A 115343-nucleotide genomic window follows, 5' to 3' on the forward strand; every position below is an offset into this window, starting at 1 on the left:
ACTTACCGCAAACAGCAAGCAAGCTTGATGACCCTCGCGTTCATATCCATATTGAGGATGGTTTAAAATATATCCGCTTTTGTGAAAATGAATACGATATTATTATCGTTGATTCAACTGATCCATTTGGACCAGGTGAAGGTTTATTTACAAGAGAATTTTATGGTAGCTGTTATAAAGCGTTAAAAGAAGATGGCATCATGGTTAATCAGCATGAAAGCCCATTTTATGATGAGGATGTTGCTGCAATGCAGCGTGCACATCAGCGCATTATTGAATGTTTTCCAATTAGTCGTGTGTATCAAGCGCATATCCCAACATATCCGTCAGGGCACTGGTTATTTGGCTTTGCATCAAAAAAATATCATCCAGTAAAAGATATGAATGCGAGTGTTTGGAAATCGAATAATATTGCAACAAAATATTATAATTCCAACCTGCATAAAGGTTCATTCTATTTACCGAATTACGTACAAAAATTATTAACAGAAGTTGAAAATAAAGGAGACGAATAAAATGGCAAAAGCATTAATTATTGGAGCAGGCGGCGTTGCGTCTGTAGCAGTACATAAATGTGTACAAAACAGCGAGGTATTTGAGGAAATTTGTATCGCAAGTCGTACAAAATCAAAATGTGATGATTTAAAAGCAAAATTAGATGGCAAAGGTACAAAAATTACGACTGCACAAGTTGATGCAGACAATGTAGAGGAGCTAATCGCTTTAATTAACGAAGTGAAGCCTGATATCGTTATGAACCTTGCATTACCATATCAAGATTTAACAATCATGGATGCATGCTTAGCAACAAAAACACATTATATGGATACTGCAAACTATGAGCCAGAAGATACAGCGAAATTCGAATACAAATGGCAATGGGAATATCATGAGCGCTTTAAAGAAGCTGGCATTACAGCACTTTTAGGCTCAGGTTTTGACCCAGGCGTAACAGGCGTATTTACAGCACATGCCTTAAAGCATCATTTCGATGAAATCGAGTACATCGACATTTTAGACTGCAATGGTGGTGACCATGGCTACCCATTCGCAACAAACTTCAATCCAGAAATCAATATTCGTGAAGTATCAGCGAATGGTCGTTATTGGAAAGAAGGCGAGTGGATTGAAACTCAACCTATGGAAATTAAACGCGTCTACAACTTTGAAGAAGTTGGCGAAAAAGATATGTACTTGCTATACCATGAAGAACTTGAGTCATTAGCGAAAAACGTACCTGGCTTAAAGCAAATTCGCTTCTTCATGACATTCGGTCAAAGCTATTTAACACATTTAAAATGCTTAGAAAATGTAGGAATGACTTCAATCGAACCAATTATGTTTGAAGGCAAGGAAATTATTCCATTACAATTCTTAAAAGCGGTATTACCAGATCCAGCATCACTTGGACCACGTACAAAAGGTAAAACAAATATCGGCTGTATTTTCCGTGGTAAAAAAGATGGACAAGATAAAACTTATTACGTATACAATATTTGTGACCATGAAGCATGTTACGCAGAGGTTGGTTCACAAGCGGTTTCTTACACAACAGGTGTACCTGCAATGATTGGTGCGATGTTAGTTGTCAATGGTGAGTGGAACAAACCAGGCGTTTACAATGTAGAAGAATTCAATCCAGATCCATACATGGATGCATTAAATAAATGGGGCTTACCTTGGAAAGAAAGCTTCAATCCGGAGTTAGTTGACTAATGATGAAATTTGAACAAGTACCAACACCAAGCTACGTTGTAGATGAAGTGCTGATTGAAAATAATTTGAAAATTTTACATGGCGTTATGGAACGTACAGGCTGTAAAATTATTTTAGCTCAAAAAGCTTTTTCGATGTTTTCATTATATCCATTAATCGGAAAATATTTAAGCGGTACAGCAGCAAGTGGTTTATATGAAGCTAGACTTGGTCATGAAGAAATGGGCAAGGAAAATCATGTATTTTCACCTGCTTATCGTGAGGACGAAATCGATGAAATTATTGAACTTTGCGATCATGTTGTTTTTAATTCCTTTACGCAAGTAGAGAAATACGGGGCAAAGGTACGTGCGGCTGGTAAAAGTGTAGGTTTGCGTATTAACCCCGAGTGCTCAACGCAAGAGGGGCAAGAAATTTATGACCCTTGTGCACGTGGTTGTCGTTTCGGTGTAACATTAAAGCATTTCAAACCAGAGCTTTTGGATCAAATTGATGGTATTCATTTCCACACGTTATGCGAGCAAGATTCCGATGCGTTGGCCGTGACACTTGAAGCAGTGGAAGAAAAATTTGGTCAATGGTTGCCACAAATGAAATGGATTAATTTCGGTGGAGGACATCATATTACACGCGAAGGCTATAATATTGAGCTTCTTGAATCTTGTATTACACGCATGCAGGAGAAGTATGGGCTTCAAGTATATTTAGAGCCTGGCGAAGCGATTGCCTACAGAGCAGGTTACTTAGTAACAACAGTTTTAGAAACGCTAGAAAACGGTATGGAGCTAGCTATTTTAGATACATCAGCATCTTGTCATATGCCAGATGTACTTGAAATGCCGTATCGACCACCGCTACAAAATTCGGGTACAGTAGGCGAAAAGCCTTATGCTTATCGATTAGGGGGACCAACTTGCTTAGCAGGTGACGTTATTGGTGATTATTCATTCGATCAGCCACTAGCAGTAGGAGATCGTCTTGTATTCGAAGATATGGCAATTTACTCAATGGTAAAAAACAATACATTTAATGGAATGGCTTTACCTGCGATTGTTATTCAAGATGCAAATGGTGAATGCCGTATTCAAAAGCAATTTAGCTACGAAGACTTTAAAGGTCGACTTTCTTAATTTTAGAAGGGGCTGTCGGGAAAGATAAAACTTTCCTAACAGCTCCTTTTTTATCCCATATTAACAGGCTGTACTTCAGTAAAAATCGAGATGCTGAAGTGGGGAATGAGGAAAATCTCCACTGATTGAAGGTTCACTTTATCTTGATTGAGAGAATGTTTGTACATCTACTGAAACAGATGAAAATGCAATAACGACTGAGTGACGAACATCATGCAGTCCTAAAAATACAGTAGGTGTCATATATTTTGAAAAAAACCTAGGTAATAATTATTGTGTGTAGTAACAACTTTAAGTTAACTTCAGCTTATAAGCTAGTTGCAAAAATTATGGCATATTTGCTATTAGCTAAAAATTTTTCTGAATTTTTAAATTAATCTATTGAATTAAAATATTAAATATAGTATTGTACATTTTAAGCAAGAAAAGCGTTTTCATTTTTTTATTTATTTATTTTCGTCAGTGGAACAAATAAGTTTTATGGTATTTTTATTTCTGCTTAATGTAGAAATATTTATATAAAACAAAAAGGGGGAGTAAAGAAGATGCATCATATGAAAAAAATATTATTTTTATTTGCTTGTGCGCTGTTGTTAGTTGCATGTTCTTCTAACAATGAAGGAAGCAAAGGAACAGATGGCTCGACAAATGCGGGAGCAGATAAGGGCGCAAGCTCCAACAGTAGTTCTTCAGATGAATTAGTTATTGCAGTAAATGAAAACTTTATTTCAATGGACCCTCATAATACTGGGGATACAAATTCAAATGCTGTACAGGCAGCGATGTTAGAAGGTCTATTAGGCTTTGATAATGATGGAAAAATTACAAAGGTACTTGCAGAAGATTATTCGGTTAGTGAAGATGCACTGGAGTATACATTTAAATTACGCCAAGGCGTAAAGTTCCATGATGGTGAAGCATTCAATGCTGAGGCTGTTAAGGTAAACATTGAACGTATTACAAATGATGAAAAGCTGAGACTTTACTCTCGTGGATTTAACTTAATAAAATCTGTAGAAATACTTAATGAATACGAAATTAAAGTCACACTAACAGAACCATACGGACCAATGATTACACGTTTTGGTGTTGCTAAAATGATTAGTCCAAAACATATTAAAGAAAACCTTGAAGAAATCCCGAAAGTACCTGTAGGAACAGGTCCTTACAAATTTGTTGAATGGGTACAAGGCGATCATTTGACAATGGAGCGTTTTGATGAATATTGGGATGGCAATGATCGAGTAGCAAAAGTTACATTTAAACCAGTACCAGAAAATGGTTCTCGTGTAGCGATGTTAAAAACGGGTGAGGCACATGCAATTTATCCAGTGCCTGCACAAAATATGCCAGAGCTAGAATCAAATAGCGATGTTAAAGTTACAACGGTACCATCTACAATTGCTCGCTATGTATCTTTAAATACATTTAAAGAGCCTTTAAATAATGAAAAGGTACGTCAGGCATTAAACTACGCTGTAAATAAAGAAGCATTTATTAAAGTAGTGAACTCAGGCTTAGGCACACAATTAGACTCAATTATCCCATCAAAAACAGTTTACTACAAACAGCAAACATCATTTGCATATGACGTAGAAAAAGCAAAAGCTTTATTAGCCGAAGCAGGCTATCCAGATGGCTTTGAAATTGAAATTTGGGGTAATACAAACTCAGATACGATGAAAGGTATGCAATTTATTCAACAACAATTAGCACCAATCGGTGTGAAAGTGGATATCAAGTCGATGGAGGAAGGTACACTATCTGATGAAATTTACGGAGCACAAACTCCTGAAGAAGCGAAGCTAATGATGTGGTATGTAAGCTGGTCTTCTTATGCATCAGACGTAACAAATGCAACAAAGCCTTTATTCCACAGCACTTCTTTCCCACCAAACAGTGCGAATACGGCTTATTATAACAATCCTATGGCAGACAAGTTAATGGATGAGGCGAATTCAACTTCTGATCAAGCAAAGCAAGCAGAATTATATGCGCAATTACAAGAGGAAGTATATGCAGATGCACCTTGGATTTTCTTAGGTGTTGATGAAATCGTCTATGGTGTTCGTTCAAATGTAAGCGGAGTTGAAGTAGGACCTGGCGGTGCTATTAGCGTACAAAACGCTAAAATAGACTGATGTAGTTTACAAGAGCGCGCCCACTATTCTTTTGTGAGGCGCACTCTTGTAAAAAAGTAGAAGGTTAAGGCTGTTTGGTGAGTAAAAGCTCGCTCTAAAGCTACCTCTTTAAAAGATTAGGAGGGGTTATCAGTGCTAAAATTTGTAGTGCGTAGGGTTATTGAGATAATTCCAATCTTAATTATTGTGTCAATGTTAACATTTCTCTTTATTCACTTAATTCCGGGAGACCCGGCTCGATTAGTTGCTGGTAAAGATGCAACAATGGAAGAGGTAGAAAATGTTAGGCACGAATTAGGACTCGATAAACCAATTGTTGTACAGTATGTCGATTATATGAAAAAGCTAGTAACAGGTGATTTAGGGACATCGCTAACAACAAGCTTACCTGTTATAGATATGTTTAAGTCACGATTTATGCCTTCGATTTACTTAACTTTTTTATCAATGATATGGGCGACGATTATTGGGCTACTTATCGGTGTTGTATCGGCGGTATTTAAAAATAAATGGCCAGACTATTTAGGTATGGTAACAGCTGTTTCAGGTATATCTTTACCCGGTTTTTGGCTAGGATTGCTGTTAATTCAGTTATTCTCAGTGCAATTGGGCTGGTTACCTACTGGAGGGATTGATAGTTTTAAAAGCTACATTTTGCCGTCATTGACATTAGGAGCAGGGATTATGTCGATGATTGCAAGATTTACACGCTCCTCCTTATTAGAAACAATGCAGGCTGATTTTATTCGTACTAGTAGGGCGAAAGGTTTAGCTGAAAGAACTGTTATTTTTGGGCATGCTTTAAGAAATTCCTTAATTTCTGTTGTAACAATTGCTGGCTTACAATTTGGTTTTTTACTTGGAGGTTCTGTTGTTGTAGAAACTGTTTTTAGTTTTCCAGGGATGGGGCGCCTTTTAATTGATTCTATATCTTTCAGGGACTATCCAGTTATACAATCAGCCATTTTATTATTTGCAGTAGAATTTATTATTGTCAATTTAATTGTGGATATTTTATACAAAGTTTTAAATCCAAAAATTCAATTGAATTCATAAGGGGGGAGCCAAATGTCAACAACGGTAATAGATTCGAAAAAAGCACAGCAGCCAGCCGCACAATATTCGCCACTGAAAGAGTTTTGGCGCAATTATAAAAAGAAAAAAGTGGCGTTGATTGCCAGTGTTTTTATTTTCCTTTTAATTGTTATTGCATTTATAGGTCCTTATATCGCGCCATACGATCCTTATGAACCAAACTATGATGCTATTTTAGAAGGTCCAAGTGCAGCCCATTTTGCTGGAACAGATGAATATGGACGAGATATTTTTAGTCGCTTGCTAGTAGGAACGAAAATTTCATTAACCGTAAGCTTTAGTGCGGTCTTTTTAGGATTAATTGCAGGGACAATTCTTGGGTTAATTAGCGGCTATTTTGGCGGTCGAGTTGATAAAGTTATTATGCGCTGCTGCGATGTATTTTTCTCTTTCCCAGATTTGCTCTTAGCCATTGCCATTGTAGCGATTTTAGGCCCAGGTATAAATAACGTGATTATTGCTGTTATGATTTTTAGTGTTCCATCATTTGCTCGTTTAGTACGCGGTGCGACACTTAGCGCAAAGGAAAATGTTTATGTAGAGGCTGCAAAATCAATGGGAGCTTCTCATACTCGTATTATTTTTAAGCATATTTTCCCTGAAACGATAAGTGAATTAATTATTTTTGTTACGATGCGAGTTGGTACAGCTATATTAGCTGCTTCAGGCTTAAGTTTCCTTGGCCTAGGTGCAAGTCCAGAAACGCCAGAATGGGGCGTTATGCTAAGTAGTGGACGAGATTATTTAGGAACAGCTTCACATGTAGTTCTTATGCCGGGTATTGCGATTTTCTTAACAGTTTTAGCATTCAATTTAATTGGTGATGGTTTACGAGATGTGCTTGATCCAAAAATAAAAAATAGTTAAGGAGCATACCTATGTCACAAACTGTACTTGAAATTAATCAATTAGAGACATCGTTTACACGAGATAAACAAAAAATCAAAATATTACGAGGCGTCAATTTTTCGGTTAATAAAGGTGAGGTTGTTGGTTTAGTAGGAGAATCGGGGAGCGGAAAAAGCTTAACCTCCTTATCTATTATGCAGCTATTTCATGATACAACAGGGAAAATTGATAAAGGTACGATTAAATTTAATGATCAAGAGTTAACAAAAATGACGGAAAGCCAAATGAGAAAATTGCGTGGTAAGCAAATTTCGATGATTTTCCAAGAGCCAATGACATCGCTTAACCCTGTATTAAAAATAGGGAGGCAGCTAATGGAATCTATTAGGCTGCACTTAAATTATGATAAAGAACAAAGTAGGAAGCATGCGATTGAGATGCTTAAAAAAGTAGGTATAGGAAGAGCGGAGGAGCTTATGGATGAATACCCCCATCAACTATCAGGTGGGATGAGGCAGCGCGTTATGATTGCAATGGCGATGTCTTGTAACCCAAGCTTGTTAATTGCTGATGAACCTACTACGGCTCTCGATGTAACGATTCAAGCACAAATTTTAGAATTAATGAAAGGACTTAAGCAAGATCACGAAACAGCAATTTTACTTATTACACATGATTTAGGTGTTGTAGCAGAAATGTGTGATCGAGTTGTCGTGATGTATGCAGGGGAAGTTGTAGAGGAAGCGGATGTATTTGAGTTATTTGCTAACCCTAAACATCCATATACGTCAGGGCTTATCCGTTCGGTACCTAAAATTGGTGAAAATAAAGAGGAGCTTGATTCGATTAAAGGCCAAGTACCATCTCCATCGAACATGCCGACTGGCTGTAAATTTGCGCCAAGATGTGAGAAGGCAATGGCAATATGCAATGAGGCTGCTCCCCCTATGCTAAATATCAATCAAAATAGTAAATGCTCATGCTGGCTATATGAGAAAAAGGATGTGACAGTTCACAATGAATAATATTTTGGTAGTTGAAAATTTAAAAAAGAAATTTCAAATATCAGGTGGGCTGTTTGAAAAAAAGGAATTTGTCAATGCAGTAATGGATGTTTCCTTTCACATTAAAGAAGGCGAAACCTTTAGTCTTGTTGGAGAAAGTGGCTGTGGAAAATCGACAACAGGTAGATTAATAACGCGTTTAGTAGACGTTACTGAAGGTAAAATTGTTGTCAATGGAAAAGATGTTGCCCAAGCGAAAAATAGTGAACTTACACATTTAAGGGAATCCGTGCAAATGATTTTTCAAGATCCTTATGCCTCTTTAAATCCACGTATGAAAGTAAAGGATTTAATTGCCGAGCCGCTTGTTATTCATACAAAACTTTCGAAAGAAGAGCGAGATAAACTCGTTTACGAAATGTTAGAAATAGTAGGTTTAAATGCAGAGCATGCAAATCGTTATGCGCATGAATTTAGCGGAGGACAAAGACAGCGTATCGGTATTGCACGCGCATTAATTACAAAGCCTAAGTTAATTATTGCTGACGAGCCAGTTTCGGCTTTGGACGTATCGATCCAATCTCAAATCTTAAATTTATTGAAAAAGTTGCAAAAAGAATTCAATTTATCCTATCTATTTATTTCACATGATTTAAGTGTTGTAGAGTATATTAGTCATCGCGTTGGCGTGATGTACTTAGGAACAATTGTAGAGCAAGGGGATAAGGAGGCAATTTTCAAAAACCCATTGCATCCATATACGAAGGCGTTATTATCATCTGTTCCAATTGCAGATCCAACAATGCGAAAAGAAAAAATGGTCTTAAAAGGGGATATCCCGAATCCTAAAAATCCACCATCAGGCTGTACATTCCATACAAGATGCCCTTTGGCGACAGATATTTGCAAACAGCAAATACCAAAAATGAAACAAATAAATGATAAGCAACAGGTTGCTTGTCACTTAGTAAATGAAAACTAAAGGAGAGATTATTTATGAAAATCGGACTTAGCACTTATAGTATGGTTAAAAAAATGCGTGCGGGAGAAATGTCAGTTATTGATGTATTGCATTGGGTAAAAGAAAATGGGGGAGAGCATGTAGAGCTAGTTCCTTATGAGTTTACAGTTGTTGATAATTATGAGCTTGCAACGGAAATTAAAGAAACAGCCGCAAAATTAGGATTAGATTTGTCAGCTTACTCAATGCCAGCCAACTTTATTCATGAGACAGAAGAGGCGTTTTTAGAGGAAGTAGAGCGTTTGAAAAAGCATATTGATGTTATTCATCATATGGGTATTAAAATATTACGTCATGACGTAACGTTATTTACGCTACCAAAAGAACATACAACAATCCACTATTACAATGAGCATTTTGAGCAAATGGTACGAGGAAGCCAACTAGTTGCCGATTATGCCAAACAATTCGGTATTACGACTACAATTGAAAACCATGGTTTTAACGTGCAAACGAGTGACCGTGTACAGCAGTTAATACACGCAGTCAATCGAGATAATTTTAAAACAACTTTAGACGTAGGGAATTTTTTATGTATCGATGAGCAGCCATTAGTAGGCGTGAAGAAAAATATGCCATATGCTGCAACTGTTCATTTTAAAGACTTCTATGTACGCCCGTATTACGAAAATCCAGGCGGTGGAGAATGGTTCAGAACGGTACAAGACAACTATATTCGCGGTGCAATCGTAGGGCATGGCGATTTAAATATTCGAGAAATTATTCGCATTGTGAAAGGCTCAGGTTATGACGGCTATTTAACAATCGAATTTGAAGGAATGGAAGATTGCGCAGTTGGCTCTAAAATTGGTATGGACAATGTGCGACGTTTATGGGAAGAGTGCAACATATAATCAAGGGAGGTCTTTGTAAATGAGCAAATTAAATGTATGTGTAATTGGTACGGGATCCATTTCTGATTTCCATTTAGGTTCGTATCAAAAAAATAAGGATGCACAAATTTATGGCGTATTTGATGTTTCTGAAGAGCGTGCAAAGGCGAAAGCAGAACAATTTGGAGCAAAAGTTGTGTTTTCTAATTTAGAAGATGTCTTTAATGATCCAGAATTACAGGCAGTGAGTATTTGTACTTGGAATAATACGCATGCTGAATTTGCGATTCGCGCTTTAGAAAGTGGTCTTCATGTATTGGTAGAAAAGCCACTTGCCATGACCTATGAAGAAAGTTTAAAAATTCAAGAAGCAGCAAAAAAAGCTAATAAAGTATTCCAGGTTGGCTTTGTACGCCGCTTCGCAACAAATACAAACGTCTTAAAGCGTTTTGTTGATGCAGGTAAGCTAGGCGATATTTATTATGCGAAGGCTACTTGTACACGCAGAGTAGGGAATCCAGGTGGTTGGTTTGCTGATGTTGAAAAGTCAGGTGGAGGTCCGCTAATCGATTTAGGTGTGCATATTATTGATGTTTGTTGGTACTTAATGGGCAAACCACGTGTCAAAAAAGTAACTGGCCATACTTATAAGCAACTAGGTAATCGTAGTAACATTGAAAATTTATCATTTTATAAAGCAGCGGATTATGATGCATCGAAAAATACAGTTGAAGATTTAGCAAATGCACTAATTACTTTTGAGAATGGTGCATCTCTAATGGTTGATGTATCATTCACATTGCATACAGCTAAGGATGAAATTTCTGTTAAGCTATTTGGCACAAAGGGTGGCGCAGAATTAGAGCCAGAATTAAAAATTGTCACAGAGGAATTTAATACAGTATTGAATGTTCACCCACAAATTAATGATTTAACATTTAATTTTGTTGAATCATTCCAACAGGAAATTAACGGATTTGTCAATGCGTGTCTAGAAAATAAAGAATCTATAGCACCAGTTGAAGATGGTGTTGAAATAATGAAAATTTTAGAAGGCATTTATTTATCTGCTAAAGAGGGGAGAGAAATCGTTTATGAGCTTTAATATGCCGAACAAAATTGGTGTGATTGTTGATAGCTTTCGTTTGCCATTAAAGGAAGGTTTGCAAAAAGCGAAAGAGCTTGGAGCAGATGGCGTGCAAATTTATGCTGTAAGTGGTGAATTAGATCCTGCAAACATTGACAAAAAAGGTCGCGACGAGCTGAAAGCATATATTGACTCTTTAGGACTAGAAATTTCTGCGTTATGTGGGGATTTAGGTGGTCATGGATTCCAGGATGCGAAAGAAAATGCTAGCAAAATCGTTAAATCAAAGGCTATACTAGATTTAGCGAAAGATTTGGGAACGAATATTGTCACAACACATATTGGAATTGTTCCAGATAATGAAAAAGATCCAATCTATCAAACGATGTTAAAGGCATGTGAGGAATTAGGTCAATATGCAACATCTATTGGTGGCTACTTTGCAATTGAAACTGGTCCAGAAAAGGCTGCAACTTTAAAAGCCTTTTTAGATAAATTATCAACAAAGGGTGTTTCAGTAAACTTTGATCCAGCTAATATGGTAATGGTTACAAAAGATGATCCTGTTGAAGGTGTGAAGCTATTAAGGGATTATATAGTACATACACATGTGAAGGATGGTATTCAATTACAGCCAACGAACCCAAAAGATGTTTATGGTTACCTTGATTATGGTGGGGAAACTTCGCATGAGAAAATAGCTGAAATGGTTGAAAATGGCGAGTACTTCAGAGAAGTTCCGCTTGGTCAAGGCGCTGTAAATTTTGATTTATATTTTCAAGCCTTACAAGACATCGGCTATTCAGGCTATTTGACAATTGAACGTGAAGTAAAGACAAATCCTACACAAGACATTGAGGAGGCTGTAAAATTCATTCAGACTTATAAATGAGGTGAAGTATATTGTTAAAGCAAGATCAAGTACAAATGAAAAAGCAAAATAAAAAAATTGTGCTTGATACGATTCGTAGTCTAGAACCAATTTCGCGCATTCAACTAGCAAAGGTGACAAAAATGAGTCCAACAACAATTACAAGAATTGTTCAGGAGCTTGTAGAAGAGGACTTTATATTTGAAGCGATGACAGAAGAAACAACAGTAGGAAGAAGGCCAACATTAATTAATTTAAAGTCCGATGCGAGATATACAATTGGCGTTGAGATTGATCGTTCTATCATTAGGATAGGATTGCTTGATTTTATATGTGAGTTGGTTGATTTTATTGAAGTTGAGCGTAGCATTAGGGAGTCTTATGAAGTCACACTTGAAATATTAGTCAAAGAAATCAATAACCTAATAGTTCGTAACAACGTCCAATCAAATAAGTTATTAGGTATTGGAGTTGGGGTGCCTGGATTTATTAATCATAGTAAAGGTATCATTTTAGTTTCAGAGCAAATGAAATGGGAAAATAAATCTTTAAAGCAAGATTTGCAAAAATATTTTGATTGTCTCATTATGGTTGATAACGAGTTAAAAATGCAGATTATAGCAGAAAATGATGGTCTATATAGTCCCAAAAATCAAAACTGTATTTTAATCGGTATTGGGAGCGGAATAGGGGCTTCTATTTTATTAAATGGTGAGATTTATCGTGGTGTTCAAAATAATGCAGGTGAAATAGGTCATATGACAGTTAATCCATTTGGAGAGGTTTGTGAATGTGGAAATCGAGGCTGTTTATCGCGCTATACGACAGAGTCTACATTACTAAGCTTGATTCCAATAGAAGAGAAGGCGCAGTACAATACTTTGGCACATATCGTGCAAGGTGTGAATGAAAAAAAAGCGTGGGCTCTACATATTGTTGATCATGTGATGACGTATTTAGCAATTGCTATTAATAATTTAGTATGTGTTTATGAACCAGAATGCGTTATTGTTTCAGGTGAGGTTTTCGAAAGAAATAAAGTATTTCAAGATGAGCTATTAAAAAAATGTGAAACTTATGTTTCGCAAACTAGGCTACCACATTTAACATTACGTTTTTCAACTCTTCATTCAAGCGGTGTGGTGAAGGGGGCAGCAATGCAAGTGCAGAAAGTGCAAATGGAAATATAGTGATAGGTGGGTTAATAGCAATCCAAAAATATGGCTGTCAATTATATCTCAGTTCATTAATAGCGAGATTAAGCAATATTTATAACTCCTTTTCTCAAAAGAACAATAAAGTAAAATACTAAAATTGGTAGCACAAACTACGAGCATAGTTTGTGCTGCTTTTTTATTATATTTTACATTTAAATATAATAATTAATATTAATTTAAAGTGATAATGGTAATTATATTGTGTTTTATTTATAAAAAAACTAATTTTTTATAAGAAAAAGTAACATGTATAAATGAAATATGTTAAGATAACTGCAAGAGTGAAAATAGTTACAAATGTTATAAGAAGGGAGCAATTTATGAGAAAAATAGATGATAAGTTTTCTTATATTAAAAATCCAACTAGGCTATTTGTAATTATTATTGCAGTGCTAGCTATCGTATTAGCATTGCAAAATTATGTATATGCTCTCTTCGGTGAAAGTAATTATGTTATGGTTCACCTAATAGTAGAAATGTTTATTGTTGCAGCGGCTGTTTCAATTGTAATGCAAGTATTGACAAGTACTCATTATAATTTAACAAACAGGGCTGTTTATTTAATAGCTTTATTCGGTTCAATTACAGTTATTGAAATATTGCATACATTATCGTATAAGGGAATGCCCTTTCTAATATATGAAAGTGATGCATATCGCGCAGTTTGGCTTTACATGTTTGTAAGATTATTATTGCCAGCAGGGCTTATTATTATTTTTTTAACACCGCTTAAAGTAGTGAAAAAAAGCTTTGCTATGGTAATTGGTATCGCGGTTATTACCATACTTTGTGGTGCTGTCTATATCGTTTATGCACCAGTGAAAATTTTACCACCGCTTTTAAATGAGCAAGGACCGAACGAATTAAAAAATAGCTTGCAAGTTATCGCGACATTTTTACAGCTTATTTTAATTGCTATTATTTTGCGAAGCTATAAAAGAGAAAGATATTTGCATTATTTATTTGCTTCAATTTGTTTGATTTTAAGTGATCTATTATTTATTTTTTTTGTAGATGTCCATAACATTAGTAATTTTCTAGGTCATCTTTTTCATTTAACAGCTTTTTATATGTTTGTACAGGCGGTTTATTATTCAGCTATTGAAAAGCCTTATCGAGAAATTTCAATAGCGAAAAAATCATTAGAAAAATCCGAGCAAGCAATGCATAGAATGGCTTATTATGATGAACTGACAAAGTTACCAAATGAGCGTTTTTTTATGGAGCAGTTACGAAAGTTTAATAGGGATGAAGATATTAAAAATGTTATCATTTTAGAAATAGACCGTCTGTCGATGATTCAATCTACGTTAGGCTCCCATTATGCAGATAGTTTAAAATGCAGTGTTGCAGATAGAATACGATATACACTACAGGGGAGATATAATATTTATATGTTGCGAGAGGATTGCTTTGCTATTTTGATGTTGGATGATTCAGGAGATGAGGAGATTTTAAAGGTTGTAGAGAGCTTGCAAAATACAATGGAAAAACCGTTTCCAATCCAACATTTTTCATTAATGAGTCATTTTAATGTAGGAATTGCACAGTATCCAAAGGATGCTATCGATAGTCTAGATTTATTCAAATATGCTGAATTTGCGATGTATGAAGCAAGGAACAATGCGAAAAATGTGTTGTTTTATGAACCCTCTATGTCAGAAAAACGTTCTACAAAACTAATGCTTGAAAACGATTTACGCCAAGCCATTGATAGAAATGAATTAATGCTGGAATATCAGCCACAGCTTCATTTACCATCTGGCAAAATTCAATCTGTCGAAGCATTAGTAAGGTGGCAACATAGTAAGCTTGGTCTTATTTCACCAGCAGATTTTATACCAATAGCTGAAGAAACTGGACTAATTATTCCAATAGGGCAATGGGTGCTGAAAGAAGCTTGTATACAAGCGAAAAAATGGCAATCCCAAGGGCGCTTTATTAAAGTTGCTGTGAATATATCATTAGGGCAATTACTACAGGATAATTTAGAGGAATATGTACAAAATATATTGACAGAAACAGGGTTAGATGCTCATTATTTACAATTGGAGATAACCGAAAGCATGACGATGAATATCGAATCTGTTACGGCAGTTATTCAAAAATTGCAGGAGTATGGCGTGACAATAGCGGTAGATGATTTCGGTACAGGCTATTCTTCGCTTTCATATTTAAAAGATTTTCCATTAAATTGCTTGAAAATAGATCGTAGCTTCATATGGAATATTGATCGTGGTACAGATGAGGATGCACTTGTGCTAATGATTATGTCTATGGCCAAGCATTTAAAGCTGAGAGTGGTAGCTGAAGGAATCGAAACAGAAAAACAGCTTTCCTATTTAGTAAAGGCTTCTTGTGATATTATCCAAGGTTTTTTAATTAGTAGACCATTATCTCCTAAAGTATTAGATGGGAAATTTGATGAAATCGAAAGCAATTCACAAAAGTTATTAGAAAAGGTATATTATGAAACTAGATAAACTACATGTTTAGCTAACCGAGACACTTTCAGATACAGCTGGAAGTGTTTTCATATCAATAATGCTAGTAATTGTCACAAAGTAACGATTATTTTTAATGAAAAGGGGGAAAAGGATAATAGGAATATGTTAAAATAGCCTGTAGATAGCCATTAAAAGGAAATGACTGCAAAGGGATGAGATTATGGGAAATGAAGTAGACAAATTTATATATATTAAACACCCCATTCGCCTAACTATAATTATCATACTTAGCGTAGTAATTTCGTTGCTAGCTGACGATTACTTATATGGTATTTTTGGTATGGATAATTATGTTATTATTCATCTTATTTTAGAAATGATGATTATTGCAGCTACTATATCTATCATTATTTATGTACTAACAGTAATGCGTTATAGTATAACGAATCGCCTTATTTTTTTGGTAGCAATTTTTACTTGTATTGCGATTATGGAAGTCTTACATACAATTACATATACAGGCATGCCCTTTTTCTTTTATGAAAGCGATATGTCTCGAACGATTTGGTTTTATATGATTACTAGATTTGTCTTGCCAATTGGTCTAAGTATATTCTTTTTTATGAGATTAAAGCGTGTTAGTGTTCGTGATATGATGCTTTTCGTTGCAGCTATTGCGGTAAGCATAAGTGCCTTTATTTTCCTTGTTTATACACCGACATCCTTTTTGCCACGATTAATGGATGAGCAAGGAGCGACAAACTTAAAGCTTTCTTTACATGTAATAGCAATGATGTTACAAGTTGTCTTTATTATTGTTGTATTGAAAAAAGGAACGAAAAAGAAAAATTTATATTATATTTTTGCTTCAATTTGTTTATTAATAAGTGACATATTATTTTTAATGTTTCCAGATGGATTTAGTATTAACAATCTTGTAGGACATTTGTTGCAGTTGACTGCGTACTATATGGTTGTTCAAACAATTTATTACTCAGGCATAGAAAAGCCTTATCGAGAAATTTTAGAGGCGAAAGACTCTTTGGAAAAATCGGAGCGAATCGCTCATAAATTAGCATACTATGATGAGTTAACAGAGCTTCCGAATGAACGTTATTTTAAAGAGCAGTTAAATCGTTCATTAACTGTAGATAAGCGTGTTAAAACAGTTATTGTTTTAGAAATCGATCGACTATTAATGATTCGTTCAACACTTGGTTCGAATTATGCAGATATTTTTAAACGATCAGTTGCTCAAAAAATTACTCAAATATTACCTTCACAATATTCGGTTTATTTATTGAGAGAAGAGCTTTTCGCTATATATATTGAAGATCTTGATGATTGGCATTTATGTAGAATTGTCCAAAGTTTGCAAAATATGATGGATGAGCCATTTCGAATTCAGCATTTTTCTTTAAATAGTCGTTTTAATGTTGGAATTGCACAATACCCGAAAGATGCTGATAAAGCAGAAGAACTGTTGAAATATGCACAATTTGCAATGTATGAGGCTCGAAGTGATAGCAGTAATGTATTATTTTATGAGGAAAAAATGTCAGAAACTCGCTCAAATCGTATTTTACTAGAAAACGATTTACGACAAGCAATTGAAAGAAATGAACTGTATGTTGAATATCAGCCACAATTTAATTTACAAACGGGTAAAATATACTCTGTAGAAGCGCTAGTGAGATGGAATCATGGCAAAAGTGGTTTTATCTCGCCGGGAGAATTTATACCTCTCGCAGAGGAATCAGGGCTTATTGTGCCAATTGGACAATGGGTATTGAAGGAAGCTTGTAAACAGGCAAGGGAATGGCAATCACAAGGTCATTTTCTTAAGGTTGCTGTAAATCTATCATTGGGGCAACTACTACAAGATAATTTTGTAGAAAGTGTCCAAGAAATTTTAGATGAAACAGAGCTTGATACTAGTTACTTGCAATTAGAAATTACAGAAAGCATGACAATCAATACAGGCTCTATAACGGCAGTTATTCAAAAGCTACAGGAGCTTGGTATTACCATTGCTGTGGATGATTTTGGGACAGGTTATTCTTCGCTTTCGTACTTGAAGGATTTTCCTATAGACTGTTTGAAAATTGATAGAAGTTTTGTTTGGAACATAGATAAAAATGAAGAAGAGGATGCCATTGTATTGTTAATTTTATCAATGGCCAAGCATTTGAAGCTAAGTGTTGTAGCAGAAGGAATTGAGACAGAGCGACAATTGGCTTATTTGGAGCAAGCACAATGTGATTCTATCCAAGGTTTTTTAATTAGCAAACCTCTATGCCCTGTTACACTTGGGGAAAATTTTGAAGAAATCGAAAAAAAAGCACAACAATTACTAGCAAAAATAAAGCCTCAAACTATATAATGACATAGGTAACAATAAAGAAATAAAAGAAAGTAGTGAAACGCATGGCAGTAGCATCACATTCAGTAACGATTCCAGTACCTGTTGAGAAAGTCTGGAATTACGTTAGTAAAATTGAGCATTGGGCAACAATGGTTCCAGCGTATAAGGAATACGAGCAAATTGATGAGCAAAAATCAATTTGGACTTTCGAGGGAAGTTTCAAAGGTCTTAAGAAGACAGTAAAAATGGAATTAAACATTATCGAATTTAATGAGCCTTCTAGCATTAAATTTGAGCTTAAAGGTTTAACGGATAATTTTACTGGTAGCGGAAAATTTACTGCAGAGGGTTCGGCAGACCAAACGACAATGACTGGCATTCTAGAGGTCAATGCAGGAGGGTTATCTGGTGCAGTATTGACACCAGTAATTAAAATGGTGTTACCGAAAGTAACGACACGCTTAACAGAAAAGATTGCAAGACAAATTAAATAACTTAGAGGGTGCGAGGAAGATAGATACCTATCTTTCTCGCACTTTTTTATATTTCTTAAAAAAGTGAAACTTTTATATGGCAACAGCAGTCTAACTAAAAATTGTTATTTGGAGGTGAGCGCATGGAGCAGCATGATGAGCTATTGCAGCAAGCGATGGATGCTTACGGGGATTATTTAGTCCAGCTTATTTATACATATGTACATAATTGGCAAACAGCAGAGGACTTAACACAGGAGACCTTTATCCGTTACTATCGTTCGCTTTCAAAATTTCGTCACGAGGCATCAGTTAAAACCTATTTATATCGTATTGCCATCAATGTGACACATGATTATTTAATGAGCTGGAAATATAAAAAAGTCATTGTGTCAGAATTGTTTCAAAAATGGTTGAAAACAGCACATACACCAGAGCTAGAAGTACTGTATAAAGATGAACAGCAAGAGCTTATTTATGCGATTGAAAATTTGCCAACGAAATATAAAGATGTTATCGTCCTATTTCATTTTGCCGAATTTTCATTGGAAGAAAGCAGCGAGATTTTAAAAATTCCTGTTAATACGGTGAAAACAAGATTAAGAAGAGCGCGACAGATGCTAGGTCAGATGTTAGAGGAGGGAGAGCTATATGAAAGACCCCATTCAAAAGGCAATGAAGGACGCTTATAAAGAAGGAACTTTTTCGCAAACGAAAAAAATTGAGACGCTTCAGAAGGTACAACGTAAACAAAGGACAGTATGGTCATTTTCATTGACAGTGTTGACAACATGCTGCGTGATGCTATTACTATTTTTCCTTGTTAAAGATTCACCTCAGATAACGCAAACAGTTAGTAGTAAAAGTAGAGCATCTATTGAACATATATATATGGAGCGTTGGCAACAATTTTCAGCAGTTGTGGCAAGTGATTTTGAAAAGCAGGCTAGGATACAATATTTATCGACAAGCGATTGGTCATTACAACAAGCAACCCTTGGTGAAAAGGATGGCCGTATATTAGCTGAGTTACTTCAGCATATGACATTCATAGTAGGTGATGCTAGTACGCAAGTGATTTTTCCAGAAATCACAACGTTTGAGCAGCTAACTGAGCAGGCACCAACCTTAATAAAAAAACTTGAAAAAGCTTATGGGGCAAGGAATGTTTCCAAGCTAGGGGAGAGCCAGCTACCGAATATGGAAATCTTTTATATGGATTTTTGGCAAATTATCGGCACACTAGCTTTATACAGCGCTATTATGTATTTTCTTTATAGCAATTGGCGCAAAAAAAGAAATTATTATTTTGCGGCTTTTCAAGTAGTCGTTTTGCTTTTTATGTTATATAGCTTCGTAAAACCACCTCTTATGGTAGTTGCGACAGATGAAGAGGAGCTATTGGAGCAATCGCTTAATTCCTATAAGGACTTTATGGGGGAATGGACGGATGTATCAGAAGCGGAAATTGTTAAAATTGAAAAATACGGTAATCAACTAGTTGTATTAATAGATGCAGGTGATGGTATCTGTATTCTGTCAAATTTTTTTTATATAAAGGAAAGACGGGGTTATTTACGGCAGAGCACAATTTGGGGAAGAGATGATGTGTTAAAAATACCTTCATCGGTAGCAGTATACGAAGGGGATTCAGCAGGGAATATTTTTGCTTTACCAGCCAACCACAACATTGAGCGCATTGAAATTGAAAATGTAGTAACAAAAGAAACTGTGTCCTTAAATATATCAAAAAATAAGGAGGGCGTTTATTATTTAGCCATACCCGTAAATATGCAAGGCGATGACGGACAATTCACTATTCACTACTATGACCGACAAGGAAATTTGCTTGAGGATAATTGATTTTGAGAGGTGGCTTAATTAAAGACTATGGAAAAGTATTTTTACTTTTCCATAGTCTTTAGTATTTTACAGGCTTCCCGCACTCATCCCAGCAATACGTCCAGTCACAAGGGCAGAAGTAATATTGTAGCCACCTGTGTAGCCATGAATATCTAAAATTTCCCCACAGAAATAAAGTCCATGCTTTTTCTTAGAAGCCATTGTTTTTGGTTCAATTTCTTTTACCGATACACCGCCGCCTGTTACAAAGGCTTTTTCGAGAGGCTGTGTGCCATGTACATCCATAGTAAAGGCTGTAAGCTCGCGAGCTATTGCGCGGATTTTTTCTTGAGAAAGCTCTACGCCTGTAAGTGTGCTATCAATTCCAGCCCGTTCTAATAAAAACAATAGCCAGCGTTCAGGAGCAAGGGACTTCCATAAATTTTTGACCGCTTTTTTTGGCTCGGCTTTAATTGTTTGTAACAGCATTTGGTAGCAGCCTTCCTCGTTATAGGAAGTAAGCGTCTGAATGCGTACTTGCACTGGCGCACCGCTATTTTTTTTACGCTCCTTCACGATAAATTGGCTACAACGCAAAATAGCTGGACCGCTTAAGCCAAAATGGGTAAAGAGCATGTCCATCGTATGTGTAACGAGTGGCTTACCTTTTGCATTTAATACAGAAACTGCGACATCGCGTAATGCTAAGCCCTGCAACTCACGTGATACTATAAATGGCTCCTTTGACAAGACAGGAACTTCTGTTGGATATAGCTCTGTTACAGTATGACCAGCTCGTTCTGCCCATGGATAACCATCTCCTGTTGAACCTGTTTGTGGTACTGCCTTTCCTCCAACTGCAACAATTACTGCATTCGCACGTATTTCAGAGCCATCCTGTAATCGTACACCAAAAACGCGCTCTTCATCTAGTAACATTTTTTGCACTGTTGTATGTAAGCGCACCTCCACATCCAGCTTTTTAAGCTGTTTTTCAAGCGCGTCAACAACATCCTGTGCACGGTTAGATACAGGGAACATGCGACCATGATCCTCTTCCTTTAAAGCAACGCCTAAGCCTTCAAAAAAGGCAATAATATCTTCATTATTATAAACAGTAAAAGGACTAAATAAAAAACGACCATTACCTGGAATATGGCGAATAATTTCCTCTACTGGTAGGCGATTAGTCACATTACAGCGTCCACCACCAGAAATGGCTAATTTTTTACCAAGCTTTCCGCCTTTTTCGATTAATAAAACTTTTTTCTGCTGTTCTGCAGCTGCGATGGCCGCCATTAACCCAGATGGTCCACCGCCAATTACGATAATATCATACATAATTATTAGCTCACTTTCTCCCGTATTAACAGGCTGTAAAAACTCGATTGATGAAACAGCCAATCAGTGGGAGTCACTGATTGAAGGTTCACTTTGTCGTGCAATTGATTTTTCTTTATTTATTATACACAATTTATTTGAGTTAATGGTCTTGTAGATGTAAACTTACAAATAGACTAATTGCATCGTGAGATTAGATTTATAAAAGATAGGAAGAATAATATGTCATCATTAATGAAAGGAACCGCGATTTTAACAATCGGGTTATTTTTATCAAAGCTTTTAGGACTTGTTTACTTATTCCCGTTTTATGCAATTGTAGGAGAAGAAAACATAGCACTTTATGGATATGCATATGTCCCATATACAATTATGCTGTCAGTTGCGATTTCTGGATTGCCACTCGGTGTTGCAAAATTTGTGGCAAAATACAATGCGCTTGGTGATTACAAGACGGGCGTGCGTTTAATGAAATCTGGCGTGATTGTTATGCTATTAACAGGTTTCGCATCGTTTATTTTATTAAATTCACTCGCAACACCGATAGCGAATATGATTATTGCGGATGATGAACAATTATACAGTGTGGAGCAAATCGCTTCAGTGATTCGTTGGGTGAGTTATGCCTTACTAGTTGTACCATTAATGAGCTTAATTCGCGGTTATTTCCAAGGATATGGCCATTATATGCCGACATCCATTTCGCAATTGATTGAGCAAATTGTACGTATTACAGCGCTATTAGGCGGTTCATTTATTGTAATTGTGCTTTTGAAAGGCTTGCCAGCAACAGCGATTAATTTTGCGGTATTTGCCGCGTTTATTGGGGCACTTGGCGGTTTGTTAGTCCTGTATTATTATTGGAAAAAGCTTAAACCTGAGTTTCAAGCTCTGCAAGTGAATTCGATTGCAAGCCATCAAGTATCATATATCGAAATTTATAAGGAAATTTTCACATATTCGATTCCAATTATTTTTGTAGGGATTGCTAACCCACTTTTCCAGCTTGTCGATATGTTAACATTTAATGGTGCGATGATTGCAAAAGGGGTTGACGCGAAGTTAACTGATACATACTTTTCAATGCTCAATGTATTGACGCATAAAATCGTTATTATTCCGGTGATGCTTGCGACTGGTTTGTCGATGGCTTTAATTCCAACAATTACGAAATACTTTACGCTTGGTCAGCTCCAAACCTTGCGCAGTACGATGGATAAAATGTATCAAGTGTTATTATTTGTTACGATACCTGCTGTCGTTGGCATTATGATATTAGCGCCTTCTTTGTATCATGTTTTATACGAACAAAGCGAGAGTGGGGCGACTGTATTAATGCATTACGCACCAGCAGCGATTTTATTTGCAATTTTTTCAGTGACGGCTTCTTTACTGCAAGGCATCAACTATCAAAAATGGATTATCTTCAGTTTGTTGACAGGGATTTTAGTAAAGCTTGTGTTAAATATCCCGCTAATTAAATGGTTAGAAGTAGATGGTGCGATTTTAGCAACGATGCTTGGTTATGCGGTAACTTGTGCGATTAATATTGCTGTTATTCATCGAACATTGCAATACAATGCGAAGGTAGCAATGCGCCGCATATTATTAATTTGCATTTTAACGGTTACTATGACTGTCGTTGTATCGATTGTACAGTTCATTTTACAATGGATTGCACCAGCAGATAGTAAATTGTTGGCACTTGTCTATGTACTTGTTTGTGCGGCAGCAGGAGCAGGTGTTTATGGCTACTTGTCACTGCGCCTTGGATTAGCACAAAAGCTTTTAGGTGAGCGAGTAACGAAAATTGCAAAGAAATTTGGCATGAATTAATACTTAGGTCCATCATCATAATTATGGTGGTGGACCGTTTTTATCAAGGAGGAATTATGCGTTTAGATAAATTATTAGCGAATATGGGGTATGGTTCCCGTAAGGAAGTAAAGCAATTATTGAAGCAAAAAGCTGTAACTGTTGATGGTGTAGTTGTAAAAGATGCAGCAATGAAAGTGGACCCAAATGCGCAACATGTCGCGATTTTTGGTGAGCGTGTGGAGTATATAGAATATATTTATTTAATGATGAATAAGCCGCCAGGAGTTATTTCAGCTACTGAAGATGATTATGATAAAACGGTTATCGATTTATTAGATCCGTTCGCACAGCACTTCAAGCCATTTCCAGTAGGGCGTTTAGATAAAGATACGGAAGGCTTATTGCTTATTACAAATGACGGGCAGCTAGCGCATAATTTATTATCACCTAAGAAGCATGTACCAAAAACATACTATGCGAAAATTGATGGTCAAGTAACGGAGGAAGATATTAAGGCATTTGCAGCAGGTGTGGAGCTAGAGGATGGTTATGTAACGAAGCCAGGACATTTAGTGATTTTGAAGTCAGAGGCATCATCAGAAATTGAGCTGACAATTCAAGAAGGAAAATTCCATCAAGTAAAGCGTATGTTTGAGGCAGTCGGAAAAAAAGTAACGTATTTAAAACGACTATCGATGGGCTCGCTTATATTAGATAAGAGTTTAGCGTTAGGGGAATATCGGGAAGTCACGAACGAAGAATTAGAACTATTAATTGGAAATAAGTAATTATTTTTTGGGGAAAATACAATGAAAAAGGTAACGATAGGAAAAATTTATTTCTTATTGTTACTTTTTTATTTGAAATAAGTAAAAAGGTCTATTATAAATAAAATTCAAATTTTATTTAATGAAAATATTACATTTAAATGGATTTAAAGGGCTGCATTAATACCTTATATATACTTTTGATAATATTTTATTCATGTTTTATAATGATTCTAAAAAAATAAAAATTATAAATCATTTTACAATAAAATAATGTTTAGAATTTGTATAGCATAATGAATTATTATAAAGATTTGGGTAATATTATTTAGTGCTTTCTCGCATCGTTTTTTTGATAAGAGAGAAGTAGAATTCCAGATATACTACAAAAATTCAATCATAATATACATCATTCATTTTAAGAAATAAATCTTTAATGAAGGAACGTGTTTAACATGAAAAATTTGCATATAAAGCTTTTTTTGTCTCTTATCGTATTTGCGATTATTTTAGTAACAGTTGTAACATTGACAAATCGAAAGTTAATACAAAATGATGTTCTAGAGCGCGCATTAAGTAATCAATCATTTATTGAAAGCCAAGTTTTAAATGATTTACAAACGCTTGATTTGATGCAATATCATTTAGAAAATCAATTAACGCAAGATATAGAAGCCGAACTACGTAAAATGTCTGACTTATATAAAGTAAATCCTGACGTCTTATCATGGGATTTAGAAGAAATGAAGCAACAGCATGGCATGGAAATATTTATAATAGATGATACCAATAAAGTAATTCATACAACATATGAAGAGGAATTAGGTTTTAGCTTTCACAATTGCTGTGAGAATTTTGATCGTCTACTTACACAAAGAAGAGTTAGTGGAGAGTTCTTTTCAGATAATATTGAAGCTTCTAGACAAACAGGAGGCGTGTGGAAATATAGCTATTTAGCTACGCCGGATCACCAATATTTAATGGAGCTTGGTACACCAGTAAAAGACATCCCCTTATTCCAAGATTTCAATTTTTTTGATACAGCAACAAGTTTAACGCAGCAATATGAAGATTTATTGGAGATAAAGATTATAAGCGGAGCTGGCTATTACTTAAGTACATCTGGTGGTAGTGCCAATTCTATTAAAAGTAACGATCCAGAATTTCAAGCGGCATTTCAACGTGCACTTGAAACATCACGTACTGTGCAATATGAGAAGCAGCTTGACAATGGCGTGATTGAAACCTATCGTTTTCTTCCATATTATAATAAACAAACGAAGGGTTACTTAACGAAGCGTATTGTCTTTATGAAATACGGTAATACGGCAGAGCTAGCTTTGCTAAGAAAAAATACCCAACAATTTTACCTTACTTTGGCAGTAGCAATAGTGACGTCACTTATTACACTTGTTGTTCTTAACTTAATATTAATGAAGACAGTAAGACAAGCAGAACGAGATCCATTAACAGGGGTCTACAATCGTGCAACTTATTTAGAGCAAGTTGGAGTGCTATTGAAGCGTAAGCGGTGCAACAAAATAGGGTTGTTATTATTTGATGTTGATAATTTTAAACAAGTAAATGATCAATATGGACATATAAAAGGGGATATAGTGTTAGTTGAGTTAGCCAAAATATTAGAGTCATTTGCTCAAAAGGAAGGGTTTGTCGTTCGCTTCGGCGGTGATGAATTTGCTATCGTTATAAAAGATGCAACGATTGAAAAATTGGAGTGTATTGCAACTGGAGCGATTGAAGAGGTTCGTCAAAAAAGGCAGGGGAGTGATTTAGCATGGAATTTACTGTCATTAAGTGTCGGTGGAACGTTACAAACAGATCTACAAGAAACAGAGCGTAACTTATATTCCAGAGCAGATCAGGCACTCTATGTTTCAAAGCACAGCGGCAAAAACCGTTATTCCGTATCAGCCCTTTAAAAGCTATCTAAAGCAGAAAAAGAATGCCCCCGACGAAAAGGGCATTCTTTTTTGTTACGTCCACCTAAAACGGTAGAACTAAGATGTCAGTTTTACTTTTTTCTTCGTCGTTGTCCATTTACCTCGACTTGGGCTCATAACCAAGTCGTTGAAGGCTAACACATTCAAATCTCTTTGAATGGTGCGAGGAGTGATGTTGAACTCTTCGACTAAATCCTGTGTAGACACTTCTCCTTTTGTAAGAATAAACATATACACGTCTTTAATACGATTAAGCATTCTATCAGTAGTTGGTTTCATAATTAGTGAACCACTCCTTCGATCTTAATTCTCATGGCAAAGACTAGCGGACGACAATATGTGCGGAGTGCACGTAGGCTTTTGATTTCTGCCCCAGACAACCCCTTTTCAAAAGTAATCTATCAGAACAAATATTCTGATAATATGATTATAGCGTATATCCGCTATAATTTCTATTAATTTGAGGTGAATTCATAAAAAATTTACTTATTGTTTACATAGGATGCTTCAATGTTTTTCATTGTTTTTTCATGGATAAGGCGTAAAATAGACCATATTAGAAAAAATGAGGTGGAATAAATGAATTGGTTACAAATTGCGCGTGAACGTAAAGAGGAATTGCTTACAGAATTACAGCAATTAATTCAAATTGAAAGTGTGTTGGATGAAGAGGGTGCATCAGAGGATATGCCTTTTGGAAAAGGGCCGCTTGATGCTCTAAACTTTATGCTAAAGAGCGGTGAAGCAGCAGGAATGCAAGTAAAAAACGTGGATCAAATGGCTGGCCATATCGAGATGGGGGAAGGACAAGAGTTATTAGGTATTTTATGTCATGTAGATGTAGTACCTGTTGGAGCGGGCTGGACATATCCTCCTTTTGAAGGGCGTATTGTTGATGGCAAATTATTTGGGCGTGGTGCGATTGATGATAAAGGCCCAACAATGGCAGCATGGCTTGCAATGAAGATGGTGAAGGATAGCGGTATTCCATTGACGAAACGCGTTCGAATGATTATCGGAACGGATGAAGAAAGTGGCTTCCGTTGTGTAGAACGTTATTTTGAAAAAGAAGAAATGCCAACAATTGGCTTTGCTCCAGATGCAGATTTCCCATTAATTAACGCTGAAAAGGGTATTGCACATCTTATTTTTTCTCAGAAAAATAAACCATCTGCGGATGAAGCATTATTATCATTTGCTGCAGGAAAACGTACAAATATGGTGCCTGATGTTGCTGAGGCAAAATTAGCGACAATTTCTCAGCAAGGTGCTACAAATTTCCAGAAATTCTTGCTGGAAAATGAGGCGGAAGGTTCTTTAATAAGCGAGGGCAATGAATATATAATAACAGTAAAAGGGAAATCAGCCCATGCAATGGAGCCTGAAAAAGGTCTTAATGCTGCAGTATTATTAGCAAAATTTTTAACAACTGAGCTAACTGGTAGTGGTTTAGCATTTGTGCAGTTTATTGCAGATGTTTTTGGAAAAGATCATTTTGGTACGGCGTTACAATTAAACTATCGTGATGAGATGTCTGGCGAAACAACATTGAATCCTGGCATTATTAAATTTGATGCTAATGGTGGTGTGATTGAAGTGAGTATGCGTTATGCAGTAACGTATTCATTCGAGGAAAAAATGACATCAGTGCAGCAGTTGCTTCTAAAAACAGACTTTACACTAGATGTTGCAAGTAATTCAGCACCGCACCATGTACCAGAGGACGATGAGCTAGTACAAACATTAGTTGGTGTATATCAAAAATATACAAATGATTTTTCAAAGGTATTATCAACAGGCGGTGGCACATATGCACGGGTATTAAACAAAGGAGTGGCGTTTGGTATGCTATTTCCGGGAGAAGCAGATGTCGCACACCAAAAAGACGAGTTTGTTGACATTGATAATTTAATTACTGCTGCTGCAATTTATGCAGAGGCTATTGCAAAATTAGCAAGTAAATAAAGATGAGAAGAGGTTTTTAGGATGGGGTACAGTTTATTAAATGATCGTATCGTTGCAGATGAGGAAGTTGTAGTTAATAAAGAGGATCGCGGCTATCAGTTTGGCGATGGCATTTATGAAGTAATCAAAGTGTATAATGGACAATTATTTACAGCAGATGAGCATATTGATCGTTTTTATTTAAGTGCGGAAAAAATTCGCTTGACGATTCCTTATACAAAGCATAAATTACATCAATTATTGCATGAGCTTGTGGAAGCAAACGAAATTAACAATGGTCATATTTATTTCCAAATCACACGCGGTGCTACAGCTCGCAATCATATTTTCCCAAGCGCAGATGTTGCACCTGTTTTGACAGGAGCAGCAGTGGAAGCCTCACGTCCAATCACGAATTTAGAAAACGGTGTTAAAGCAACATTTGTTGAGGATATTCGTTGGCTGCGCTGTGACATTAAATCGTTAAATTTATTAGGCGCGGTATTAGCGAAGCAAGAAGCCTTTGAAAAAGGCTGCTACGAAGCTATTTTACATCGAGGTGAAACAATAACAGAAGGTTCATCAACGAACGTTTTTGGTATTAAAGATGGCGTTTTATATACGCATCCAGCAAATAACCTTATTTTAAAAGGCATTACACGTCAAGTGATTTTAACATGTGCACAAGAAATTGATTTACCAATAAAAGAACAGGCGATGACGAAGGAGCAGTTACTTGCAATGGATGAGGTCATCGTCGCGTCAACAACTTCAGAAGTAACACCAGTTATTGAGATTGATGGACAGAAAATCAATGATGGTCAAGTTGGGCTATGGACGCGTAAATTACAGGCGCAGTTTGCAACAAAAATCCCAGCCCCAATAACGATTTAACAGAAAATGCAGGCAGCAAATTTTTGTATGCCTGTGTTTTTTTGTTTATCACCAAAAACTTTGGTTGATAAAATATAATTTTATCGAAAGAGATAAGTGTGCTTATTTGTTCGGATTATCTATAAAATACCGAAAAACCGATTGATTTCCATTGCTACTATAGACTAAATTGAAAAAGAGCTATTGGGAAATGTGGGTATCTCTACTAGCAACCCTATATTTTTTTACTAGCGATTCATGTACAATAGGTAGTACGAAAGTTAGTAGATGGAGAGTGTTTCGTTATGGCCCAATTAGTAAAAATACAAGATTATATATCCCGTTACGAAATTGATTTTGCTCGCTACCCTACGCAATTTGTACGGTTAAAAAAGGTGCAATGGGAGCGCATTAAATATCAATGGGAAACTGGTGGTGAGCTGAATCAACAATGGGAGCATGTCGATACGACAGATGACATCGTTGAAGCGGAAAAGCCGAAATTGTCATTTTTAAAAAAATTATTCCCTTTAAAAAAGCAGGCACAGCCTATTGAAGAGTTAGTTTCTACTGATGAGGTAGAAGACGAAGGAATAATGGACGAAGATACAACATTATTATTCGAACCTAATATTGTTTATAATCCGCAAACGTTGGAAGAGCTAAAGCGCATGTTTATGGATCAATTTTTCCATTTTCAAATGAAATGGGCAAGTTCTACATTACGCGAAAAATCCTATGTTGATCCAAAGTATATGCGCGACACGTTATTGCGTACATTACTGCTAGATTTACCAGACAACTATTTATTGTTTTATTATCCTATTTTGCGTGTGAAAAAAGCACCGATAGAATTAGAAGTGATTGTTATGACGCCTGTAGAATGTATTTGTATTACTGTTGTAGAGGAGGAAAATCAAGCTGTTTATATTGGTGGTAGCGAACGTTTTTGGGTTAAAAAAGTAGGCAAGCAAGAGAAAAAGACACTCAATCCTTTCATTCGATTAAATCGTATGGAAACATTAGTTAAACAACTATTTGAGCAGGCAAATGTAGAAATGCCAGTTCGTAAAGTGTTGCTGTCTCGCAATGGCTATTTTGATTATCCTGGTTCTGCTTACGGTGTACAGTTTATTGATAAACGCAATTATCCAGAATGGCTTCAGCAAATGAGGCGCACGGTTTCCCCAATGAAGCATATGCAAATTCGTGCTGCGCAATCCATTTTAGCTATTAGTCAAACAACGTCGTTTCATAGAGATATATGGAGCGAGCAAAAAAAGGATGACGAATAATGCAGCTCCATATCATTTTAAATGAATTAGCAGGGAGCGGCAGAGGGGGAAAGCGTTGGCGAAGCTGGCAGCCTGCTATAAAAATTCCTTACACGCTACATACAACAAACTATAGAGGTCATGGCTTTGAAATTGCGCAGCAAATTGCTCAGGATGCTGAACAGCAACAACAGGCAACTTGTATTGTTATTATCGGCGGTGATGGTACGATACACGAAGTGATCAATGGTGTGCTACATTGTGAATGGATAACAATAGGTGTAATGGCTGGTGGCTCTGGCAATGATTATGCCCGTACATATCATACGTTTCAATCTGTACAGCAATTGCTCGATTTTATGCAACGGCCTGCTAGAAAGCAGCATGACTGTGGAATAATTAAATTGCAAAAAGAGCACGCTTTTATGAATAATTGTGGCATCGGTTTTGATGCAGCGGTTACTAAGGTTGCCAACGACTCTACATTGAAAAGGCTACTTGGTAAAATAGGGCTCGGCCAACTAAGCTATGTTTACTATTTAATTAAACAATTATTTACTTTTAAACCCTTCGAATTAACAATTACGAAGGATGGTGAGCAGCACATTTTCCATAATGTTTGGCTTGCGACAGTATGTAACCAACCGTACTTTGGTGGTGGAATGAAACTTTCTCCACTATCTAAAACCGACGATCATATGCTTGAAGTGATTGTTGTACATAATATATCTGCAATCAAATTATTACTTTTGTTTATGACGATTTTTTCAGGCACGCATATTCGCTTAAAAGAAGTGACACAGCTAACAGGGCAAAAATTTCAATTAACACATAGCGAAGAGCTGCTTTGTCAGGCTGATGGAGAAATATTGACAGTGCCAAATAAGCAATTACAGTTTCATGTCAATCCATTAAGTTGGTATGCGACAAAAAATGAATGAATCAGTTATAATAAAAAATGATGTAATAAAGAAATGAGGAAAAGAAAGTGAGACTAAGAAACAAACCATGGGCAGAAGAATTTATTAATGAGCATCAAGATGTTATTCTTCAAAACCCTGAACAGCATAAAGGAAATTGGGCAGCGGTATTTGGTAATAATCACCCAATTCATATCGAAGTTGGCACAGGTAAAGGGCAATTCGTACTAGGAATGGCTCTACAAAATCCTGATATTAATTATATTGGTATTGAGCTATATGATAGTGTTATAGTTTGTGCACTTGAGCGCATTATTGAGGCAGATAAGCCTGCCAATTTACGTCTGTTAAAAGTAAATGGCGCTAATTTACAAGATTATTTTGCAAAGGGTGATGTTAGTCAAGTTTATTTAAACTTCTCTGACCCATGGCCAAAAATACGTCATGCGAAACGCCGCCTAACACATGAAGGTTTTTTAGCTATTTATGAAAATATCTTAATTGACCAAGGGGAAATTCATTTTAAAACCGATAATCGTGGCTTATTTGAGTACTCTTTAGTTAGCATGAATGCATATGGGATGGTATTAAACTACGTATCTCTTGATTTACATGCTAACATGCCAGAGGACAATGTGATGACAGAGTATGAAGAGAAGTTTTCCGCAAAGGGCCAGCCGATTTATCGTTTAGAATGTCAATTTAAATAATAGTTAGCAATTGGGGGAAATTTTGATGGATCAATATGTATTTCACGATATGAAGCTTTTTTGGTTAAATGGTGGGGTAACAGCTCTTGATGGGGGCGCGATGTTCGGAGTTGTACCGAAGGCATTATGGTCGCGTAAATACCCTGTCAATGAATTAAATCAAATTGAGTTGGCATGTGAACCAATTTTAATTCAATATAAGGGGAAAAATTATTTAATCGATACAGGCGTTGGGGCAGGAAAGCTAACAGAAAAGCAATTACGCAATTTCGGAGTATCAGAGCAATCAACAATTGAGACTAGCTTAGCAGAGCTTGCTATGAAGCCCGAGGATATTGATGGCATTTTGATGACGCATTTGCATTTCGACCATGCTGGTGGCTTAACAAAGTGGGAAGGCGAGCAGCTTGTTCCTGTATTCCCAAATGCGACAATTTACACAACGAAGATCGAATGGGATGAAATGCGCAATCCAAATATTCGCTCACGCAACACTTATTGGAAAGAAAACTGGGAGCCCGTACAGCATTTAGTCAAAACATTTGAAGGTGAGCTTGAAGTTGCACCAGGTTTAAAAATGATGCATACGGGTGGCCACAGTGATGGACATGCCATTATCCGCTTAGAGCAGAACGGCGAAGTGTTACTGCATATGGCAGATATTATGCCAACACATGCGCATCAAAATCCACTTTGGGTGCTTGCCTACGATGACTATCCAATGACGAGTGTTTTTGCTAAGGAAAAGCTGATGAAGGAAGCATTAGAAAATGGCTATAAGTTCATTTTCTATCACGATGCCTACTATCGTATGATAGGCTGGGATGCGACAGGCAAGGAAGTTGTAGATAGCTTGAAACGTAGTAATGAGGCAGTCATTCAGTTTAAATAATAGAGAGGCGGTGTAAAAAGTGAGGCAGTGACCCACTTTCCACACCGCCTTAATTTTTTCTATGGATAATATAAAACTGCCTTACTTGATAGCAAAGCAGTTTCTTGAAATGCAACGATTTTGAAAAACGCTGATATATGCAGATGGAGTTCTTAAAGACACCACTAACATACATTATAGTTTTGTTAGCTCTAACACTGCGCCAGAGCGTGCATCTGCTGCGAACTCAAATGATTCCATTTCACCATTCAACATGCGTGAAATACCGCCGCGATAAACAGGAGAAGTTGTAAAGCCATTGTTAAACTCTTCTACTTTCATAAACACCCATGAGCCATCAATCGGTGCTTCTTTTTTGAATTCTGCTTTAATTTGCTGTAGTACTGTGTCTGCAGATAGGTAAGGATCTACCCGCTCGCTTACCTCTTTAATAATGATTGCTGCTGCTAAGCCCGTTGCTACCCCTAAAACAAAATCTCTCAATTTCATCTTTATTCCCTCCTTGTTTTTAACTTTATCATATATGGTGAGGCATGTAAAAAATAGAAAATTCGAAGAACGAAATACTTTCACTTATGTTATAATAGATGCGTAAATAAACAAGGGGAGTGTATCATAAGTGAATCAAGAAACAATGCAACTTTTTAAAACATTAACTGAGCTTCCAGGAGCACCAGGAAATGAGCGTGCAGTACGCAATTTTATGCGTAGTGAGCTGGAAAAATACGCTGATGAGGTTATTCAAGATAATTTAGGGGGCATTTTCGGTGTACGTAAATCAGCTCAAGCAGATGCGCCAAAAATTTTAGTAGCAGGTCATATGGACGAAGTGGCATTTATGGTCACATCGATTACAGATAATGGGCTAATTCGATTCCAAACCTTAGGTGGATGGTGGAATCAAGTAATGCTAGCGCAACGTGTAACAGTGTATGCAAAGGATCGCGAAATTCCAGGTGTTATCGCTTCAGTACCACCACATTTGTTAACAGATGCAGAGCGTGCAAAGCCGATGGACATGAAAAATATGCTTATTGATATCGGTGCTGATTCCAAAGAAGATGCAGAGTCAATGGGGGTTCGTCCTGGGCAATCCATACTTCCTGTATGCCCATTCACACCGATGGCTAATCCGAAAAAGATTATGGCGAAGGCTTGGGATAACCGTTATGGCTGTGGTTTAGCAATTGAGCTATTAAAAGAATTAAAAGATGAGCAACTTGCGAGCCATTTATACTCAGGTGCGAACGTAATGGAAGAGGTAGGCTTGCGAGGTGCAGGTGTTTCTGCAAATATGATTCAGCCAGATTTATTTTTTGCGTTAGATGCATCACCTGCTAACGATACGTCTGGTGATAAATCACAATTTGGTCAATTAGGAAAAGGCGCCTTAGTACGTATTTTTGACCGTACGATGGTAACACACCGCGGAATGCGTGAATTAGTATTAGATACAGCTGAATCAAATAATATTCCATATCAATATTTTGTATCACCTGGTGGTGGGACAGATGCTGGTAAAGTTCATACACAATTAAATGGTGTACCTTCAGCAGTTATCGGTATTTGCTCACGTTATATCCATACGTCTTCATCGATTATTCATGTTGATGACTATGCTGCGGCGAAGGAATTATTAGTGAAACTTGTAAAATCGACTGACCGTACAACACTTGAAACAATCAAAGCAAACGTGTAAAGAAAAGCTGTCAAGAAAGCGCATGTTTTTGTGACTAAGCTTAATAAGGCAACAAGAGGAGTATCGGGAAAGCTAAAGCTTTTCTGGTACTCTTATTTTCTGGTTTTAGGAAATGAAGATAAATAAGGGAAACGCAGATAACTCTTGGAATTCACAAATAAGTCATAAAAAAGCGCAGATAACCCATAAGAAAACGCAGATAACTCAAAAACTCGCGTAAATATGACATTTTCTTAATACAAAATGAAAAAATAGAAGACGCCCAACGTTTAGAGGAAAGGCATCCTTTTTTGATATAAGGGCGTCCCTTATAGGGCGGTCAACTATTTGATTAATAATTATATAGGAGATGACGACGTTGTTAGTGGCAATTGGCACACAAAATAAAGCAAAAACAAGTGCAGTGGAAAAGGTCATTCGTGCATATTTTCCGCAGGCAAGTTTTATTCATATCAATGTGGAATCAGGCGTAGCGGCGCAGCCTTTATCGAGTGAGGAAACACGACAAGGAGCAATAAACCGCGCAAAAAATACTTTGCAATATACAGAAGCAGATTGGGGTGTTGGCTTAGAGGGCGGTGTACATCTAATTGATAAGGAGATGTATTGCTGCAATTGGGGAGCGGTCGCATTAAGAGATGGGACCGTCATAAGTAGTGCAGGGGCGCAATTTGTTTTACCTTTTGAAGTAGCAAGCGAAGTGCTGGGTGGGCAAGAGCTTGGACCAGTAATGGATGTCTTTGCTAAGAAAGAAAATACACGCCATAATGAAGGGGCGATTGGTATTTTTTCAAATGGCTTAATAGATCGACAACAAATGTTTGAGCATATAGTAACATTATTAGTCGGCCAAATAATGTATCTAGATAGGAAATAAGCAATGTATTTGCACATTTGCATTTAAATAAATTACAATGTATTCTGTAATAGAAAGTGAGGGAGTTTGTATGAATCGCAAATGGCTTCATGGTCTTGCAATTACGGGACTTGCATTTATGCTAACAGGATGTGGCAAGTCGGTGCAGGAGCAAATTGAAGTTGGGGTCGCGAGCGCTGAAACAATTTTTCAAGAAAGCGCTGAAGTGCCTAACACAACAATTGGTTCAATTGAATTGTTTGTACCCAAATCATACACAGTAGAGCAAGGTGCAAATGATATGAACTACATTTTAACTAAAGATAAAGATTCTTATATATTATTTGTGAATACGAATGAACAAGAGGATAGCAAGCTTCATTACGATAATTTAATGGCTGATGAAGCTAAAAAAGTAGTAAAATCACAGGAAATCGAAACGGAAGATGAGTTTGGTTTTTCTGCAGTTGTTGAACATGATGATGATCATTATGAATTAATCGTAAGCAGTGGCGGCATTAAAATGACGACGCTTTCTGAAGATCGCAAAATCGAAGAAAAGCTACATACGATGATGCAAATTGTTCGTTCTGTAAAAATTACTAAATAACTATATTTATAAAGCGTCCAATGCTACAGCAGGGCGCTCTTTTTGTTATAATATGATAGATTTGAAATACAGGGATTCGTTCTAAGGTTCAACAACTGAGTGACCCACACCATGCAGGCTTAAAAGAACTAGTGCAGATTAATTTGTGTAGTGACGATACGCAAGACCGAAAAAAATTTGAACTAGAGCTAGCCGATGCATAATTGATTTAAAGGAAGTGACAAATATGAAATCCCTAGAACTTGTGGAAGTATTAAAAAAGCAACTTGGTGAGGAGCTTTTTGACTGGTCGTATGATAAAGAAACAGATAAAGTGCGCCTTGAACATAAAGTGTTACAGCGCGGTATGGACATTTCTCTATCTGAAATACTAGCGAAATATGCAACGAAAAAGCAGGTGGCAATCGATGAAGTTGTTTATACCATTGAACAAACATTTGCTGCCATGCTACAGGAGCAAGAGATAGGCTTCGAGCAACTATCGGCTATTTACCCTGTTATCCGTTCAGGCTCATTTCCGAAAACATCAAAGGATGGGCATCCTTTTATTACAACAGCACATACAGCAGAAACGCAAATTTTTTATGCGCTTGATTTAGGGACGACTTATCGATTAATTGATGAAGCAATGCTAGAAAAGCTTAATGTTACAGCAGAGCAAGTGCGAGAAATTGCACGCTTTTCTGTAAAAAAGCTACCTACAGAAATGAAAAAAGATGAAGTGGCTGGCAACCTATATTATTTTATCAACCATAACGATGGCTATGATGCGAGCCGTATTTTGAACGAGCAATTTTTGAAGGAAATGGCAGCACAAATGGAAGGAGATATGACCGTTTCTGTACCACATCAAGATGTGCTAATAATAGGTGATATTCGCAACGAAGTAGGGTATGATGTACTAGCACAGATGACGATGCACTTCTTTTCAGTTGGTGCAGTACCAATCACATCTTTATCGTTTATTTATGACGAAGGCCATTTGGAGCCAATTTTTATTCTCGCAAAAAACAAAGTGAAAAAGGAGCAAGAGAAAAAATGAATGTAGCATACAACAAAGAGCATGTAGGTGATGTGCTTTTAGTACAATTAGCAACGGAGAAAATTATTAAAACAGTAGTGGAGAAGCAAGGCGATGTAGCTTTGTTAAAAGAGGAAGCAACAGGTGAAGTAAAAGCATTCAACTTATTTAATGCTAGCAATTACATGGAGCTAACTGCGCAAGGGATTGTGGAGATGACACCAGAGCTTGTGGAAAAAATTGAAGCAGCATTAACAGCAAACAGCGTAACATTATCATTAGATGTTGATTTTTCACCAAAATTTGTTGTTGGTTATGTAGAAACGAAAGAAAAGCATCCAAATGCCGATAAATTAAGCGTTTGTACAGTTAATGTTGGCGCGGAAACGTTACAAATTGTATGTGGTGCACCAAACGTTGAAGCTGGGCAAAAAGTAGTTGTTGCAAAAATTGGCGCAGTGATGCCTTCTGGATTATTAATTAAGGAAGGGAATTTACGTGGGGTAGATTCATTTGGTATGTTATGCTCAGCACGTGAGTTAGAGATACCAAACGCCCCTTCTGAAAAAGGGATTTTAGTATTAGATGCGGATGCTGAGGTCGGCACAGCGTTTGAAATTCCAACACGATAAAGTGTAGAGGTACGGTGAAGTAGGTAGATACTCCTTGTAGCCTTGATTGATAAGATGACTTAGCGAGAAGCTTGAGTCATCTTTTTTTATTTCCTCATTTCTGCTGCGTAATAACTGCCTCAAAAGGGCGAAATATGGTATGCTTTTAATATTCTATTCCTCAAAAAGATGAGGTTTTACAGAAAAGAGTGAGCATATGAATTGGTTTAAAAAACAAATAAATAAATTTTTATATACAGATGAACAATATGACGATTATGAGCAGGAGACTGAGCAATACGAACAGTATGAGCAGCCGCAGCAAAAGAAAAAAGCAGCCTTCCGATTTCCGCTTATTGCAGATGAAGAACTGATGGAAAAAAAGCCAGTACCTCCATCTATGCAACAGAGACAAGTAAACAACGTAGAAACTAATGATTCAACGTTTGAATTGCCTAAGTATTTACAAGAAGAGCAGCGAGCAGTTTATGATGTAGAAGTATCTGGTATTGGTGAATTATTGGCACGCAGACAAAAAAACAAAGGGCAGACCAATGTGTTTCGTAGCAAGCCTCAAGAACGCCGTAATAATTTGACGAGAGAAGAGACAGACTTCTTAAATCCAACTAAATCGCGTACCAAAAGCGAACCAAGGCAAGAAACAAGTCATCCGTTACAAAACCGTAAACGCTTTATACCAACTGATGTACCATCGCCTGTTTATGGATTTGGTAAACCTAAGCCCATTGAACAATTGCTGCCCAAAAAAGAGAGAGCTGTTGCTGAAGAAGTAGAAGATAATCTTTCAAAACCGATTAAACAAGAAGAAATTCCTGTATTAGACCAGCAATTAGCTGAAGAGCCACATAAAGAGGAGATTATGCAACAGCAAGAACTGGCTGCAACAATTGAGGCGCCTTCCTTATCAACAATTGAATTATTAGAGGATGGTCAAGCACCACAGCCAGTAGACATGAATACATCTGAATATAAGGATATAGAGCAACCGCCTATTATGGAGGAACAGGAAGAGTTTGATTTACTGAGTGATTTAAAAGTGGAAAATTTAACAATTGAAAATTCAACAATTCATATCGGGCAACTGCATGTAGAGCAAACACCTCAAGCGGAATCAGGAAGCCGTTTACCATTTAATGTTTTAATGTTAAAGTCCGATAAGCAAAAGCAGCTGGCAAGAGAATTCGTCAAACAACATTTGCAACAACAAGAAATGAAAAGAGGAAAAGAGGAGCTAAAACAACAAGCTGAGACACCAGAAGTATTAATACAGCAGCAACATGGAGCGGAGGAACAATCGTTTGAACTTGCTTCGGCGCAGCCAGAAGCATTGCAAACTGTTCAAAAAGTAGCAGATGTTTCTGAACGGAAAAATAGAGTGGAGGAGCTGCCACATGTTCAAACTGATGTATCACTAGAGGAACCTCAAACGGTACAAGAGGTACCTCAGCAAAAGCTACGCTATGAGAAGCCATCAACGACATTTTTAGCACCGCCTGAGCAAAAAACGGAAGATTATGATTGGATGGAGCAACAGGCGGAGGCATTGGTGGAGGCACTTTCTTATCATCAAGTGACTGCACAAGTTGAATCGATTATGCAAGGACCTGCTGTAACACAATTTGAAATTACAATCGGGCAAGGCACAAAAGTTAGCAAAATCCGCAATTTGTCAGATGACCTAAAGCTTGCACTAGCAGCAAAGGATATTCGTATTCAAGCACCGATTCCAGGGAAGCGCACAATAGGTATTGAAATACCAAATTTAATATCTCGTGCTGTTCGATTATCAGAGGTAACAAATAGCGTAGGCTTTAAGGAATCAGAATCTCCAATGGAAGCGGCACTTGGTTTAGATTTAACAGGTAAACCTGTCACATTAGATTTACGAAAAATGCCACACGGCTTAATTGCAGGTGCAACAGGCTCAGGAAAATCTGTTTGTATTAACTCAATTTTGGTTAGTCTATTATATAAGGCCGATCCAAATGAATTAAAGCTGATGTTAATTGACCCAAAAATGGTAGAGCTAGCCCCATTTAATCATATTCCCCATTTAGTAAGCCCTGTTATTACAGATGTAAAAGCAGCCGCCGCTGCTTTAAAATGGGCTGTTGAGGAAATGGAGCGTCGTTATCAGTTATTTATGCATGCAGAAGTGCGTGATATAACGCGTTATAATGCGATTGCTGAGGCAAACGGTCAATATGCACAAAAGCTTCCATACTTACTAATTGTTATAGATGAATTAGCCGACTTGATGATGATGGCACCTACTGATGTAGAGGATGCGATTTGTCGTATTGCACAAAAAGCACGTGCATGTGGTATTCACTTAATTGTAGCGACACAACGACCTTCTGTAGATGTTATTACAGGCTTGATTAAGGCAAATATTCCAACACGTATTGCCTTTGCTGTATCATCACAAATCGATTCGCGCACGATTCTCGATATTCAAGGAGCAGAGCGTTTACTCGGGCGCGGAGATATGCTGTATTTAGGCAATGGTATGTCAGCACCACAACGAATTCAAGGAACATTTGTAACGGATGATGAGATTGAAGAAGTAATTCGTTACGTTCGTAGTCAAGGGCAACCGGATTATATTTTTGAGCAAGAAGAGCTATTGAAAAAAGTTGAAACAATCGAAGCACAGGACGAACTTTTTGAAGAAGTATGTCGATTTGTTTATGAGCAAGGAACCGTTTCTACGTCGTCGATTCAGCGTAAATACCATATCGGCTACAATCGCGCTGCAAGGCTAGTAGAAATGCTAGAAAAGCATGGGTTTGTGTCAGAACAGCGTGGGAGTAAGCCAAGAGAATCATTAATTACTGAATCTGATTTAGAAAACTTGTAAGCGTACCAGTCGCTAAAATTTAACAGGAAGAGGGCTTTGATTAGCCTCTTTAGCACTCTTGTCCAGATTTTTTTCAAGCTGAATAGAAGTTAACCTAAAGTCGTCACGTCCTGAGACAACGGTTATCCGACCTGCGTCGAGCAGGTCTCTCTTTGAAATCTATGACATCCGCCAGGACATTTGAGGTAACACGGTGTTGGTTACTCAGTCGGTGCGTGTGTAGGGGGCGCTCTTAGAATTTCAGTGAGTTTTGTACATCCATTGAATCAAGGGCTAGATAAGCATTCATCTCGCCACATGTGGAGGTAGGAGTTTTCTGTCGAATCAGGATAATTGTAAAAGAAGTTAGAATAGTCGTTCATTTATTGTTCTACATATTTAGTGCTATAATAAATTAGGATTTTTGATCTCACATTAACAAGCAGTAATTCAACCGTATTAGTAGCAAAACGACAGATATAGATATAAGACTCTCACTTCAATTTTTTAGATGGAATCAGGAAATTTAAGTGTGCGGTTAACTGCTTGTAATAGCCCTATTGGTAAAGCTAAACAAGCAATGGAGATAAAGAGAATCTACCATTGATTGAAGTTTTACCATAGTTGGATATATAAATTTTCTTCAATTTTAAACAGGATCAATGTATCCTAGGAGGTTTCAACATGACACGTTATCATTTTACAGGTATTAAAGGCTCCGGTATGAGCCCGTTAGCTCAAATTCTTTTTGATTCAGGCGAACAAGTTCAAGGCTCTGATGTAGAAACATATTACTTTACTGAAAAACCATTACGTGATAGAGGAATTACGATTTTACCATTCAATGCAAATAATATTGAACCAGGAATGACAGTGATTGCAGGTAATGCCTTTCCTGATGATCATCCTGAGCTTATACGTGCGCGTGAGATGGGTGTAGAAGTAATTCGCTATCATAAATTTTTAGGTGATTACAGTAATCGCTATACTTCTATTGCCATTACGGGATCGCATGGTAAAACGTCTACGACGGGCTTGATGAGCCATGTTATAGGTGGTTATATGCCAACATCTTTCCTAATAGGAGATGGAACTGGTGCAGGAACAGAAAATGCGAAATATTTCGTAATGGAAGCCTGTGAGTACCGTCGCCATTTTTTAGCGTATAATCCAGACTATGCAGTAATGACAAATATTGATTTTGATCACCCAGATTATTTTACAAGTGTTGAAGATGTGTTTAATGCATTCCAATCATTAGCAATGCAAGTGAAAAAAGCAATCATTGCTTGTGGAGACGATGAGCAATTACAGCGTATTCAAGCACAAGTACCTGTTGTTTATTACGGCTTTGATGCCGAAAATGATTTTGCAGCGCGTAATGTCGTTAAGACAACAGAAGGAACGGAATTTGAAGTATATGTACGCAATGAATTTTATGCAAAATTCTTTATTCCGCAATTTGGTGATCATGCCATATTAAATGCATTGGCAGTTATTTCTCTTAGCCATTATGAAGGAATACCAACGGATGTAATTCAAGAGCGTCTAGACACATATACAGGTGTAAAAAGACGTTTTACAGAAACAGTTATCGGGAATACAGTATTAGTAGATGATTACGCACATCATCCAACTGAAATTGCTGCAACATTGCAGGCTGCAAGACAAAAATATCCTGAAAAGCAAATTGTAGCTGTGTTCCAACCGCACACATTTACACGTACTCAAACATTTTTACAGCAATTTGCGGATAGTTTAGCAGGTGCAGATACAGTATATTTATGTGATATTTTTGGTTCAGCACGCGAGCAGTTAGGTGCATTAACAATTGATGCTTTAGCCCAGCTAGTTGAAGGCAGTAAAGTGCTACAATTAGATACAATTGAACAGCTCAAAGAGCATGAGGGGTCAGTATTATTGTTTATGGGTGCTGGTGATGTCAATAAGTATCAAACAGCATTTGAACAATTATTACAAAAAGTATAATTTGATTCCATATAATAGGCAGGATTTTTTGAAATGTTTGTCGAATCAGAAATATAATTAGCTATAGGAGGTCATTTTTCATGGTAGTCGTACTTTATATCGCTGCATTAGTCGCGGCAATCGGTTTTTTATTCTTATGTGTAAGTATCGGTATGACATTATTTTCAGTGAAAACAACATTAAACAATATTGCAGGAACAGTTGCAGGTATTGAAGGGCAAATGGAAGGTATCACACGTGAAACGACATCGCTGTTAACAAAAACAAATACACTTGCTGATGATATAACTGAGAAGGCAGAGAAGCTAAATTCAGTTGTTAATGCTGTGAAAGGCGTAGGCGAATCAGTGAGTGGTTTAAATGAATCTGTACAACGTATCACAAATTCTATTTCTTCTGAAGTCACAAAAAATGAAGAAAAAATTGCCCAAGTTGTTCAATGGAGTAATGTTGCGATGGGGATTGCTGATAAATGGCGCCAGCGCAAAGCGATTAATCCAGATGATGTGACAGTTTACACTGTTGATGGTGTAAATGCTAAGCGCAAAAAATAATGAGAGGATTGATATACAATGACAGAGCAAAAAACGACAAACTTACCTCAAGTGTATACGACTAGAAACGAAGATATTTACGGTGAGGAAACAGTGAATATGAAAGATTTTATTATAGGGGCATTGGTTGGAGGCATTGTAGGCGCAGCAGCAGGCTTATTATTAGCACCGAAATCTGGGCGTGATTTACGCGGGGCAGTTGCAACGCAAGCGGTATCATTACGTGATCGTAGTGTGGAGCTTTCATCTACAGCGAAAGAAAAAACAGTACAGTTATCAAGCCAATTAAAAGAGCAATCAACAAACTTAGTAGATAAAGTAAAGGCAAAAACAGCAAAGACACCGACTGTCTTTGATGATGGTACAGTTTCTTCAGAAGGTGAAGAACCACTAGATGAAATCATTAGCACAGTTGTAGAAGATGCTAAACAAGAAGTGCCTACTGAAGATATGTCTGAAATTGCACGTCCTTCATCAATTTAAGCTTATAAAATAAAAGTTGTCCGAAAAGCAGGCTAGCGCGCCGTTCTTCGGACAATTTTTTGCTTTATAAATTGAAATATTCAGCATTTAGAAAAATGTAAGTAATCTTGGAAAAATTAAAAACATTTTTTTACGATTTTAAATTAAGTAAATTTAATCTCCAATGTATCTCCACCGAAAATTTCTGTGTCGAAGGAAGATGGGATGCCGTTTCTTAAAATTGTAAAGCCACCTTTTGCTTGTGCTGGTAACTGCCAGCTTGAGAAACGGAAGACATCTTGGAAAATCCAAGGGCTATGGTCAATTGCGTTAACTTTAATCGTAGCCCCATTTGGTACAGTAGCCTGTGAGGACAAGACGGCACCGTTTACAGTCATTTCACGTACAACTTTTACAAGCTCAATGCGTTCCCCTTGGAATGTTACGAGCATTCGGTCTTCTAATAGTAAATTTAAATGATCTGCTAACATTTGAGCAGTAGGTAAAGAATTTTGTGTAAATGCTAGTCGGTCGCCATCTTGCACAGGGTAATGAATTTTGCTCGGTTTACCGTTGATTAACAACTCTGAAGAAAATGTAGGTAAATACAGCGGTTGTCCATCAACGTGAACAACATAAGAGCGCAATTGCTCTAACAAAGCTACATTATTTGTATGTTTTAAAATATCCTCTACTGTTTCTACAATTTGGATATCTACAGTATCTCGATCTTGTAAAGCTTGATCAAATGATGCTACTTTAGCATTCACAAAAACTTTAGGTTTTACAATATAAAGAGTTCCGTTAATTGTTACATTTTTTGCAAGCGCATTGTCCACAATATCTTGTACGACGGCAGTTGCATCCTGTCCATTCTGCCCTTCAACAAGAGTGATTGTGTCGCCATTTTTTATTGATGACTTAGTAGAAGCAGGTGCCCCATTTAATAAAATTTGTGCAGGTTGTCCATGCTCACCAGCAATGAAGATTGCTTGATTATTTACTGTTATTGATAATGCATGACCTGGCTTTCCATATAGCTGTTTTGCACGAATATTGGCCGCTAAAAATGCATCGGCAATTGTCATTTCTTTTAACTCAAATAATCGAACAACCTGTTCATTGACCGTTACTGTCATATATTGAATTGGTGTTTTTTTAGCAGCTATTGCAATACCGATTGGCGTTACCAACTCTGGTGTTACTGGAATGGATGGCTCTTTTGTTAAATTTTGAATCGCATCAATGCCGCGCACAGCGACACGGTTCTCAGGTAATTGCAGTACTTTGCAAAGTTCAACTGTTAAATTAGGTGTTAAGCTACCACCGCCAACAAGCATAACTGCTTTTGGCGCAAGTTGATTGTTCAAGCGCAAAATCTCTGCTCCGATGGCATTTGCTAACGATGTAATGGCTGGGTAAATGGCCTGTAGTACCTCTTCATGCGGGAAATATTGGTCAAAGCCTAGAATATCTTGAATAAGTATATCTCCCTCTGCTGTATGAAGCTGGCGCTTTGCCGTTTCTGCAACTGGAAAATCTAATAAGTAATGGTCGCTTAATGCCTCGGTAATTTCATCACCAGCAGTTGGCACCATACCGTAAGCGATAATTGTTCCTTTATCAGTAATGGCGATATCCGATGTACCAGCACCGATATCAACTAGTGCAACATTTAAACGGCGCATCGTAGAAGGGATAAGTACATTAATAGCAGCAATCGGCTCTAACGTTAAAGCCTCCATCTCTAAATCAGCACGCTTTAATGCCGCTAAGAGTGACTCTACAACAACGCGAGGTAAAAAAGTTGCAATGACCTCTATTGTTGCTTCGTTACCTTGCTGATCTAATAGGCTGCCAATTTCTTCATTATCTAATTTATAATACAATACAGAATAACCAACACAATAATAGTGGCTTACCTTCGTATCTTCCTTATGTTGTAGCAACTGCTGCTGTGCTTGCTGTACGGCTTGAAGCTCTAAGCGGCTAATATCCTCCTCAGTAAAAATAGGGCGGTTTTTTATATTTATCGTAATGCTTGCCTGTTCAGTTTTTAAAGCACGACCTGCTGCAGCAACGCTTACTTTTGTTAAAGGACCATGTTTTTCCTCTAAAGTTTGCTTAATCTCGTTTATAAGGTCTGCTACGTAGAGTACATTATGTATTTGGCCATCTACCATTGCCCGCTCTTTATGTTCCTTAATTATCATATCAGCGACATGGAAATGCTGATCTCGCTCTTCCAAAATAATGCCAACTACAGAGCGTGTACCGATATCTAAAGCAAATAACTTTGAAGTCATTTGTAATCGCTTCCTTTCGTGTTATTACTAGAAAAACTTTAGCGAGTTGAATCGCTAAATTAAAAATACGTGACATTTACAGACAAGTTGTCTATAATGATATTATTAATTAAAAATGTATCATACATTTCAGCGTTCTGAAAGAGTATGTGCACACAGGAAGGAGAAAATAAGTAATGAGTCAACACGATTTAGAAGGTTTACGCGGTCAAATTGATAGCTTAAACTTAGAGATTTTACGCTTAATTAATGAGCGAGCAGAGATTGTAAATGAGATAGGAAAGATTAAAGAGAAGCAAGGTGTGAATCGTTACGATCCTTTACGTGAACGCCATATGTTAGATTTAATTAAAGAGCATAATAATGGTCCGTTAAATCAAATGACGGTTGATTATATTTTTAAACAAATTTTTAAAACAGCGTTAAAGCAATTAGAAGCAGAAAAGAAAAAAGAACTGCTTGTATCGCGTAAAGAAAAATCAGAAGATACAGTTATTAATATTAACAACGAACTAGTAGGGTCAGGTGCGCCTTCATTTGTATTCGGTCCGTGTGCAGTTGAATCCTATGAGCAAGTTGCACAAGTTGCTGCTTCTATTCGTGATAAAGGCTTAAAATTAATTCGTGGTGGGGCATATAAGCCACGTACTTCTCCTTATGATTTCCAAGGACTTGGTTTAGAAGGTCTAAAAATATTAAAGCAAGTGTCTGATGAATACGGTTTAGCAGTAATTACTGAAATCGTAACACCAGCTGATTTAGAGGTAGCGCTTGATTATGTAGATGTTGTACAAATCGGTGCGCGCAATATGCAAAACTTTGAATTATTAAAGGCTGCTGGTGCGATTAATAAACCAGTATTATTAAAACGTGGTTTAGCTGCAACAATCGATGAATTCATTCATGCTGCTGAATACATTATGTCGAAAGGGAATCAAAATATTATTTTATGTGAGCGCGGTATTCGTACATACGAAAAAGCGACGCGTAATACATTAGATATTTCGGCTGTACCAATTTTAAAACAAGAAACGCACTTACCTGTAATGGTTGACGTAACACACTCAACTGGTCGACGTGATTTATTATTACCATGTGCAAAGGCAGCGATTGCTATCGGTGCAGATGGTGTAATGGCTGAGGTTCATCCAGATCCATCAATCGCGCTATCAGATCAGCAACAACAAATGGATATTCCAACATTTGATGCATTCTATGATGAAGTGTTGAAATTCATGAAACAATACGAAGTGAAGGCTTAATTTGAAGATTGTAAAAAGGTATTTTGATATTAGTATCGTTTTGCGAATACATTGTAGCAGAGCTTTCTAGCGAAAAAATTGGTTTTTAGTTTTTTATGCTGAAGAATGATAAATCAGTAAGCCTTAAAAGCTGAGATTTAGAGCTTTTAAGGCTTTTTTATCTCACATAACTGGGAAGTAATATTTTCTTTATAAAGAGTGAAGTGTACATAGGTTAAGAAAAAAATTAGGATAGGTGAGGGATTCATTGCCGATAAAAGCCCAATTGGTTAAACTAACTATCAGTGGGATTGAGGCAAATCCACGCTGATTAAAGTTTCACCTTATAGCCATTCATACTTTTGATTGAAATTGGAAATGAAAGTATATATGATGGAATATAAGAAAAGTTGAGACAAGAGGATTGGAGGCGAGTATAGTGACAGTAACAATTTATGATGTAGCGCGTGAAGCCAATGTTTCAATGGCTACGGTATCCCGTGTTGTAAACGGCAACCAGAATGTCAAGCCTGCCACTAGAAAGAAAGTATTAGAAGTAATAGAACGACTAGAATATCGACCGAATGCAGTTGCACGAGGTTTGGCTAGTAAAAAAACAACAACAGTGGGCGTTATCATTCCCGATATTTCCAATACAATTTATGCGGAGTTGGCACGTGGCATCGAAGATATTGCGACAATGTATAGCTATAATATTATTTTATCGAATTCAGACCAGAAGGAAGACAAGGAGCTGGAATTACTTGATACGATGTTAAGCAAGCAGGTAGATGGGGTCGTGATGATGAGCGACAAAGTATCAAGCGGCATTCAACAGGCCATCAAATCATCCCCAGTGCCAATTGTTTTAGCTGGTTCTGTTGATGAAGAACAAGAGGCGGCATCAGTCAATATTGATTATTATAAGGCTGCATATGAAGCTGTCCAAATTTTGCTAAAGAATGGGCATAAACGTGTTGCGTTCGTTTCAGGTCCGCTAGATTATACGATTAATGGCACATATAAATTAGCTGCTTATAAGCAGGCGTTACAAGATGCAAATATTGAGCTAGATGAACAGCTTATTATAGCGGGCGATAGCACTTATGATGCTGGTATTGCAGCGTATGAAGAATTGGCAGCAATTGAGGCACCTCCAACAGCATATTTCGCAGGAAGTGATGAATTGGCAATCGCCCTTATTCATGCCGCACAAGACGAAGGAAAGCAAGTGCCAAATGATATCGAAGTAATCAGTTTTGAGAATTCAAAACTAGCACGCATGGTACGTCCTCAGCTATCAAGTGTCGTATTGCCACTTTATGATATCGGTGCCGTTGCAATGCGACTTCTAACTAAAATCATGAATAAAGAAGAAGTAGCGGAGCATACAGTTATTTTACCGCATCATTTGGAAATTCGTCATTCAACAAAGGCATAAAAAATGAAGGCTATCTAGAAAGTGGTGCGTCACTCTCTAGATAGCCTTTTTATTTATTAAGGATATGTAATGCTTTTTGCAGCATTTGTGCATTTTTTTCCTCGATTTCAGCTTTGCGAGGAATAGGCTCATATAAAGGCACAGGGTCCTCCCATGTGGGGATTAGTGGGGTAGGGGACTCTAGTTGCCAATGCTCCAGCCAGCTTTTAGGTAATGGACCAGTTGGACAAAGTAAATCGTTCATTTCTGTCCAAATCATTGACCAAGCACGAGGAACGACACGCCAAATATCATAGCCACCCCCACCAACAGCAATCCATTTACCATCACAATATTCATGCGCTAATTTATGTGCTAGCTTTGGAATTTCCTTGTAAATATTCATTGTACCGTATAAATGTGTTAATGGATCGAAATAATGTGCATCTGCTCCGTTTTGTGTTAGCACAACGTCTGGTTTAAAATGCTCAAATACGGCACGCATTGCTTGTTCATAAATCATTAAAAAGCTTTCGTCTTCTGTAAATGCATCTAGTGGGAAGTTAAAGGATGTGCCATAACCTTGTCCATTTCCACGTTCTGTTACATTTCCTGTTCCAGGGAATAAATAACGTCCTGTTTCATGGATAGACAAAGTGCATACATTAGGGTCATCGTAAAAAGACCATTGTACACCATCGCCGTGATGTGCATCAGTATCAACATACAAGACACGTAAGCCGTATTTTTTTTGTATATAACGAATGGCCACACTACTGTCATTATAAATACAAAAACCTGAGGCTCGTCCATAAAAGCCATGGTGTAGCCCGCCGCCTAAATTTAGCGCATGGCGTGCTTTACCTTGTAGTACTGCATCTACAGCTTGTAGTGTGCCACCAACAAGCAGCGCACTTGCCTCGTGCATATTTGGAAAAATCGGTGTATCCTCTGTGCCGATGCCGAAGCTTTCACCTTGTTTAGCTGTTAGCTCCCCATGCCCCGCTTTTTTTACAATATCAATATATTTTTCATCATGTGCAAGAGCAATTTCCTCGTCTGTTGCGATACGTGCAGGAATTATATCCTCATCTTTTAAAGCGCCAATACTTTTTAGTAAATCCATCGTTAAAATTAATCGTTTGTGGTTAAATGGATGTGTGTCTGAGAACTTGTAGCCAAGCTGATCAGGCGAATAAACAAAAAGTGCATTTTTCATACTTGTATCCCTGGTACATTCGGCCACAAAACATTGAAGCCTTGCTCACGTAAGTCTTGAATAATGGCTAATGGATTAATAATTTGTAGTCGGACGCTTACTATTCGATTTTCGTCGCTTTCAGTATCGGGATAGATGAGTACACTTAACACATTCACTTTATGTTGCCTAAATATTTTTGATATATCATGGAGTACGCCAGCTTTATCAGAAACACGGATATCTATTTTAGAGCTCGGCTTATGGGCGCCAGTTAATTCAATATACGTATATAAAAGATCTGTTGTTGTAACAAGCCCAACTAATTTACCACCCGAAACAATAGGTAAACAACTGATTTTCGATTCATAAAAAGTTAATGCAGCTTCTTCAACTAAGTCTAATGGGTGGCCAACAATTGGGTTTTTAATCATAATATTATTTAAAGGTGTATTTTTAATTGCAGCTTTTCCTTGCTCATTCATTTCATCAAGAAAAGCATGTTTAACATCATGCTCTGTTATAATCCCAACTACTTCATTTTGAGCATTGACAATCGGTATATGACGTATGTCGTGCTCACGCATTAAGCGTGTAGCCTCTCCAACTGTATTAGTAGGGAGCAGCGTATGCACACTTTTTTGCATCATTTCTTCTACAATCATTTTGCAATCCCCTTTGCTTGAGTTTTAGTACATAAAGCGCCTTTTAAAACGCAGATGATCAAAGCGCTCCATTGTCTCTGCCCCGACGCGTTTTCCAACACGTCCCATTAGGCAGTTTGCCGGGTGTGATGTAATTTCAGGATCATCTGTAGCGAAATATTCAAAGCCTACAGAACTCATCATACTTTCCATCATTTTGCGATAATCCCAGACATTTAGCCCCGTCCCTTTCAAATCCCAATGCCAATAATATTCAGTTGTAATAACAAGATAATCTTCCATTGCATCGTCCATGAACGATACCTCTAACAGCTTTTTCCCTACTCCTGTACTACGATAATCTGGGATGACTTCTATTGCACCTAACTCAATCATGTTTTCAATTTTATCCTCTGCCCAACGTTCGAGAGGGTCAGGATATAAATATGTGACATAGCCAACAACGAGCTCGCCATTTCGAACAATGACAATGCGTCCTTCCTCCAATGAGGCGATTTGAATCAAGGCCTTTTGTTGCTGGTGAGCAAGTCGGAATGAAACTAAATCATCGTGAAATGAGTAAAGAGCTAACTGCTCAGGATGTACAGGACCTTCTACATGTACAACACCATGTCTGGTTTCCATTTCAGTGCTGAAAAAGGTTTTTTTATGCTCCATTTATACACCACCTAATTATTCTAATTTCTATTATACAAAAGATATTAGGAAAAAGGGAGTATACAGAAAGCAGATGTTCAACTGCTTTTTGTATACTTTGAGTCCATTTTTGCGTAAAGAGATAAATATGTTTATTTTTTATAGAAAGCTAAAAACTCAGCTTATTTCCATTACGATTGACTCGCTTTCCACGGGGCATAGCTCCAACTAATTATTTTCGGCAGGGGCCGAAAATAATGGATTTTCCGCTATGCCTTTTCACGTAGGAAGGCTTTGCTTTGCGACGAGTAACCGCAGGAGCACTTGAGCCATCTTCACTTCAATCAACTGGAAAAAGCCTTTTAACAAGGAATTTAACTTAAAACACTCAGATAAAAATTTACTTTTTACAATTACTTATCTAAGAAAGATTTTTGATTAATAGTTAACAATATATATGTCCTGCTTTTTGTTAAAAAAAGTAAGACCTATATGTAGATTGTCCAGAAATAAAAGTATTAATTTATTTCGAATCTTAATATGAAATAGGTGTATCGTTATTAGTTTCCTGTATTAGCTGTTGAATAATGTGTTTTTGGCTATTTCATTTGATAAAAGCTATTTCTAGTTGAAGCCGTGCCTGCGGAAAGCGTCCACCCATAACGGAAATCAACGAAGTTTTAGCTATTTCTATGAATAAAACTAAAACACCATGCTATTTTTTTAATCAATCCCAAGTTACGTTGATGAACCTGTTTTTTATAAAATATGCTAAACGGATTTACTGTAAATTTATTTTCTTTAGCAATATTATGTTGCGAAAGTTTAGTGTTGGTTGTAAAATTGCCGCATTTACCGAATGGAGGGGAATTCCGGTTTTGCATTAAACGCTCACTAAATCAAGATGTGAGCGTTTACAAATATCAGAGATTTTAAATGTCTAAGCTTAAAGGAAATCTGATAAGGCATAATTGATTATTATCCAGAAATAAATAAAATTTAATTTCCAATAAAATAAATAAAAATTCAGTTGACTAAATAAATATACATATCTATACTAATGCTATCTTATATTTGGGGGGACGGCAATGAAAGTTGGAATTATTGGTGCTACAGGATACGGGGGACTTGAGTTAATTCGCTTTTTACATAATCACCAGGAAATAGAGAAAATTGAATTATTCACATCATCAGAAGAGGGTGCTATTTTTTCTACGAAATTTTCTCATTTAACAGGGATTACTGACCGACCCTTACAAAAAATTGATGAGGCTATTTTGCAAAGCTTAGACGTTATTTTTGCAAGTACACCATCTGGAGTAACAAGTAGTTTGCTTCCACCATTAATGTACAAAGGGCCAAAATTAATCGATTTATCTGGTGATTTCCGTTTAAAGGATAGAGCAAGCTTTGAACATTGGTATAAAAAAACACCTGCGCCACAAGAGACGATTGAGCAAAGTGTATATGGTTTATCAGAATGGAATGAACAAAAAATTGCTGAAGCACATTTAATTGCTAACCCAGGCTGTTATCCGACAGCTGTTCTATTATCGATATTGCCGCTAATAAAAGAAAACTTGATTGATCCAAGTTTTTTAGTAATTGATGCAAAAAGCGGTGTATCTGGTGCAGGAAATAAGCCTACACAGGCAACCCATTACAGTGAAACAAATGAAAATTTCTCAATTTATAAAATTAACGAGCATCAACATATTCCAGAAATAGAGCAAGCAATTGCGATGTTTACAAATGTCGAGACGAAAATTTCGTTCAATACACATTTAGTACCGATGACACGTGGCATTTTAACGACATCATATGCTGCTGTACAGCCTGGTGTTACGCAAGTACAGCTTATAGAATGTCTACAAGCAACTTACGCAAAACACCCATTCGTTCGAGTAGTCGAGCAAGCATCTTCCATCGGCACAAATCGTGTGAAAGGTTCAAATTTCTGCGATATATATGTGCAATTAGATGAGCGGACAAATAGAGCAACAATAATCGGTGTTATTGATAATTTAGTAAAAGGTGCGGCAGGGCAAGCGATTCAAAATATGAATATACAAATGAATTTGCCACAAACGATGGGCTTACAAACAGTACCATTATTCATTTAAGGAGGAAAAAATATGGCGGCTATTATTGAATTAAAGAAATTATCAGGTAAAAATATCGTATCACCAAAGGGGTTTACAGCGGCAGGTGTGCACTGTGGTTTAAAGCATAAGAAAAAGGATTTAGCATTACTTGTTAGCGAAGTACCAGCAAGTGTTGCAGCGGTTTTTACTACAAACGCTGTGCAGGCAGCCCCTTTAAAGGTAACGAAGGAAGTTGTCTATGGCACAAAAAAAATTCAGGCGTTGCTTGTTAATTCAGGAAATGCAAATGCTTGTACAGGAAAGCAAGGGCTAGCAGATGCATATGAGATGCAAAAATTAGCAGCAGAAAAATTAAATATTGATGCCAACTTAGTAGGGGTAGCTTCCACAGGCGTCATTGGAGAAATGATGAAGATGGAGCCAGTAAAAAAAGGCATTGCAATGCTAGCTCCTAATAATGACTTAGAAAGTAGCATTGATTTTGCACAAGCAATTTTGACAACAGATACGGTGATGAAAAATACAACATATGTAACAACGATTGATGGCAAAGAAATTGTTGTTTCTGGTACGGCAAAGGGCTCTGGCATGATTGAGCCAAATATGGCGACAATGCTAGGTTTTATAACAACAGACGCCAACATACAATCAAATGAGTTGCAAAAAGCGCTATCACAAATTACAGAGTGTACATTTAATTCAATTACAGTCGATGGCGATACATCAACAAATGACATGGTTGTTGTTATGGCAAACGGTCTTGCTGATAATGAAACGCTAACGCCGGAACACCCAGAGTGGGCAAATTTTTACGTTGCATTGCAGGCTGTGGCAGAGGATTTAGCAAAATCAATTGCACGAGATGGTGAAGGGGCGACAAAGTTAATTGAGGTTGAAGTGGTGGGAGCACTCGATGATGTTGAAGCCCGTAAAATAGCTAAATCGGTTGTTGGTTCGCCGCTTGTAAAAACCGCTGTCTTTGGCTGTGATGCCAACTGGGGACGTATTATTGCAGCGATTGGTTATAGTGGTGCAACGGTTGATCCTGAAAAAATTACTATTCAAATTGGCGGTACAACAATGGTTGAAAATGGGGAGCCAATCGCTTTCTCAGAGGAACAGCTTATTGCGATATTAAAGCAGCATGAAGTGAAAATTTACGCTTCTTTAGGTCAAGGGGACGGACACGGCTTTGCTTGGGGGTGTGATTTAACATATGACTACGTTCAAATCAATGCATCATACCGCTCGTAATATCGTTATTAAATTGGGTGGTAGTACGTTAGAAGGCTTAAACACAGCTTTTTTTCATAAAATACAGGCATTGCAGCAAGAGGGCTATCGTATCATTATTACACATGGTGGAGGACCAGCAATTAATCGTACATTAGCTGCCAATCATGTAGCATCACATGTATTGAATGGTATACGTGTTACAACATCAGAAGCAATTGACTTAGTAAAAACAACATTAATTGGGCAAGTAAATCCATTTCTAGTGCATGAGTTAAATGCAGCGGGGATACAAGCGATTGGGCTAAATGGCTTTGATGGTCATTTATTAGAAAGTACATTTTTAGATGAGGCAACATACGGTTATGTAGGGCGCATTGAAAAAGTAAATACGGAGCTCCTAGATGCTATTTTAACAGCGAATATTGTGCCAGTGATTGCGTGTATTGGCGCAACAGTAGATGGTCAGGCATTAAATATTAACGGTGATACAGTAGCAAGTGAAGTTGCTCTAGCTATAAAAGCAGAAAGTTTATTACTTGTAACAGATGTTGCTGGAATACGAATTGAAGGGCAGTACCAGCAAGAGGTGACAGAATCAGCAATTGGGCAGTGGATTGCTGACGAGCATATTTATGGTGGGATGATTCCGAAAGTGCAAGGAGCGCTAGCATGTTTAGCAGCAGGCATTCCATCTGTTCAAATTGTAGATGATACATTAACGGGCACAACAATTTTAAAGGAGATGGTTGCAGGATGAGTGCATTATTTCAAAATTATGCAAGACGGCAGATTAATATTGTTGAAGGAAAAGGAACGATTGTTTACGATGATTGTGGGAAACGTTATGTAGATTTTACAAGCGGTATTGCAGTTTGTACGCTTGGTCATGCCCATCCAGCGATTGTTCAAGCTTTACAGCAACAAAGTGAAAAGCTATGGCATATTAGCAACCTTTTTGAAAGCGCGGGACAAGAGAAGCTTGCTACGACGTTAGTGCAGGATTTGCCATTATCGTATGCTTTTTTCTGTAATAGTGGGGCAGAGGCTAATGAGGCAGCGATTAAACTGGCGCGTAAGCATACAGGCAAGCATCATATAATCGTTTTTGAACAGTCCTTTCATGGGCGTACATTCGGTGCGATGTCCGCGACAGGGCAGGATAAAGTACGAAATGGCTTTGGTCCATTAGTTGAGCAGTTTACAACATTACCATTTAATGATGTAGCAGCACTTGAAGCGGCAATTGATGAAACAGTAGCGGCAATTATGCTAGAGCCGATTCAAGGAGAGGGCGGAATTAATGTAGTGACGCCAGAATTTGCGGAAGCGATACAAAAAATTTGCGACAAGCATAATATTTTACTAATTGTTGATGAAGTACAAACAGGTATCGGTCGCACAGGCACGCGCTTTGCCTTTGAACAAACCGCATTGAAACCAGATATCGTATCAATGGCGAAAGGCTTAGGTGGTGGCTTCCCGATTGGTGGTATATTAGGAACAGCACAATTATTTGAGACATTTAATGCTGGAACGCACGGTACAACATTTGGTGGTAATCCATTAGCCGTGGCAGTTGCACAAACAGTTGTTGAACACGTATTTAATGATGCGTTTTTACAACAAGTGCAGGAAAAATCAGCGTATTTACAAGAGAAGCTACAGCTAGCATTAAATGATGAAAAGTTTGTTATTCAAGGAAAAGGCTTAATGCTTGGCATTTACTGTGGCGGGGATGATGTAGCGGGTTATGTAACACAATTGGAGCAAGCGGGCTTGCTTGTCGTACAGGCAGGTCCAAAAGTAATTCGTTTATTGCCGCCATTAACAGTGAGTGAAGCAGAAATCGACGAAGCTGTAGCTATTTTAAAACAAACATTAAAAAATGAGCTATAGGGAGGGTTTTCCTCTCTATAGCTCATTTTAATTAGTCGATTTGCTCTTCCTCAGTGTCTTCGGTATCCTCAGTCTCCCCAGGTGGCGATTCTTCAGGTATTGGATTGCCGTTATTTTCTTCTGTATCTGGCTCATCGATTATTGGTGGTGGAGCCGCTGTTTCAATCGTGTTAGAAGGAGCAGATTGACGCCCTGTAATATCTACGGCTACAACATAGTAATTCGCTCCAATCGTTATTTGTGCTCTGCGACCTTGTTCAAAGCGATTTGTCGCAATAAGCTGACCATCTGATGAATATACACGATAGCCAATTACATCATTGGATGCAGATTTTGACCAAACTAATGTATTACCTTCCAGTGTTGTAACAACAGGCTCTGGTGCTACATCATCTGCTGCAAATGCTGCTCCAGTTACAACAGATGAACTTAATGAAGAATTGTTAGGCAGTAATTTAGCAGGATCTCCACCTAAAGCGCCGAGCATACGTTTAACAAAGTCTTCGTTTAAGCCAACACCACCCATCGTAATAAATTCAGCTGGTGTAGAAGGTAAGGCGCTATATGATTTGCCATCAATATTGACAGATGCAGAAGAAACTAAGCTGTCATCTGGACTGGATGGTAAAAACACATTGCGATTAAATAAATCGGAGCGTACTAGCCCAGCACTTGAACAAGCACTAGAAGGTGCTAAGCCTGAAATACCACAAAATGATGCATTTACAACATTTGCAGGCTTTTCAAATCTTTCTTTTGTCCCAACAAATTCAGGATCGATATCGTAAATTGTATTCATGAAAGCAGCCCAAAGTAAATTAACACGGGTACTTGGTTGGTAGTAAGTGTTATTAAATGTGTTTAATGATTTAGGCTGATCATAGCCCATCCATACGCCTAAAGAAACATTCGGATTATAACCAACTAACCAAACATCCTTATAGTCTTGTGTTGTACCTGTTTTCGCTGCGAAATCAGATGAAAACTTTAATGTGCTTTTTGCACGAGTTCCTGTACCATAGTCAAGTACATCGCGCAACATATCTGTCACCATATAAGATGTTTCAGGTGTATAGACCTCAACAGGATTAACTTCGTGTTGATAAATAATATTACCATCTAAATCAACAATTTTTTCAATCATGTAAGCATCAATAAATTGGCCACCATTTGCTAAAGTTGCAAATGCATTTGTATTTTCTTCAACTGTTGTACCATTCGTTAAACCACCAATAGCTGTTGCTAAATTGACATAGTCACCTTCAGTTAGGCGAGAAAAGCCCATTTTAGATAAATATTCAGCAGGTCGATTCGATAAAATATCATCATATAAGCGTAATGCTGTTAAGTTTTGAGAGTGAGCCAAGGCCTCACGTGCAGGCATAATACCCCTTTCCTCATTTTCAAGATAGTTTGAAGGGCTATAGCCATCAAAGCCACGCTTAAATTTTACATCGACTACAGGGCTACCTGCACCGATTTTTCCATATTCGATAGCAGGACCATATACTAAAAGTGGTTTCATCGTTGAACCGTTCGAACGATATGCCTGTGTAGCATGGTTTAATGCCTCAATATTAAAATCACGACCACCAACAAAGCTTAAAATGCGTCCTGTTTTATTTTCGATAACAACACTACCTACTTGAACAGGCGTTTCAACGGTAATTTCTTCACCAGTTTCTTTATCTACGGTTGTTGTTGTATATGTATGACCGTAGTATTGGAAATTTTCTGCTGCCTTTTTCATCGCATCATACATCTGCTGATTGATAGTAGAGTATATACGATAGCCTTTCGAACGCACATCACGATCTGCTAAAATCATATATTTTTCAAGTAACTGTGACTCTTCCTGTAAGCGCTTCGGATCAATTCCATCCTGTTCAGCTAACATTTCTGCAATAATTTTTTTTGCACGATTTTCAAGCTCATATGTTAACCATGGGTAACGATCTTCAGGACGTGTTTCAGGCTTCCTAAAGTCTTGTGTAATATCGTATGCAATTGCCTCTTGATAGTCATTTTCAGAAATATAGCCTGCTTCTTTCATTCGGTATAAAACTGTTTTCATACGGTCTATCCCTGGCTGTAAAGCTTCCTCCGTTTTTAATTGCCCTTTTTGTGTAAATGGTGTGTGGGCAAAAGGTGCCTGAGGAATCCCAGCTATATATGCTGCTTGTGGTAAAGATAGCTCAGAAGCTTTAATGCCAAATATACCTTCTGCTGCTGTTTCAATCCCAGCTATGTTTCGACCTGATGCATTACGTCCATATGGGATAATATTTAAGTATGCTTCTAATATTTCTTGCTTTGTCATAAACTTTTCGAGTCGTAATGCTAAAAGTATTTCCTTTGCTTTACGTTCATAGGATACTTCATTTGTTAAAATTTGGTTCTTTATTAATTGCTGTGTTAATGTCGAGCCACCTGTTTGAGTGGATGAATTTGTGATGTCTTGCAACAGTCCACGAAAAACCGCTTTTGGTACAATCCCGTTATGCTCACGGAAATATTCATCCTCTGTCGCAAGAACCGCATCAATAACAATAGGCGAGACATCCTTAAGAGAAGTTTCGCGACGCTCTAAGTCTGTACGTAGCTTTCCGATATAAATATTATCCGCAAAATAAATTTCACTCGTTTCCTCATAGTTGAAAATTAGCTCACGCATATCTTCTTTAGAGCGCAAGGGCTCTTCTTTTACGAGTGAGGCGAAATAACCTGCACCAACTGCCCCAGCAAATACCGTTAAAGTGACCAGCATAATAAGTAGCAATAAGGATAGATTCCAAATAACCCCGCCAGTTATGCGGAATGCCCGCATCCATTTCATATTTGCGAGCGATTCTATTTTTTTATTTATTTGCATTAACCATTCTTTCAATGTAACGCCCCCTTGAATTCATTTACCATCATGCTTTGGTGAATGATGATAAAGCCTCCGACAAATATGATAGATAATGAAATAGTTCAAACTAAAAAAAGTCAAGGCGTAATTGATTATAGCACATTTTTTCAACAGCTAAAATATAGTTATTGACAATAGGCGTGTTTTAGGTAAAATAGTCTGTATAGTTTTTTGAGCATAGAAGAGATTGCAGTAGTGTTTTCATTCACTGTCAAGAGAGCTAGCGTTTGGTGAAAGCTAGTCATAATGAAAAACATGAATTACGTTCTTGGAGCTCGAACGTTGACGTCGCGTTATGACGGACTAGAGAGGAAGAGAGGATTCTCTTCAAGCTGGGTGGTACCGCGTTATTTTAATTATAGCGTCCCTGCATGCATAGTGCGTGTAGGGGCTTTTTTGTTTCTATACGCAAAAAAGAGGAGGATACAACATGACAAACAAACTAATTGAAGACTTAAACTGGCGTGGTTTGTTATACCAACAAACAGATGCGGAAGGTATGGAAAAATTATTAAATGAGCAATCCGTATCATTATACTGTGGTGTAGACCCAACAGCTGATTCGATGCATATCGGTCATATCGTACCATTATTAACGCTTCGTCGTTTCCAACAAGCAGGACATAAACCAGTATTATTAGTTGGTGGTGCAACAGGAATGGTGGGAGACCCATCAGGACGCTCTGAGGAACGACAATTACAAACAGTAGAGCAAATTGATCGCAATGTGCAAGGGATTAAAAAGCAATTAGAGCGTATTTTTGATTTTAATTCAAATGCAGAAAACACAGCACAGCTTGTTAACAACCATGATTGGATTGGCAAAATGAGCACAATCGAGTTTTTACGTGATTTTGGTAAGTTAATTAATGTTAACTATATGCTTGCAAAAGATACTATTGCTTCACGTTTAGACACAGGTATTTCATTTACAGAATTTACGTACACAATCATCCAAGGGATAGATTTTAACCATTTATACGACAATCACAATGTGCGCATACAAATCGGTGGCTCAGATCAATGGGGCAATATTACAACAGGCTTAGAAGTTATTCGTAAAACACATGATGACAATGCAAAAGCATTTGGCTTTACAATTCCGTTAGTAACAAAAGCGGATGGCACGAAATTTGGTAAAACAGCAGGTGGGGCAGTATGGCTAGATGCAGAAAAAACAAGTCCATATGAGTTTTACCAATTCTGGATCAATACAGGTGATGCAGATGTTGTGAAATACTTAAAAATCTTCACGTTCTTATCCCGTGAGGAAATCGAGGCGTTAGTTACTAGTGTTGAACAAGAGCCACATTTACGCAAGGCGCAAAAAGCGTTAGCGGAAGAAATGACAAGTTTAATTCATGGACAGGAGGCACTTGATGCAGCGCAGCGTATTACAGCAGCTTTATTCTCTGGTGATTTAAAATCTTTATCAGCAGTAGAAATGAAGGATGCATTTAAAGACGTTCCTTCTATTGAAATGGCAAAAGAAGATAAGAACATCGTTGAATTACTTGTAGAAGCAGGTGTATCTCCATCGAAACGTCAAGCACGTGAAGATGTGACAAACGGTGCAATCAGCATTAACGGTGAAAAAGTAACGGACTTAGAATATGTAGTAGATGCAAAAGACCGTTTAGAAGATGCCTTTGCAATTATTCGCCGCGGTAAAAAGAAATACCATATGGTGAAGTTTAACTAGAGATAGTAAACCCCGCATGAAAGAAAATTTCATGCGGGGTTTTTTTAATGAACTCTATTGAATTTGACGAGTCATTCAACTAACTCAGAAACGTCTTCCATTTCTAATTGTGCACCATATTTTTCGATCGGCACTGTGTCAATCAATATTTAATCAAATGTTTTTGTTATTCCAAAGGATCGATTATCCACTTAAATGCCTGCATTGTTTTCTCTAAAATTTACTTTTTTACTGCATGTATAAAATGAATCGTTTCGAATGCTGAGAAATAATCAGAGCGATGACTAAAGAATTGATTATTAATAGCAGTTGGAGTTAGATGTTCATAAATAAGTAATCCAGAATCCTCCAATATTTTCTCAATTTCATTATAGGCAAAACATGATTTCATTTGTTCACCGCTAGCTGAAGCCATTTGAAGCATATTTTGAACTCGATTAGACAAACCTTTTTCTTCAAAAAGTTTGTCATCTGCGTAGTCGAAAACAATGGAGCTTCCAGCTGGTACAGTAGCAAATAATTCATTTATCAACTGGGCATTTTCGTCTTTTGTTAAATAATATGAAACGCCTAAAAGGCTAAAGAAAGTTTTTTTATTTGCTATAAAGCCCGCTTCAACAAGATTTTGGCTAGTGAATTCTTTGGTGAAGTCCATTGCAACGAAATGTAAATTATCAGGGATTTGATAATTAGCATTGGCTAATCTTACTTTTTTAAAGTCTTGCGTAGTAGGATAATCCACCTCGAATATTTCTAAACGGGCTTGTAATTCAGGATGCCTGAAGCAAAATGTATCTAATCCAGCACCTAGAATGACATATTGCTCAACACCTAGTACCATTTCTCGAAGTAATACATTTTCGCAAAAAGCAGCACGTGCTAGAGGTGTTGGAGAAAGCTGAACTTGTGTAATCCATTTTAAAATTTCATCTGGCTGATCTTTAAGCTCATTTGCGATTTCATGATTAAAAAATTGAATTCCTTTTATCATATTTTCACGAATATCTACAAATTCTTTCTTGGTAATTAAATCTAATGCGATAAAATCATCAAATATTTTAGGTGTATCATACTTACTGTGGTAAGCTCGGCTAAAGGCTGATATTAAAGAAGTTAAACTGGATTCATTTGTCTTCATTCATAACCTCCATAAAAAAAATAAGATTCTCCTGGCCAGGAGAATCTTATTATACACACATGATTTATCATTGTAAATTATAGCATAAATAATTTTTTTTGTCAAATTTGAGCTTCTGGAATGTGAAAAAATGTTTTTTTCTATTAATAAGGTGCATTTGTACAAACTTGCTTAAAGAATATGGATGTTATACTAAATAAAATACCTTCTACTTTAAAAAGTAGGAGGTATATGGATGGAGTTGGAACAATTTCTAGTTTATTATTATTTATGTTAAAAAGGGGTCGATAATATGATGGAGAAAATAGGTAGCATCGTATTGCTAACAATAAGTATATTATTTTTTGGCACACCATTATTATTTATATCTGTGATTATCTTGCATCCAAACTATGTATGGCTTTTGGCGGCTACTGTTTTGGCGGTTTATTTTTTACTCGTATTAAGGATTTTACAATTTTTCAAAACAAAAAGACGTAAGCAAGTGGCAGTGCTTATTATAGTAGGAATTATGATTGTACCAACTGTGTTGGCAGGGCAAACATATTATGAAAGCAAATTGGCTACAGTAGATAGTGAGGTAGATATATGGGCATATCATCCTTTTACTAAAAATAATCAAGTTGTGCAATTGGACGAAATCTCGACATTAACTTTGGAGGGGAAAATGCCAAGGATTGATGGTGCAACAGCGCTATATCCGTTATATGCAGCATTTGTAGAGGCTACCTATCCAGAAAATACCGATTATTTTGGGCGGACAGTGATGGTCAATAAAACACCTGATGCTTATAACAATGTGATAAATGGCAAAGTGGATGTCATTTTTGCTGCTGGACCATCTGAGCGTCAGTTGAAGATAGCGGGGCAAAGGAAAACTGAATTAAAGATGACGCCTATTGGCAAGGAAGCCTTTGTATTTTTTGTACATAAAAATAATCCAATTGACAATTTAACTTTAGAGCAAGTTCGTAGCATTTATGCAGGAGAGATTACGAATTGGTCACAGGTGGGGGGCGCAAATGAAAAAATCCGTGCCTTTCAACGCCCAGAGGATAGTGGTTCACAAACAGCGTTGCAACGTTTAATGGGAGATACACCGATTATGGAAGCTGTAAAACATGATGTAGTTACAGGCATGGGAGGCATTATTGAGGAAGTGGCACAATATAAAAATTATAAAAATGCACTTGGCTATACATTCCGTTACTATTCAACTGAAATGGTGCAAAATAATCAAATCAAATTGTTATCGATTGATGGTATAGCACCTACAAAGGATAATATTCGTAATAACACCTACCCAGTTACATCGGAATTTTACGCAATAACAGCAGGGACATCAAATGATAATACAACTAAGCTTATTGAATGGATTTTATCACCTCAAGGACAAAGTTTAATTGAAAAAGTAGGGTATGTGCCGCTTGATGAATGATTTTTCCTAGACTAACCCAATCAATTACGCCGCGGCGTAATTGATCTAGAGGGTATTTTTAGTGTCATTCCTTATAACGGTATAATTGATTTTGCTTATTACTTAGAAATTGTATAAGTCTGTTTTTAGCAAATTCTTGCTCTACACAAAAATTCTGTTGGATTTTATTTATTTCTTTATTCGTAAAGTCGTACAAGTCCATTCGTTCTAATAAAAAGGTAGGAACACACGCATGGTACATAAAATTATTTGCTTTTGATTCCTGATATTTTTGGAAAAGCGGTGGCAAGTTAAATTGATTGCCGCTGTGTAGTAGCACATGACATAATTCGTGACAGAAATCTTGCCATTCTTTTTCGGGTGATAAATCTTCTTCAAGAAAAATATAAGCACGTCCTTCAATAAATAAAGCTTGGCTACGTTCTGACCAATAAAACACTTTTATTCCCAATCTTGTTGCGATTTCTTGAAAACTCAATAAAGATAAATCTGTAATACCTAATTGCATATAAAAGCGTGTAATATAATCCTCAAGATGTGTATAATAGTACATATAAAACAACTCCTAAAAATACCAGTTAAGAACATTTGTTCTATTTTATTATATTATAAAACCTCACATTTTGGTAGTGAGGTTTGGCATATTATTGACAATCAATGGAGACCTTCGCTAATTATTTGCTTTAAATATTATTTTTAAAGCTCCCCATGATCCTTTAAAATTTCCCACATTTTACGTAGCTTTTCTAAATCTTCTTCCTTCGACTTCGGCAATTCCTTATACCATTTTTGCAGTGTCGGGTTGTTAGCAAATGCTTGAAACTCAGCTTCATCCTTTTCCTCTTGTGTCAATGTAGACGAATTCGAACGCCCAAGTAGATAGTCTGTACTAACATCTAATACATTGGCTAATTGTAGCAATTCACTATCTTTTACAGGTCGTTCATTTGCCTCAATTCTATTCATAACGCTAACATTAAGATTTACTCGACTTGCTAGCTCTCTTTGTGTCCATCCTTTGCTTTCTCTTAATGAAACGATTCGCTTTCCGATACTCATCATGATTCACCGCTTTCAGAGATTTCATACTTTATTATAACACATTTCTATTTTGGAAATAAAGCATTTCTAAAAAAGAAACATTTTGCTTGAATTTCTATTTCAGCGATGTTATAGTACTGTTATCGGGTTGCTAAAATAGAAATTATTTAGAGTATATGAAAAATATCTATAAAATATTTCTAAAAGAGCAACTTCAATATCGGAAGCTATACAGTGAAAATTACTTTTCGTAGGAGGGTTTATTATGAATAAAGAAAAAAAGCAAATTAATGTATTTGAGAACGGTATTTATATTGTACAGGATGGATATGTTACTCCGTTAGAGCCGAAAGACTTTGGGCAGGACACAATCATTTGGAAAAATGGACGAGTATTAGATGTAGAACGAGCAGAGCGAATTCGCATTCAGCAAATTAAATAATAGTCCCTACGGAAAAACCGACGGACACTAATTGACTTTGGTTATTTAACCAAGTCGATTAGTGTCTTTTTTATTTGAAAGAGAGAGGAGAAGGCTAATGGCTAAATACTTTCCAGATTTAATTGAAGAATATAAGCAATCATTAAAGAATTTACAGGCAATAGGTGGGTGCTCAAGTATGGAGCGTGATTTAAAGGAGGCTATTCAATGGATGGAAACAGGCTATGACCCGGCTGAATATCGAGCTGCTACTCGAAAGGATTGTTATGTAATGGATCATTACTTGATGCAGCAATTTCTTATAACTATTGATTATGATTTCACTGCATTAAACACGGACGAGCTAAAGCTAAATAAAGAAGAAGAGCGAATAGATAGTGTTCAAAATATTATAAGGGAAGCAATGGTTGGCTTGACGGAAAATGAGCGCAAAGTGTTCGTACTGATTCGAGCTGAATATATGACATTTTCTAAAGTAGCTGACATTTTAGAAATTACACGTAGCTCCGTACAAAGCTATTTAAGACGGGCTGAGTTAAAAATAAAAAACAATATTAGTTGCAAAAAATTAATATGCCATGGAAACGGCTATATGATGAAAAATTCATTTTAAGAGTTTGCCATACCAAAACCCATTTAGTGAGAGATTTATATTTAAGAAAAATCGAAATGGTGAAAAAGAGAAATAATTTTGCCATATAAACGCCTATATAGTGAGAGATTTATTTAAGCAAAATCGAAATGGTGAAAAAGAGAAATAAACTTGCCATACAAAAACCCATATAGTGAGAGATTCATTTAAGCAAAATCGAAATGGTGAAAAAAGAGAAATAAACTTGCCATACAAAAACCTATATAGTGAGAGATTCATTTAAGCAAAATCGAAATGGTGAAAAAAGAGAAATAAACTTGCCATACAAAAACCTATATAGTGAGAGATTCATTTAAGCAAAATCGAAATGGTGAAAATAAGGAAATGAACTTGCCATACAAACGCCTATATAGTGAAAGATTCATTTTTAAAGCTTCGAGCGTCTTTTTCCAGTTTACAGACGTTAAAGACTAATCTGGCAAAGCTTAAGGGGGGAAGCAGGAATGAAAAAGGAAAAATAGTTAGGGCAAGGCAAAATCTATAATGGTACAACGATTCTAAAAAGTATCATGGAAAGCGCTAAAGCAACATATAGCACCTGTTAGCTAAAGGAGGGGTTTGATGGACATTAGTCATATTATAGAAGCTATTTCTCAAAGGCTTCAAGAAAGGTTTGGAGATGGTTACAAACAGTATATCGATGAAATGCCGCAGACGGTGGAAGCTCCAGCTTTTTCTATTCAATTTTTGAAGCTAGAGCATACACCTCAAATTAGTGGACGAGCTAAAATCAAGATTATGTTTAATGTGAAATATTTCTCTTTAAATGGGCAGCTAGATGCGGCGGACCACGCATTGCAAATTCAACATGCATTAAAGGAAATCACATTATACGATGAAACGGTGCTGTTAGCTAAAGGGGCCTACAGTGAAATGCTGGATGGTATTGCACATAATTTTATGTACTTTGACTTCCTTTTACAAGAAGAGGAGGAGAAGACATTGATGGGGTCGTTGTATTTAAAGGGAAAGGATGATAGTCGTTGACAAGTACTAAAACAATGCCTGAAAAAAAGGCTGTATCGAAGAAAGTAAGTACGAAGGCTATTCAACAATTTACAAAAAAACAATTAATCAATAGCCAGAAATATCAGAATCGACATGATGCACTTCAAGCATTATTAGATGCTAATACCATGTATTCATATGAACAGGTAGACACAATTTTAAAGCAGTTTGATAAAGGAGGAAAATAAAATGGCATTAGGTGGAGGAACATTTTTAACCCAAAATAAAGTATTACCAGGTACGTATCACAACTTTATGAGTGCAGCGCGTGCTTTTGTCAACTTATCTGAGCGAGGTTACGTTGGCTTACCAATTGCGCTTGATTGGGGCGTAGATGGTGAGGTATTTGCTGTAACGCAAGAAGATTTACAAAAAGATAGCCGTAAAATTTTCGGTTATGACTATACAGATTCGAAATTAAAAGGAATTCGTGATGTTTTCAAAAATGCAATCACAGTATTTTTCTACAAGTTGTCTGTAGATGCTGTAGCGGCAGTAAATGATTTTGCTAAAGCAAAATATAAGGGGACACGTGGGAATGATGTCACAATTGTTATTCAAACAAACGTAGACGAGCCAACGAAATTTGATGTTCAAACATTATTGGATGGTGTAATTGTGGATGAACAAGTAGCTGTAGCGTCTGCGGCTGATTTAGTGGCGAATGATTTTGTATCATTTAAAGCGGATGCTACATTAGAGGCTACGGCAGGCACGCCATTAACAGGTGGTTCTAATGGCGCGGCGATTACAGGTGGTGCGCACCAAGAGGCATTAGATGCGTTAGAAGCATATGGCTTTAACACACTTGGCTGTCTATCATCTGATAGTACAATTAAATCCCTTTATGTGGAATATACAAAGCGTTTACGTGATCAAGTAGGGGCAAAATTCCAATTAGTAGGGCATAAGCTTGGCACTACGGATCATGAGGGTATTATTGACGTACAAAACGATGCAAATGGTGATGAAGTATTTGGCGCTGTTTATTGGACTACAGGTGCACAAGCAGGTGTTGCAGTTAATCGCTCAAATACAAACAAGCGCTATGATGGTGAATTTGAGCTTGATATGTCTGAAGCAAAAACACAACCACAGCTTACAGCATTACTAAAAGCAGGTAAGTATGTTTTCCATCGTGTAGGAGAAGAAGTACGTGTACTGGAAGACGTCAATACATTTACATCCTTCACAACAGATAAAAATGAAGATTTCAGCATGAATCAAGTAATCCGCGTGTTAGATCAAATTGCTATTGATACGGCTCAGCTATTTAATGAGCGATATCTTGGTAAAGTGCCAAATGATCAAGATGGTCGTATTTCGCTTTGGAATGACATTGGTGCACATCGTTTAGAGTTACAGCGTATTCGTGCGATTGAAAACTACAATAAAGATGAACTTACTGTAGAGCAAGGTAATTCGAAAAAAGCAGTTGTTGTTAATGAGATTGTGACGCCTACTGTAGCGATGTCACAGCTATATATTACAACAACAGTAGCATAAGGAGGAAGAGTAGATGATGAAAAATGAATTATTAATGCCATTAGATTTACAATATTTCGCAGAAGCAACAATGCATGCCCGTAACGCAATTCATGGTGCACAGGGACGAGCGTATGTGACGATTGAGGGGAACCGTTATTTATTTGCGCAGTTAATCAATTTAGAGGCGAATATGGAAAAAACGAAAACACAGGTGCCAATCATGGGTCGCACAGGTAAAGGGAACAAGGCAACAGGCTGGGAAGGAACGGGCTCAGCTACATTCCATTTCAATACATCGATTTTCCGTCAGCTTTTAAAGCGCTACAAGGATACAGGTGAAGATATTTACTTTGATATTCAAGTAACAAATGAAGATAAATCTTCTACTGTAGGTAGCCAAACGACGATTTTAATTGATTGTAATTTAGACGGAGGGCTAGTTGCGTCACTAGATGCAGATGCAGAGTACTTAGAGGATTCAATCGAATTTACGTTTGAGGATTGGGATATGCCAGTAGAGTTTGCGACATTACCTGAAATGCTATAAAAATTAATTTTAATCAATATAAAAGGAATGGTGAAAATAGATGAGTAACTTACAAGCGTTTTTTGCACACAATAAAAAGAAGCAGGACAATATTAAACAGCCGATTTCAAAAAGCTTTATGGATGAAGCAGGACAAGTAATCGAATGGGAGTTTGCGCCAATTTCACCAGAGCGTGATACAGAATTAAAAGGACAATGTACAAAGCGTACATTGATTACGCAAGGTAAGCGAAAAGGGCAATATAACACAGATTTTGACCACTTTACTTACCAGCGCTTATTAACAGTAGAATCGATTGTCTTCCCAAATTTACATGATCGTGATTTACAAGATTCATATGGTGTGTATGGCGCTGATGAATTACTAAGCAAAATGCTAACAATCGGGGAAATGGCAGATGCAGCGACAGCAGCACAGGCAGCAAATGGCTACGAAGTAAACGTTGAAGACCTTGTAGAAGAAGTAAAAAACTAATTGAGGATGGCGATGGCGATGCCAATCTTATGTACTGGTGGGTACACAAGTTTCGTCGCCTGCCATCCGAATATTTCGCTTTATCCTTAGCGGATAAAGCATGCATTATTGCCGCAATACAAGTAAAAATTGAAGCGGATAAAAAAGCCGAACACGAATCAAAGCGTGCAGGTAGAGGGAAGGGTAGAAGACGTTAACTATCCCTTTAATTACTTTTGAAAAAGGACATATCTAGAAAGTCGTAATCACTTTTGGATGACGAAAAATCCAGTTAACTGATTCATTGAAAGAGAAGGCGTAGAAGCTAGCTTTTTTAAAACTTTCTAGTTTAAAAGTAATGATTCGCTCGTAAGATAGCTGAATTCGCTTGCGAGATATACATTTTCGCTCATTAAATATTGAAAATCGCTCGCAAGAGAAGAAAATTCGCTCAATCAAACTAAAACAGAGGTGTATGTGAAAAGGGTATACCCTTTATCACATACGCCCTTTTAAAATTCAAAGAAAGGAGGGCGAAGAATGGCTACAGTCCAAAATGCTATACAGGAAAGTATGTATTTACCGCAGGTGATTAATAATTTACCTCAAGTAAGTAATAACTTACCGCAGGTGATTAATAATTTACCTCAAGTAAGTAATAACTTACCGCAGGTGATTAATAATTTGCCTCAAATTAGTAATAATTTACCTAAAGTGAGTAATAATTTGCCCGCAGAACTTAGTAATGTGACACGGCTAAAGCCTCCCAGCTTTGATTTAAGTAATTTGAAATTACAAATGATGGAAATTAACGTCATATTTGCTCAGTTAAATGAGAATGCTAGTAAAACTGCTTCTATAATGGATTCCATAGTGAATAAAGTGGGTAGTCTTGCGGGAAAATTGCTGAACCTGGCAAATGTCAAAATAGTAATAGGTTTATCAGATGATATGGCAAACATACAAGGCCGCTTGGACGTGATGAACAACGCCTATAAGCAGCAGGAACAGGAAATAGGTGTTACAAATACAGCACTTACTACAACCTCCGCCTTACAAGATATGATATTTGCTTCTGCAAAGCGTACATTTAGCTCTTATCAAACAACTGCTGATATGGTCACTCGATTAGGTTCAGCAGCCTCAGGTGCATTTAGTAGCCCAACAGAAGTTGTAGCATTTACAGAGCAATTGAACAAAACATTTGGTATTGCGGGTACTTCTGCAGATGGAGCTAGTACAGCAATGGCTGAGCTTACACAAGCGATGGCATCTGGGAAATTGGAAGGATTAGGATTAAATAATATATTAAAAAGCTCCCCAGCCATTGTTGAAAATATTCAAAAATATCTTCAAGAAGGAATGAAGATAGATGCCTCTGATATTAAGCAGCTAGCAGCAGATGGAGTTATTACAGCCGATGTAATTAAAAACGCAATGTTTTATGCAGCGGAAGACACCAATGCCGCCTTTGCTAGCATGCCTACTACCTGGGGAGGTATATGGCAGAATATCCAAACAGGTGCATTACAAGCATTTTCACCAGTACTCCTAAAAATCAATGAAATTGCTAATAGTGAGAGGATGCAACAAATGATAGTTGGGATTGGTGGAGCTTTCCAGCTTGTTGCTGGATGGGCAATGATGCTAATGGATTTATTAATCGCTGGTGGTAGCTTTATTTATGATAATTGGTCGCTTATTGCACCAGTTATTATGGGGTTAGGTACCATTTTACTTGGATTCGTGGCTTATTTGAGAATGGTACAAATATGGACAACATTAGCAAAAAACGCCACAGATTTGTGGAATGCAGTACTTTCTCTTAGTCCGATTGGACGGGTAATAGTAATTTTAATAGCTTTAATAGCTGTATTCTATATTGTGATAGCTGCAATCAATCGCTTTTCTGGTACAACATTAAGTGCAACAGAGATGATTGTAGGAGCATTAGCAGTTGTGGGAGCGTTTATAGCAAATTTGTTATTTGCTATTTTGGAACTAGCATTTGCTGTAGTGGAAAGCCTTTATAATTATTGGATGGCTTTTGCAAACTTTTTTGGAAATGTGTTTAATGATCCAGTTGCAGCAGTTATTCATCTGTTTGGTGATTTGGCGGATAATGTTCTAGGGGTTATTGAAAAAATAGCATCAGCACTGGATTTTGTATTTGGTACGGATTTAGCTGGCAAAGTAGCTGGTTGGCGCAATGAGCTAGCAGATTTAGTGAACTGGGCAGCGGAGGAATATGGAAACGGTGAATATGAGAAATTATATAATGAATTAGATATTAATCAAACATTAGGTAAATTTGGTTTAAGTATGGAGCGGTTTGATTACGGTAAGTCCTGGAATTCTGGTAAGAATTTTGGAGCTGACCTACTTAAATATAATGAAAAAGAAGAAATACCGATAGAATTACCTCAGCAACCGCCTATCCAACCGCCTATGCAAGCCCCAATTGATCAAGCCCTTTCTACGGGAGATAAATTAGATATAGGCAACAAAAACAGTAAGCAAATCGCAGATAATACAGGCGCAATGGCAAATGGTGTAACGCTGATGAATGATGATTTAAAATACATGCGCGACCTAGCTGAACGGGAGGCAATTAACCGCTATACAACGGCGGAAGTTATTGTCGATGCACGTAGCGAAAATCATATTAATAGCGAGCTAGACATTGATGGCGTTATTGATCGCTTCGGTGAAAAAGTAGAGGAAGTTGCTATTGGATTGGCAGAAACAGGAGGTGTGAGCTTTGTATAATTTTTATATAGATGGTGTACAGCTTCCTATTGCTCCAGCTTCAATGTCCATGAAAATTAATAATAAGAACCAAACCATTGTATTGATGAATGAAGGTGAGGTAAATATCCTAAAAAAGCCTGGTTTAACAGAGGTTGACTTTGAGATATTGCTCCCAAATGTTCAATATCCGTTTGCAGTTTATCCAGATGGCTTCAAGCCCGCCACGTATTATTTGAAAAAACTAGAAGAATTAAAAGTGTCACAAAAGTCATTTCGGTTTATCGTCAATCGCATGAGACCAGATGGATCTTTATTATTTGATACTGACGATGACATGCTGTTTTCACTAGAAGAGTATTCAATCGAAGAAGACGCTGAAAATGGCTTTGATTTGAATGTCAAGATTAGCCTAAAACAATGGCGACCATACGGTACAAATAGATTGGATGTAACAAATAAGTCGTCTAAGAAAAAGGCAATAGTGACCAGTAAAAAGCAACGTCCTATAATAAGTAAGAATACATCAAAAACACATACAGTAAAGCAGGGTGACACATTGTGGGCCATCGCTAAAAAATATTTAGGTGATGGCTCGAAATATACACAGCTCGCTAAGCTTAATAACATCAGCAATCCAAACATCATCAAAGTAGGGCAGGTGATAAAGCTTGGCTAAAAGTCAATTGTTAATTACGTCAAGGGGACGGACTTTCGAATGTGCTGTCCAGGAAGGTATTACGTGGGAAACGCAGCGTAAAGGTGCACCAGGACAACTCAATTTTAATGTGTTGAAAGATGAAATTCTTGGTTTTCACGAAGGTGACTTAGTGCAATTTAAATATGACGGAAAGGAAATATTCTCCGGCTTCGTTTTTACGAAAAAGCGCTCTAATAATCGGATTATTTCCGTCACTGCCTTTGATCAACTTTGGTACTTAAAAAACAAAGATGTCGTTTCCTACAAAGGCAAAACGGCAGCGCAAGTGTTACAAATGCTGGCAAAGGACTTTCGGCTAAAATTAGGCATTATTGCTGATACAAAGCATGTCATTGCTACGCGCGTAGAGGATACTGCCGAGCTATTTACCGTTATTGACAATGCGCTTAGTATTACAACGAAAAATACAGGTGCTTTATATGTACTGTACGATGATTATGGGAAATTAAATTTACGTGATGTGAAAACGCTAAAGTTAGACATTTTGATTGATGAAGAAAGTGGTGAAGCGTTTGATTATACAACTTCTATTGCGGATAACACCTACAATAAAGTGAGGGTATATCGAGAGAACAAGGATACAGGTATACGCGATAACTATTACGCTCAACATGGGGAAAATATGAATCAATGGGGCGTTTTACAGCTTACCGAAAGCCTTGAAGAAGGTGAAAATGGGCAAGCTAAAGCCGATGCTTTATTAGCGCTTTATAATCGCAAATCACGTAAGCTTCATATCAATAAAGTGTTTGGTGACACAAGGGTAAGGGCCGGGTCTACGCTTGGGGTACAAATGTATTTAGGTGATTTAAAAGTTTCAAATTACATGATGGTAGAAAAAGTTAAACATACGTTTTTTGAAAGTGACCACCGCATGGATTTAAGCTTAATTGGAGGTGATTTTGTTGCGTGATATGTCTGATATTGTAAGGACTTTACGGCAATTAGTATTGGATGCAGTCAATGCCCAAAAACTTGCAACAATCGTTTATGGTACTGTTATAAGCACCTCGCCATTAAAAGTACAAGTGGACCAAAAGCTTATACTTGAGCAAGAGAATTTAAAACTGACGCGTGCAGTAATGGACCATGAAATTGAGATGACTGTCGACCATTTGACCGAAAACCGTTCAGGAGGCGGTGGTGATGCAGAATTTGCTTCGCATAACCACGAATATAAAGGGCGCAAAAAATTCCTTATTCATAATGGCTTGGTCGTTGGTGACAAAGTCACGATGATTCGCGCCCAAGGTGGTCAACAATACATTATCATCGATAAGGAGGTAATTTAATGCTGCCGACTGCATTTTATGAAAATGATGGTTTACAGTTAGATTTTGAGGAAGAAGCGCAAACCTCTAAAACGTACAAAATCGATTTTGAGAAAAAGCGTATTACTGGCTATGTTGATGGTCGTGAGGCTGTTAAGCAATTTATTATGAAAGTGCTTAGTACAGAACGCTACGAATTTTTAATTTACAGTTGGGATTACGGTACTGAGCTGGCTCGTCTTTTTGGTCAGCCAATTCCATTTGTGTATTCCGAGCTCAAAAGGCTAATTAAAGAAGCATTAACGCAAGATGATCGTATCGAAAGCGTTGATGCTTTTTCGTTTAGCCATTACAAAAACAAAGTGCATGTGCAAATGACGGTGCATACTGTGTTCGGCCAAATTGAAATAGAAAGAGAGGTGACAGTAGCCTAATGTTTGAACGAGAAACTTTTGAAGCAATTATAGAGCGTATGCTAGAGCGCGTTAGTAATGATGTAGATAAACGAGAAGGGTCCATTATTTATGATGCAGGAGCCATGACAGCTAAGGAGTTACAAGAAATGTATATTGCGCTTGATGGCGTTATTTTAGAAACATTTCCTGAAACAGCATCGCGCCATAATCTGATTCGGCGAGCTGCTGAATATGGAGTATATCCATATCCTGCAACACACGCAATTTTAAAGGGCGAATTTAATCAAGATATAGCCATTGGCTCCCGTTTTTCACTTGGCGAACTAAATTATATTGCTGTGCAACGAATTAGTGTTGGTATTTATGAAATACAATGCGAAGAAATTGGAAGCATAGGTAATGCACAGTTTGGTCAACTCATTCCTATTGATTATATAGATGGTTTACAGACAGCCGAACTCACAGAGCTACTAATACCAGGTGAAGACGAAGAGCCTACTGAGGATTTTCGAGTGCGTTTTTTCCTAACACGTAATCAAATACCATATGGCGGTAATCGTGATGATTACAAGCAAAAGGTGATGGCTATTCAAGGTATCGGTGGGGTTAAGCCTTATCGCACTCCAGCTGGTGGAGGCTCGGTTGGTATAACAATCATAGACTCAAATTATAATCCCCCTTCTCAGGCTTTAATTAACGATGTACAGACAATAGTAGACCCTGTAGCAAATAGTGGTGAGGGATTGGGAGTGGCACCATATGGTCATCGAGTAGCCGTAAATGCAGTAGAAACTGTGACGGTTAACGTTGCTATGAAGCTTGCATTAAGTGGGGCAACACTCGGGCAAGTTCAAGCAGAGATTGAAGAGGTTATCGATGAATATTTACTAGAACAACGTAAAACGTGGGATAAAAGCGAATTTGTAATTGTACGTCAATTGCAAATAGAGTCTAGAATACTTGAAGTTGCGGGTGTGAATGATGTACTAGAATCAACTATTAATAGTGTCGATGGCAATTTAATATTAACAGCCAATCAAGTACCAGTGTTAGGGACGGTGACATTATATGAGTAATCGTGTGATGCGCAACTTGCCTCCAATCTATGATGACATAAAAGAAATGGAGAAACTAACTAATACAGTTGCTATTGAATTGGATGCTTTAGAAGCTGCTCAAAAAAGAGTAGAAGACGAACAATTTATTATGACTGCAAGTGAAAAAATAATTCGCGCAAGAGAACGAGCTTATAATATTAGAGCTGATTCATCAACTGAATCTTTAGATTTTCGCCGCAGACGTTTGATTGTACGCCAATCTACACGTTTGCCAATTACACAACGTAAAGTGCATGAAATCGTTAATGAATTGGTCGGAAAAGGGAATTGGGAAGAGCGGCTTAATATTGAAAAGTGTGAAGCATTATTTGTATTTGATGCTTCGAGTGCATCTGTTGATAAAGAAATTGACTACACGCTCGATCGTATCTTACCACTCAATATAGCCTTAAAAATAGCTAGACGTATATCTACCAAATTACATGTACCAAGCTTTATGATGAGCGGCTCCGAAATTACTCTACATCCAATGAATATTGACGATATTGAACAGCAAACATCCAGCAATAATCTTGTTGGAATCAAAACCGCTACAAAAATAACAATAACACCTATGTAATGAAAGGAGTGATATTGTGACACAATATGGCACAATTATAACAAATATCGGATTGGCCCAAATCGCCAATGCCCAAGTGACACAACAAAAGGTCGGATTGCAATATATCGCACTGGGTGATGGCAATGGCTCTTACTACATTCCAACAGCGAATCAAAGCGCGCTAGTCAATGAAGTATGGCGCGGACCAGTGTCAAATGTAACTATTGATCCTGCAAATGACAATCGAATTATTATTGAGGGCATCATCCCAGCTTCAACAGGCGGCTTCACAATCCGCGAAATTGCTGTATTTGACGACCAAAACCAACTAATTGCAGTTGGACAATATCCTGAGAAATACAAACCACAGTTAAGTGAAGGGGTATCGGAAGAAACGCATATTCACTTTGTTATTGAAACGAATAATGCTGATGCAGTTGAGCTATCAATTGACCCTACGATTATTATTGCTAGTCGTGAGTATGTGGATGAGAGGGTTGGAGCTGTTAGTACCAATTTGGTGCAGTTGGAAGAGGATTTTACTGCGCATAAGGATAATGATAATCTGAGCGCGCACAAAATTAGAAACATCGAGGGTTTAGCAGAAGTATTAGCCGAGATTGGTGATATGTATGAAATACAGGCAATTGTCGAAGCAATCAAGACAACAACAGATGCAACAAAAGTAAAATTGGATGCGATTGATACACATACCAATACTATAAACAGCAATTTAAATACTGCTAATACAAATATGAATACAGTTAATGCAAATTTGGGTATACCTAGTACAGCTGCTAATAATTCTATAACAGCTAATGCGCATGCAAAATTGAATTGGTTAACTAATAATCTGAATAATATCAAAACAGGATTAGAAAGACCTAGAACTGTAATGACCTATAAAAACTCATCCCATGCTATTGTGAGTACAACAAGTGGAATAGTGCTCCAAGAATTAACAAATAAACAGGCTATCACTCATTTAAATATAGTGGGGAAAGGAAGGATTCTAGCCTTATATGGGTCTAGCCCTGAAACCACGGGTGTATATTGCATTTCAATCGACGGAGTTAAACATTTTTCATTTAGGGGTTCTGACTTTATAGAGATTCCTTTTGATAAAAATTTAGAATTAACAGGAACCGGAGTTGGAGGACATTATGTGTTTATGATTTACGAACTATTTACCTAAAGATGGGGGAGATACGTATGGTATTAAGAGAATATGAAGAAGATGGATTTAAAGTAATTGAATTTACTAGTGATGGCAAAACGGCGTCAGCTATAGTTTCGGAAAAAATAATAGATTCTGATGAAATAGCATCTGACACTATCGAAACTACGCCAGTACCAACAGTCGAAGAAATGCAAGCACAAACATTACTTATTACTGAATTACTACTGATTTATAAAGAATTAGAAATGGGGGTATAATAAATGATATTTAACGCACTTAAAATTGTTATCCAAAGCGGTAATTATAATCGGGAAGATTTGTTAAATAACATGGATTTTTACTTATTAAAAGGACGTATCACGCAAAGTCAATATGATGAACTTAATGTGTTAATCTTGTAAACAATTGTTCTAAAATGTACAGTAATGCGAACAAAAAACAATAAGTAGAATAAATAAAGCGTAAGGTAGCCAATTTGAAGGGTTACCTTTCGTTTTTTATTTTAAAAAGTAATTAAAGTTACTTTCAAGTATAAATTCTTAATAAAGTACTTTGACTACAAATAATCTTATCAGTAACAAAAGCAGCTATAAAAATAATACCTATGCAAATGAAAGGAGTGGTATTGTGGTACAATATGGCACAATTATAACGGAGGTTGGTTTAGCCAAAATTGCCAATGCGCAGGTGACGCAACAAAAGGTTGGGTTAGAATATATCGCCCTTGGGGATGGAAATGGATCTCATTACGTCCCAACTCAAAATCAAAGTGCACTAGTCAATGAGGTATGGTGTGGACCAGTTGCAAATGTCACAATTGATCCAGCGAATAACAATCGGATTATCATTGATGGTGTTATCCCAGTTGAAGCAGGTGGCTTTACAATTCGAGAAATTGGTGTATTTGATGAAGACAATCAATTGATTGCAGTCGGGCAGTATCCAGAAAAATATAAGCCACAATTAGGTGAAGGTACATCAGAAGAAATATTAATTCATTTCGTTATTGAAACGAATAATGCAGATGTTGTTGAACTATCAATTGACCCTACGCTTATCGTTGCTAGTCGTAAGTATGTTGATAAGAAAGTAGATACGGTTAATACGAATTTGATGCAGTTTGAGAATAACCTTACTACACACTTGGACAATGATGAAAGGCATTTGAAAGTAGGGGAGCGTGGTAGAATCACAAATGCTCTCTTAAGAAATATGTATAATGAAAATAATTTAACGAACCTTGGTGAAGGAACAACCGAAAAAGCCTTTCCTTTTTGGAACGAGTGGGAATTACCGATCGAACAAGCAGAAACTATGTGTATACAAATACCATGCGAACATTTTAGTGGCTCTATCGAACTCGTAGTGTCATCTGGTTACAATGTTGGCAATGCGAGTGGAAGCGCACATGTGATTTTTAATATTGGGAAAGGTTCAGATGGTATCTACACTAATAATAAAACGATTGTAAGTATTTCAGATTCATTTGCGCAAAGATTTTACATTGGTGATGCAGTAATTATAAACGTTACACCACGACGTATATATATACCAATTACAAGACGAGCAAATAGTAGAAATGCCTTAAAGGTTCGTTTGAAAGTCAATTCTATCAATTTGGACGCTTGGAATATATTGGAAAAATCTTATGTGAATAGAGTGTCTTCATTGCATACAATTATGCCAATTCAGAGAGCTTTGGGGCAGAGAGTGGAACATATTTTATTTCAGGGTGCTTTGACAGTTGGTACAGCAAACTTAAAAATGCCCGACGGTTTTACAAATTTAAATGATTTTGATGAAGTTATTATATTGGGGACTATGGACACTTCGTCACCTTCAACTTGGAAGCATTATAGTCAAAGAATTGATATTAAAAATGTAGTCGAGATTTTTGGGTTTGCAGAATCTTATGAAGTTTTATTTGACAATTCAACAACTATAAATAAATTTTGGTTAAGGGGAGTTTTAAATAAATCCCTAAATACGTTAGCTATTAATTATAATCGTAGAAAAATAGGTGCTGCAAGCGGTGAAAATACAACAGTTAATGCAATTGGTGGAGTGGTAGGTGTCAAATATGATTGATATTAAATATATGATAGATGCAGAGGGGTATGTAAATAATTTTGCAGTTACTGGTGATTTACCCAACGGTCTATTTGCTACTGTCGCTGTTTTTGACATGCTTAATTATGATTGTTATAAAGCAATAAATGGTAATCTGGTTTGGGATGAGGACAGATATCAGAAAAAAATAAATCCAACTCCAGTTGATACACAGCAAACACAAGAGGATTTTTTATTAGATTTAGAGCTTCGTTTAACCCTATTAGAGCTAGGTTTATAAAATATTGATTTAAAAGGAGATGAAACAATATGACAACTTACACATTGTGCGTATCTATGATTAACCGTAACTCATACAAAGACAAAGAGGACATGCAATTTAAGCTAGATGTATTTTTCGCTGGTGACCGTATTACAAAGGCGCAGTACAATGAATTAACTTCCTTATTGACTGTGCAATAGTCCTCTTATGTATAATAACACCTAATTACTATAAGTAGCAGATTTATATTGATATTAAAAATTATAAAAAAACTGCCGACTTAAAAATTTAGAAATGAGAAGTTATTCTTTCTATTTTCTAGTATGATGAATTTGAGGGGATTCACTTTAATCCATTTTGAGGTAAGTTTAAATACTCACTACAAAAGTACAGTGAATACAGTTGTTCCCAATATGTATTTTAGAGTGAAATGCAAGAAATAGTTCAACAAAATTTAAGTGAATACAAAAAGGACACGTCAACAGGCGTGTCCTTTTTTATTATCTAAAAAAGGAAGTGTTAAAATGGAAAAATATATAGCTTTAATAAGCGGTACAGTTGGAACGATCGTATCATATCTAATTGGTGGTTTAGGTATGGCAGTCACAGTGTTAATTGCGCTTATGGCATTGGATTATGTAACGGGACTGATGCAAGCAGTTACTAATCGTTCGTTAAATTCCCGTGTAGGGTTCAACGGAATTATTCGTAAAGTCTATTATTTAATGTTAGTGGCATCGGTGTATTTAATTGCACTTGTTATACCTGGTATTGAATATGCTGGTGACGGAGCTGCCATTGCATTTTGCGTATTAGAATTCATCTCTATCACTGAAAATGGTACAAAAATGGGGCTATGGATGCCGAATTTCATAAAAAATTTATTGGCGATTGTTAAAGATAAAACAGGGGAGGAAGATGCAAAATGAGCTATACATTTAAACAAAGCTTATTATCTGCAAACAAATATCCGTTGAAATCGCCTTTTTCAATGACACCTCAATTTATTACTGTGCACAACACGGCGAATGATGCATCGGCAGCTAACGAGATTGCTTACCATAATCGTAATGACAACCAAGTGAGCTATCATGTCGCAATTGATGATCAAGAGGTTATCCAGTGTGTGCCTTTCAATCGCAATGCGTGGCATTGTGGCGATGGCCAAGGTGACGGAAATCGCAAGTCTATTGGTATTGAAATTTGCTATAGCAAAAGTGGTGGGCCACGTTATGCAGCCGCAGAGGAAAATGCCGTACAATATATCGCTTCTTTATTAAAACAGTTTGACTGGAGCATCAACCGTATCAAAAAGCATCAAGATTGGAGTGGCAAATATTGCCCTCATCGTATTTTGGATGAAAAGCGGTGGGAAAGCTTCAAATGGCGCATACAAAAAGCGTTAGATATATTAAACAATGCGAATAGGGGGGAAAAGAAAGTGGAAATATTAACTAATACAGGACGTGCTGAAATTAAAGCACTATTAAAAAAAGCACGTAATAAAGGCATTATCAATGCGGATATTCATACAGATGTAGCAATCGAGAAATACGAAGATGCACAACTATTGAGTTATCAAGCTGCTGTGATTAATCGCAGCTATAATTAATAAATAAGTAAAGCCCGCTACTCCTTAAGTGAAGTAGTAGGCTTTTTTTGTTTACTTAAATGATGTATTACGAGCCTTCCAATCTTCTAGCTTAATAAATACCCAGAAGCCATAAATGCCAATTGTGATAATCGTTAGAGCCCACCATTTAATCCAATGACCAAATAAACCGATTGCCGAGCCATTAAATTGTAATCTACGTCCTTCGACAACTGTGTGATTTATTTTCCAACCATAAATCATAGTTATTGCCCATGGATAGCAAATACCCAGTGTGAAAACAGTTACTAATGTACCAAGTATACACCATCCGATAAATTCTAATAAGCCACCATCAAAAAAGGATGTTTTGCCTTTCCTACTCTCTAACTGTGTTTCCTGTTGTTGAATAACTACGTTTGTTGTCATTAATAGCCCTCCATAATTTGATATGATTTAACATTATTTTAGGCAATTTGGTTTGATTTGTATATAAAAATTTATTATTTGGATTAGTTATTAATATATACCAATTTAAAAAGGGAATTAAATTTAATGAGCGAAATGTATAACAACAAGCTTTTGTATAAACAATTACTTCAGCCATTAGTTATATTAGGAGCTGTGTCTTACACTCAGAGCGGTGTATCGATCAATCGTAATAATAAAGTTGGTGGGCATTTGGCATAAAAAACAGACAACTAATAATGCTTTTTTCCAATATCATATACACTCACCAGTAAAAATAATAGAAATACAATGCTTTTTGCCAACATGAAATTTAATTCCCCCAGCAAGTCCCCAAAATTATTGACTGAGTTTGAGTGAAATTGAGTTTTTTAAAATAATAAAAAACCGCCAAACACTTGATATACAAGCATTGGCGGTTTGAGTTTGAGTATGTTTGAGACTCAAGAATATTAACGAGAGTAGAACTCTACGATTAATTGTTCTTGGATTTCAGCTGATAATTCTGAACGCTCTGGTAAACGTACAAATGTACCTACTTTGCTGTCTGCATCGAATGAAAGGTATTCTGGTACGAAGTTGTTTACTTCGATTGCTTCGTTAACTGCAGCAAGGTTTTGTGAACGCTCGCGTAAAGAGATTGTTTGACCTGGTTTTACGCTGAATGATGGAATATCAACGCGTTTGCCATCAACTAAAATGTGACCATGGTTTACTAATTGGCGAGCTGCACGACGAGTGCGAGCTAAACCTAAACGGTAAACTAGGTTGTCAAGGCGAGTTTCAAGAAGGATCATGAAGTTTTCACCGTGTAAGCCTTGTAATTTACCAGCTTTGTTGTAAGTGTTTTTGAATTGACGCTCAGTCATACCATACATATGACGTAATTTTTGTTTTTCTTGTAATTGTAAACCATACTCAGATAATTTTTTGCGTTGGTTTGGACCGTGTTGACCTGGTGCGTATGGGCGTTTTTCGATTTCTTTACCTGTGCCGCTTAGAGAAATACCAAGACGACGAGAAAGTTTCCAAGATGGACCTGTATAACGAGACATAATTGTGTCTCCTCCTTTAAATTTGGTTTTTTTGCTGTAAAACAAAAACCAGTTGTCTCCAAACTTAATTTGCATTTTATTATTTTGTATCTTCGCCCTTGCAGCCTGAGAGTTACACAATACACCATCCATACATAGTATATGGAGGAATAAAATACAGAAAAAAGCTACACAACTGCTGCATTTATTTTACACTTTGACTATTCTATCCTGTTTTAAATAAGTAGTCAAGAAAAAAATAACTGTCATGATAAACGTTTAACAAGCATAAAATATGGGTAGTTCAGAATTGTGCCAATTGAAAAAATATGCTAAAAATTATAATTGTAAAAAATGAATAATAAGTATTTTTATTTATTTTTTTATGTTACATTGAATTTAGGATTAAAAAATAGATGTTTAGAACAGTTTTTTTGGAAAAAATGTGAATATTTTAATAGTCAAATAGGCTTAAGGTAATGTATAATTAAAAGTATGTGCAATATAATCCTTTTAGCTATAAAGGAGAAAAGGTGATTTCATGATTTTTGACTATCAACAAAAACTTATTGAAATTAAATCTGATTTAATGGACTTTTATATTAATTCTAATAATGGGCTTGATGACTTAAGCGAATTTGTTTTTTTAATAAATGACTTATTAGAAAAGCACTTTCTAATAACGAACTGCATATTTTTCAAATGGACAAATGATTTGTTTAAACCTGTATACAATGTTGATGTAGATGCGAACTTGTACAATATATCTTCAGCATTATCCCTCGACTCTTTTTTTAAACAACAGCCACTAGTACCCATCCCTCCAATATTAAAAAAGGAGAAAGGCTTAGAACAGATGACACATATGCTGTTGTTAAAAGTAAGAGACCAAAATCCGAGTGGAATATTCGTTTTCCAAGATGCATTGCAAAGCCCATTTTTCGATAATTTCGAATTTGTGGAAGAGTTTGTTCCTTTGCTTTCGGAAGTTATGCAGATGAAAATTACAAGCATAAATATCCATCTTAACGAACTTCAATACCGCAAGTTGTATGATATTGCCAATTTGTTCCATTCTACAATGGACGTTGATGCAATATTGCAAAATGTACTAGCTATCATCCAAGATAATTTCCCGAATTTAAAAGCAGAATTAATACTGTCGAATAATCAAGATCAAAAAACAAAAGTTAATATAAAGCAATTTGATTATTTATCTGAAAGAGCAACTACGATTGAAGCTTTTTTATCTGGAGAAATGACGTCTGAGCATATTCCTGATTTAAACTGTTATTTGTTAAATGCGCCAATTAAAGGTCAACAGGCGACTTATGGAATTTTACAAGTTACTGTGCAAAGTGAATATGTGATTACAGTGTCACAAAGAGAGTTTATTAAAGTGTTAGCCCAAGCTTCTGGCAATGCTTTAGAAAATGCTAAACTATATCATCAATCTTCACGCTTAATCAGTGATTTGCAGCTAATCAATGAAACTTCACATCGGCTTAATATGCGACTTGATATTGATGAGATGCTACTATTTTTACAAAAGCAGTTAATTAAATCTTTTAACCCAATGGAACTATGCTTTGTATTTAAAGAAGAAGAACAGTTTAAAATTACATCTGCATGTACCGGTTTATTTAAAACGGTACAAGGGGATATGTATGTTCAGCATGTAGAAAAACATTTTTTACATTCACAAGATCCTTTATTTATAGCTGATTTTAGACGTATCATAGAAAACCAGCATATAGAATTTAGATCAATTATGGCAATTCCAATGATTGTGGAAGAGCGAATTAATGGCTTCAGCATTGTAATGCATAGCGAGCCATATTTTTTCTCGTTTGATAGCTTTAAGCTAATGCAATCACTTATTCACCACTCGTCGTTAGCGATTGCAAACTCAAAGCTGCGTCATCAGCTACAAGAAATGGTAGACAGAGATCATTTAACTAGCATGTATGCAAGAAGTTATTTAGATCATTTTGTTGAAAAATCATTACATGATGATAACTCAGGTATGTTTTTACTAATTGATATTGATAATTTTAAACATATCAATGATACATTTGGTCACCAAGTAGGGGACAATATTTTGAAGCAAATTGGTATGCAGTTGCAGCTTATAGTAGGGGAAAGAGGCATTTGCGCACGCTGGGGCGGAGAAGAAATGTCCATTTACATTCCAAACATATCTGATAAAGAAGCGTTAATAGTAGCGGAAACTGTAGTGAAAAGCATTCCGAATATTACGGAGCCGAGAGTTACTATTTCTGCTGGTCTTATAACATGGGATAAAAACGAACGACCAGAATTCCAATCTTTATTTTTACATGCAGATACAGCGCTTTATAGCGCTAAAAATAATGGCAAAAACCAAGTTTGCATCTTCCATCATTCCATGCAATTACAACATTAAAAAGGTGAGCTGTTTTATTAAGCGGCTCACCTTTTTATATACTTGAGGACTGACACGAACAATGAATTATAAATGCTTTAATAGCGTTTGTACAAAGATTGTTAAGCCACGTGCATCGTCTTCTGAAAAGCGGCTTTTTATTGGACTATCGATATCTAGTACGCCGATAACCTTATCTTCTTTTAATAAAGGAATAACTATTTCAGAGTTTGATGCGGCATCACATGCGATATGCCCTGGGAAAGTATGTACGTCTGCCACAACGATTGTTTTCTTTTGTTCAACTGCTGTACCACATACACCACGTCCAACAGCAATACGCACACAGGCTGGCAATCCTTGGAATGGACCTAGGACGAGCTCGCCGTCTTTCATTAAATAAAAGCCTACCCAGTTTATTTCTTGTAAAAATTGATTTAATAGTGCAGATGCATTACTTAAATTAGCAATTAAATCGTTTTCCCCTGTAAGAAGTGCATCCAGATGCTTTGCAAGCATTGCATATTGGCTTTCAAGTGTGCCTTCATATTTCATTTGAGTAAACATAATTTACCTCCATTTAGTATTTTTAGATTAGCTTCAAGTAATCTTATCTTATGAAAATAATAATTCATAATGCTGATGTAAATCTCGAACAGTATGTGCATCTGAACCAAATGTAAAGGGCAATGCTATAGAATTTGCATATTCTATCATTGCTAATGGTGGATAAGGTTCTAAACAAAATGGTTTGCTAAGTCCAGCACTATTAAAATCCATTTCATAGCCAGCGTTTTTCATATGTAACAATAATTTTTTTATGTGTGCTGTATCATCGATTTGTTCAGAATGCGCATGTTGAAATTTATGAATAAGCGTTGGGTGGCCGATACGTTTTGGCTTATATTTACCTAGATTGCTATCGATTGATTGGTGAACAGTTTCATAATATAATTGATACAATTGTTTAATGCTACCAATTTCATTTGCGCATTGTAAATATACTTCTTTCGAAAAATCGATACAAGTATAATGGCTTTGCCATTTCAAAAAATGGACAGAAAGAATAGCATCATCGAGCATTGGGCCGTACTCATTAAGAAATTGACGTGTTTCATTTTCAAAACCAATAATAAAATCAATTTCAAGTCCAATATTAATATGAATTTGAGAGGAATAGTATTTTTTTATTTCTTGTAATTGTGTAAAATAAGATGGTAGTAACGCAAAATCCATTCCACTATCCTTATTCGGTGTAGGATCATGGAATGAAGGGGGTAATGGTGCATGCTCCGTAAAGGTGATTTCTGTAAAATTACATGCGATTGCTTTTTCAACATAATGTTCTAATAAATCTTTAGAACCGTGTGGGCAAAAAGGTGTGTGAATATGACCGTCTTTTTTCATAAAAAAGGAAACTCCTTTCATCTTATCTATTTACTTTTGCAAAAACCTTTAAAAACTTAAACAAATCATACAAAACGTGGTATATTATATATAACATATAGCCATTAGCGATTTTGGAACAGGAGGCTTACAGTGAAGTATATCATCATTGTTGTCGTCCTACTATTAGCATTATTAATTTTTGGTTTAATGATTAGGCGAAAACATAATGCTGAAATAGAACGACTAGAAAAAGAAAAAATGCAAGTACAGCATTATCCTATATATGAAGAGTTGACAAAAGTAAAGGCGCTTAACATGAATGGTCAAACGGAAGAAATGTTTGAAAACTGGCGCAATATGTGGTCAGAGGTAATTGATGTTCATGTTGTGAAAATGGACTCGATGCTATTTGATGCAGAAGAATTTGTTGATCGCTTTAAATTTAAAAAAGCTTCCCAAATCGAGCGTGAAATAGAAGAATATATTATAAAATGTGAAGCAACTAAAGTGAAAATTATTAAAGAGTTAGAAGAATTGATTGGTAGCGAAGAAAAAAACCGCATTGAAGTGGAGCAATTAAAAGAATACCATCGTTCAGCACGTAAAACGATTTTAGCGCATCAATATTCATTTGGTCCTGCTTTATCACAGCTTGAAAAGCGATTAGAGCAGTTTGTACCAAAGTTTGAAGAGTTTGATAAATTGACAACTGAAGGGAATTATTTGCAAGCTCGTGAAATCATTTTAACTTTAAATGGGGAAGCGCAATCCATTTTCTCATTATTAAGTGATATTCCAACATTGTTAACAGAAATTCAAACGAAAATTCCAACCGCTATTCAGGAATTACGAAATGGTCAAAAGGAGATGGAGGAGCAAAAATACTATTTGCGTCATCTTGAGCTTACAGACTATTTGGATAAGCTTGAACAGGAGCTTATATCACTAAAGCAAGCTGTAGCTGACTTAAATTTAACTGAAGTAGCACCTCGTATTGAAGAAATTAACGATGAAATTGATAATTTCTATGATTTATTAGAAAAAGAAGTGTTGGCGAAGAAATTTGTCGACCGTCACTGCGGCGCAATGAATGATACGATTAGCAATATTGTGAAGGCGACGAAGGAAGTGCACGATGAAGCGGCGTACGTACAGCATAGCTATCGTTTGCCAGATAAAGAGGCAGAAGTGCCAAAGCAATGCTTAAAGCAGCTAGAGGTTTTACAAAAGCGCTATGAGTTACTAGCCATTCGTGTAGAAGAAGAGCAATCAGCATACTCTAGCCTTCAAGAAGAATTACAAGAAATTACAAATGAAATGGAACGTATTCAAGAGGAGCAAGAAAAATTCTCGAATATGTTGAAAAACTTACGAATTGATGAAAACAATGCACGTAGAGAGCTTGATACGTTGAAGAAATTATTGCAAAATACAGAGCGAATGCTACATAAGGCGAACATTCCGGGTATTCCAGAAGAAATGGATGCACGATTAGAGGAAGCGGAGGAGCACGTTTTTATCGTTGTTCAAAGCTTGCAAGAAATTCCACTAAATATGGAAGCGGTACATAGTCATTTGTTAAATGCAAAAAAATGCATTGAAGAAGTTCATGAACGCGCGGAAGAAATGATTACAAACGTCATGCTAATCGAAAGAATGATTCAATATGGCAATCGTTACAGAGCGACAAATGCTACAGTACATGCGCGTTTAACGGAAGCGGAGGAAGCATTCCATCAATTCCGTTATGTAAAAGCATTAGAGGATGCTGCACATGCAGTGGAATCAATTGAGCCAGGAGCAATAAAGCGTATTGAGGCACTAGTGCAAGAGGAACTATTAATGAAATCATAGTGATTTAAAGCGAAATCCCACAAAATGGCTAACAAGCTCTTTGTGGGATTTTTGTGTTGCAATATAAAGTTGGCTAGAAAAAATCGCTATACAAGATGGTAGTCATTTATAAAACTTTGCGTTATGATAAATAGCGGTAAATTTATGATTTGAAAGTGTGTGACTTATAATGAATTCAAATACTATATATTTAGATAACAGTGCGACGACGAAGCCACTTCCAGAAGTAATGCAAACATTCTTACAAGTGAATGAGTTGTATTATGCAAACCCTGCCTCAATTCATGAAGCCGGTGTTGAAGCAAATGCTTTGTTAATGCGTGCGCGTGAGCAAATAGCTAATATTGTTCGGACAGAAGCAAAGGATGTCATTTTTACAGCAGGTGGTACAGAATCTAACAATTTTGCTATATTTGGTACTGCACAAGCAAACGTTCATAAAGGTAAACATATAATTACAACTAAAATAGAGCATCCTTCTGTACTAGAAGCGGTAAAGATTTTGGCGCAACAAGGTTTTGAAGTGGATTATTTATCTGTCAACGAAGCAGGTGTTATTTCGCTTGATGAGCTTCGAAGCAAAGTTAGGAAAGATACAATTTTAGTAAGTATTATGCATGTTAATAATGAAATGGGTGCGATTCAACCAATACAAGATGCTGCTAAAATTATTCATGAACAAAGTCGTGCCATTTTCCATGTTGATGCGGTGCAAAGCTTCGGAAAAATTCCTGTGCAATTTAATGATCAAAACGGCCCTGATTTGATTACAATTTCAGGTCATAAAATTCATGCATTAAAAGGGTCAGGAGCTTTAATTTTCCGCAAAAAATTAACTATCGCACCTTATATTGTTGGGGGAGGACAGGAATTTGGATTACGAAGTGGTACAGTTGCGGTACCACAGGCAGTGGCATTAGCGAAAGCTTCTCGTATAGCTGTTGAGGCAATGGCTGAAAAAACATTACAATATGAAAAATGGTATAAGGATTTACATTTATTTTTACGTAATTTCGGCTCAAATATACATTTGCTTTCTTCAGAAGCTGGTGCAGCACATATCATATCGTTTAGCGTAAAGGAGCTAAAGGGAGAAATTTTAATAAATGCGCTACAAAAGCATGGTATAATTGTCTCGACATCAAGCGCTTGCTCATCTAAACAAACGACGACAAGCCATGTTGTAGAAGCATTAAATATTGCACCAAGTTTTAAAAAAGGTGTATTACGATTAAGCTTTGGTGCACAAACGATAGATGCACATATTGAGCAATTTAAAACAATATTTAGTGATATAATGTGCGACTTAAAAGGAGAAAATAAATAATGATTTTTAAAGAAATATTAATTCGTTACGGAGAACTGTCAACAAAAGGACGCAATAAAAATGATTTTATTCGCCGTTTACGTGAAAATATTCGCTATTCATTTCACGATATACTGCCATTAAATATTCGCGCTGAGCGCGATCGCATGTTTATCGAAATTGAAAATGATGAAAAATATCAGGTGTTAATGGAACGTTTACCAGAAATATTCGGTATTCAATCATTTAGTCCTGTTGCATCTTGTAATAAAAATATGGATGATATGAAGCAGCTTGCTATTGAAATAATGGCACAGCATAGCAATCAGCCATTAACTTTTAAAGTGGAAGTGCGCCGTACAGACAAAACATTCCCTTATGATACACATATGATTCAACGAGAGCTTGGGGGAACAGTGCTAAGCAAGTATCAAAATATTTCTGTACAAGTAAAAAATCCAGACGTGGAATTGCGTGTAGAAGTGCGACATGACGCAATTTATATGATGGGACAAATCGTTCCTGGTGCAGGTGGCATGCCAATTGGCTCAAATGGTAAATCGCTATTAATGTTATCAGGCGGCATTGACAGCCCTGTTGCAGGTTATTTAATGATGAAGCGCGGTGTACGAATAGAAGCAATTCATTTTTATAGTCCACCATATACAAGTGAACACTCTTTACAAAAGGTAAAGGATTTAGCTAATGAACTTACGAAATTTGGTGCGAAAATCCGTCTTCATATTATTCCGTTTACAGAAATTCAAGTGCTAATTAAAGAACGTGTTCCAGAAAATATGACGATGACAACAACTCGACGAATGATGCTTCGTATAGCTGATAAAGTGCGTGAAGAGATTGGCGCTTTAGCAATTGTTACAGGCGAAAGCTTAGGACAAGTTGCTTCGCAAACTTTAGAAAGCTTAACAGCGATTAATGATGTTACAAGTACACCGATTTTGCGTCCATTAATTGCGGCGGACAAGTTGGATATTATTCATATTGCAGAGCGCATTGGCACATATGAAACATCCGTGCTTCCTTATGAGGATTGCTGTACAATTTTCACACCTGCAAGACCAAAAACAAAGCCAAAGATTGAGAAAGTAGCTCATTATGAAAGCTTTACTGATTTTGATGAATTAATCGAACGCGCTGTACGCAATCGCGAAACTCACCTTCTGCCAGAGAAGAAAGTAACGGCTGATAAATTTGCCGATTTATTATAATGGAAAAAGATTATTGCTAGAAGTAAAATTTCCCTCTATTTTTTGTGTATGAAAATTGCATCTTGGTGCATTCTAATCTCACAAGGAGGTGAAGTAAGATGACTTCAAACAACCGTAGTTCAAACAAGCTTAACGTGCCTGGTGCACAACAAGCATTAGATCAAATGAAGTATGAAATCGCACAAGAATTTGGTGTACAACTTGGACCAGAAGCTACTTCACGTGCGAACGGTTCAGTAGGAGGCGAGATTACAAAACGTCTTGTTTCTATGGCTGAACAACAATTAAAAGGAACTAACCAGTAATCCTATGGCTATTGCGTAAGTACAACTTGCGCAATAGCTTTTTTATTATGTCCATTTTAACCAAATAAAATTATTAGATTTTTTTGAAAAATCCGGCATATATTAATATAATAGATGTACGAGAAAAATTTCTCGCTAAAGTAGTTAATATGTTAATTAGAAAAGGAGTGGTTTTGATGAAACGAGAAGATTTAATGGCACCTGATACTTATAATATAGTGGATGAAATTGAACAGCATGCTGTAGGAGATAAAAAAGCGTTAATTGTTCAACATGAAGATGGACAGAAAGAAGAAATTACATATGTTGAGCTAATTGCTAGGGCAAATCAAGTAGCGAATGTATTTTTTGCGAATGGCTTACAAAAAGGCGATGTCATTCTTGTCATGCTACCTCGTTCAATTGAGGCTTACATAACATATATAGGTGCTTTGAAAGCGGGATTAATTATTATACCAAGCTCAGAGCTACTGCGTGCAAAGGATATTGATTACCGCATAGAACATGCAGAAGCAAAGGCAATTGTGGCAAATAAAAACTATATTGCTGAGCTTGATGAAGTACAATATTTAGATGGGTTAGCGTTATTTGTAGTTGGTGATGCGAAGGAGCCTTGGATACCTTTTATTAAAGAAATAAGCTCAGCTTCAACTCAATTTGATGCGCCAGTAACTTTATCTACTGATATGGCATTTTTAGCATATACAAGTGGAACGACAGGTAACCCAAAAGGGGCAGTTCATCATCATAGCTGGGGCTATGCGCATTTACGTACAACTGCAAATAGCTGGTTAGGTGTACATGAAGGAGACATTGTATGGGCAACTGCGGCACCAGGATGGCAAAAGTGGATTTGGAGTCCGTTTTTAGCAACGCTCGGCAGTGGGGCTACTGCTTTTGTTTATACTGGGAAATTTGATACGGCAAAATATTTAACATTGCTACAAGATGTCGGTGTCAATGTGTTATGCTGTACACCAACAGAATATCGAATGATAGCAAAGGCAGAAAATTTAAGCGATTATAAATTGGAAAAATTACGAAGCGCTGTTTCAGCAGGTGAGCCGTTAAATCGAGAAGTAATCGAAACATTTAAACGAGAATTCAATGTTCAAGTTCGCGATGGCTATGGTCAAACTGAAAATACATTATTAGTAGGTACATTATTCGGTACGGAATCTCGCCCTGGCTCAATGGGCAAACCAACACCAGGAAATATTGTGGAAATTGTTGATGAGTACGGTGAGGTAGTAGCTGATGGAATAGTAGGGGATATTGCAGTGCACAAATCAACACCTGCTCTATTCAAAGGTTATTATAAAGATGTAGAGCGTACGCAAATGCAGTTCCGAGGTGAATGGTTCATTACAGGAGATCAAGCATACAAGGATGAGGACGGCTATTTTTGGTTCCAAGGACGCAATGATGATATTATTATTTCGTCAGGCTATACAATTGGGCCATTTGAGGTAGAGGATGCTTTAGTGAAGCATCCTGCGGTACGTGAATGTGCAGTAGTCGCTAGTCCAGATGCTGTACGTGGAAGCATTGTAAAAGCCTTTGTAGTGTTGCGCGATTCAAATATGAAAGATAGTCCTACAATTGTGACGGAGCTACAAGAGCATGTAAAAGCATTAACCGCACCATATAAATACCCACGCGCTATTGAATTTTTAGATGAATTACCAAAAACTGCATCCGGTAAAATTCGACGTGTAGCATTACGCAATAATGAACAAAGTAAATCCTTATAATAATTATTTTTAGGTGAAATAGTATAAAAAGAAAGGGGTGATGGAAAATAGGCTGGGCCTGTTTTTCCACACTCCTTTCATACTTTCTAAAATATTCTATAGCTAGATTAATATAATAATTTTCGAAACTTTTAATAGGTTTAAACGTATAAAATAACGTACATATCATCATGTTTAATCTCACTTCAAAAAAAGGCATAGACGGCAAAATTTTTATATAGATTAGAAAGAGCCTAGATGTCATTGATGTGAAATAACGGAAATAACATTGGCATAATATGCAAAATACCTTTATGCTATAGAGTGATGAATAACATAAAAAGGAGTAAAGAAATGAATACGAAAAGATGGGTAGCTTTAATAGCTGCGACAGTATTATTAGTGTTTTCAATCGGGTTAAATGCAATTTTGGCCCTGTTTAAAACGGATTTTTTAAATTCATTTGATACGATGCTTCCAATGTCGGGGGCGGTAGTAGTCAATGAAAATGTTGTGGAGCCTGGGGATTGGGATAAGCGAATTGCGCTTTTAACAGTGAGTGGGACAATTCAAGATTTAGGATCTGGAAATGGCTGGACACAAGTGGAATATGACCACCAAATGTTTATGCAGCAGCTTGATACAATTTTAATGGATGAATCTGTGCAAGCAGTTGTGCTAGCGGTCAATTCCCCTGGTGGCGGTGTGATAGAATCGGCAGAGATTCATAAGAAGCTACTTGAAATAAAAGAGCAACGTCAAATTCCGATATATGTGTCAATGGGCACAATGGCGGCATCAGGCGGGTATTACATTGCGGCACCAAGCGATAAAATATTTGCTTTAAAAGAAACAATCACCGGTTCAATTGGTGTGATTATGCAAGGTATTAATTACTCAGAGTTAGCAGAAAAGCTAGGTGTGAAGTTTGAAACAATTAAATCAGGTCCACATAAAGATATGTTCGGTGGTTCACGTGAGACTTCTCCAGAAGAACGTGCAATGCTACAAGAAATGATTGATGAAATGTATGAGGAATTTGTCGATGTTGTAGAGGCAGGTCGTGGTATGTCAGAAGCAGATGTGAAGAAAGTAGCTGACGGACGTATTTTAGGTGGTTCACAAGCATTAAAAGCAGGTTTAGTGGATGAAATTGGCACTTTGGATGATACGATTGCAGCGATTCGTGCTGACTTTAGTTTAGAGGATGCGGAATTATTTGAATATGCCAAACAGGATGAGAGCTTTGCTGCATTATTTGGCATGAAAGTTGGTTCGATGTTTGGACCATCTGTGGAAGAGCGCTTTTTAACACGCGTTTTAACAACACATAATGCGCCGCGCGCTATGTACTTATATGGTGATTTCTAAGGAGGGGTATTAATGGAATACGGGCAAACAGTTATCCCACCAACAACTCAATATGTGCAAAAGACTGCGGGATTTTGGGTGCGATTATGGGCATTCATCATTGATGGACTCATAGTAAGTGCAGCAATAGGTATTGTGATAAATCCAATTTTTTATTTTATGGATTGGAGTTTAATGAAAACACCGTGGTACGCACCGCTTGCTATCATTTCAACTATCGTATATTATAGTTATTTTGCTATAATGACAAAGTTTTGGCAGCAAACTGTTGGTAAAATGATTTTCGGATTGCGTGTTGTGCGAACGGATGGACAGCAACTTGATTGGCTTACAGTTTTGTTTCGTGAAATTATCGGTCGCTTTATGAGCAATACGATTTTTTACTTACCATATTTGATTGTTGCCTTTGCACCGAAAAATCAAGGCTTGCTGGATTATATTGCAGATACGATTGTTGTACATGAAGGAGCTTATACCGAGCAAAAAATTCAATCAGTGCCTCTACAACAAAAAGAAATCGAATACATGATTTAGGTAGAAAATTTTTTACAAGCTGTACAAGTTGCAAAGCTTGCTAGTTATTTAGTAAAATTAAGGCACAACAAAGGAGGCGTTTTTCGTGGCACAAGTAACATTTAAAAATGGTCCAGTAACATTATTAGGTAATGAAGTGAAGGTTGGTGACAAAGCACCAGATTTCACAGTTTTGGCAAATGATTTATCACCAGTAACTTTAAAAGATTCTGAAGGGAAAATTCGTTTATTCTCAGTTGTACCTTCACTTGATACAGGTGTATGTGATGCACAAACACGCAGATTTAATGAAGCGGCAGCAGAGCTAGGTGAAAATGTTGTAATTTACACTGTATCGATGGATTTACCATTCGCTCAAAAACGCTGGTGTGGTGCAGCGGGCATTGAAGCAGTACAAACTGTATCTGATCACCGTGATGCATCGTTTGGTGAAGCGTATGGCGTACATATTAAAGAATTACGCCTATTAACACGTGCGGTTTTCGTAGTAGATGCAGAGGGCACAGTAACATATGTTGAATATGTTCCAGAAGCTACAAATCATCCAAACTATGAAGCAGCGATTGAAGCTGTAAAAGCGTTAACTAAATAACCATCTTAATAAAAACAGCCCACTCAATTTGCTGAGTGGGTTGTTTCCCTTCATAATGAAAAAAGGCATTAAAGTTAATCGCAGAGAGGATTGCTTATGGAAAAGTTTGAACAAATTTTTATGCATATAAATGGTGAGGCAGAGAAGCGTGAAGAAAAGCATGAGCAAACGTATTTAGAAGCCCTTCTTAGCACTTTAGAGGATACGCTGGATGGAGAGTTTTCTTGGCATGTAGAAGGAGCTACGAAAGAAGAAATGCGTAAAGCGATTCAAATCGCAATACTAAAAGGGATGCGCAAAGGCTCTCAACCAAATCACCAAATGACACCAGATTCATTAGGGCTTTTGGTTAGCTATTTCGTTGAGCAATTTTTCGAAAAAGAATTGGCACAAGGGGCAATATCTATACTTGATTTAGCGGTGGGTACAGGAAATTTACTGTACACGATGATGAATGCACAGGAAGGTAAAATTCAAGCAACTGGTATCGAGGTGGATGAGTTGCTTATTCGTTTAGCTGCGGCGACTGGGGATTTAGTTGAACAGCAAGTAACGTTATATCGTCAAGATGCACTAGATAAACTGTTAGTTGATCCAGTAGATGCGGTTGTTTGTGATTTACCTGTTGGCTATTATCCGAATGAGGAGGTAGCGCTTGATTATGAGCTTTGTGCTGCGGAAGGGATGAGTTTTGCTCATTACCTATTTATGGAGCAGGCGATTCAATATACGAAAGATGGCGGCTATTTATTTTTCTTAATTCCAGCTAATCTTTTTGAAGCAGAAGAGGCGAAAAAGCTGCATCAATATTTAAAGGCTAATGCATGGATTCAGGCGGTCATTCAATTACCTGAAACATTATTCTCTTCAAAAGCACATGAAAAAAGTATATTAATATTACAAAAGCAGCATAAGGAATTGCGAGCACCTCGTGAAGTGCTGTTAGCAAAAGTGCCAAATATGTCGAATAAGCAAGCGCTGTCGATGTTCTTTGAAAAAGTGCAAATGTGGAAGGAAAGTAAATAGAAGAACATAATAAAAAGGCTGTCACTATCGAAGTGACAGCCTTTTTAAAATCATTCAGGAGTACGAATTACTAATACATCACAATTTGCAGAACGAACGATTGCTTCAGATACAGAACCAATTAGGAAACGTTCTACAGCGTTCAAACCTGTAGCACCACAAATGATTAAATCCGCAGTTACAAGCTTAGATAATTCTTTTGTAATAATTGACTTTGGTGAACCATATTCAATTAAAGTTTTAACGCTTGTAACGCCTTCATCGATTGCTTGTTGTTTGTAGCCATTTAATAACTCTTCAGAGAATTTTTGAGCGCGTTCTGCGATTGAACGGTCATAAGCTTCCACTGCTGCAAATGAACGAGTATCAATAACATTCACTAAGTGAAGTGTTGAACCTGTATTACGCTTTGCAACATCAAGAGATTTGCGGAACGCATATTCCGCTTCTTTGGAACCGTCTACTGCTACTACGATGTTTTGGTAATGATTTGCCATAAGTAACTCCCCTTTACATGTGTATACTTATATTATAGCAAAATTTTTACTTATGAGAATACTTATAGAGTAAAATAGGTAAATATAAGAATCTTTTGTGTCAAAAAGAGTTATTTTTATACATTTCTCAGCTTCATCTGTGGAACTTGGGGAGGAATTAAAAAAATAGCATGTTGTTTCAGCTTTTTATAGAAATTTCAAGCAATGAGCACATGTATCTCTCTAAGAAAAAATGTATTCACTTTGTTAATCACAACTTTTGGCGATGAATTATTTTCAGAAAATAAACAAAAATAAGTGAATTCAAAATTATGATTATGATAACTTTTTTTAAAAATTAAGTTTGTTTTTTAAAAGAAAATTGATAGAATTAATGTGGATTTAAGAGTAATTGAGAACAATTACTTTCCATAATGAAGAGGAGGAGAAAGTTAATGAAAATTGGGGTACCGAAGGAAATAAAAAATAACGAAAACCGTGTCGCTATGACACCAGCAGGAGTAGTTACACTAGTTCAAGCAGGCCATGAAGTTATTATCGAAACAGGTGCTGGATTAGGTTCTTCTTTCACAGATGCTGATTATGTGGCAGCAGGTGCTGCAATCGTGCCAACAGCCGCTGATGCGTGGAATGCAGAAATGGTAATGAAAGTTAAGGAGCCAATTGCAAGCGAATATGGCTATTTTTCAGAAGGTTTAATTTTATTCACATATTTACATTTAGCTCCAGAGCCAGAGTTAACGGCTGCATTGCTAGAAAAGAAAGTAGTAGGTATTGCTTATGAAACAGTACAATTACCGAACCGTTCTTTACCATTATTAACTCCTATGAGTGAAGTAGCAGGTAAAATGGCAACGCAAATTGGTGCGCAATACTTAGAAAAAACAAATGGCGGTAAAGGTATTTTATTAGGTGGCGTTTCAGGCGTACAACGCGGTAAAGTTACTGTAATTGGTGGCGGTATTGCAGGTACAAATGCTGCTAAAATTGCAGTAGGTATGGGTGCAGATGTTACAGTTATCGATTTAAGCCCAGAACGTCTACGTCAAGTAGAAGATATTTTTGGTCGCGATGTGCAAACATTAATTTCAAATCCATTTAACATTGCAGAATCAGTGAAAAATTCTGATTTAGTTATTGGTGCGGTATTAATTCCAGGCGCTAAAGCACCGAAGCTTGTGTCAGAGGAAATGATTAAATCAATGCAACCAGGCTCAGTTGTAATTGATATTGCGATTGACCAAGGTGGTATTTTTGCAACGAGTGATCGTGTAACAACACACGATAACCCAACATATGAGAAGCACGGTATCGTTCACTATGCAGTAGCGAATATGCCAGGTGCTGTACCACGTACATCAACTGTTGCATTAACAAACAATACAGTACCTTACGCACTACAAATTGCGAATAAAGGCTATGTACGCGCATGTAATGAAAATCCTGCTCTAAAATTAGGAATTAATACAATCGACGGTAAGGTTGTGTATGAAGCGGTAGCATTAGATCAAGGTTTATCATACACGCCTGTTGATGAAGTATTAAATTCATTAGCTTAATGATTCATATTGAAAACCTCCTGTTATATCGTAATGGGAAAACTATTTTGCAGGATATAAATTGGAAAGTACAGCGCGGAGAGCATTGGGCTATTTTAGGGTTAAATGGCAGTGGTAAAACAACATTGCTAAAAGTGATAAATGGTTATATTTGGTCAAATGAAGGCTCTGTTCAAGTATTAGGTGAAACTTACGGCAAAACAGATATGCGTGAAGTTCGTAAATCAATTGGATGGGTAAGTGCCGCAATGATTGAACAATTTAACCGTTTAGACCCAGTTATTGAAATTGTTTTATCAGGGAAATTTGGTGCAATTCGTTTATTTGAATCGGTTACTAATGAAGAAATTGAGGAAGCAGTAGGCTTACTTAAGCAATTTGGTATCCACCATTTAGCGAATACGTCCTTTGAATTTTTGTCGCAAGGAGAGCGTCAACGAGTACAGATTGCGCGTGCTTTAATGGCAAAGCCAATGTTACTTATTTTAGATGAGCCTTGTACAGGCTTAGATTTGATTGAACGCGAAAATTTACTACAGACAATTGCACAAATTGCGGATAAAGACGAAGTGACATTACTTTATGTGACGCATCATGTTGAGGAAATACTTCCTTGCTTTAGCCATACATTGTTAATGAGGGATGGGCGAATTTTTGCCCAAGGACCTCGTGAGCAACATCTGACTGCCGAATGCTTAAGCGAATTTTTCGGGCAAGCTGTTGCTGTTCAAATTGAAAAGCAACGTGCTTGGGTTGCTGTGAAATAATAAAAGTCGAGAATGCTGTTTGTAGCATTCTCGACTTTTTAATTACGAACTAAAGGTGAATCAGCCTTATTGATTATAAAATCACTAGCTCTTTCGTAAATTTCGTTAGCACTTCAACGCCGTCCTCTGTTACGACTACATCATCTTCAATGCGTACACCTGTTACGTCAGATTTATAAACGCCTGGTTCAATTGTGAACACCATACCTGCTTGTAATGCAAGTGTGTTTGCACCTGTCACAGAAGGGTATTCATGCACTGAAATACCTAAGCCATGCCCTAAGCGATGTGTGAAATACTCACCGAAGCCTGCCTCTGTAATAACATCACGAGAAATTTTATCTAAATCACATGCGCGTACACCTGGTTTTACAGCTGCAATTGCCTGTTCATTTGCCTCGCGTACAGTGTTATAAATTTCCTTTTGTGCATCACTTACTTCTCCAAAAGCAACCGTACGTGTAATATCTGAGCAGTAGCCTTCATAAATGACACCTAAGTCAAATAAAATCATGTCACCACGTTTAATTTTGCGATCGCCAGGTGTGCCGTGAGGAGAAGCGGATTTTTCGCCAGCTAATACCATCGTATCAAAGCTCATTGAGTAGCCTTTTGCTTTAATAGCTGATTCAATTGCATTTAAAATTTCCATTTCTGTTTTGCCCTCAGCAATTTCTTTGCAGCCGACTTCTACTGCATAATCTGCTAATTTTGCAGCTTCACGCATTTTTACTAGCTCTGCTTCATCTTTAATAACACGCATTGCATTAATTTGGTCATCAAGACGTTCAAATGATGCTGTTGGGTAAAAGCTTGTCAAAGCTTCTAGACGCTCTACTGTTAAGTGAGATTTCTCAATTGCAAATTTTGTAATTGTAGTGCCACTTTTTGCGATTTTTTTCGCAAGGACATCCCATGCATTTTCTGTGTCTAAATGGCCGATTACATCATATGCCCAGCCAGCCGCTTTAGCATCGGGTACTTCCATTTGTGGACAAATTAAAAATGGTGCCGCATCTTTGAAAACAACTACACCAAGTAAGCGCTCATGTGGGTTGCTTTTGAAGTTTGAAAAATAAAACACGTTGTCAGGTGTTGTAATAAATGCAGCATCAATATTGTGCTGTTGTAAATAATTTTGTAATTGTTGAATTTTGCTCATCAATAGAACCTCCGTTTAGTTGAATGTATTCACTTTACTAGCATATCAAAAAAAGAGGGAAAATTGCAGAGATAGAGAATATATTTTTATGTAACAATTTTTTTGAAGGGGGCATTATCAATGCAAATATCTTACCATGGACATTCTGTAGTCAAAATTATAACAAATGATACAACAATTTTAATTGACCCGTTTATTCGAGGGAACGCGTCAACAGATTTACAAGTAGAGGAACAAAAGCCTGATGTTATTTTATTAACACACGGTCACAATGACCATGTTGGCGATACGGTTGAAATTGCGAAAGCAAATGATTCATTAGTTGTCGCACCAAATGAATTAGCGGATTTTATTGGCTGGCAAGGTGTCAAAGTCCATAATATGCATATTGGAGGAGCGAAACAATTTAATTTTGGTAAGGTGAAATTTACACAGGCTTTTCATGGATCATCATTTGTAACGGAAAACAATGAAATTATTTATACAGGTATGCCAAGTGGGATTTTATTTATGGCAGAAGGTCTAACGATTTACCATGCAGGTGATACAGCACTATTTGGTGATATGAAGCTAATTGGTGAGCGCCATCCAATCGATATTGCTTTTTTACCAATTGGTGACAACTTTACGATGGGACCAGAGGATGCAGCGTATGCAGTATCGCTATTAAAACCGAAAATTGTTGTGCCAATTCACTACAATACCTTCCCACCAATTGTTCAAGATCCACAGTATTTTGCTAACTTAGTAGAAGGGGCAGAGGTACAAATTTTACAAGCAGGAGATTATGTGAAGCTATAATTAAAGAGAGCAATAGATTGTTATTGTTTAGTTGAATAAGGTTGGGAAGTGCTTAATTTGGCGGGGTATTCATCCCCACTATTTGTTAGCCTTCCCAACCTTTTTATTGCTTGTTAAGCGTAGACAATATTGCATTTTTCAATCCATTATTGTTGTTCATAATGACTAAGTAAACACAATTTTTTTGGTTTATTTGTATAAAGACAATAGAGGGAAATACTATACAATAGCTTGTATAGGGTCATGTAAGCGTTTTAATTTCCGATTGCGGATTTGTGAACGACTAAATTTAAAATGTAAGCTTGTTAGCTGCTTAATATTTATATTTAAAAAGAGATGTAAGGAGGAGAGCGCGTTACCGAGTTAAGTAGACTATATTCCATTGTGAATTTATTTAGATAATATGACCTTAAATAATAGCATTAGATAGTTGAGGTGTATACATATGTCAACCCAAAGTAATGAGCAAACATTATTAGACCCGGAATTTGAACATACCGCTGTACCTTTAGAGTACCGTAAAAAATTCTCTTCAGTATCTGCAGTTTGGTATAGTTTCCCTTTAGTATTAACTAGCGCGGTAATTGGTGGGGTCGTCACAGCTATGCTCGGATTTAAAATGGGTGTTGCTGCTATCCTAACTGGTAACTTGCTATTGTGTGTTATAGTTGGAGCCTTAAGCTACCTTGCAGGAAAAACAGGGGAGAACTTCGCCATTTCTGCAAAAAGAACTTTTGGACAATTTGGTTATTTAGCTGTATCAGGATTACTCTCTACTGTTGTAATAGGATGGTTCGCACTAATGGTGGGACTTACAGGTGATACGATGTTCCGCTCATTTGGAGCCAACTTATTGTTAATGACAATTTTAGGTGGCGTACTTTATGTTGGAGCTACGTTTATCGGGATTAAGGCGTTGACTATCTTAGGATATATTGCTGCTCCTATGTATCTAATATTGGGCATAGTTTCTGTATATATTTCTATGAAAAATGGTTCGACAGATATTATCAATTTCCAACCAATAGCAGGTGTAGGGGCTTTATCATTTGGAGCTGCGGTTACTATGGTTTTTGCTACCTTTACTGATTCAGGTACAATGACGGCTGACTTTACTCGTTGGGCGAAAAACGGCAAGCAAGGGTTTTTAGCAGCATTTACAGCTTTCCCAATTTCAAAATTCATTGCAGAAGTAATTGGAGCTATTATTGTAGCAACTGGGGTTGTTTTAAATCCTGAAGCTACTGGTGGAGATTTTATTACAATTTTAGCAGATGCAGGTCCTTTGCTTTCAGTTCTAGCTATTATTTTTGTTTTCATTAATCTAGGTGTTGGTTGTACACACTGTTTATATAACGGTGCAGTTGGCTGGTCACATATGACTGGCGGTAAAATGAGAACATTAACACTTGTATTAGGTATCATCGGTATAATTGTCGCTATAACAGGCATTTGGAACGCTTTCCAAACGTGGTTAAATCTACTTGGATTAATTGTTCCTCCAATCGCAGCAATCATTATTATGGATCAACTAGTACTGAAAAGAAAAAATGATGAAACAAAGAAATGGCAACCTCTTGCATTTATCGCTTGGGCATTAGCAGCAATTGTAGCGTTAATCGTCAATGCTTATGCACCACAACTTTCGGTTGTTGTTGCGGGTCTTGTGTCTTCAGCTATTTTCTACTTGATAGGTCATAAATTGATGAAATGATTAATTAAATGGGTATAGCCAGGAAGTGGCTGTACCCATTTTTCTTAGCTAGAGGAAAATCACCCAAATGGAAAAGAATAGCCTTTATAATTAAATATATTTTTGAATCCTATATTCTCTGCAACTGCAACTGAAGGCTTGTTAGACTCCATGCAATCCCAATAGGGCAACATATTATTAACTAAACAATCCTTTACAAAAGCTAAAGCTACTATTTGCGCTAATTTTTTCCCTTGATGTTCTTCTAAAGTTTCAATATCCAATTATACCGCAAAATGGAATGTTTGTATTCCTTTATCAACGACAAAGGAAATAAGGAGATTCCCACTAATTGAAGCTTCACTTTATTTATATACAACAGTGCCGTTTATATAAGTTTGGTGGATTGTTGTACGTAAATCAAACGGATCACCATTCCAAATAACGAAATCGGCATCTTTGCTAACTTCGATAGAACCAACCTGTGACTCAATACCTAAATGCTTTGCTGCATTAATTGTAATTGCTGCAAGCGCCTCTTCCTCCGTCAGTCCATGCTTTATTGCAAGAATAGCACTCGTTAATAAATGAGTAATGCCAACAACCGGATGATCTGTCGTAATTGAGAATGGTACGCCAGCCTCCCGTAAAGCGATAAGCGTATGCCAGCCTTTTTTCGAGTTTTCATTTTTTGAGCGAGCAGACATTGTTGGTCCGACAGAGACACGAATATCATGTTGTGCGATAAAATCTGCCATTAAATGTCCTTCTGTACAATGCTCTATCGTCATTTCGATATTAAATTCACGTTTGATGCGTAGTGCTGTTGCAATATCATCTGCACGATGCGCATGAATGCGAAGTGGTATTTCCTTTTTTAAAACTTTAGCGATATTTTCTAAGCCTAAATTTCTGTTGCACAACCCTGATTCACGCTGCTCTAAATAATTTTGACCAGCAATTAGCATTTCGCGTAAACGCCCCGCAACGCCCATACGTGTTGTCGGCATCTTTCCTTTGCCGCCATGAGTGTTTTTAGGATTTTCTCCTGTGGCTGCCTTTAGACCTGAAGGGTTTTTAACAATCATTTCATCAACAACAGATTTCGCAGCAGTTTTTACAATGACCATTTCACCACCGATTACGTTTGCGCTACCTGGCATAATTTGAACGGTTGTCACACCGGCGCGTCTAGCATCCTCAAAACCGATATCCTGCGGTTGAATCCCGTCTAATGAGCTTACTTCAGGTGTTGATTCAGAGCTTATTTCATTGAAATCATGACCAGCCTTGCCTACGCCTTCAGCATGAACACCTAGATGTGTATGTACATCGATTAAGCCTGGTGTAATAATTTTTCCCTGCGCATCCATTGTTGGAATGTTTGCTAGTACTGAAGAAATAGTACCAATTTCTTTGAATTTACCATCTTCAATTAATAAATCTCCATTAATGATTTCCCCTGTGCCAGTACGAATTTGTGCGTTTTTAATATGTAACATAGTAATCCCTCCTACCCGTCAATTATACTAAACTATAAAGGACTATGTTATAAAATTAATGAAATTATTTTTATTTTCTAAATTTTTACGCATTCTAATACATAAATAGAAAACTAATTTTCAGCCAAATGAAATACACTTTTTGTTTTGTATGCAATGTTAGGAAATATGATACACTAGTAGCAAGGAATGTAGGGAATAGGTGATTGTATGTCAACAAAACATGAGAAGATTTTGCAGTATATTGAATCACTGCCTGTAGGGGAGAAAATTTCAGTCCGTCAAATTGCAAAGGAAATGCAAGTGAGTGAGGGGACTGCTTATCGTGCTATTAAAGAAGCGGAAAATCGTCGTCTTGTAAGCTCGATTGAACGTGTCGGAACGATTCGTATTGAAAAGAAGAAAAAAGAAAATATTGAGCGCTTAACGTTTGCAGAAATAGTTAATATTGTAGATGGGCAAGTGCTTGGTGGTAAAACAGGATTACATAAAACATTAACAAAGTTTGTCATTGGTGCAATGAAGCTGGATGATATGATGCGTTATACAGATGCAGGTAGCTTGCTAATTGTTGGTAACCGAACACAAGCACATGAACATGCTTTGAATGCGGGGGCAGCCGTATTAATTACGGGTGGTTTTGATACAACAGATGCCAATAAACAATTAGCAAACGATTTGAATTTGCCGATTATTTCAACAAGCTATGATACTTTTACAGTTGCAACGATGATTAACCGAGCGATTTACGATCAGCTTATTAAAAAAGATATTTTATTAATTGAGGATATTTATGTGCCGATTGAAGATACAGCGGTTTTACAAAATGATCAAACATTGCGTGATTTTAGGGAGCAAAACAGACGTACTTCACACGGAGCTTTCCCTGTCGTAACAAGCCAACAAAGGCTCGTTGGGATGATTACAGTAAAGGATGTTATCGGCAAAGAAGACACGGAACTGATTGAAAAGGTGATGACGAAAAATCCGATTGCTGGCTCGATGAAGACGAGTGTTGCATCTGCAGGGCATCGCATGATTTGGGAAGGAATCGACTTATTACCCGTTATTAACGATGATGGCACTTTACAAGGTGTAATTAGCCGTCAAGACGTCTTAAAGGCATTACAGCTTGCCCAACGCCAACCACATCAAGGGGAAACGATTGACGATTTAGTGAAAAATGAGATGAAGATGATTGATGAAGAGGAACTTGCTGTAGAATTTACAGTAACACCTCAAATGACAAATCAATTTGGCGGTATTTCCTATGGTGCGTTTACGACGCTTCTTGCTGAAGCAGGTACTTTTGCATTGAAAAAACGCAAGCGTGGTGAAGCTATAACAGAAAATATGACTATTTATTTCATAAAACCAGTTCAAATGGAAAGCATACTAACTGTTAAGCCGCGAATTTTAGATATGAGTCGGAAATTTGTTAAAATGGATTTTGAAGTATTCAGTGAAACGTTATTAGTCGGAAAAGCGATGATGACATTCCAACTTTTAGAGCGTTAAATGACAGCAGCTCATACACATATTTGATAGAGTTCAGCTTCACTTATTTATGTTTGAAATTTATGGGGCTGTCTTGAAAATGAGTGTTTTTAAACTTTTAAAGGGTTAACATTTTAATAAAAAAGTTGTCCGAAAAGCGGTGCTAACCTGCTTTTCAGACAACCTCTTAGAGTAAGCTATTTATTTAGCTCATATTCTTCATGCACATATTTACCTTCATGGCTAGCGCGTTTGTAATTATTATACGCTAAACCTGCACCAACTAGGAAGAATACGACAGCAACACTATAGCCAACTGCTGTTGGATAAATGATTGTTGCATTTAGTCCAAATGCAATGATAAAAATGCCTAGTGCAACGCCAGCTTTTGCCGTATACCACTTTTTTCGTATTGGTAGTGTTGAACGAAATTGTTTTGTTTTATAATAAAAATAAAACACAATTGATACGACGATAAAGAATACAAAAATTAAATTTAACATAGTGAACCTCCCGTAAAGCAAAGCTGTTACTATTGTACAAACTTTTATGAAAAAATGCGAACGGATTTCACTTGAAATAAGGAGGAAAAACACTTGAAACGTCAAATCATCGACACAATTGAGCAGTACAATACAATTATTATCCATCGACATGTGCGCCCGGATCCAGATGCTTATGGCTCACAGTTTGGTTTAAAGGAGTTAATACAGGCAAATTATCCAGAGAAAGTAGTGTACGCTGTAGGGGAACATGATCCATCACTTACATTTTTAGCGAAGCCTGATAGTGTATCTGATGAAATGTTTGATGGTGCATTAGTTATTGTAACGGATACAGCGAATACTGAACGTGTAGATGATGGGCGCTACGCTTCAGGTGCCATGCTAATAAAAATTGACCACCATCCGAACGATGATTCGTATGGCGATTTACTATGGGTTGATACAAGCGCAAGTTCTGTAAGCGAAATGATTTATGAGCTTTACGAAGAGGGCAGGGCTTATAAAGAATGGATTTTCCCAGACGCGGCAGCTCGCTTATTATTTGCAGGTATTGTAGGAGATACAGGGAGATTTTTATTTTCAAGTTCAACAGTTAAAACATTTGAAACGGCAGCTCAGCTTATTCAATATAACTTTAACCGCAACGAAGTGTTTGATGGTATGTACGAAATGGAGCCACATTTATTACAACTGCAAGGATATTTTTATCAATACTTTCAAATGGACGAGAATGGTGCAGCTTCGTTGAAAATTACGAAAGATATATTGGAAAAATACGGTGTTACAGCTTCTGAAACCTCTTTGTTAGTAGGTTCATTAGGTAATGTAAAAGGTATTTGCGCATGGGTCATCTTTATTGAAGAAGGCGATACGATTCGAGTGCGTTTGCGTTCAAAAGGACCAATTATTAATGAGCTAGCAAAAAAATATAATGGTGGAGGACATCCTTTAGCCTCTGGTGCTTCAGCGTCTTCATGGGAAGAGACTGAGCGTATTGTAGAGGATTTACAGGAGCTTTGTAGGAACTATTAATGTAAGGGGGATGAAGATGGTAGTTTATCCACAAATAAGAACGAGCGCGGATTTATTAAAAAGCACGATAAGGATTGAAGCGCTCATCCCTTTTTTACAGCAACAAAAGGCAGAGGCATGTGCTATCGTTAACTCGAGGCTATATGGTCTTCTGCCTTTTTGGCACGAGATGAAGAAGGCTGGCATTCATCCAGTCATAGGGCTAGCAGTGAATGTGCAATTTTCAGAGGATGTAAATTTGCCACTTATTTTATATGCACAAAATAATGCTGGCTATCGTCATTTATTAAAAATTAGTAGTAGTGTCGCTATTCGAAAAGATGAAACTTTACCGTTTCGCTGGTTAGCAGGCTATGCTGATGGTTGCATTGCGGTTATTCCAGCACTAGCTGGGCAAGCGATATGGTTAGAAAGTAGCAATAGGCAATTTGCAGAGCAGCTGAAGCAGTTGTTTGTTGAGCGGCTTTTTATTGGTATTGAGAGATTAGAGACGGCTGCTGATAATGAGCAAGAAGCTGAGCTTTTAAGCGCACAAATCGCTACCCCCATAATGGCAATTCATGAAAGTACATTTATGACAAAAGAGGATCATTTTGCCTATGAAATAGCACGTGCTATTGATACAGGTGTGAAAGTTGGCTTAACTTTTAATTTGAAATTAAAGCATCGCTACGTATTAACCGAGGAACAATGGCGGCAATTCTTTTATGATCATCCAGAATGGCTAAAGCAAACAGAGCAAGTGTTAATGAGCTGTCATGTCACAATAGAGCAGCATGCTACTTTTATGCCAAAATTCCCAATTACAAATGGGCAAACAGCGGAGCAATTATTATATGAGCGTGTGTTAGCTGGCTTGCAGCAAAGGTTAAAAAGAGCGCAAATACCTACTACCTATGAGCAGCGTATGCAGCATGAATTAAGTGTAATTTGTTCGATGGGCTATGCAGATTATTTTTTAATTGTGGAAGACTTTATGCGTTTCGCAAGAGAGCAGCAAATTTTAACAGGTCCAGGACGAGGCTCCTCAGCTAGCTCGCTTGTTGCTTATGCGCTACATATTACACAGGTGGATCCGCTGCAATATGATTTATTATTCGAGCGTTTTTTAAATCCCGAACGTGTTACGCTACCTGATATTGATATCGATTTTGTCGATACGAAAAGGCAGGAAGTTATTCAATATGTAGCGAACAAGTATGGCCAGCAGCATGTCGCACAAATTATTACATTTGGTACTTTATCCGCTAAAGCGGTAGCACGTGATGTCGCAAGAATGCTGGAATTTGAACAGACTGAGCTTGAGCAAATTTCGAAAATGATCCCAAATAAGCTAGGGATTACGCTACAAGATGCTTATAATGAATCACAAATCTTGCGCAATTGGGTACAAGAAAAGCCTGAACATGGTCGTTGGTTTACAACCGCGCAAAAGTTAGAAGGCTTACCGCGAAATGCTTCAACACATGCTGCAGGTGTTGTATTAAGCCCTGTACCACTTGTTGAGGTTGTACCGATTGAGGAAGGACATGACCAGATTTTTTTAACACAATGGCCGATGCGTGAAGTAGAGCAAAGTGGTTTATTAAAAATGGATTTTTTAGGGCTGCGTAATTTAACAATTTTAGAGCAAATCCGACGTTCTGTCCAATATACGCATGGACAGGAAATCAAGTTTGAGGAAATACCATTGCAAGATCAACAAACTTTTGCACTTTTACAAGCAGGAGAAACAATGGGTATTTTCCAATTGGAATCAGAAGGTATGCGTCAAGCATTAAGAGAAATAAAGCCATCACATTTTTTAGATATCGTTGCTGTAAATGCTTTATATCGACCAGGACCAATGGATTTTATTGCTACCTATGCGCGTAGAAAGCATGGACAGGAGCAAGTGTCGATGTTACACCCAGTGCTCGAACCGATATTGCAGGAAACGTATGGTGTACTTATTTATCAAGAACAAATTATGCGAATTGCTAATGTTATGGCAGGCTTCTCAATTGGTGAGGCGGATATTTTGCGCCGCGCAATCAGTAAAAAAAATCGCCAAGAATTAGAGCGCGGGCGCGATCGCTTTATTGTCGGTGCACAGCAAAAAGGCTATGAGGCTCAAACTGCAAACGAGGTATATGCATTAATCGTGCGCTTTGCAGATTACGGCTTCCCGAAAAGCCATGCCGTCGCCTACAGTTTAATTTCTTATCAGATGGCTTATTTAAAGGCGCATTACCCTGTGAATTTTTATGCTGCTTTATTAACAAATGCTACAGGAAATACAGAGAAGCTTGTGCAAATTTTAATTGAGGCGAAAGCAAAAGGAATTACCATTTTACCACCGTCGATTCAAAAAAGCGGACGCCACTTCAAAGTGGAAAATGGTCAAATTCGTTACAGTCTATCAGCAATTAAAAATGTTTCACAACCCTTTTTAAAAAGCTTACTGGAAGCAAGAAAAGTAAGAGAAACGCCATTTAAAGATTTATTCGATTTAGCAAGCTCTCTTTCAACTTCTGTTTTCCAGCAAAAAGCAATAGAGCCGTTGATTAAGGCTGGTGCTCTTGATGATTTTAATTTGGATAGGGCAGTGTTACTTGCTTCTATTGAAGCGGCACGAAAGCATATGGACTTTAACGTTGGTAAGCCGAAATTAGCGGTAGTTGAGCCTTTATCACAACAGCAAAAGTTACAATATGAAAAAGAAGTTTTAGGTCTATATTTGTCAGAGCATCCGTTAACAAGATGGCGAACGACGATTCAGGTGAATGCAACAACATATAATTTGCAGAAGCAACGAGATGGTCAGTATGTAAAAATACTTGGTGTTATTGAGGAAATAAAACAGATTCGTACAAAAAAAGGGGAGCTTATGGCATTTGTTGAGCTACAGGATGAGTATGGTAGTATTTCTGCTACATTGTTTCCAAAAGAATTTGCCGTGGTTCAGCAGCAGCTTGAACTAAATCATATCGCTTACGTAGAGGGTGTGCTTGAATTTAGATTTGGTAAACCTCAAATAAAAGTAAAGCATATGCGTGTACAAGTAATATAATTGCAAAGATGAAAACTGTGCTAAGTACAATTTTTTGTACTTGGCACAGTTTTTTCTTTACTTTTTATTGAAAGTTATGTATATTGATAACGTACAAAAGTGGTCTGACCACTTTTGTGATAAACAGTGAAGCTGTTAAAAATCGCACCTATAAGTAAAAAAACGTAGGGAGTATGTAGATTGACTGCTGCATGCTCCCCCTGTAATTTGCATGGCTGAACTGAAAATGTTTACATAATAAAAATCAAGTAGTGACGATATGAAGGAGAAGTATCGACATTTATGAATGAAAATAAAAAAATGTTTATGCAAATTGTAAAGCAGCTTCGAGAGTTGATCTATGAACAGCAAATTGAACCTGGTGATAAATTACCTTCAGAACGTGTTTTATCAGAGCAACTAGGCGTTGGGCGTTCTTCTGTACGTGAAGCGCTACGCAGTTTGGAGTTGCTCGGTTTAATTGAAACACGGCATGGTGGAGGTACCTTTTTAGCGTCTATTCATCATCATCAACTTATCGAAATACTCTCTTCTTTTATTTTGCAGGAAACAAAATCGATTGAAGATGTCCATGCTACACGTGAAATGCATGAGCGTGAGGCAATTCGTATTATTTGTAGAAGTGAGACTTCACGTAGCTTACCAGTGTGGGAAAGTTTGTTTATTAAAGTGGAGCTTCAGCAGGAGCTTGTACGAGAAGATATTTTACGGGAATGTATTATTGCCTCAAATAATCGCTTGTCACTGAAAATATGGTTGCAGCTGTTAGCTTATAGTACACAAACTTTCAAGCGCTTTGTCACGGAGCAAGAAAAAAAGGCGCTCCAAATGTTTATTAAATCATTGCAAATGGGCTACATAAAAGAGGCCATTGAAGCATACGAAGAATGGATAGAAATTATTCAAGATGAATTATAAGGAGGATGTCAAGTGTCCATAAGAGATATATTTTCAGTAAATAGAAAAAAACAAAGAGGTAATTTCAGCGCAACGAAGGAAAAGGATTTTCCAGAAGATTTAATGACGAAATGCCCGGAGTGTAGAAAAATTCATGTAACAAAAGCAGTTGAGCAAAATTTAAAGGTGTGTCCAAATTGCCAGCATCATTTAAAGCTTACAGCGCAGGAGCGAGTAGCAATATTTTTAGACGAAGGTAGCTTCACATCGCTTGATGATCATTTACAAACAACAAATCCGCTAGGTTTCCCAGCATATGTTGAAAAAATTGAAGTGGATAAAAAGAAAACAGGCTTAAATGAAGCGGTTTTAACAGGTGTAGGTACGCTGCAAGGCGACAAGGTTGTTGTTGCGATTATGGATTCTCATTTCCGTATGGGCTCAATGGGTTCTGTAGTTGGTGAGAAAATTACGCGTGCAATTGAAAAGGCAACAGAGCTACGAGTGCCATTTATCATTTTCACTGCTAGTGGTGGTGCGCGTATGCAAGAAGGTGTATTGTCTTTAATGCAAATGGCTAAAACAAGTGTCGCATTAAGCCGTCATAGTGAAATGGGCTTACTATATATTTCGATTTTGACACATCCAACAACAGGCGGCGTATCTGCTAGTTTTGCATCCGTTGGGGATTTCAATATTGCTGAGCCACAAGCGTTAATCGGCTTTGCAGGTCGTCGTGTAATTGAGCAAACTGTTCGTGAAAAATTGCCAGATGATTTCCAAACAGCGGAGTTTTTATTAGCGCACGGACAATTAGATGCTATTTTCCATCGTCATGAAATGCGTGATAAAGTAGCAACGATTGTGAAGTTACATCGCAAGGGGGAAGCAACACATGTCTAAAATTATGCCATTTGAAGAGCCAGTAATTAAATTACGAGAAAAAATTGATGAATTAAAACATATTGCACAGGATGCAGAAGTTGATATGAGCGGTGAAATAGAAAAGCTTGAGGCACGCCTTGAGCAATTAGAAAAATCTATATATTCCAATATGGCACCGTGGGATCGTGTGCAAGTAGCACGTCATCCAGAGCGTCCAACAACATTAGCTTATATCGATGCTATTTTTGAAGATTTTATTGAATTACATGGTGACCGTCTTTTCGGAGATGATGCGGCAATCGTTGGTGGTATTGCATCGTTTAATGGACAGCCGATTACAATTATTGGGCATCAACGTGGAAAAACGACAAAGGAAAATATTCGTCGTAATTTTGGTATGCCGCATCCGGAAGGCTATCGAAAAGCGCTACGTTTAATGAAGCAGGCAGAAAAATTCAATCGTCCAATTGTATGCTTTATTGATACAAAGGGGGCTTACCCAGGGAAGGCTGCTGAGGAGCGCGGCCAAAGTGAAGCGATTGCTCGTAACTTAATTGAAATGGCTGGCTTAAAAGTACCGGTTATTAGTATTGTTATTGGTGAAGGTGGAAGCGGTGGTGCGTTAGCACTTGGTGTTGCAAATCGCATTTTAATGCTTGAAAACTCTACGTACTCAGTTATTTCGCCAGAGGGAGCGGCATCTATTTTATGGAAAGATGCAAGCCTAGCGAAGCAAGCGGCAGAAGCGATGAAAATTACAGCACCAGACTTAATGGATATGAAAATCATTGATACTATTATTCCTGAAGTGGCAGGCGGTGCACACCGAGATATCGATAAGCAAGCAAAAGTAATGAAGGAACATTTAACAGCCACGCTTGAGGATTTATCTGTATTAAACGAAGAAGAACTTGTCCAAGATCGCTATGAAAAGTTCAAAGCGATTGGTCAATTTATTGAAAATTAATGAAATAATCAGAATTTATTGCACACAATGTTGTAAAAGCGTGTTAGGATAGACATATATTTATTTTGATTCAGCGCGTTGAAGCAAAATAAAGCCTCTAGCAGATTTTGAAAAGAAGGTTAGTTAACCGTTATCGTTGGAAGTGACGATTAAAGGTTAACTTCCTCTAAATCACTCGAAAAATCTAGGTTAAAACTAGCTGAGGCGTAACCGATTTTATGGAACAGGAGATAGCGATATGTCATCAACAAACACAATTACAACACAACTTACTACAACGCCGAAACAGAAGCCTGATGCTGGGCAGCTAGGCTTCGGTAAATATTTTACAGACCATATGTTTATGATGGATTACACAGCAGGGCAGGGATGGCATAATGCACGCATTATTCCGTACCAGCCGATTTCACTAGACCCATCAGCTATGATTTTGCATTATGGGCAATCTGTTTTTGAAGGAATGAAGGCTTACAAAACGGCTAGTGGGGATATTCAATTATTCAGACCTGAACGTAATTTCCAACGTTTGAATGCCTCTAATGAACGTTTGTGTATTCCAGCTATCGATGAACAATTTGCACTGGAAGCATTAAAGCAGCTTATTGCCATTGATCGTGAATGGGTTCCAGGTGAATCTGGAACATCGCTTTATATTAGACCTTATATTTTTGCAACGGAGCCATTTTTAGGTGTTGCACCAGCTAAAAACTATCATTTTATTATTATTATGTCTCCTGTAGGTGCTTATTACAGTGAAGGTATTAACCCAGTAAAAATTTTAGTTGAAAAGCAATATGTTCGTGCAGTAGCAGGTGGAACAGGTGAAGCGAAAACAGGTGGTAACTATGCGAGTGGTTTAAAGGCGCAAGAGCTTGCAAGTAAAGAAGGCTATTCACAAATCTTATGGTTAGATGGTAAAGAAAATCGCTATATTGAAGAAGTAGGGAGCATGAATATTTTCTTCAAAATTAACGGTAAAGTCATTACACCAGCTTTAAACGGTAGCATTTTATCAGGTATTACACGTGACTCTATGTTACACCTATTGAAGTCTAAAAATATGGATGTAGAAGAACGTCGTATTACAATTGATGAAATAGTACAAGCATTTGAAGATGGTACTTTAGAAGAAGCTTTCGGTACAGGTACAGCAGCAGTTATTTCGCCGATTGGGCAATTAAAGTGGCAAGATATGCAGCTCACTGTCAATGATGGGCAAATTGGTGAAGTAACACAAATGCTTTATGATACACTTACAGGTATTCAGAATGGCACAGTGGAAGATAAATTCGGATGGATTATTAGGTTATAATACGAATGATGTTTAAAACGCAGGCTGTTCAGAAATAATATATTCTGAACGGCTATTTTAAATGAACAGGGCTGTTGGATATTCCTCTAAAAAAATCTCAGCTCTTTTAAATTAGGGCAATAAGCATTAAAATTAGTGTTCTAAGCTTTTATAGTGATTCAATCTATTTTAGATGGAAAGAAAATGCATATGGCTAGCTAAAAGATAGGGCTGTGCGTCTGTTTTCTAAGCCCCTCCCCAATTATTATTTTTTTGTAAAATAGCTGTTTGAATAGTGTTGGGTGCTTACATAAAAAGTATATTCATGATAATGTGGTAGTAGCATTATCTTGGGTCAGCGGATTTTTATCAAAAGCAATGAGGCAGGTACAAATCTTTTTTGCTGTTGAATCAAGATAAAGTCTCTGGCTAGTGTTACAGATTTTCAAGAGGAAGTCTACGCGAAGTATATTTTCCTTCCCAATTAAATCAGCTTAAAAAATCTGGACTTGAGTTAGCGGAGGCGTAATGGATTAGAGGAGGGATTTTTATGAAAAAAATAGCTGTTTTAACGAGTGGAGGAGATGCGCCAGGAATGAATGCTGCGATTCGTGCTGTTGTTCGTAAAGCGCATTATCACGACATAGATGTAGTAGGTGTTTACTATGGCTATGAAGGGCTTTATAATGGTAACTTCGAGCCGCTTGATTTAGGCTCAGTAGGCGGCATTATTCAACGTGGAGGCACAATGCTATATTCTGCACGTTTCCCTGAGTTTAAAGAGGAAGAAATTCAAAATAAAGCAATTGAACGTCTGCGTAATGAAGGTATTGAAGGTTTAGTCGTAATCGGTGGTGATGGTTCCTATCGAGGAGCTATGAATTTAACAGAAAAGGGCTTCCCTTGTGTAGGTATTCCAGGAACGATTGATAATGATATTCCAGGGACAGAATACACAATTGGCTTTGATACAGCGCTTAATACAGCGGTTGAGGCAATCGATAAAATTCGTGATACAGCGACAAGTCATGAAAATACATTTATAGTCGAAGTAATGGGACGTGATGCGGGCGATATAGCGCTCTGGACAGGATTAGCTGCAGGTGCAGAATCCGTGCTTATTCCTGAAGAGGAGTTTGATATTGAAGATGTTCTCGCGCGCCTAGAGCGAAGTGCTGCTCGTGGCAAACGTCATAGTATTATCATTGTTGCAGAAGGTGTCATGCCTGGACATAAACTTGGAAAAATTTTAGAAGAGCGGACGGGTGTGCAAATTCGTGTATCTGTGTTAGGTC

General features: G+C 37.1%; 106 protein-coding genes, 1 pseudogene and 1 other annotated feature (2 of these 108 running past the window's edge). Of the genes and pseudogenes, 87 read left to right on the plus strand and 20 right to left on the minus strand.

Annotated features, from left to right (window positions below):
• The 17 genes from speE to TY13_RS08765 form a co-directional block, all read left to right on the plus strand.
• Window positions 1-515, plus strand: the 3' portion of a protein-coding gene (gene speE / locus TY13_RS08685) for a polyamine aminopropyltransferase (protein WP_042474472.1). Its footprint begins 352 nt before the window's first position; 515 of the gene's 867 nt are visible here — the last part of the coding sequence; its start codon lies beyond the left edge, outside the window; the stop codon is at window positions 513-515.
• Between the two features lies 1 nt (window position 516).
• On the plus strand, window positions 517-1716 hold the full coding sequence (locus TY13_RS08690; RefSeq protein ID WP_042474475.1) for a saccharopine dehydrogenase family protein: 1200 nt from the start codon (window positions 517-519) through the stop codon (window positions 1714-1716).
• 2 nt (window positions 1717-1718) lie between these two features.
• Window positions 1719-2846, plus strand: a complete 1128-nt coding sequence (gene nspC / locus TY13_RS08695; RefSeq protein ID WP_042475724.1) for a carboxynorspermidine decarboxylase — start codon at window positions 1719-1721, stop codon at window positions 2844-2846.
• 545 nt (window positions 2847-3391) lie between these two features.
• A complete protein-coding gene (locus TY13_RS08700; RefSeq protein WP_042474477.1) occupies window positions 3392-4987 on the plus strand; it encodes a glutathione ABC transporter substrate-binding protein in 1596 nt (531 codons plus the stop codon).
• 132 nt (window positions 4988-5119) lie between these two features.
• On the plus strand, window positions 5120-6043 hold the full coding sequence (nikB, locus tag TY13_RS08705) for a nickel ABC transporter permease (protein WP_042474479.1): 924 nt from the start codon (window positions 5120-5122) through the stop codon (window positions 6041-6043).
• Window positions 6044-6055: 12 nt separating this feature from the next.
• On the plus strand, window positions 6056-6949 hold the full coding sequence (locus tag TY13_RS08710) for an ABC transporter permease (RefSeq protein WP_042474482.1): 894 nt from the start codon (window positions 6056-6058) through the stop codon (window positions 6947-6949).
• 11 nt (window positions 6950-6960) lie between these two features.
• On the plus strand, window positions 6961-7956 hold the full coding sequence (locus TY13_RS08715) for an ABC transporter ATP-binding protein (protein ID WP_042474485.1): 996 nt from the start codon (window positions 6961-6963) through the stop codon (window positions 7954-7956).
• The gene (locus TY13_RS08720; protein WP_042474487.1) at window positions 7949-8917 is read left to right on the plus strand and encodes an ABC transporter ATP-binding protein; all 969 of its coding nucleotides are present in this window, start codon (window positions 7949-7951) and stop codon (window positions 8915-8917) included. The genes TY13_RS08715 and TY13_RS08720 overlap by 8 nt, the downstream gene beginning before the upstream one ends.
• Window positions 8918-8931: 14 nt before the next feature.
• Window positions 8932-9810, plus strand: coding sequence for a sugar phosphate isomerase/epimerase family protein (locus tag TY13_RS08725; RefSeq protein WP_042474490.1), 879 nt, complete (start codon window positions 8932-8934; stop codon window positions 9808-9810).
• A 19-nt stretch (window positions 9811-9829) separates the two neighbouring features.
• Complete coding sequence (locus TY13_RS08730) at window positions 9830-10894, plus strand: Gfo/Idh/MocA family protein (RefSeq protein WP_042474492.1); 1065 nt, start codon at window positions 9830-9832, stop codon at window positions 10892-10894.
• On the plus strand, window positions 10884-11768 hold the full coding sequence (locus TY13_RS08735; RefSeq protein WP_042474494.1) for a sugar phosphate isomerase/epimerase family protein: 885 nt from the start codon (window positions 10884-10886) through the stop codon (window positions 11766-11768). Before TY13_RS08730 ends, TY13_RS08735 begins: the two co-directional genes overlap by 11 nt.
• 11 nt (window positions 11769-11779) lie before the next feature.
• Window positions 11780-12937: an ROK family transcriptional regulator gene (locus TY13_RS08740; protein WP_042474497.1), complete on the plus strand. Its 1158-nt coding sequence runs from the start codon at window positions 11780-11782 to the stop codon at window positions 12935-12937.
• 347 nt (window positions 12938-13284) lie between these two features.
• Entirely contained in the window at window positions 13285-15447 is a 2163-nt protein-coding gene (locus tag TY13_RS08745) for a bifunctional diguanylate cyclase/phosphodiesterase (protein WP_052344276.1), read from the plus strand.
• A gap of 184 nt (window positions 15448-15631) precedes the next feature.
• The gene (locus TY13_RS08750) at window positions 15632-17794 is read left to right on the plus strand and encodes a bifunctional diguanylate cyclase/phosphodiesterase (protein ID WP_052344277.1); all 2163 of its coding nucleotides are present in this window, start codon (window positions 15632-15634) and stop codon (window positions 17792-17794) included.
• Between the two features lie 44 nt (window positions 17795-17838).
• Entirely contained in the window at window positions 17839-18270 is a 432-nt protein-coding gene (locus TY13_RS08755) for a CoxG family protein (RefSeq protein WP_042474499.1), read from the plus strand.
• 122 nt (window positions 18271-18392) lie between these two features.
• On the plus strand, window positions 18393-18941 hold the full coding sequence (locus TY13_RS08760) for a sigma-70 family RNA polymerase sigma factor (RefSeq protein WP_042474501.1): 549 nt from the start codon (window positions 18393-18395) through the stop codon (window positions 18939-18941).
• Window positions 18901-20112: a hypothetical protein gene (locus TY13_RS08765; protein WP_042474503.1), complete on the plus strand. Its 1212-nt coding sequence runs from the start codon at window positions 18901-18903 to the stop codon at window positions 20110-20112. Before TY13_RS08760 ends, TY13_RS08765 begins: the two co-directional genes overlap by 41 nt.
• Before the next feature lie 66 nt (window positions 20113-20178).
• On the opposite strand, the gene TY13_RS08770 is transcribed toward TY13_RS08765, so the two are convergent.
• Window positions 20179-21438: a BaiN/RdsA family NAD(P)/FAD-dependent oxidoreductase gene (locus tag TY13_RS08770; protein WP_407637723.1), complete on the minus strand. Its 1260-nt coding sequence runs from the start codon at window positions 21436-21438 to the stop codon at window positions 20179-20181.
• 216 nt (window positions 21439-21654) lie between these two features.
• On the opposite strand from TY13_RS08770, the gene TY13_RS08775 reads away from it, so the two are divergent.
• From TY13_RS08775 to TY13_RS08785, 3 genes are all read left to right on the plus strand, one after another.
• Complete coding sequence (locus tag TY13_RS08775) at window positions 21655-23268, plus strand: putative polysaccharide biosynthesis protein (RefSeq protein ID WP_042474504.1); 1614 nt, start codon at window positions 21655-21657, stop codon at window positions 23266-23268.
• A 56-nt stretch (window positions 23269-23324) separates the two neighbouring features.
• Window positions 23325-24038, plus strand: coding sequence for a pseudouridine synthase (locus TY13_RS08780; RefSeq protein WP_042474507.1), 714 nt, complete (start codon window positions 23325-23327; stop codon window positions 24036-24038).
• A gap of 434 nt (window positions 24039-24472) precedes the next feature.
• Window positions 24473-25957: a GGDEF domain-containing protein gene (locus TY13_RS08785; RefSeq protein ID WP_042474509.1), complete on the plus strand. Its 1485-nt coding sequence runs from the start codon at window positions 24473-24475 to the stop codon at window positions 25955-25957.
• Window positions 25958-26035: 78 nt separating this feature from the next.
• Here TY13_RS08785 and TY13_RS08790 read toward each other — a convergent pair whose 3' ends face one another.
• Window positions 26036-26257 carry a DeoR family transcriptional regulator gene (locus TY13_RS08790; protein ID WP_042474511.1) on the minus strand — a complete coding sequence of 74 codons (222 nt, stop codon included), beginning with the start codon at window positions 26255-26257 and terminating at the stop codon, window positions 26036-26038.
• 300 nt (window positions 26258-26557) lie between these two features.
• On the opposite strand from TY13_RS08790, the gene pepV reads away from it, so the two are divergent.
• The 6 genes from pepV (at window position 26558) to TY13_RS08820 (ending at window position 32591) form a co-directional block, all read left to right on the plus strand.
• On the plus strand, window positions 26558-27943 hold the full coding sequence (gene pepV, locus TY13_RS08795) for a dipeptidase PepV (protein WP_042474513.1): 1386 nt from the start codon (window positions 26558-26560) through the stop codon (window positions 27941-27943).
• A 21-nt stretch (window positions 27944-27964) separates the two neighbouring features.
• Window positions 27965-28816, plus strand: a complete 852-nt coding sequence (gene dat, locus TY13_RS08800) for a D-amino-acid transaminase (protein ID WP_042474515.1) — start codon at window positions 27965-27967, stop codon at window positions 28814-28816.
• A 284-nt stretch (window positions 28817-29100) separates the two neighbouring features.
• Window positions 29101-30090 carry a hypothetical protein gene (locus TY13_RS08805; protein WP_042474517.1) on the plus strand — a complete coding sequence of 330 codons (990 nt, stop codon included), beginning with the start codon at window positions 29101-29103 and terminating at the stop codon, window positions 30088-30090.
• Window positions 30090-31010 (plus strand): diacylglycerol/lipid kinase family protein, encoded by a 921-nt coding sequence (locus TY13_RS08810; protein WP_042474519.1) that lies wholly within the window; start codon window positions 30090-30092, stop codon window positions 31008-31010. Before TY13_RS08805 ends, TY13_RS08810 begins: the two co-directional genes overlap by 1 nt.
• Before the next feature lie 47 nt (window positions 31011-31057).
• Entirely contained in the window at window positions 31058-31699 is a 642-nt protein-coding gene (gene trmB / locus TY13_RS08815; protein WP_042474522.1) for a tRNA (guanosine(46)-N7)-methyltransferase TrmB, read from the plus strand.
• 25 nt (window positions 31700-31724) lie between these two features.
• Window positions 31725-32591 carry a YtnP family quorum-quenching lactonase gene (locus TY13_RS08820; RefSeq protein WP_042474524.1) on the plus strand — a complete coding sequence of 289 codons (867 nt, stop codon included), beginning with the start codon at window positions 31725-31727 and terminating at the stop codon, window positions 32589-32591.
• Window positions 32592-32765: 174 nt separating this feature from the next.
• Here TY13_RS08820 and TY13_RS08825 read toward each other — a convergent pair whose 3' ends face one another.
• On the minus strand, window positions 32766-33080 hold the full coding sequence (locus tag TY13_RS08825) for a peptidase M4 (protein ID WP_042474527.1): 315 nt from the start codon (window positions 33078-33080) through the stop codon (window positions 32766-32768).
• A gap of 130 nt (window positions 33081-33210) precedes the next feature.
• On the opposite strand from TY13_RS08825, the gene TY13_RS08830 reads away from it, so the two are divergent.
• The 9 genes from TY13_RS08830 (at window position 33211) to TY13_RS08870 (ending at window position 43274) form a co-directional block, all read left to right on the plus strand.
• On the plus strand, window positions 33211-34290 hold the full coding sequence (locus tag TY13_RS08830; protein ID WP_042474530.1) for a M42 family metallopeptidase: 1080 nt from the start codon (window positions 33211-33213) through the stop codon (window positions 34288-34290).
• A 349-nt stretch (window positions 34291-34639) separates the two neighbouring features.
• Window positions 34640-35167, plus strand: coding sequence for a DUF84 family protein (locus tag TY13_RS08835; protein ID WP_042474533.1), 528 nt, complete (start codon window positions 34640-34642; stop codon window positions 35165-35167).
• Window positions 35168-35237: 70 nt separating this feature from the next.
• Window positions 35238-35756 (plus strand): hypothetical protein, encoded by a 519-nt coding sequence (locus TY13_RS08840; RefSeq protein WP_042474537.1) that lies wholly within the window; start codon window positions 35238-35240, stop codon window positions 35754-35756.
• 226 nt (window positions 35757-35982) lie between these two features.
• Window positions 35983-36798: a DUF1444 domain-containing protein gene (locus TY13_RS08845; RefSeq protein WP_042474542.1), complete on the plus strand. Its 816-nt coding sequence runs from the start codon at window positions 35983-35985 to the stop codon at window positions 36796-36798.
• Window positions 36795-37409 (plus strand): YtpR family tRNA-binding protein, encoded by a 615-nt coding sequence (gene ytpR, locus TY13_RS08850; RefSeq protein WP_042474544.1) that lies wholly within the window; start codon window positions 36795-36797, stop codon window positions 37407-37409. The genes TY13_RS08845 and ytpR overlap by 4 nt, the downstream gene beginning before the upstream one ends.
• 196 nt (window positions 37410-37605) lie before the next feature.
• Window positions 37606-40269, plus strand: a complete 2664-nt coding sequence (locus tag TY13_RS08855) for a DNA translocase FtsK (protein ID WP_042474546.1) — start codon at window positions 37606-37608, stop codon at window positions 40267-40269.
• A gap of 663 nt (window positions 40270-40932) precedes the next feature.
• Entirely contained in the window at window positions 40933-42237 is a 1305-nt protein-coding gene (murC, locus tag TY13_RS08860; RefSeq protein WP_042474548.1) for a UDP-N-acetylmuramate--L-alanine ligase, read from the plus strand.
• 80 nt (window positions 42238-42317) lie between these two features.
• Window positions 42318-42791 (plus strand): DUF948 domain-containing protein, encoded by a 474-nt coding sequence (locus TY13_RS08865; protein WP_042474550.1) that lies wholly within the window; start codon window positions 42318-42320, stop codon window positions 42789-42791.
• A gap of 18 nt (window positions 42792-42809) precedes the next feature.
• Window positions 42810-43274: a YtxH domain-containing protein gene (locus TY13_RS08870; RefSeq protein ID WP_042474552.1), complete on the plus strand. Its 465-nt coding sequence runs from the start codon at window positions 42810-42812 to the stop codon at window positions 43272-43274.
• 143 nt (window positions 43275-43417) lie between these two features.
• Here the strand turns inward: TY13_RS08870 and TY13_RS08875 are convergent, their stop codons facing one another.
• A complete protein-coding gene (locus TY13_RS08875; protein WP_042474553.1) occupies window positions 43418-45559 on the minus strand; it encodes a cell division FtsA domain-containing protein in 2142 nt (713 codons plus the stop codon).
• 176 nt (window positions 45560-45735) lie between these two features.
• Here TY13_RS08875 and TY13_RS08880 point away from each other — a divergent pair, with 176 nt between their 5' ends.
• Together TY13_RS08880 and ccpA are read left to right on the plus strand one after the other, a co-directional pair.
• Window positions 45736-46821, plus strand: a complete 1086-nt coding sequence (locus tag TY13_RS08880; RefSeq protein ID WP_042474555.1) for a bifunctional 3-deoxy-7-phosphoheptulonate synthase/chorismate mutase — start codon at window positions 45736-45738, stop codon at window positions 46819-46821.
• Between the two features lie 418 nt (window positions 46822-47239).
• Complete coding sequence (ccpA, locus tag TY13_RS08885; RefSeq protein WP_042474557.1) at window positions 47240-48241, plus strand: catabolite control protein A; 1002 nt, start codon at window positions 47240-47242, stop codon at window positions 48239-48241.
• A 49-nt stretch (window positions 48242-48290) separates the two neighbouring features.
• Here ccpA and TY13_RS08890 read toward each other — a convergent pair whose 3' ends face one another.
• The 3 genes from TY13_RS08890 to TY13_RS08900 are packed head-to-tail and all read right to left on the minus strand — an operon-like array spanning window position 48291 to window position 50740.
• Window positions 48291-49439 carry an acetoin utilization protein AcuC gene (locus TY13_RS08890; RefSeq protein WP_042474559.1) on the minus strand — a complete coding sequence of 383 codons (1149 nt, stop codon included), beginning with the start codon at window positions 49437-49439 and terminating at the stop codon, window positions 48291-48293.
• Window positions 49436-50083: an acetoin utilization AcuB family protein gene (locus TY13_RS08895; RefSeq protein WP_042474561.1), complete on the minus strand. Its 648-nt coding sequence runs from the start codon at window positions 50081-50083 to the stop codon at window positions 49436-49438. Before TY13_RS08895 ends, TY13_RS08890 begins: the two co-directional genes overlap by 4 nt.
• Window positions 50084-50107: 24 nt before the next feature.
• Window positions 50108-50740, minus strand: coding sequence for a GNAT family N-acetyltransferase (locus tag TY13_RS08900; RefSeq protein WP_042474563.1), 633 nt, complete (start codon window positions 50738-50740; stop codon window positions 50108-50110).
• Between the two features lie 1067 nt (window positions 50741-51807).
• Here TY13_RS08900 and argC point away from each other — a divergent pair.
• From argC to TY13_RS08920, 4 genes are read left to right on the plus strand one after another with little or no spacing between them, the layout of a single operon-like run.
• Window positions 51808-52842: an N-acetyl-gamma-glutamyl-phosphate reductase gene (gene argC / locus TY13_RS08905; RefSeq protein ID WP_042474565.1), complete on the plus strand. Its 1035-nt coding sequence runs from the start codon at window positions 51808-51810 to the stop codon at window positions 52840-52842.
• A gap of 12 nt (window positions 52843-52854) precedes the next feature.
• Window positions 52855-54078, plus strand: coding sequence for a bifunctional ornithine acetyltransferase/N-acetylglutamate synthase (gene argJ, locus TY13_RS08910; protein WP_042474567.1), 1224 nt, complete (start codon window positions 52855-52857; stop codon window positions 54076-54078).
• Entirely contained in the window at window positions 54041-54817 is a 777-nt protein-coding gene (argB, locus tag TY13_RS08915) for an acetylglutamate kinase (RefSeq protein ID WP_042474568.1), read from the plus strand. Before argJ ends, argB begins: the two co-directional genes overlap by 38 nt.
• Entirely contained in the window at window positions 54814-55956 is a 1143-nt protein-coding gene (locus tag TY13_RS08920) for an acetylornithine transaminase (protein WP_042474569.1), read from the plus strand. The genes argB and TY13_RS08920 overlap by 4 nt, the downstream gene beginning before the upstream one ends.
• 31 nt (window positions 55957-55987) lie before the next feature.
• Here TY13_RS08920 and TY13_RS08925 read toward each other — a convergent pair whose 3' ends face one another.
• Complete coding sequence (locus TY13_RS08925) at window positions 55988-58843, minus strand: transglycosylase domain-containing protein (protein WP_042474570.1); 2856 nt, start codon at window positions 58841-58843, stop codon at window positions 55988-55990.
• A 193-nt stretch (window positions 58844-59036) separates the two neighbouring features.
• Window positions 59037-59239 (plus strand) — a binding site (T-box leader).
• A gap of 58 nt (window positions 59240-59297) precedes the next feature.
• Between TY13_RS08925 and tyrS the strand changes: the two genes are divergently transcribed.
• A complete protein-coding gene (gene tyrS, locus TY13_RS08930; RefSeq protein ID WP_042474571.1) occupies window positions 59298-60569 on the plus strand; it encodes a tyrosine--tRNA ligase in 1272 nt (423 codons plus the stop codon).
• Between the two features lie 220 nt (window positions 60570-60789).
• Here tyrS and TY13_RS08935 read toward each other — a convergent pair whose 3' ends face one another.
• Window positions 60790-61707, minus strand: coding sequence for a class I SAM-dependent methyltransferase (locus TY13_RS08935; protein WP_042474573.1), 918 nt, complete (start codon window positions 61705-61707; stop codon window positions 60790-60792).
• A 292-nt stretch (window positions 61708-61999) separates the two neighbouring features.
• On the opposite strand from TY13_RS08935, the gene TY13_RS08940 reads away from it, so the two are divergent.
• Complete coding sequence (locus tag TY13_RS08940; protein WP_230199409.1) at window positions 62000-63145, plus strand: PstS family phosphate ABC transporter substrate-binding protein; 1146 nt, start codon at window positions 62000-62002, stop codon at window positions 63143-63145.
• Window positions 63146-63209: 64 nt separating this feature from the next.
• Here TY13_RS08940 and TY13_RS08945 read toward each other — a convergent pair whose 3' ends face one another.
• Window positions 63210-63698 carry an ImmA/IrrE family metallo-endopeptidase gene (locus TY13_RS08945; RefSeq protein WP_042474574.1) on the minus strand — a complete coding sequence of 163 codons (489 nt, stop codon included), beginning with the start codon at window positions 63696-63698 and terminating at the stop codon, window positions 63210-63212.
• A 143-nt stretch (window positions 63699-63841) separates the two neighbouring features.
• Window positions 63842-64207, minus strand: coding sequence for a helix-turn-helix domain-containing protein (locus tag TY13_RS08950; RefSeq protein WP_154661572.1), 366 nt, complete (start codon window positions 64205-64207; stop codon window positions 63842-63844).
• Between the two features lie 244 nt (window positions 64208-64451).
• On the opposite strand from TY13_RS08950, the gene TY13_RS20680 reads away from it, so the two are divergent.
• From TY13_RS20680 to TY13_RS09045, 22 genes are all read left to right on the plus strand, one after another.
• Entirely contained in the window at window positions 64452-64628 is a 177-nt protein-coding gene (locus tag TY13_RS20680) for a DUF3954 domain-containing protein (RefSeq protein ID WP_074432952.1), read from the plus strand.
• Window positions 64629-64725: 97 nt separating this feature from the next.
• Window positions 64726-65241, plus strand: coding sequence for a sigma factor-like helix-turn-helix DNA-binding protein (locus TY13_RS08955; RefSeq protein ID WP_042474578.1), 516 nt, complete (start codon window positions 64726-64728; stop codon window positions 65239-65241).
• Between the two features lie 600 nt (window positions 65242-65841).
• Window positions 65842-66267 (plus strand): phage tail terminator family protein, encoded by a 426-nt coding sequence (locus TY13_RS08960; RefSeq protein ID WP_042474580.1) that lies wholly within the window; start codon window positions 65842-65844, stop codon window positions 66265-66267.
• The gene (locus TY13_RS08965) at window positions 66264-66476 is read left to right on the plus strand and encodes a hypothetical protein (RefSeq protein ID WP_230199410.1); all 213 of its coding nucleotides are present in this window, start codon (window positions 66264-66266) and stop codon (window positions 66474-66476) included. Before TY13_RS08960 ends, TY13_RS08965 begins: the two co-directional genes overlap by 4 nt.
• Before the next feature lies 1 nt (window position 66477).
• On the plus strand, window positions 66478-67794 hold the full coding sequence (locus TY13_RS08970) for a phage tail sheath family protein (RefSeq protein ID WP_042474582.1): 1317 nt from the start codon (window positions 66478-66480) through the stop codon (window positions 67792-67794).
• 13 nt (window positions 67795-67807) lie between these two features.
• Window positions 67808-68323, plus strand: coding sequence for a phage tail tube protein (locus tag TY13_RS08975; RefSeq protein ID WP_230199411.1), 516 nt, complete (start codon window positions 67808-67810; stop codon window positions 68321-68323).
• Window positions 68324-68363: 40 nt separating this feature from the next.
• Window positions 68364-68798, plus strand: a complete 435-nt coding sequence (locus TY13_RS08980; RefSeq protein WP_042474584.1) for a phage tail assembly chaperone — start codon at window positions 68364-68366, stop codon at window positions 68796-68798.
• 29 nt (window positions 68799-68827) lie between these two features.
• The gene (locus tag TY13_RS20685) at window positions 68828-68995 is read left to right on the plus strand and encodes a hypothetical protein (RefSeq protein ID WP_154661573.1); all 168 of its coding nucleotides are present in this window, start codon (window positions 68828-68830) and stop codon (window positions 68993-68995) included.
• Between the two features lie 322 nt (window positions 68996-69317).
• The gene (locus TY13_RS08985; protein WP_042474586.1) at window positions 69318-71546 is read left to right on the plus strand and encodes a tape measure protein; all 2229 of its coding nucleotides are present in this window, start codon (window positions 69318-69320) and stop codon (window positions 71544-71546) included.
• Complete coding sequence (locus tag TY13_RS08990; RefSeq protein WP_052344278.1) at window positions 71539-72204, plus strand: LysM peptidoglycan-binding domain-containing protein; 666 nt, start codon at window positions 71539-71541, stop codon at window positions 72202-72204. Before TY13_RS08985 ends, TY13_RS08990 begins: the two co-directional genes overlap by 8 nt.
• Entirely contained in the window at window positions 72197-73159 is a 963-nt protein-coding gene (locus tag TY13_RS08995) for an XkdQ/YqbQ family protein (RefSeq protein WP_042474588.1), read from the plus strand. The genes TY13_RS08990 and TY13_RS08995 overlap by 8 nt, the downstream gene beginning before the upstream one ends.
• Window position 73160: 1 nt before the next feature.
• Window positions 73161-73538: a DUF2577 domain-containing protein gene (locus TY13_RS09000; RefSeq protein ID WP_042475750.1), complete on the plus strand. Its 378-nt coding sequence runs from the start codon at window positions 73161-73163 to the stop codon at window positions 73536-73538.
• On the plus strand, window positions 73538-73951 hold the full coding sequence (locus tag TY13_RS09005; protein ID WP_042474590.1) for a DUF2634 domain-containing protein: 414 nt from the start codon (window positions 73538-73540) through the stop codon (window positions 73949-73951). The genes TY13_RS09000 and TY13_RS09005 overlap by 1 nt, the downstream gene beginning before the upstream one ends.
• Complete coding sequence (locus TY13_RS09010; protein ID WP_042474594.1) at window positions 73951-75009, plus strand: baseplate J/gp47 family protein; 1059 nt, start codon at window positions 73951-73953, stop codon at window positions 75007-75009. Before TY13_RS09005 ends, TY13_RS09010 begins: the two co-directional genes overlap by 1 nt.
• Entirely contained in the window at window positions 75002-75610 is a 609-nt protein-coding gene (locus TY13_RS19775) for a putative phage tail protein (RefSeq protein ID WP_052344279.1), read from the plus strand. The genes TY13_RS09010 and TY13_RS19775 overlap by 8 nt, the downstream gene beginning before the upstream one ends.
• Window positions 75611-75626: 16 nt before the next feature.
• The gene (locus TY13_RS20415; RefSeq protein WP_052344280.1) at window positions 75627-76787 is read left to right on the plus strand and encodes a phage tail protein; all 1161 of its coding nucleotides are present in this window, start codon (window positions 75627-75629) and stop codon (window positions 76785-76787) included.
• Window positions 76788-76804: 17 nt separating this feature from the next.
• Complete coding sequence (locus tag TY13_RS09025) at window positions 76805-77029, plus strand: hypothetical protein (RefSeq protein ID WP_042474596.1); 225 nt, start codon at window positions 76805-76807, stop codon at window positions 77027-77029.
• A gap of 370 nt (window positions 77030-77399) precedes the next feature.
• A complete protein-coding gene (locus TY13_RS19785; protein WP_052344281.1) occupies window positions 77400-78860 on the plus strand; it encodes a phage tail protein in 1461 nt (486 codons plus the stop codon).
• Window positions 78853-79122, plus strand: a complete 270-nt coding sequence (locus tag TY13_RS09035; protein WP_154661574.1) for a hypothetical protein — start codon at window positions 78853-78855, stop codon at window positions 79120-79122. The genes TY13_RS19785 and TY13_RS09035 overlap by 8 nt, the downstream gene beginning before the upstream one ends.
• Before the next feature lie 29 nt (window positions 79123-79151).
• Window positions 79152-79304: a hypothetical protein gene (locus TY13_RS20690; RefSeq protein ID WP_154661575.1), complete on the plus strand. Its 153-nt coding sequence runs from the start codon at window positions 79152-79154 to the stop codon at window positions 79302-79304.
• A 324-nt stretch (window positions 79305-79628) separates the two neighbouring features.
• Entirely contained in the window at window positions 79629-80033 is a 405-nt protein-coding gene (locus TY13_RS09040; RefSeq protein WP_042474601.1) for a phage holin family protein, read from the plus strand.
• Window positions 80030-80716 (plus strand): peptidoglycan recognition protein family protein, encoded by a 687-nt coding sequence (locus TY13_RS09045; protein ID WP_052344282.1) that lies wholly within the window; start codon window positions 80030-80032, stop codon window positions 80714-80716. Before TY13_RS09040 ends, TY13_RS09045 begins: the two co-directional genes overlap by 4 nt.
• Window positions 80717-80767: 51 nt before the next feature.
• Here the strand turns inward: TY13_RS09045 and TY13_RS09050 are convergent, their stop codons facing one another.
• Window positions 80768-81124 (minus strand): YjgN family protein, encoded by a 357-nt coding sequence (locus TY13_RS09050; RefSeq protein WP_042474605.1) that lies wholly within the window; start codon window positions 81122-81124, stop codon window positions 80768-80770.
• A gap of 491 nt (window positions 81125-81615) precedes the next feature.
• Window positions 81616-82218: a 30S ribosomal protein S4 gene (gene rpsD, locus TY13_RS09055; protein WP_042474607.1), complete on the minus strand. Its 603-nt coding sequence runs from the start codon at window positions 82216-82218 to the stop codon at window positions 81616-81618.
• A gap of 520 nt (window positions 82219-82738) precedes the next feature.
• Between rpsD and TY13_RS09060 the strand changes: the two genes are divergently transcribed.
• Entirely contained in the window at window positions 82739-84622 is a 1884-nt protein-coding gene (locus tag TY13_RS09060; RefSeq protein ID WP_230199412.1) for a GGDEF domain-containing protein, read from the plus strand.
• Window positions 84623-84688: 66 nt separating this feature from the next.
• Here the strand turns inward: TY13_RS09060 and TY13_RS09065 are convergent, their stop codons facing one another.
• Together TY13_RS09065 and hisJ are read right to left on the minus strand one after the other, a co-directional pair.
• Window positions 84689-85168: a GAF domain-containing protein gene (locus TY13_RS09065; RefSeq protein WP_042474609.1), complete on the minus strand. Its 480-nt coding sequence runs from the start codon at window positions 85166-85168 to the stop codon at window positions 84689-84691.
• 48 nt (window positions 85169-85216) lie between these two features.
• On the minus strand, window positions 85217-86008 hold the full coding sequence (hisJ, locus tag TY13_RS09070; protein ID WP_042474612.1) for a histidinol-phosphatase HisJ: 792 nt from the start codon (window positions 86006-86008) through the stop codon (window positions 85217-85219).
• Window positions 86009-86140: 132 nt separating this feature from the next.
• Here hisJ and ezrA point away from each other — a divergent pair, with 132 nt between their 5' ends.
• The 9 genes from ezrA (at window position 86141) to TY13_RS09115 (ending at window position 95940) form a co-directional block, all read left to right on the plus strand.
• Window positions 86141-87844 carry a septation ring formation regulator EzrA gene (ezrA, locus tag TY13_RS09075; protein ID WP_074432953.1) on the plus strand — a complete coding sequence of 568 codons (1704 nt, stop codon included), beginning with the start codon at window positions 86141-86143 and terminating at the stop codon, window positions 87842-87844.
• A gap of 169 nt (window positions 87845-88013) precedes the next feature.
• Window positions 88014-89171 (plus strand): cysteine desulfurase family protein, encoded by a 1158-nt coding sequence (locus TY13_RS09080; protein WP_042474617.1) that lies wholly within the window; start codon window positions 88014-88016, stop codon window positions 89169-89171.
• Window positions 89171-90379, plus strand: a complete 1209-nt coding sequence (thiI, locus tag TY13_RS09085) for a tRNA uracil 4-sulfurtransferase ThiI (protein ID WP_042474619.1) — start codon at window positions 89171-89173, stop codon at window positions 90377-90379. Before TY13_RS09080 ends, thiI begins: the two co-directional genes overlap by 1 nt.
• Window positions 90380-90477: 98 nt before the next feature.
• On the plus strand, window positions 90478-90684 hold the full coding sequence (locus TY13_RS09090) for an alpha/beta-type small acid-soluble spore protein (RefSeq protein ID WP_042474622.1): 207 nt from the start codon (window positions 90478-90480) through the stop codon (window positions 90682-90684).
• A gap of 176 nt (window positions 90685-90860) precedes the next feature.
• Window positions 90861-92438, plus strand: coding sequence for an acyl-CoA synthetase MbcS (mbcS, locus tag TY13_RS09095; RefSeq protein WP_042474625.1), 1578 nt, complete (start codon window positions 90861-90863; stop codon window positions 92436-92438).
• 333 nt (window positions 92439-92771) lie between these two features.
• A complete protein-coding gene (gene sppA / locus TY13_RS09100; RefSeq protein ID WP_042474629.1) occupies window positions 92772-93788 on the plus strand; it encodes a signal peptide peptidase SppA in 1017 nt (338 codons plus the stop codon).
• 12 nt (window positions 93789-93800) lie between these two features.
• Window positions 93801-94322, plus strand: coding sequence for an RDD family protein (locus TY13_RS09105; RefSeq protein ID WP_042474632.1), 522 nt, complete (start codon window positions 93801-93803; stop codon window positions 94320-94322).
• A gap of 85 nt (window positions 94323-94407) precedes the next feature.
• Complete coding sequence (gene tpx / locus TY13_RS09110) at window positions 94408-94914, plus strand: thiol peroxidase (protein WP_042474634.1); 507 nt, start codon at window positions 94408-94410, stop codon at window positions 94912-94914.
• A gap of 96 nt (window positions 94915-95010) precedes the next feature.
• Complete coding sequence (locus TY13_RS09115) at window positions 95011-95940, plus strand: class I SAM-dependent methyltransferase (protein WP_042474636.1); 930 nt, start codon at window positions 95011-95013, stop codon at window positions 95938-95940.
• A gap of 50 nt (window positions 95941-95990) precedes the next feature.
• Here the strand turns inward: TY13_RS09115 and TY13_RS09120 are convergent, their stop codons facing one another.
• Window positions 95991-96437, minus strand: a complete 447-nt coding sequence (locus TY13_RS09120; RefSeq protein ID WP_042474639.1) for a universal stress protein — start codon at window positions 96435-96437, stop codon at window positions 95991-95993.
• A 434-nt stretch (window positions 96438-96871) separates the two neighbouring features.
• Between TY13_RS09120 and ald the strand changes: the two genes are divergently transcribed.
• On the plus strand, window positions 96872-97996 hold the full coding sequence (gene ald, locus TY13_RS09125; RefSeq protein WP_042474641.1) for an alanine dehydrogenase: 1125 nt from the start codon (window positions 96872-96874) through the stop codon (window positions 97994-97996).
• On the plus strand, window positions 97996-98763 hold the full coding sequence (locus tag TY13_RS09130; RefSeq protein WP_042474644.1) for an ABC transporter ATP-binding protein: 768 nt from the start codon (window positions 97996-97998) through the stop codon (window positions 98761-98763). Before ald ends, TY13_RS09130 begins: the two co-directional genes overlap by 1 nt.
• 73 nt (window positions 98764-98836) lie before the next feature.
• On the opposite strand, the gene TY13_RS09135 is transcribed toward TY13_RS09130, so the two are convergent.
• On the minus strand, window positions 98837-99925 hold the full coding sequence (locus TY13_RS09135) for a M24 family metallopeptidase (protein ID WP_042474646.1): 1089 nt from the start codon (window positions 99923-99925) through the stop codon (window positions 98837-98839).
• Window positions 99926-100045: 120 nt separating this feature from the next.
• Between TY13_RS09135 and TY13_RS09140 the strand changes: the two genes are divergently transcribed.
• Both TY13_RS09140 and TY13_RS09145 read left to right on the plus strand, forming a co-directional pair.
• Complete coding sequence (locus TY13_RS09140) at window positions 100046-100726, plus strand: metal-dependent hydrolase (protein WP_042474648.1); 681 nt, start codon at window positions 100046-100048, stop codon at window positions 100724-100726.
• 445 nt (window positions 100727-101171) lie between these two features.
• The gene (locus TY13_RS09145; RefSeq protein ID WP_042474651.1) at window positions 101172-102440 is read left to right on the plus strand and encodes a cytosine permease; all 1269 of its coding nucleotides are present in this window, start codon (window positions 101172-101174) and stop codon (window positions 102438-102440) included.
• A 59-nt stretch (window positions 102441-102499) separates the two neighbouring features.
• Here TY13_RS09145 and TY13_RS09150 read toward each other — a convergent pair.
• Window positions 102500-102703: pseudogene (locus TY13_RS09150) on the minus strand (GNAT family N-acetyltransferase); the annotation flags it as partial.
• Between the two features lie 81 nt (window positions 102704-102784).
• Window positions 102785-103921 carry an amidohydrolase gene (locus TY13_RS09155; protein WP_042474657.1) on the minus strand — a complete coding sequence of 379 codons (1137 nt, stop codon included), beginning with the start codon at window positions 103919-103921 and terminating at the stop codon, window positions 102785-102787.
• Between the two features lie 210 nt (window positions 103922-104131).
• Here TY13_RS09155 and TY13_RS09160 point away from each other — a divergent pair, with 210 nt between their 5' ends.
• Window positions 104132-105439, plus strand: coding sequence for a DRTGG domain-containing protein (locus TY13_RS09160; RefSeq protein ID WP_042474659.1), 1308 nt, complete (start codon window positions 104132-104134; stop codon window positions 105437-105439).
• A gap of 176 nt (window positions 105440-105615) precedes the next feature.
• On the opposite strand, the gene TY13_RS09165 is transcribed toward TY13_RS09160, so the two are convergent.
• Window positions 105616-105921 (minus strand): YtpI family protein, encoded by a 306-nt coding sequence (locus TY13_RS09165; RefSeq protein ID WP_042474662.1) that lies wholly within the window; start codon window positions 105919-105921, stop codon window positions 105616-105618.
• A 93-nt stretch (window positions 105922-106014) separates the two neighbouring features.
• Here TY13_RS09165 and TY13_RS09170 point away from each other — a divergent pair, with 93 nt between their 5' ends.
• The 7 genes from TY13_RS09170 to pfkA all read left to right on the plus strand — a co-directional run.
• Window positions 106015-106956: a DHH family phosphoesterase gene (locus TY13_RS09170; protein WP_042474664.1), complete on the plus strand. Its 942-nt coding sequence runs from the start codon at window positions 106015-106017 to the stop codon at window positions 106954-106956.
• A gap of 16 nt (window positions 106957-106972) precedes the next feature.
• Window positions 106973-110008 (plus strand): DNA polymerase III subunit alpha, encoded by a 3036-nt coding sequence (gene dnaE / locus TY13_RS09175; RefSeq protein ID WP_042474667.1) that lies wholly within the window; start codon window positions 106973-106975, stop codon window positions 110006-110008.
• Window positions 110009-110290: 282 nt separating this feature from the next.
• The gene (locus TY13_RS09180; RefSeq protein ID WP_042474670.1) at window positions 110291-110926 is read left to right on the plus strand and encodes a FadR/GntR family transcriptional regulator; all 636 of its coding nucleotides are present in this window, start codon (window positions 110291-110293) and stop codon (window positions 110924-110926) included.
• A gap of 12 nt (window positions 110927-110938) precedes the next feature.
• The gene (gene accD, locus TY13_RS09185; RefSeq protein WP_042474671.1) at window positions 110939-111808 is read left to right on the plus strand and encodes an acetyl-CoA carboxylase, carboxyltransferase subunit beta; all 870 of its coding nucleotides are present in this window, start codon (window positions 110939-110941) and stop codon (window positions 111806-111808) included.
• Window positions 111801-112757 carry an acetyl-CoA carboxylase carboxyl transferase subunit alpha gene (accA, locus tag TY13_RS09190; RefSeq protein WP_042474674.1) on the plus strand — a complete coding sequence of 319 codons (957 nt, stop codon included), beginning with the start codon at window positions 111801-111803 and terminating at the stop codon, window positions 112755-112757. Before accD ends, accA begins: the two co-directional genes overlap by 8 nt.
• A gap of 238 nt (window positions 112758-112995) precedes the next feature.
• Complete coding sequence (locus tag TY13_RS09195; protein ID WP_042474677.1) at window positions 112996-114069, plus strand: branched-chain amino acid aminotransferase; 1074 nt, start codon at window positions 112996-112998, stop codon at window positions 114067-114069.
• Window positions 114070-114598: 529 nt separating this feature from the next.
• A protein-coding gene (gene pfkA, locus TY13_RS09200; RefSeq protein WP_042474680.1) for a 6-phosphofructokinase crosses the window boundary here: on the plus strand, window positions 114599-115343 show its 5' portion. The gene runs 215 nt beyond the window's last position; 745 of the gene's 960 nt are visible here — the first part of the coding sequence; the start codon lies at window positions 114599-114601; its stop codon lies beyond the right edge, outside the window.

Source organism: Bacillus ndiopicus (assembly GCF_000612805.1).
In the GTDB taxonomy this organism is placed as follows: Bacteria; Bacillota; Bacilli; order Bacillales_A; family Planococcaceae; genus Metasolibacillus; species Metasolibacillus ndiopicus.

Coding starts and splice junctions, on each gene's coding strand:
- TY13_RS08690 (WP_042474475.1), top strand. CDS start 517: ATGGCAAAAGCATTAATTATTGGAGCAGGCGGCGTTGCGTCTGTAGCA.
- nspC (WP_042475724.1), top strand. CDS start 1,719: ATGAAATTTGAACAAGTACCAACACCAAGCTACGTTGTAGATGAAGTG.
- TY13_RS08700 (WP_042474477.1), top strand. CDS start 3,392: ATGCATCATATGAAAAAAATATTATTTTTATTTGCTTGTGCGCTGTTG.
- TY13_RS08710 (WP_042474482.1), top strand. CDS start 6,056: ATGTCAACAACGGTAATAGATTCGAAAAAAGCACAGCAGCCAGCCGCA.
- TY13_RS08715 (WP_042474485.1), top strand. CDS start 6,961: ATGTCACAAACTGTACTTGAAATTAATCAATTAGAGACATCGTTTACA.
- TY13_RS08720 (WP_042474487.1), top strand. CDS start 7,949: ATGAATAATATTTTGGTAGTTGAAAATTTAAAAAAGAAATTTCAAATA.
- TY13_RS08725 (WP_042474490.1), top strand. CDS start 8,932: ATGAAAATCGGACTTAGCACTTATAGTATGGTTAAAAAAATGCGTGCG.
- TY13_RS08730 (WP_042474492.1), top strand. CDS start 9,830: ATGAGCAAATTAAATGTATGTGTAATTGGTACGGGATCCATTTCTGAT.
- TY13_RS08735 (WP_042474494.1), top strand. CDS start 10,884: ATGAGCTTTAATATGCCGAACAAAATTGGTGTGATTGTTGATAGCTTT.
- TY13_RS08745 (WP_052344276.1), top strand. CDS start 13,285: ATGAGAAAAATAGATGATAAGTTTTCTTATATTAAAAATCCAACTAGG.
- TY13_RS08750 (WP_052344277.1), top strand. CDS start 15,632: ATGGGAAATGAAGTAGACAAATTTATATATATTAAACACCCCATTCGC.
- TY13_RS08755 (WP_042474499.1), top strand. CDS start 17,839: ATGGCAGTAGCATCACATTCAGTAACGATTCCAGTACCTGTTGAGAAA.
- TY13_RS08760 (WP_042474501.1), top strand. CDS start 18,393: ATGGAGCAGCATGATGAGCTATTGCAGCAAGCGATGGATGCTTACGGG.
- TY13_RS08765 (WP_042474503.1), top strand. CDS start 18,901: ATGAAAGACCCCATTCAAAAGGCAATGAAGGACGCTTATAAAGAAGGA.
- TY13_RS08775 (WP_042474504.1), top strand. CDS start 21,655: ATGTCATCATTAATGAAAGGAACCGCGATTTTAACAATCGGGTTATTT.
- TY13_RS08780 (WP_042474507.1), top strand. CDS start 23,325: ATGCGTTTAGATAAATTATTAGCGAATATGGGGTATGGTTCCCGTAAG.
- TY13_RS08785 (WP_042474509.1), top strand. CDS start 24,473: ATGAAAAATTTGCATATAAAGCTTTTTTTGTCTCTTATCGTATTTGCG.
- TY13_RS08790 (WP_042474511.1), bottom strand. CDS start 26,257: ATGAAACCAACTACTGATAGAATGCTTAATCGTATTAAAGACGTGTAT.
- pepV (WP_042474513.1), top strand. CDS start 26,558: ATGAATTGGTTACAAATTGCGCGTGAACGTAAAGAGGAATTGCTTACA.
- dat (WP_042474515.1), top strand. CDS start 27,965: ATGGGGTACAGTTTATTAAATGATCGTATCGTTGCAGATGAGGAAGTT.
- TY13_RS08805 (WP_042474517.1), top strand. CDS start 29,101: ATGGCCCAATTAGTAAAAATACAAGATTATATATCCCGTTACGAAATT.
- TY13_RS08810 (WP_042474519.1), top strand. CDS start 30,090: ATGCAGCTCCATATCATTTTAAATGAATTAGCAGGGAGCGGCAGAGGG.
- TY13_RS08820 (WP_042474524.1), top strand. CDS start 31,725: ATGGATCAATATGTATTTCACGATATGAAGCTTTTTTGGTTAAATGGT.
- TY13_RS08825 (WP_042474527.1), bottom strand. CDS start 33,080: ATGAAATTGAGAGATTTTGTTTTAGGGGTAGCAACGGGCTTAGCAGCA.
- TY13_RS08835 (WP_042474533.1), top strand. CDS start 34,640: ATGACGACGTTGTTAGTGGCAATTGGCACACAAAATAAAGCAAAAACA.
- TY13_RS08840 (WP_042474537.1), top strand. CDS start 35,238: ATGAATCGCAAATGGCTTCATGGTCTTGCAATTACGGGACTTGCATTT.
- TY13_RS08845 (WP_042474542.1), top strand. CDS start 35,983: ATGAAATCCCTAGAACTTGTGGAAGTATTAAAAAAGCAACTTGGTGAG.
- ytpR (WP_042474544.1), top strand. CDS start 36,795: ATGAATGTAGCATACAACAAAGAGCATGTAGGTGATGTGCTTTTAGTA.
- TY13_RS08855 (WP_042474546.1), top strand. CDS start 37,606: ATGAATTGGTTTAAAAAACAAATAAATAAATTTTTATATACAGATGAA.
- murC (WP_042474548.1), top strand. CDS start 40,933: ATGACACGTTATCATTTTACAGGTATTAAAGGCTCCGGTATGAGCCCG.
- TY13_RS08865 (WP_042474550.1), top strand. CDS start 42,318: ATGGTAGTCGTACTTTATATCGCTGCATTAGTCGCGGCAATCGGTTTT.
- TY13_RS08870 (WP_042474552.1), top strand. CDS start 42,810: ATGACAGAGCAAAAAACGACAAACTTACCTCAAGTGTATACGACTAGA.
- TY13_RS08875 (WP_042474553.1), bottom strand. CDS start 45,559: ATGACTTCAAAGTTATTTGCTTTAGATATCGGTACACGCTCTGTAGTT.
- TY13_RS08880 (WP_042474555.1), top strand. CDS start 45,736: ATGAGTCAACACGATTTAGAAGGTTTACGCGGTCAAATTGATAGCTTA.
- TY13_RS08890 (WP_042474559.1), bottom strand. CDS start 49,439: ATGAAAAATGCACTTTTTGTTTATTCGCCTGATCAGCTTGGCTACAAG.
- TY13_RS08895 (WP_042474561.1), bottom strand. CDS start 50,083: ATGATTGTAGAAGAAATGATGCAAAAAAGTGTGCATACGCTGCTCCCT.
- TY13_RS08900 (WP_042474563.1), bottom strand. CDS start 50,740: ATGGAGCATAAAAAAACCTTTTTCAGCACTGAAATGGAAACCAGACAT.
- argC (WP_042474565.1), top strand. CDS start 51,808: ATGAAAGTTGGAATTATTGGTGCTACAGGATACGGGGGACTTGAGTTA.
- argJ (WP_042474567.1), top strand. CDS start 52,855: ATGGCGGCTATTATTGAATTAAAGAAATTATCAGGTAAAAATATCGTA.
- argB (WP_042474568.1), top strand. CDS start 54,041: ATGACTACGTTCAAATCAATGCATCATACCGCTCGTAATATCGTTATT.
- TY13_RS08920 (WP_042474569.1), top strand. CDS start 54,814: ATGAGTGCATTATTTCAAAATTATGCAAGACGGCAGATTAATATTGTT.
- tyrS (WP_042474571.1), top strand. CDS start 59,298: ATGACAAACAAACTAATTGAAGACTTAAACTGGCGTGGTTTGTTATAC.
- TY13_RS08935 (WP_042474573.1), bottom strand. CDS start 61,707: ATGAAGACAAATGAATCCAGTTTAACTTCTTTAATATCAGCCTTTAGC.
- TY13_RS08940 (WP_230199409.1), top strand. CDS start 62,000: ATGATGGAGAAAATAGGTAGCATCGTATTGCTAACAATAAGTATATTA.
- TY13_RS08945 (WP_042474574.1), bottom strand. CDS start 63,698: ATGTACTATTATACACATCTTGAGGATTATATTACACGCTTTTATATG.
- TY13_RS08950 (WP_154661572.1), bottom strand. CDS start 64,207: ATGATGAGTATCGGAAAGCGAATCGTTTCATTAAGAGAAAGCAAAGGA.
- TY13_RS20680 (WP_074432952.1), top strand. CDS start 64,452: ATGAATAAAGAAAAAAAGCAAATTAATGTATTTGAGAACGGTATTTAT.
- TY13_RS08955 (WP_042474578.1), top strand. CDS start 64,726: ATGGCTAAATACTTTCCAGATTTAATTGAAGAATATAAGCAATCATTA.
- TY13_RS08960 (WP_042474580.1), top strand. CDS start 65,842: ATGGACATTAGTCATATTATAGAAGCTATTTCTCAAAGGCTTCAAGAA.
- TY13_RS08970 (WP_042474582.1), top strand. CDS start 66,478: ATGGCATTAGGTGGAGGAACATTTTTAACCCAAAATAAAGTATTACCA.
- TY13_RS08975 (WP_230199411.1), top strand. CDS start 67,808: ATGATGAAAAATGAATTATTAATGCCATTAGATTTACAATATTTCGCA.
- TY13_RS08980 (WP_042474584.1), top strand. CDS start 68,364: ATGAGTAACTTACAAGCGTTTTTTGCACACAATAAAAAGAAGCAGGAC.
- TY13_RS20685 (WP_154661573.1), top strand. CDS start 68,828: ATGTACTGGTGGGTACACAAGTTTCGTCGCCTGCCATCCGAATATTTC.
- TY13_RS08985 (WP_042474586.1), top strand. CDS start 69,318: ATGGCTACAGTCCAAAATGCTATACAGGAAAGTATGTATTTACCGCAG.
- TY13_RS09000 (WP_042475750.1), top strand. CDS start 73,161: ATGTCTGATATTGTAAGGACTTTACGGCAATTAGTATTGGATGCAGTC.
- TY13_RS09005 (WP_042474590.1), top strand. CDS start 73,538: ATGCTGCCGACTGCATTTTATGAAAATGATGGTTTACAGTTAGATTTT.
- TY13_RS09010 (WP_042474594.1), top strand. CDS start 73,951: ATGTTTGAACGAGAAACTTTTGAAGCAATTATAGAGCGTATGCTAGAG.
- TY13_RS19775 (WP_052344279.1), top strand. CDS start 75,002: ATGAGTAATCGTGTGATGCGCAACTTGCCTCCAATCTATGATGACATA.
- TY13_RS09025 (WP_042474596.1), top strand. CDS start 76,805: ATGGTATTAAGAGAATATGAAGAAGATGGATTTAAAGTAATTGAATTT.
- TY13_RS09035 (WP_154661574.1), top strand. CDS start 78,853: ATGATTGATATTAAATATATGATAGATGCAGAGGGGTATGTAAATAAT.
- TY13_RS20690 (WP_154661575.1), top strand. CDS start 79,152: ATGACAACTTACACATTGTGCGTATCTATGATTAACCGTAACTCATAC.
- TY13_RS09040 (WP_042474601.1), top strand. CDS start 79,629: ATGGAAAAATATATAGCTTTAATAAGCGGTACAGTTGGAACGATCGTA.
- TY13_RS09045 (WP_052344282.1), top strand. CDS start 80,030: ATGAGCTATACATTTAAACAAAGCTTATTATCTGCAAACAAATATCCG.
- TY13_RS09050 (WP_042474605.1), bottom strand. CDS start 81,124: ATGACAACAAACGTAGTTATTCAACAACAGGAAACACAGTTAGAGAGT.
- rpsD (WP_042474607.1), bottom strand. CDS start 82,218: ATGTCTCGTTATACAGGTCCATCTTGGAAACTTTCTCGTCGTCTTGGT.
- TY13_RS09060 (WP_230199412.1), top strand. CDS start 82,739: ATGATTTTTGACTATCAACAAAAACTTATTGAAATTAAATCTGATTTA.
- TY13_RS09065 (WP_042474609.1), bottom strand. CDS start 85,168: ATGTTTACTCAAATGAAATATGAAGGCACACTTGAAAGCCAATATGCA.
- hisJ (WP_042474612.1), bottom strand. CDS start 86,008: ATGAAAAAAGACGGTCATATTCACACACCTTTTTGCCCACACGGTTCT.
- TY13_RS09080 (WP_042474617.1), top strand. CDS start 88,014: ATGAATTCAAATACTATATATTTAGATAACAGTGCGACGACGAAGCCA.
- thiI (WP_042474619.1), top strand. CDS start 89,171: ATGATTTTTAAAGAAATATTAATTCGTTACGGAGAACTGTCAACAAAA.
- TY13_RS09090 (WP_042474622.1), top strand. CDS start 90,478: ATGACTTCAAACAACCGTAGTTCAAACAAGCTTAACGTGCCTGGTGCA.
- mbcS (WP_042474625.1), top strand. CDS start 90,861: ATGAAACGAGAAGATTTAATGGCACCTGATACTTATAATATAGTGGAT.
- sppA (WP_042474629.1), top strand. CDS start 92,772: ATGAATACGAAAAGATGGGTAGCTTTAATAGCTGCGACAGTATTATTA.
- TY13_RS09105 (WP_042474632.1), top strand. CDS start 93,801: ATGGAATACGGGCAAACAGTTATCCCACCAACAACTCAATATGTGCAA.
- TY13_RS09115 (WP_042474636.1), top strand. CDS start 95,011: ATGGAAAAGTTTGAACAAATTTTTATGCATATAAATGGTGAGGCAGAG.
- TY13_RS09120 (WP_042474639.1), bottom strand. CDS start 96,437: ATGGCAAATCATTACCAAAACATCGTAGTAGCAGTAGACGGTTCCAAA.
- ald (WP_042474641.1), top strand. CDS start 96,872: ATGAAAATTGGGGTACCGAAGGAAATAAAAAATAACGAAAACCGTGTC.
- TY13_RS09130 (WP_042474644.1), top strand. CDS start 97,996: ATGATTCATATTGAAAACCTCCTGTTATATCGTAATGGGAAAACTATT.
- TY13_RS09135 (WP_042474646.1), bottom strand. CDS start 99,925: ATGAGCAAAATTCAACAATTACAAAATTATTTACAACAGCACAATATT.
- TY13_RS09140 (WP_042474648.1), top strand. CDS start 100,046: ATGCAAATATCTTACCATGGACATTCTGTAGTCAAAATTATAACAAAT.
- TY13_RS09145 (WP_042474651.1), top strand. CDS start 101,172: ATGTCAACCCAAAGTAATGAGCAAACATTATTAGACCCGGAATTTGAA.
- TY13_RS09155 (WP_042474657.1), bottom strand. CDS start 103,921: ATGTTACATATTAAAAACGCACAAATTCGTACTGGCACAGGGGAAATC.
- TY13_RS09160 (WP_042474659.1), top strand. CDS start 104,132: ATGTCAACAAAACATGAGAAGATTTTGCAGTATATTGAATCACTGCCT.
- TY13_RS09165 (WP_042474662.1), bottom strand. CDS start 105,921: ATGTTAAATTTAATTTTTGTATTCTTTATCGTCGTATCAATTGTGTTT.
- dnaE (WP_042474667.1), top strand. CDS start 106,973: ATGGTAGTTTATCCACAAATAAGAACGAGCGCGGATTTATTAAAAAGC.
- TY13_RS09180 (WP_042474670.1), top strand. CDS start 110,291: ATGAATGAAAATAAAAAAATGTTTATGCAAATTGTAAAGCAGCTTCGA.
- accA (WP_042474674.1), top strand. CDS start 111,801: ATGTCTAAAATTATGCCATTTGAAGAGCCAGTAATTAAATTACGAGAA.
- TY13_RS09195 (WP_042474677.1), top strand. CDS start 112,996: ATGTCATCAACAAACACAATTACAACACAACTTACTACAACGCCGAAA.